Annotated in this window: 107 protein-coding genes, 1 other RNA gene and 2 pseudogenes (1 of these 110 running past the window's edge); 50 read left to right on the top strand and 60 right to left on the bottom strand. The window is 39.2% G+C overall.

Features of this window, described 5'->3' with window-relative positions; all coding sequences use genetic code 11:
• The 15 genes from ABJD71_RS06310 to ABJD71_RS06240 form a co-directional block, all read right to left on the bottom strand.
• Positions 1–191 carry the 5' portion of a DMT family transporter gene (locus ABJD71_RS06310; protein ID WP_348166226.1) on the bottom strand. 670 nt of this gene lie to the left of the window's left edge, so only the first 191 of its 861 coding nucleotides appear in the window; it begins with the start codon at positions 189–191; its stop codon lies beyond the left edge, outside the window.
• A gap of 6 nt (positions 192–197) precedes the next feature.
• Positions 198–1,553: a magnesium transporter gene (mgtE, locus tag ABJD71_RS06305; RefSeq protein WP_348166556.1), complete on the bottom strand. Its 1,356-nt coding sequence runs from the start codon at positions 1,551–1,553 to the stop codon at positions 198–200.
• Between the two features lie 311 nt (positions 1,554–1,864).
• On the bottom strand, positions 1,865–2,323 hold the full coding sequence (locus ABJD71_RS06300) for a GNAT family N-acetyltransferase (protein ID WP_348166223.1): 459 nt from the start codon (positions 2,321–2,323) through the stop codon (positions 1,865–1,867).
• A gap of 42 nt (positions 2,324–2,365) precedes the next feature.
• The gene (locus ABJD71_RS06295; RefSeq protein WP_348166220.1) at positions 2,366–2,587 is read right to left on the bottom strand and encodes a TIGR02450 family Trp-rich protein; all 222 of its coding nucleotides are present in this window, start codon (positions 2,585–2,587) and stop codon (positions 2,366–2,368) included.
• Positions 2,588–2,673: 86 nt separating this feature from the next.
• The gene (locus ABJD71_RS06290) at positions 2,674–2,949 is read right to left on the bottom strand and encodes an HPr family phosphocarrier protein (protein WP_348166217.1); all 276 of its coding nucleotides are present in this window, start codon (positions 2,947–2,949) and stop codon (positions 2,674–2,676) included.
• A 17-nt stretch (positions 2,950–2,966) separates the two neighbouring features.
• A complete protein-coding gene (rapZ, locus tag ABJD71_RS06285; protein WP_348166214.1) occupies positions 2,967–3,812 on the bottom strand; it encodes an RNase adapter RapZ in 846 nt (281 codons plus the stop codon).
• Complete coding sequence (ptsN, locus tag ABJD71_RS06280) at positions 3,812–4,255, bottom strand: PTS IIA-like nitrogen regulatory protein PtsN (protein WP_348166211.1); 444 nt, start codon at positions 4,253–4,255, stop codon at positions 3,812–3,814. Before ptsN ends, rapZ begins: the two co-directional genes overlap by 1 nt.
• Positions 4,256–4,288: 33 nt before the next feature.
• Complete coding sequence (hpf, locus tag ABJD71_RS06275; RefSeq protein WP_348166208.1) at positions 4,289–4,576, bottom strand: ribosome hibernation promoting factor; 288 nt, start codon at positions 4,574–4,576, stop codon at positions 4,289–4,291.
• 25 nt (positions 4,577–4,601) lie between these two features.
• Positions 4,602–6,107, bottom strand: coding sequence for an RNA polymerase factor sigma-54 (locus ABJD71_RS06270; RefSeq protein WP_348166205.1), 1,506 nt, complete (start codon positions 6,105–6,107; stop codon positions 4,602–4,604).
• Between the two features lie 55 nt (positions 6,108–6,162).
• Positions 6,163–6,888, bottom strand: coding sequence for an LPS export ABC transporter ATP-binding protein (gene lptB, locus ABJD71_RS06265; protein ID WP_348166202.1), 726 nt, complete (start codon positions 6,886–6,888; stop codon positions 6,163–6,165).
• The gene (lptA, locus tag ABJD71_RS06260; protein ID WP_348166199.1) at positions 6,888–7,436 is read right to left on the bottom strand and encodes a lipopolysaccharide transport periplasmic protein LptA; all 549 of its coding nucleotides are present in this window, start codon (positions 7,434–7,436) and stop codon (positions 6,888–6,890) included. Before lptA ends, lptB begins: the two co-directional genes overlap by 1 nt.
• A complete protein-coding gene (gene lptC, locus ABJD71_RS06255) occupies positions 7,399–7,965 on the bottom strand; it encodes an LPS export ABC transporter periplasmic protein LptC (RefSeq protein ID WP_348166196.1) in 567 nt (188 codons plus the stop codon). The genes lptA and lptC overlap by 38 nt, the downstream gene beginning before the upstream one ends.
• The gene (gene kdsC / locus ABJD71_RS06250) at positions 7,962–8,513 is read right to left on the bottom strand and encodes a 3-deoxy-manno-octulosonate-8-phosphatase KdsC (RefSeq protein ID WP_348166193.1); all 552 of its coding nucleotides are present in this window, start codon (positions 8,511–8,513) and stop codon (positions 7,962–7,964) included. The genes lptC and kdsC overlap by 4 nt, the downstream gene beginning before the upstream one ends.
• A 2-nt stretch (positions 8,514–8,515) precedes the next feature.
• A complete protein-coding gene (locus tag ABJD71_RS06245) occupies positions 8,516–9,481 on the bottom strand; it encodes a KpsF/GutQ family sugar-phosphate isomerase (protein ID WP_348166190.1) in 966 nt (321 codons plus the stop codon).
• A gap of 7 nt (positions 9,482–9,488) precedes the next feature.
• A complete protein-coding gene (locus ABJD71_RS06240; protein WP_348166186.1) occupies positions 9,489–10,445 on the bottom strand; it encodes a calcium/sodium antiporter in 957 nt (318 codons plus the stop codon).
• Between the two features lie 354 nt (positions 10,446–10,799).
• On the opposite strand from ABJD71_RS06240, the gene ABJD71_RS06235 reads away from it, so the two are divergent.
• The 7 genes from ABJD71_RS06235 to murA all read left to right on the top strand — a co-directional run bounded on the left by ABJD71_RS06235 (position 10,800) and on the right by murA (position 15,485).
• The gene (locus tag ABJD71_RS06235) at positions 10,800–11,600 is read left to right on the top strand and encodes an ATP-binding cassette domain-containing protein (protein ID WP_348166183.1); all 801 of its coding nucleotides are present in this window, start codon (positions 10,800–10,802) and stop codon (positions 11,598–11,600) included.
• Positions 11,597–12,376, top strand: coding sequence for a lipid asymmetry maintenance ABC transporter permease subunit MlaE (gene mlaE / locus ABJD71_RS06230; RefSeq protein WP_348166180.1), 780 nt, complete (start codon positions 11,597–11,599; stop codon positions 12,374–12,376). The genes ABJD71_RS06235 and mlaE overlap by 4 nt, the downstream gene beginning before the upstream one ends.
• A gap of 12 nt (positions 12,377–12,388) precedes the next feature.
• Positions 12,389–12,856: an outer membrane lipid asymmetry maintenance protein MlaD gene (gene mlaD, locus ABJD71_RS06225; RefSeq protein ID WP_348166177.1), complete on the top strand. Its 468-nt coding sequence runs from the start codon at positions 12,389–12,391 to the stop codon at positions 12,854–12,856.
• An 80-nt stretch (positions 12,857–12,936) separates the two neighbouring features.
• Positions 12,937–13,524: an ABC transporter substrate-binding protein gene (locus ABJD71_RS06220; RefSeq protein WP_348166553.1), complete on the top strand. Its 588-nt coding sequence runs from the start codon at positions 12,937–12,939 to the stop codon at positions 13,522–13,524.
• 4 nt (positions 13,525–13,528) lie between these two features.
• Positions 13,529–13,846 (top strand): STAS domain-containing protein, encoded by a 318-nt coding sequence (locus ABJD71_RS06215; RefSeq protein WP_348166174.1) that lies wholly within the window; start codon positions 13,529–13,531, stop codon positions 13,844–13,846.
• A gap of 28 nt (positions 13,847–13,874) precedes the next feature.
• Positions 13,875–14,132 (top strand): BolA family protein, encoded by a 258-nt coding sequence (locus ABJD71_RS06210; RefSeq protein ID WP_348166171.1) that lies wholly within the window; start codon positions 13,875–13,877, stop codon positions 14,130–14,132.
• Between the two features lie 90 nt (positions 14,133–14,222).
• On the top strand, positions 14,223–15,485 hold the full coding sequence (gene murA, locus ABJD71_RS06205) for a UDP-N-acetylglucosamine 1-carboxyvinyltransferase (RefSeq protein WP_348166168.1): 1,263 nt from the start codon (positions 14,223–14,225) through the stop codon (positions 15,483–15,485).
• 93 nt (positions 15,486–15,578) lie between these two features.
• On the opposite strand, the gene ABJD71_RS06200 is transcribed toward murA, so the two are convergent.
• The 3 genes from ABJD71_RS06200 to ABJD71_RS06190 all read right to left on the bottom strand — a co-directional run bounded on the left by ABJD71_RS06200 (position 15,579) and on the right by ABJD71_RS06190 (position 18,671).
• Positions 15,579–16,586, bottom strand: coding sequence for a trypsin-like peptidase domain-containing protein (locus tag ABJD71_RS06200; RefSeq protein ID WP_348166550.1), 1,008 nt, complete (start codon positions 16,584–16,586; stop codon positions 15,579–15,581).
• A 221-nt stretch (positions 16,587–16,807) separates the two neighbouring features.
• Positions 16,808–18,175 carry a DegQ family serine endoprotease gene (locus ABJD71_RS06195; protein WP_348166165.1) on the bottom strand — a complete coding sequence of 456 codons (1,368 nt, stop codon included), beginning with the start codon at positions 18,173–18,175 and terminating at the stop codon, positions 16,808–16,810.
• A 58-nt stretch (positions 18,176–18,233) separates the two neighbouring features.
• Complete coding sequence (locus ABJD71_RS06190; protein WP_348166162.1) at positions 18,234–18,671, bottom strand: DUF1043 family protein; 438 nt, start codon at positions 18,669–18,671, stop codon at positions 18,234–18,236.
• Between the two features lie 232 nt (positions 18,672–18,903).
• On the opposite strand from ABJD71_RS06190, the gene zapE reads away from it, so the two are divergent.
• Both zapE and ABJD71_RS06180 read left to right on the top strand, forming a co-directional pair.
• Complete coding sequence (gene zapE, locus ABJD71_RS06185; RefSeq protein ID WP_348166159.1) at positions 18,904–20,010, top strand: cell division protein ZapE; 1,107 nt, start codon at positions 18,904–18,906, stop codon at positions 20,008–20,010.
• Between the two features lie 133 nt (positions 20,011–20,143).
• On the top strand, positions 20,144–20,866 hold the full coding sequence (locus ABJD71_RS06180) for a YebC/PmpR family DNA-binding transcriptional regulator (RefSeq protein ID WP_348166156.1): 723 nt from the start codon (positions 20,144–20,146) through the stop codon (positions 20,864–20,866).
• A 322-nt stretch (positions 20,867–21,188) separates the two neighbouring features.
• Here the strand turns inward: ABJD71_RS06180 and ABJD71_RS06175 are convergent, their stop codons facing one another.
• From ABJD71_RS06175 to ABJD71_RS06150, 6 genes are all read right to left on the bottom strand, one after another.
• Entirely contained in the window at positions 21,189–22,136 is a 948-nt protein-coding gene (locus tag ABJD71_RS06175; protein WP_348166153.1) for an ABC transporter permease, read from the bottom strand.
• Positions 22,129–23,049: an ATP-binding cassette domain-containing protein gene (locus ABJD71_RS06170; protein ID WP_348166150.1), complete on the bottom strand. Its 921-nt coding sequence runs from the start codon at positions 23,047–23,049 to the stop codon at positions 22,129–22,131. Before ABJD71_RS06170 ends, ABJD71_RS06175 begins: the two co-directional genes overlap by 8 nt.
• A gap of 99 nt (positions 23,050–23,148) precedes the next feature.
• Complete coding sequence (locus ABJD71_RS06165; RefSeq protein WP_348166547.1) at positions 23,149–24,123, bottom strand: 5'-methylthioadenosine/S-adenosylhomocysteine nucleosidase; 975 nt, start codon at positions 24,121–24,123, stop codon at positions 23,149–23,151.
• A gap of 705 nt (positions 24,124–24,828) precedes the next feature.
• Positions 24,829–25,011, bottom strand: a complete 183-nt coding sequence (locus tag ABJD71_RS06160) for a hypothetical protein (protein ID WP_348166147.1) — start codon at positions 25,009–25,011, stop codon at positions 24,829–24,831.
• Positions 25,012–25,048: 37 nt separating this feature from the next.
• Entirely contained in the window at positions 25,049–25,477 is a 429-nt protein-coding gene (locus ABJD71_RS06155; protein ID WP_348166144.1) for a CopD family protein, read from the bottom strand.
• Between the two features lie 22 nt (positions 25,478–25,499).
• Entirely contained in the window at positions 25,500–27,176 is a 1,677-nt protein-coding gene (locus tag ABJD71_RS06150; RefSeq protein WP_348166141.1) for a chloride channel protein, read from the bottom strand.
• Between the two features lie 125 nt (positions 27,177–27,301).
• On the opposite strand from ABJD71_RS06150, the gene ABJD71_RS06145 reads away from it, so the two are divergent.
• A complete protein-coding gene (locus ABJD71_RS06145) occupies positions 27,302–28,000 on the top strand; it encodes a DUF6776 family protein (protein WP_348166138.1) in 699 nt (232 codons plus the stop codon).
• Between the two features lie 74 nt (positions 28,001–28,074).
• A complete protein-coding gene (gene erpA / locus ABJD71_RS06140) occupies positions 28,075–28,419 on the top strand; it encodes an iron-sulfur cluster insertion protein ErpA (protein WP_348166135.1) in 345 nt (114 codons plus the stop codon).
• 33 nt (positions 28,420–28,452) lie between these two features.
• Here erpA and ABJD71_RS06135 read toward each other — a convergent pair whose 3' ends face one another.
• From ABJD71_RS06135 to rpe, 8 genes are all read right to left on the bottom strand, one after another.
• Positions 28,453–29,274 (bottom strand): DUF1338 domain-containing protein, encoded by an 822-nt coding sequence (locus ABJD71_RS06135; RefSeq protein ID WP_348166132.1) that lies wholly within the window; start codon positions 29,272–29,274, stop codon positions 28,453–28,455.
• A gap of 23 nt (positions 29,275–29,297) precedes the next feature.
• Complete coding sequence (gene astD, locus ABJD71_RS06130) at positions 29,298–30,770, bottom strand: succinylglutamate-semialdehyde dehydrogenase (RefSeq protein ID WP_348166544.1); 1,473 nt, start codon at positions 30,768–30,770, stop codon at positions 29,298–29,300.
• Positions 30,767–31,801, bottom strand: a complete 1,035-nt coding sequence (gene astA, locus ABJD71_RS06125; protein WP_348166129.1) for an arginine N-succinyltransferase — start codon at positions 31,799–31,801, stop codon at positions 30,767–30,769. The genes astD and astA overlap by 4 nt, the downstream gene beginning before the upstream one ends.
• 22 nt (positions 31,802–31,823) lie before the next feature.
• The gene (locus ABJD71_RS06120) at positions 31,824–33,029 is read right to left on the bottom strand and encodes an aspartate aminotransferase family protein (RefSeq protein ID WP_348166126.1); all 1,206 of its coding nucleotides are present in this window, start codon (positions 33,027–33,029) and stop codon (positions 31,824–31,826) included.
• A gap of 278 nt (positions 33,030–33,307) precedes the next feature.
• The gene (locus ABJD71_RS06115; RefSeq protein WP_348166123.1) at positions 33,308–34,471 is read right to left on the bottom strand and encodes an HDOD domain-containing protein; all 1,164 of its coding nucleotides are present in this window, start codon (positions 34,469–34,471) and stop codon (positions 33,308–33,310) included.
• A gap of 178 nt (positions 34,472–34,649) precedes the next feature.
• Positions 34,650–35,249 (bottom strand): aminodeoxychorismate/anthranilate synthase component II, encoded by a 600-nt coding sequence (locus ABJD71_RS06110; protein WP_348166120.1) that lies wholly within the window; start codon positions 35,247–35,249, stop codon positions 34,650–34,652.
• 6 nt (positions 35,250–35,255) lie between these two features.
• Positions 35,256–36,260: a tryptophan--tRNA ligase gene (trpS, locus tag ABJD71_RS06105; protein WP_348166117.1), complete on the bottom strand. Its 1,005-nt coding sequence runs from the start codon at positions 36,258–36,260 to the stop codon at positions 35,256–35,258.
• Positions 36,261–36,314: 54 nt separating this feature from the next.
• A complete protein-coding gene (rpe, locus tag ABJD71_RS06100; RefSeq protein WP_348166114.1) occupies positions 36,315–36,992 on the bottom strand; it encodes a ribulose-phosphate 3-epimerase in 678 nt (225 codons plus the stop codon).
• 309 nt (positions 36,993–37,301) lie between these two features.
• Between rpe and ABJD71_RS06095 the strand changes: the two genes are divergently transcribed.
• Together ABJD71_RS06095 and ABJD71_RS06090 are read left to right on the top strand one after the other, a co-directional pair.
• Positions 37,302–37,946: a TorF family putative porin gene (locus ABJD71_RS06095; protein ID WP_348166111.1), complete on the top strand. Its 645-nt coding sequence runs from the start codon at positions 37,302–37,304 to the stop codon at positions 37,944–37,946.
• A 155-nt stretch (positions 37,947–38,101) separates the two neighbouring features.
• A complete protein-coding gene (locus ABJD71_RS06090; protein WP_348166108.1) occupies positions 38,102–38,428 on the top strand; it encodes a hypothetical protein in 327 nt (108 codons plus the stop codon).
• Positions 38,429–38,436: 8 nt separating this feature from the next.
• On the opposite strand, the gene ABJD71_RS06085 is transcribed toward ABJD71_RS06090, so the two are convergent.
• The 9 genes from ABJD71_RS06085 to pilM form a co-directional block, all read right to left on the bottom strand.
• Positions 38,437–39,273, bottom strand: coding sequence for a Dam family site-specific DNA-(adenine-N6)-methyltransferase (locus tag ABJD71_RS06085; RefSeq protein ID WP_348166541.1), 837 nt, complete (start codon positions 39,271–39,273; stop codon positions 38,437–38,439).
• Positions 39,274–39,354: 81 nt separating this feature from the next.
• Complete coding sequence (locus ABJD71_RS06080; RefSeq protein ID WP_348166105.1) at positions 39,355–40,881, bottom strand: DamX protein; 1,527 nt, start codon at positions 40,879–40,881, stop codon at positions 39,355–39,357.
• Between the two features lie 53 nt (positions 40,882–40,934).
• Positions 40,935–42,002 (bottom strand): 3-dehydroquinate synthase, encoded by a 1,068-nt coding sequence (gene aroB / locus ABJD71_RS06075; RefSeq protein WP_348166102.1) that lies wholly within the window; start codon positions 42,000–42,002, stop codon positions 40,935–40,937.
• A gap of 31 nt (positions 42,003–42,033) precedes the next feature.
• On the bottom strand, positions 42,034–42,549 hold the full coding sequence (aroK, locus tag ABJD71_RS06070) for a shikimate kinase AroK (protein WP_133470810.1): 516 nt from the start codon (positions 42,547–42,549) through the stop codon (positions 42,034–42,036).
• 225 nt (positions 42,550–42,774) lie between these two features.
• Positions 42,775–44,544, bottom strand: coding sequence for a type IV pilus secretin PilQ family protein (locus ABJD71_RS06065; protein WP_348166099.1), 1,770 nt, complete (start codon positions 44,542–44,544; stop codon positions 42,775–42,777).
• Positions 44,537–45,070, bottom strand: coding sequence for a pilus assembly protein PilP (locus ABJD71_RS06060; protein ID WP_348166096.1), 534 nt, complete (start codon positions 45,068–45,070; stop codon positions 44,537–44,539). Before ABJD71_RS06060 ends, ABJD71_RS06065 begins: the two co-directional genes overlap by 8 nt.
• Entirely contained in the window at positions 45,067–45,693 is a 627-nt protein-coding gene (locus tag ABJD71_RS06055; RefSeq protein WP_348166093.1) for a type 4a pilus biogenesis protein PilO, read from the bottom strand. Before ABJD71_RS06055 ends, ABJD71_RS06060 begins: the two co-directional genes overlap by 4 nt.
• The gene (locus ABJD71_RS06050; RefSeq protein WP_348166090.1) at positions 45,690–46,274 is read right to left on the bottom strand and encodes a PilN domain-containing protein; all 585 of its coding nucleotides are present in this window, start codon (positions 46,272–46,274) and stop codon (positions 45,690–45,692) included. The genes ABJD71_RS06055 and ABJD71_RS06050 overlap by 4 nt, the downstream gene beginning before the upstream one ends.
• Complete coding sequence (gene pilM, locus ABJD71_RS06045; protein WP_348166087.1) at positions 46,262–47,326, bottom strand: type IV pilus assembly protein PilM; 1,065 nt, start codon at positions 47,324–47,326, stop codon at positions 46,262–46,264. Before pilM ends, ABJD71_RS06050 begins: the two co-directional genes overlap by 13 nt.
• A gap of 138 nt (positions 47,327–47,464) precedes the next feature.
• Here pilM and ABJD71_RS06040 point away from each other — a divergent pair, with 138 nt between their 5' ends.
• Together ABJD71_RS06040 and ABJD71_RS06035 are read left to right on the top strand one after the other, a co-directional pair.
• Positions 47,465–50,089, top strand: coding sequence for a penicillin-binding protein 1A (locus tag ABJD71_RS06040; RefSeq protein ID WP_348166084.1), 2,625 nt, complete (start codon positions 47,465–47,467; stop codon positions 50,087–50,089).
• Positions 50,090–50,145: 56 nt separating this feature from the next.
• Positions 50,146–51,840: an NAD-dependent malic enzyme gene (locus tag ABJD71_RS06035; protein ID WP_348166081.1), complete on the top strand. Its 1,695-nt coding sequence runs from the start codon at positions 50,146–50,148 to the stop codon at positions 51,838–51,840.
• 13 nt (positions 51,841–51,853) lie between these two features.
• On the opposite strand, the pseudogene ABJD71_RS06030 reads toward ABJD71_RS06035, so the two are convergent.
• Positions 51,854–52,216, bottom strand: a pseudogene (locus ABJD71_RS06030) (DUF3703 domain-containing protein).
• A 176-nt stretch (positions 52,217–52,392) separates the two neighbouring features.
• On the opposite strand from ABJD71_RS06030, the gene ABJD71_RS06025 reads away from it, so the two are divergent.
• On the top strand, positions 52,393–52,566 hold the full coding sequence (locus ABJD71_RS06025) for a DUF6435 family protein (RefSeq protein ID WP_348166078.1): 174 nt from the start codon (positions 52,393–52,395) through the stop codon (positions 52,564–52,566).
• 11 nt (positions 52,567–52,577) lie between these two features.
• Here ABJD71_RS06025 and ABJD71_RS06020 read toward each other — a convergent pair whose 3' ends face one another.
• Positions 52,578–53,573: a D-cysteine desulfhydrase gene (locus tag ABJD71_RS06020; protein WP_348166075.1), complete on the bottom strand. Its 996-nt coding sequence runs from the start codon at positions 53,571–53,573 to the stop codon at positions 52,578–52,580.
• A 77-nt stretch (positions 53,574–53,650) separates the two neighbouring features.
• Positions 53,651–54,163 carry a peptide-methionine (S)-S-oxide reductase gene (locus ABJD71_RS06015; protein ID WP_348166072.1) on the bottom strand — a complete coding sequence of 171 codons (513 nt, stop codon included), beginning with the start codon at positions 54,161–54,163 and terminating at the stop codon, positions 53,651–53,653.
• Between the two features lie 429 nt (positions 54,164–54,592).
• Between ABJD71_RS06015 and ABJD71_RS06010 the strand changes: the two genes are divergently transcribed.
• The 6 genes from ABJD71_RS06010 (at position 54,593) to ABJD71_RS05985 (ending at position 62,691) form a co-directional block, all read left to right on the top strand.
• Positions 54,593–56,449 carry a TonB-dependent receptor gene (locus tag ABJD71_RS06010; RefSeq protein ID WP_348166069.1) on the top strand — a complete coding sequence of 619 codons (1,857 nt, stop codon included), beginning with the start codon at positions 54,593–54,595 and terminating at the stop codon, positions 56,447–56,449.
• 69 nt (positions 56,450–56,518) lie between these two features.
• The gene (locus ABJD71_RS06005; protein WP_348166067.1) at positions 56,519–57,394 is read left to right on the top strand and encodes an EamA family transporter; all 876 of its coding nucleotides are present in this window, start codon (positions 56,519–56,521) and stop codon (positions 57,392–57,394) included.
• 438 nt (positions 57,395–57,832) lie between these two features.
• On the top strand, positions 57,833–59,548 hold the full coding sequence (locus tag ABJD71_RS06000) for a hypothetical protein (RefSeq protein ID WP_348166064.1): 1,716 nt from the start codon (positions 57,833–57,835) through the stop codon (positions 59,546–59,548).
• Between the two features lie 20 nt (positions 59,549–59,568).
• Positions 59,569–61,071, top strand: a complete 1,503-nt coding sequence (locus ABJD71_RS05995) for a mannitol dehydrogenase family protein (RefSeq protein WP_348166061.1) — start codon at positions 59,569–59,571, stop codon at positions 61,069–61,071.
• A gap of 784 nt (positions 61,072–61,855) precedes the next feature.
• Positions 61,856–62,287 (top strand): SRPBCC domain-containing protein, encoded by a 432-nt coding sequence (locus ABJD71_RS05990; RefSeq protein WP_348166058.1) that lies wholly within the window; start codon positions 61,856–61,858, stop codon positions 62,285–62,287.
• A 230-nt stretch (positions 62,288–62,517) separates the two neighbouring features.
• Positions 62,518–62,691, top strand: a complete 174-nt coding sequence (locus ABJD71_RS05985) for a hypothetical protein (protein WP_348166055.1) — start codon at positions 62,518–62,520, stop codon at positions 62,689–62,691.
• Positions 62,692–63,318: 627 nt separating this feature from the next.
• Here ABJD71_RS05985 and ABJD71_RS05980 read toward each other — a convergent pair.
• Genes ABJD71_RS05980 through ABJD71_RS05970 form a run of 3 tightly spaced genes read right to left on the bottom strand, consistent with a single transcriptional unit; the run spans position 63,319 to position 68,647 of the window.
• Entirely contained in the window at positions 63,319–64,911 is a 1,593-nt protein-coding gene (locus ABJD71_RS05980; protein ID WP_348166052.1) for a hypothetical protein, read from the bottom strand.
• A 32-nt stretch (positions 64,912–64,943) separates the two neighbouring features.
• On the bottom strand, positions 64,944–67,463 hold the full coding sequence (locus ABJD71_RS05975) for a LamG domain-containing protein (RefSeq protein WP_348166049.1): 2,520 nt from the start codon (positions 67,461–67,463) through the stop codon (positions 64,944–64,946).
• Positions 67,463–68,647, bottom strand: a complete 1,185-nt coding sequence (locus ABJD71_RS05970; RefSeq protein WP_348166046.1) for a hypothetical protein — start codon at positions 68,645–68,647, stop codon at positions 67,463–67,465. Before ABJD71_RS05970 ends, ABJD71_RS05975 begins: the two co-directional genes overlap by 1 nt.
• 655 nt (positions 68,648–69,302) lie before the next feature.
• On the opposite strand from ABJD71_RS05970, the gene ABJD71_RS05965 reads away from it, so the two are divergent.
• The 17 genes from ABJD71_RS05965 to rnpB all read left to right on the top strand — a co-directional run bounded on the left by ABJD71_RS05965 (position 69,303) and on the right by rnpB (position 86,154).
• Positions 69,303–72,203 carry a hypothetical protein gene (locus tag ABJD71_RS05965; RefSeq protein WP_348166043.1) on the top strand — a complete coding sequence of 967 codons (2,901 nt, stop codon included), beginning with the start codon at positions 69,303–69,305 and terminating at the stop codon, positions 72,201–72,203.
• A gap of 36 nt (positions 72,204–72,239) precedes the next feature.
• Positions 72,240–73,004, top strand: a complete 765-nt coding sequence (locus ABJD71_RS05960; RefSeq protein WP_348166040.1) for an SH3 domain-containing protein — start codon at positions 72,240–72,242, stop codon at positions 73,002–73,004.
• On the top strand, positions 72,974–73,612 hold the full coding sequence (locus ABJD71_RS05955; protein WP_348166037.1) for an outer membrane beta-barrel domain-containing protein: 639 nt from the start codon (positions 72,974–72,976) through the stop codon (positions 73,610–73,612). Before ABJD71_RS05960 ends, ABJD71_RS05955 begins: the two co-directional genes overlap by 31 nt.
• Before the next feature lie 26 nt (positions 73,613–73,638).
• Entirely contained in the window at positions 73,639–74,199 is a 561-nt protein-coding gene (locus tag ABJD71_RS05950) for a TlpA disulfide reductase family protein (RefSeq protein WP_348166034.1), read from the top strand.
• Between the two features lie 12 nt (positions 74,200–74,211).
• On the top strand, positions 74,212–74,448 hold the full coding sequence (locus tag ABJD71_RS05945) for a DUF4266 domain-containing protein (protein WP_348166031.1): 237 nt from the start codon (positions 74,212–74,214) through the stop codon (positions 74,446–74,448).
• A complete protein-coding gene (locus ABJD71_RS05940; RefSeq protein ID WP_348166029.1) occupies positions 74,435–75,604 on the top strand; it encodes a DUF3570 domain-containing protein in 1,170 nt (389 codons plus the stop codon). The genes ABJD71_RS05945 and ABJD71_RS05940 overlap by 14 nt, the downstream gene beginning before the upstream one ends.
• 39 nt (positions 75,605–75,643) lie before the next feature.
• Positions 75,644–76,198 (top strand): hypothetical protein, encoded by a 555-nt coding sequence (locus ABJD71_RS05935; RefSeq protein WP_348166026.1) that lies wholly within the window; start codon positions 75,644–75,646, stop codon positions 76,196–76,198.
• Positions 76,199–76,263: 65 nt separating this feature from the next.
• Entirely contained in the window at positions 76,264–78,276 is a 2,013-nt protein-coding gene (locus ABJD71_RS05930; protein WP_348166023.1) for a tetratricopeptide repeat protein, read from the top strand.
• Positions 78,273–81,299 carry a tetratricopeptide repeat protein gene (locus tag ABJD71_RS05925; protein ID WP_348166020.1) on the top strand — a complete coding sequence of 1,009 codons (3,027 nt, stop codon included), beginning with the start codon at positions 78,273–78,275 and terminating at the stop codon, positions 81,297–81,299. The genes ABJD71_RS05930 and ABJD71_RS05925 overlap by 4 nt, the downstream gene beginning before the upstream one ends.
• Positions 81,286–82,032: a tetratricopeptide repeat protein gene (locus tag ABJD71_RS05920; protein WP_348166017.1), complete on the top strand. Its 747-nt coding sequence runs from the start codon at positions 81,286–81,288 to the stop codon at positions 82,030–82,032. Before ABJD71_RS05925 ends, ABJD71_RS05920 begins: the two co-directional genes overlap by 14 nt.
• Positions 82,032–82,310, top strand: coding sequence for a hypothetical protein (locus ABJD71_RS05915; protein ID WP_348166014.1), 279 nt, complete (start codon positions 82,032–82,034; stop codon positions 82,308–82,310). Before ABJD71_RS05920 ends, ABJD71_RS05915 begins: the two co-directional genes overlap by 1 nt.
• A 63-nt stretch (positions 82,311–82,373) precedes the next feature.
• Positions 82,374–83,042 carry a MotA/TolQ/ExbB proton channel family protein gene (locus tag ABJD71_RS05910; protein WP_348166011.1) on the top strand — a complete coding sequence of 223 codons (669 nt, stop codon included), beginning with the start codon at positions 82,374–82,376 and terminating at the stop codon, positions 83,040–83,042.
• Positions 83,043–83,081: 39 nt separating this feature from the next.
• Positions 83,082–83,624 (top strand): biopolymer transporter ExbD, encoded by a 543-nt coding sequence (locus ABJD71_RS05905; protein ID WP_348166008.1) that lies wholly within the window; start codon positions 83,082–83,084, stop codon positions 83,622–83,624.
• On the top strand, positions 83,621–84,175 hold the full coding sequence (locus tag ABJD71_RS05900) for a biopolymer transporter ExbD (protein ID WP_348166005.1): 555 nt from the start codon (positions 83,621–83,623) through the stop codon (positions 84,173–84,175). The genes ABJD71_RS05905 and ABJD71_RS05900 overlap by 4 nt, the downstream gene beginning before the upstream one ends.
• On the top strand, positions 84,172–85,200 hold the full coding sequence (locus tag ABJD71_RS05895) for an AgmX/PglI C-terminal domain-containing protein (RefSeq protein ID WP_348166002.1): 1,029 nt from the start codon (positions 84,172–84,174) through the stop codon (positions 85,198–85,200). Before ABJD71_RS05900 ends, ABJD71_RS05895 begins: the two co-directional genes overlap by 4 nt.
• A 49-nt stretch (positions 85,201–85,249) precedes the next feature.
• The gene (locus ABJD71_RS05890) at positions 85,250–85,690 is read left to right on the top strand and encodes a hypothetical protein (protein WP_348165999.1); all 441 of its coding nucleotides are present in this window, start codon (positions 85,250–85,252) and stop codon (positions 85,688–85,690) included.
• Positions 85,691–85,786: 96 nt separating this feature from the next.
• Positions 85,787–86,154, top strand: an RNA gene (rnpB, locus tag ABJD71_RS05885) — RNase P RNA component class A.
• Between the two features lie 83 nt (positions 86,155–86,237).
• Here rnpB and ABJD71_RS05880 read toward each other — a convergent pair.
• The 6 genes from ABJD71_RS05880 to ABJD71_RS05855 all read right to left on the bottom strand — a co-directional run bounded on the left by ABJD71_RS05880 (position 86,238) and on the right by ABJD71_RS05855 (position 95,124).
• Positions 86,238–87,674 carry a hypothetical protein gene (locus ABJD71_RS05880; protein WP_348165997.1) on the bottom strand — a complete coding sequence of 479 codons (1,437 nt, stop codon included), beginning with the start codon at positions 87,672–87,674 and terminating at the stop codon, positions 86,238–86,240.
• Between the two features lie 829 nt (positions 87,675–88,503).
• Complete coding sequence (locus ABJD71_RS05875; protein ID WP_348165994.1) at positions 88,504–91,788, bottom strand: CHAT domain-containing tetratricopeptide repeat protein; 3,285 nt, start codon at positions 91,786–91,788, stop codon at positions 88,504–88,506.
• A gap of 77 nt (positions 91,789–91,865) precedes the next feature.
• Positions 91,866–92,372 carry a hypothetical protein gene (locus ABJD71_RS05870; RefSeq protein ID WP_348165991.1) on the bottom strand — a complete coding sequence of 169 codons (507 nt, stop codon included), beginning with the start codon at positions 92,370–92,372 and terminating at the stop codon, positions 91,866–91,868.
• A 2-nt stretch (positions 92,373–92,374) separates the two neighbouring features.
• A complete protein-coding gene (locus tag ABJD71_RS05865; protein ID WP_348165989.1) occupies positions 92,375–93,490 on the bottom strand; it encodes a peroxidase family protein in 1,116 nt (371 codons plus the stop codon).
• A gap of 189 nt (positions 93,491–93,679) precedes the next feature.
• On the bottom strand, positions 93,680–94,330 hold the full coding sequence (locus tag ABJD71_RS05860) for a hypothetical protein (RefSeq protein ID WP_348165986.1): 651 nt from the start codon (positions 94,328–94,330) through the stop codon (positions 93,680–93,682).
• Positions 94,327–95,124 (bottom strand): sigma-70 family RNA polymerase sigma factor, encoded by a 798-nt coding sequence (locus ABJD71_RS05855; protein ID WP_348165983.1) that lies wholly within the window; start codon positions 95,122–95,124, stop codon positions 94,327–94,329. The genes ABJD71_RS05860 and ABJD71_RS05855 overlap by 4 nt, the downstream gene beginning before the upstream one ends.
• 300 nt (positions 95,125–95,424) lie before the next feature.
• Here ABJD71_RS05855 and ABJD71_RS05850 point away from each other — a divergent pair, with 300 nt between their 5' ends.
• Positions 95,425–98,040: an ATP-binding protein gene (locus tag ABJD71_RS05850; RefSeq protein ID WP_348165980.1), complete on the top strand. Its 2,616-nt coding sequence runs from the start codon at positions 95,425–95,427 to the stop codon at positions 98,038–98,040.
• A 113-nt stretch (positions 98,041–98,153) separates the two neighbouring features.
• On the top strand, positions 98,154–98,633 hold the full coding sequence (locus ABJD71_RS05845) for a thioredoxin family protein (RefSeq protein ID WP_348165977.1): 480 nt from the start codon (positions 98,154–98,156) through the stop codon (positions 98,631–98,633).
• A gap of 116 nt (positions 98,634–98,749) precedes the next feature.
• Here the strand turns inward: ABJD71_RS05845 and nspC are convergent, their stop codons facing one another.
• From nspC to ABJD71_RS05820, 5 genes are all read right to left on the bottom strand, one after another.
• Positions 98,750–99,889, bottom strand: a complete 1,140-nt coding sequence (gene nspC, locus ABJD71_RS05840) for a carboxynorspermidine decarboxylase (RefSeq protein ID WP_348165974.1) — start codon at positions 99,887–99,889, stop codon at positions 98,750–98,752.
• Between the two features lie 92 nt (positions 99,890–99,981).
• Complete coding sequence (locus ABJD71_RS05835; RefSeq protein ID WP_348165971.1) at positions 99,982–101,184, bottom strand: saccharopine dehydrogenase family protein; 1,203 nt, start codon at positions 101,182–101,184, stop codon at positions 99,982–99,984.
• Between the two features lie 101 nt (positions 101,185–101,285).
• On the bottom strand, positions 101,286–101,822 hold the full coding sequence (locus ABJD71_RS05830) for an ATP-binding protein (RefSeq protein ID WP_348165968.1): 537 nt from the start codon (positions 101,820–101,822) through the stop codon (positions 101,286–101,288).
• Positions 101,815–102,435 (bottom strand): nicotinamide riboside transporter PnuC, encoded by a 621-nt coding sequence (pnuC, locus tag ABJD71_RS05825; RefSeq protein ID WP_348165965.1) that lies wholly within the window; start codon positions 102,433–102,435, stop codon positions 101,815–101,817. The genes ABJD71_RS05830 and pnuC overlap by 8 nt, the downstream gene beginning before the upstream one ends.
• Positions 102,436–102,519: 84 nt before the next feature.
• Positions 102,520–103,422 (bottom strand): pyridoxal-phosphate dependent enzyme, encoded by a 903-nt coding sequence (locus ABJD71_RS05820; protein ID WP_348165962.1) that lies wholly within the window; start codon positions 103,420–103,422, stop codon positions 102,520–102,522.
• A 348-nt stretch (positions 103,423–103,770) separates the two neighbouring features.
• Here ABJD71_RS05820 and thrA point away from each other — a divergent pair, with 348 nt between their 5' ends.
• The 5 genes from thrA (at position 103,771) to ABJD71_RS05795 (ending at position 111,079) form a co-directional block, all read left to right on the top strand.
• Positions 103,771–106,233 (top strand): bifunctional aspartate kinase/homoserine dehydrogenase I, encoded by a 2,463-nt coding sequence (gene thrA, locus ABJD71_RS05815; RefSeq protein WP_348165959.1) that lies wholly within the window; start codon positions 103,771–103,773, stop codon positions 106,231–106,233.
• Positions 106,233–107,228, top strand: a complete 996-nt coding sequence (gene thrB / locus ABJD71_RS05810) for a homoserine kinase (RefSeq protein ID WP_348165956.1) — start codon at positions 106,233–106,235, stop codon at positions 107,226–107,228. Before thrA ends, thrB begins: the two co-directional genes overlap by 1 nt.
• An 89-nt stretch (positions 107,229–107,317) precedes the next feature.
• Positions 107,318–108,601 carry a threonine synthase gene (thrC, locus tag ABJD71_RS05805; RefSeq protein ID WP_348165953.1) on the top strand — a complete coding sequence of 428 codons (1,284 nt, stop codon included), beginning with the start codon at positions 107,318–107,320 and terminating at the stop codon, positions 108,599–108,601.
• Between the two features lie 9 nt (positions 108,602–108,610).
• Positions 108,611–109,270, top strand: a complete 660-nt coding sequence (gene ung / locus ABJD71_RS05800; protein WP_348165950.1) for a uracil-DNA glycosylase — start codon at positions 108,611–108,613, stop codon at positions 109,268–109,270.
• A gap of 174 nt (positions 109,271–109,444) precedes the next feature.
• Positions 109,445–111,079, top strand: a complete 1,635-nt coding sequence (locus ABJD71_RS05795) for an FMN-binding glutamate synthase family protein (protein WP_348165947.1) — start codon at positions 109,445–109,447, stop codon at positions 111,077–111,079.
• Between the two features lie 59 nt (positions 111,080–111,138).
• Here the strand turns inward: ABJD71_RS05795 and ABJD71_RS05790 are convergent, their stop codons facing one another.
• Positions 111,139–112,107, bottom strand: a complete 969-nt coding sequence (locus ABJD71_RS05790; RefSeq protein WP_348165944.1) for an integron integrase — start codon at positions 112,105–112,107, stop codon at positions 111,139–111,141.
• A 242-nt stretch (positions 112,108–112,349) separates the two neighbouring features.
• Between ABJD71_RS05790 and ABJD71_RS05785 the strand changes: the two genes are divergently transcribed.
• From ABJD71_RS05785 to ABJD71_RS05770, 4 genes are all read left to right on the top strand, one after another.
• A complete protein-coding gene (locus ABJD71_RS05785) occupies positions 112,350–112,916 on the top strand; it encodes a hypothetical protein (protein WP_133471869.1) in 567 nt (188 codons plus the stop codon).
• 109 nt (positions 112,917–113,025) lie between these two features.
• Complete coding sequence (locus tag ABJD71_RS05780) at positions 113,026–113,436, top strand: hypothetical protein (protein WP_348165940.1); 411 nt, start codon at positions 113,026–113,028, stop codon at positions 113,434–113,436.
• Positions 113,437–113,536: 100 nt separating this feature from the next.
• Positions 113,537–114,028 (top strand): GNAT family protein, encoded by a 492-nt coding sequence (locus ABJD71_RS05775; protein WP_348165937.1) that lies wholly within the window; start codon positions 113,537–113,539, stop codon positions 114,026–114,028.
• Positions 114,029–114,230: 202 nt separating this feature from the next.
• Complete coding sequence (locus ABJD71_RS05770) at positions 114,231–114,686, top strand: transposase (protein ID WP_348165934.1); 456 nt, start codon at positions 114,231–114,233, stop codon at positions 114,684–114,686.
• 194 nt (positions 114,687–114,880) lie between these two features.
• On the opposite strand, the pseudogene ABJD71_RS05765 reads toward ABJD71_RS05770, so the two are convergent.
• Positions 114,881–115,343 (bottom strand): annotated as a pseudogene (locus tag ABJD71_RS05765) (transposase); the annotation flags it as partial.

Below are 115,343 nucleotides of genomic sequence, written 5' to 3'. Positions count from 1 at the left end.
TGTGTAAGCTTTATTTTATTCTGCAAAATAACAATTACTGCTAAAACAAAGGCCGCTGAAATTAAACGAATTACTGTAAAATCTAAAGGTGGAACTTGCTCTGAATTAAGAGCAAGGCGGCAAAATACTGAGTTTGCAGCAAACGCGAATAATGCGATTAGTGTAAGTGGTATTGTTTTTGTAGTGCTCATTTATACCTACATTAATAACCATGTAGCGGTTCCTAAAAAAGCAAATATACCTACCACATCGGTTATGGTTGTTAGAATCACGCTACCCGCTAGGGCAGGATCTATTTTTAATTTTTTCATGATCATGGGTAAGGTAACGCCGGCTAGTCCAGCTGCGATCATATTGATCATCATAGCAAAGGCTATGACAGCCCCTAACATGAAGTCTTGCTTCCAAATTGCAATGACTGACGCTATTAGTACCGCCCAAATAATGCCATTAAAAAAGCCAATGGCTAACTCTTTACTAATCAACCACCGTGCATTAGCAGAGCTAACATGACCCAGTGCCATACCCCTAATGACGAGTGTTAACGTCTGATTGCCAGCTACACCACCCATACTGGGAACAATCGTATTTAGAATGGCTAAAACAGCTAACTGGCTTAAGGTGGCCTCAAACATATCACTCACTGCCGCAGCCATTAATGCAGTGAATAAATTCACGCCCAGCCAAATAGAACGACGTTGGGTACTTTTTATTACAGGGGCAAAGGTATCTTCTTCATCGTCTAAACCCGCCATGCTCATCATAGAATGTTCAGCGTCTTCACGAATTATGTCAACTACATCATCTATGGTAATTCGACCTACCAGTTGATTGTTTTTATCTACAACAGGCGCTGATAGCCAATCATAACGTTCAAAAAGGTTAGCGACTTCGCCATCATCCATGTCCACAGGTATGGCTTCAGAATCTTTTATTAAATCCTCTACTGGCGTATCTGGAGCGGCAGTAATTAGTGTGGTTATGGCCACGCCGCCCATTAATTTATCTTCGCGATTTACCACATAAAGCGTATCTGTGTGTTCAGGAATATCCCCCTTTAAACGCAAATACCTAAGCACTACATCAACATTTATTTTAGGTCTTAAGGTGATGGTATCTGTATTCATGATAAAGCCAGCAGTGTCTTCACCATAAGAAAGGGCTAGCTCAGCTCTTTGTCTATCTTGTTCGTCCATGGCTGCTAAAATATCTTGAGATACCGATTCTGGAAGTCCTCGCAAAGTATCAGCAAGGTCATCTGTATCCATTTCCTCTAACAAGTCAGATGCCATGTCTGGTTGCATGGTATCTATAATGCCATTACGAACATCTTCGGCTAACTCTTCCAATACATCACTATGTAAATCTGGGGAGATGAGTTGCCAAATGTCTAAGCGATTTCGGCTTGGGCTTGATTCCAATAACAAAGCAATATCACAAGGTTGTAAACGCTGTAATAATTCTGTAGCTAAATCATTTTGCCCTTCTTGTAATGCTTCATTGATGGCATGTCTTTGGCTACGAACGCTTTTAGATTCAAAGGTATCTGGCATAGTTGATTTGTGAGTATCCAATGTAGAAGGTTAAAAGACGCTGACATAAGATCAGGTGCCGATAGTTAGTTTAATGGATGCTCGGGTTTTGGTCAGTAGAAATTTACGTTCTTTTTAAGTCAATTTGATGACTGTTAGTTATCGCTGTTTAATCCGTTTTTCCAAAGTAAGCTATGATCTTTTTAATCATATTTAGATCCTGATTATATGGTCCAGTCACTCTATCCAGTTATCTGCAAGGCAAATTGGGGCATAATTAGCTTACAAGGGGAGAGTTGAGATTCAGAGGATGTAGGTAATTACAGGAGAAATCACGCCTGTACCATGTACAAACAGTTTTCTATGGTAATTTGTTCTGGATACTCGGCTTCTGAAAAACCAAGTTTACTATAAGTCTTAATAGCTTTGATATTGTGTGCGAATACAAATAACGAGCAAGAATCCGTGTTTAAGTCTGGTTTACCTATGGTGAGCAATTGCGTGATTAAGTGAGTTGCAATACCCTTACCTCGAAACCTCGGGTTAACTACTAGCCTTGCTAGATGGCATTTTTCAAATTTTAGATAATATTGCCCAAATCCTAAAAAGTCTCCATTAATGGAGAGCAGCGCAAAGGATTTTGACACATTAATATTTAAGTCACGCTTAAATGTAGCCAAACTAAATGGGTAATTAAAATTTGGGCCAGCCCATGTTTCTAGCTCATCTTTATTGTTGAACCAGGACATTAGTTCAATAACGTTTTCATTAGAAGCTTGGGTTAAATACATAGTCACCCAGTGATTAGATTAATTTGTTAGAGGTTCGAATTGTTATTTCCAGCCTTGTAACCAAGTATCGTGATTTTTCAGTTGTGTCCAATCTATAGGTTCAGAGCGTTTCGAGATAATTGCCTCGATTAGACAATGCACTAGAATGCCATCTTCATCAAACTCTACCTCTGTAATAAGAAAGTGCTTTTCTTTATTAATAGGTTTAGTAGCGGTCCACTTAGTATTGAGGAGTTTTTTAGGGTTAAGGCTATTTGAATTCAAATTTTCTTTCCAATCTCTAATTCAGATATAGTTTGTCGCTCAGTGAGCACTTGCGTGCGGTACGCACTAAAGGACGAAGTTGTGCTTTACTCATCTTCATTGAAACGTGTTGCCACTAATACTTCAACGGCATCGAGTGCTGTTTTAGCGTCTTTACCTTCACTAATAAATCTAATTTCTTTACCTTGGTTTCCTTCGAGCATCATAAGGCCCAATACGCTGTTGGCTGAGGCTATTTTGTCTCCTAAATGTAAGGTGATTTCAGCATCAAATTTATTGGTAAGCTGCACCAATTGCGTGGCGGCCCTGGCATGTAACCCTAACTTATTGACTATAAGTAGTGTTTTTTCAAATGTAGGCATAGCTGGTTATCTCCAACTTAACGATTGAGCTCACGATGTCGTATCTGTACGTCTGGGTGAGAGTCAGTAAAGGTTTTGGCAAGCATTTCTGCTACATAAACGGAGCGATGCTGGCCGCCAGTGCATCCAATGGCAATCGTAACGTAACTGCGGTTGTTACGTTCTAAATGAGGTAGCCAAGTGGATATCAGGTTTTGAATTTGCCAAATAAATTTAGTCACGATAGGCTGTGAACCCAAAAATATTTGTACCGGGCCATCCAAACCGGTGAGGTGTTTAAGGTCTGGTTCCCAATGAGGGTTGGGTAGAAAGCGCCCATCGAACATATAATCAGCGTCTTTTGGAGTACCATATTTAAACCCAAAAGATTCAAATACCAATACTAATCTAGAGCTTTTCTTACCTAATATTCTTTCTCTTACGAGTTCTGCCAGTTGATGTATAGAAAGCTGGTCTGTATCTAAATATAAGTCGGCTCGTTCTGCTATGGGGGCAAGAAGTTGGCTTTCAGCCTGAATGGCGGCTGATAATGATTTATTTTGTTTTGAAAGTGGGTGCAGACGCCTAGTTTCACTAAAGCGCTTTATTAGAATGTCATCACTGGCATCTAAATAAAGAATAGTCATATTCCATGATGGGGGTAAGTAGTTGAGTATTTCTACTAATTCGTTGGGGTTTTTAGGCAAGTTTCGTACATCAATGCTTACAGCGACTTGATCATACTCATCAACTACAGTATGAATTAAGGTTGGGAGCAGATTAACAGGAATGTTATCTACACAGTAGTAGCCTAGGTCTTCCAAAGAGCGCAAAACTACTGATTTACCTGAGCCTGAGCGACCACTGATGATGATAAGTTTCATTACACTATAGCCTCGAATAGTTCTTCATCTGAAGTGGCATCACGCATCTTTTTTAACGTTTCTTTATCTGTCAGCTTTGCCGCTATCGTTGACAGTGTTCCAAGGTGTTCAGATGCTTTATCGGCTGGCACAAAAATCGCAAAAAATACATCAACAGGTGCGTTATCTATTGCTTCGAAATCTATGGGGGTTTTACTAGTGACCACTATGGCAATGACTTCTTCGAGATTTTCAAGACGGCCATGTGGTAAAGCAATTCCATTGCCAATACCAGTGCTGCCCATTTTTTCTCTGCTCATTAAGCTAGATAAAATGGTGGCTTGGTCAATTTCTAATATATGCTGAGTAGCAATATCACTGATACGTTCCAGAATTCTTTTTTTACTTGCGCCATTAACTGCACATGACGTGCAGTCAGGGTGAAGGATATCTTTAATTTCCATTAGTGCATTCTAATTGTTATCACGAATTTCAGCTTAGTGGTGTTGTTGCTTTTCCTTGAACTTTAACACCTGTCGATCGAGTTTATCTATTAATCCATCTATTGCCGCATACATATCTGTATGTTCTGATGTGGCAAAAACTTCGGTACCACTTAGATGTAATGTGGCTTCCGCTTTTTGATTGAGTTTTTCAACATTTAAAATCACGTGTACATTATTAATGTGATCAAAATGTCGTTCCAGTTTAGCAAATTTGGTGTCGACGTAGTTCTTCAAAGAATCTGTAATATCTACATGATGACCGGTAAGGTTAATTTGCATATCGCCTTTTCCTTCTTTAATTTGCCTATAGTAGGCTCTTACGTTGATTTGACGGGGGTATCATTAATGACTCCCGGTATTTTGCGATTGTTCGCCGTGCCACCATAATGCCTTGGTCGGCCAACAATTGAGCAATCTTGCTATCGCTTAATGGTTTACTGGGCATTTCTGCTGCCACTAACTTTTTAATTAATGCTCTTATCGCAGTAGAGGAACATTCTCCACCTGCTTCTGTGGCAACGTGACTTGAGAAGAAGTATTTGAGCTCAAAGATACCACGTGGTGTGTGCATATATTTTTGCGTTGTCACTCGTGAAATGGTTGACTCATGCATGTCGACCATTTCGGCAACATCATTTAATACCATAGGCTTCATCATTTCAGGTCCGTGTTCAAAAAATCCCATTTGTTGTTGGACGATACAATTAGATACCTTGAGTAAAGTGTCGTTACGGCTTTCAACGCTTTTAATGAACCATTTAGCTTCTTGTAGGTGAGAACGTATAAATTGGCTGTCAGATGAGCTTTTTACACTTTTACTCATGGCGGCATATTGCTGATTGACATTGAGCTTTGGCAAACTGTCTGGATTGAGCTCTACGGTCCAGCGACCATTCTTTTTTGCTACGGATACGTCTGGAATAACATATTCAGATTCACCTGTTACTATAGCGGTACCTGGTCTTGGATTCAGGGTTTGTAACAAACGCATAGCTTCACGTAATTCGTCTTCTTTCATACGGGTTTTACGCATTAAGGTCCGATAATCTTTACTGCCAATTAGATCACAATAATCGGCGATTAACATTTTAGCCTCTTCTAACCAAGGTGTATCTGGTGCAAATTGTTTGAGCTGAATAAGTAGACACTCTTGTGCACTTCGGGCACCGGATCCAATAGGATCAAACATCTGAATACGCTTAAGTACTACTTCCACTTCGTCTAATTCAATTTCTTCATCATCCATACTCGCGAGTACTTCATCAGTGCTGATGGTTAGGTAGCCTGCTTCGTCAATGGAGTCTATTATTGCCATGGCAATGGCTACATCTGTATCACTAAAGTGAGTTAAGCGCATTTGCCACAGTAAGTGATCTTGAATATTGTCTGTGGTTTCTCCTTGGAAGATTTGATCATCATCGCCGATAGAGCCAGAACTTGAAGAAGAAGATGAAGAGGGTGCAGGTGCAGAAGAGGCGCTTAGATATTCGTCCCAGGTACTGTCTAGGGGTAAATCTTCAGGAATGTCATTATTCTGTAGAGCATCTCCAGATTCTACGCTGTCAACGCTTACATCTTGTTGCTCACTGGATTTCTCGGCGCTGTCTGCTGAGTGATTGGTTTCAAGGGCTTTTTCACCACTACTATTATCCAGTTGCTCATCGACTTCAAGTAAAGGATTAGAATCAAGAGCTTCTTGAATTTCTGTTTGTAAATCCAACGTAGACAGTTGCAGCAGCTTAATGGCTTGCTGTAACTGAGGTGTCATTGTGAGCTGTTGGCTAAATTTTAACTGTAAAGAGGGTTTCATTCACTTCTTATATTTAATGTAATGTGTTTATCAGCCGCGTTAATTTATGTGTTAACTATAGCCTGAATTGCTCACCTAGGTATACATCTCTTACACGTTGATCACTTAAAACTTCTTCCGCCGTGCCCGACGCAATTAATTCTCCGTGACTAACAATGTAAGCTTTCTCACATACATCTAGGGTTTCTCGTACATTGTGGTCTGTTATTAAAACACCTAAACCACGATCTCGTAAATGTTGAATTATGACTTTAATATCGTTAACTGATATAGGATCAACCCCTGCAAAGGGCTCATCAAGTAGTATAAAGTCTGGATCCGCTGCTAATGCGCGAGCTATTTCAACTCGTCGCCTTTCACCACCAGATAAGCTCATACCTAAACTGTTACGAATGTGATTAATATTAAATTCGTCTAGCAGGGCATCTGCCTGTTGCTCTCTCTGTTCTTTCGATAATTCTTTGCGAGTTTGTAGTATCGCCATTAAATTTTGATATACACTCAACTTCCTGAAGATTGAGGCTTCTTGAGGAAGGTAACCAATGCCTTGTCTAGCTCGAACATGCATGGGTTGCAAAGTTAATTCTTGTTGATCTATGTATATATCACCTTTGTCCAAAGGTACTAAGCCTACAATCATATAAAAAGTAGTGGTTTTTCCGGCTCCGTTTGGCCCTAACAATCCGACTATTTGTCCTGTCGATACTTCAAGGCTTACATCTCGAACAACTTGACGAGATTTATATGACTTGGCTAAATGGCTAGCTTTTAATAGGGCCATTAAGGTTGTTTATCCTGTTGTTTTTTTATTTTATTTTTGTCGTTAGAGACAGGCTGGAAGGTTGTGATTACTGGGACACTACCTTTCTTATCTCCTTGGGCAATAATTTGTTCAAGTTCCATATTGAAAACGATAGACTCACCTTTGACACTACTTGCATTTTGTTCAATTTCGGCGCCGCCAGACAAGGCTAAAGCTCTGGTTTCTCTTTGATATTCAATTCTGTTTGCTTTGGCTGTGACTATACTGCCATCTTCTTGCTGTTGCGAGTATTGAGCAGGGTTACCTGTGGCAATGAATATTTCTTTGCCATCACCTGCGCTAGCATCTATTTCTAACTCATCCGCTTTTAATTCTAAGGTGCCTTGCTTGATGATAACATTTCCCTCATGGAATGCTTTTTTAGCGATACCGTCAGCTTGCTGATACAAAGAAGATAACTCAATCTTTTGATTAAAGTCATCCTTGCCTGCTAGACTCTGGGCTGAAAACAGCAATGCAGCTGAAATACTAGCGAGACGCAGTAGGTTGATAAACGGTTTTGACATGGTTAAGTAACTCGTATCTTTGGGTTTCTAGGTTTGCGGTAAAGCCATTACTATTAATGACATAATTTGGACCAACAATTTCTACAGCTTGATCTGAATACATGGTCTTGTCAGCTAAATTGACTTCAATAAAACTAGTTCGAATAGTTTGTACGTAGCCATCTTTATTCAAACTGGTCACTTTTACATCGGTTTCAAATTGCAGTCTCTGATCCTCATATAGCGTCCCTTCTTTTGCGTCAACTTGCCAAGAATGTAAGGTTTGAGCATATAACAAATAGCTTGGTTGTTTAAACAGTGTAAAGCCTAGTAAGTCATAGTTTTCCATCTTTTCAGCATAGACTTGGTGATTAATATGACCAAACTTATCATACAATGTACTTTGCATTTTTTGGGCTTGGTAGTTGGGGATCCATGCTTCTTCAGTTTCGGGTAAATTTTGTTGTTTCTCTTCTTTCAACCAACTAGGCAAGACAAGTCCCAAGGCTAAGCTAAACAGCACTAAAATACATATAGTCAAACGACTCATACACTAGCGCCATGGATATTAGTGAGTTGTCCTTTTGTTAAAAGGATTAAATCGCAAATTTCTCTCACCGCTCCAAATCCACCTTTAGTTCGGGTGACATAATCCGCTGTACTTAACACGAAAGGGTGGCCATCATTGACACAAATTTTGAGTTTGGCAGTATTGAACATACCCAAATCTGGCATATCATCTCCAATAGCGGCTGTTTCATTAGCAGAGATTGATAACTGTTTTTGTAACACTTCTAGTGCCGATTGTTTCTCTTCGCAGCCCTGTAATATGTGTGTAACGCCTAACGCAGTCATTCTGGTTTCAACCATTTTTGAGCGACGACCGGTAATCACAACAACATGAATACCTGCATTTAAGAGCGCTTTTACACCATACCCATCGCGGGTATGAAAGGCTTTTAATTCTTCACCGTTTTGCCCCATATAAATACGACCATCAGAGAAGACTCCGTCAACATCACAAGCGAGTAATTTTATTGAAGACAGTTGCTCGAAAAATTGACTTTCTACTTGTCCGTAAGGGGTATCAATTGGCATGACTATATTATCCCTGCTTGAAGTAACAGTTGCATATTAATGGCCCCCACTGGCTTACCATCTGAGTCGGTTACAAATAGCGAATTAATTTTATGATGCTGCATTAATTTTAATACTTGGGCTGCTAACATGTCTGATGATGCTGTAATGCTATTTTGGGTCATGATGTCTTTTATCTGCACTTGGTGTACGTCTATTCTATCGTCTAATACACGTCTGAGGTCGCCATCAGTGAAAATACCGAGTAATTTTCCAGTATTATCGACTACACCGGCCATGCCTAGGGCTTTTTTAGATATTTCTAATAAAACTAAACTCAAGGTTTGCCTTGGCGATACTAAAGGTAACGCTGACTCTTTCACCATAACATCGCCGAGCTTAAGTAATAGTCGCTTACCTAAGGAGCCTCCGGGGTGAGACATAGCAAAGTCTTCAGATGTAAAACCTCTTGCATCTAACAAAGCAACAGCTAGAGCATCGCCCATTACTAAAGTTGCTGTGGTGCTTGATGTTGGTGCTAGCCCGAGAGAGCAGGCTTCTTTTTCAACTTTAACGCAGAGTTTAACGTCGGCATATTTGCCTAAGGTACTATTCACGTTGGCTGTCATAGCAATAATGGTAACACCGAGACGTTTAACTACAGGGACTAAAGCTAATAGTTCTGCTGTTTCTCCTGAGTTAGAAATAGTTAACAGTATGTCTTGCTCAGTCAGCATACCCAGATCGCCATGGTTGGCCTCAGCTGGGTGCATAAAAAAGGCTGGGGTCCCAGTACTGGCTAGGGTTGCTGATATCTTATGACCAATATGGCCAGACTTGCCCATACCCGACACGATTACTTTTCCTTTGCAGGCAATAATTAGTTCACATGCTTTAGTAAAGTCATCACCAATATATTGGGTCAATTGCTCAATTGCTTGACGTTCAATTTCTAATACTTGTAATGCAGATTTTTTAAACTTGGTCATGTGTAACTTAACTAAACAATAAAAATTGATAAGCGCCAAAACAACCAAGTAAACATAAACCTTCCACTCGGTTAACCCGTCTAGAGCCTTTAAAATTAAAACTAAATATTATCAGTAAAACTGTTAACCCGAGCATGACGTATCCATCTCTACTGGCTGCGTTACTGTCTATTGCTCCGGGAGAAATTAAACCAGGCATAGCAAGTACAGCTAGAATATTAAAAATGTTTGAGCCAATAATATTACCTAAGGCTAGATCGTCTTCATTTTTGAGCACTCCCGCAATACAGGCTGCTAATTCAGGTAAGCTAGTCCCAATGGCAATGATAGTTAAGCCAATAAGCAATTCACTCATGCCAAAGTATCGAGCTATGATTTCAGCTGAGCCCACCATAAAATGAGCACTTAGTGGTAATATTACCATGCCGACTACAACCCAAAAAATGGCTTTTCCTGTCGATACATCTGATGGAATTTCATTTTCAGTTTCAGGCTCCAAAGGGTCACCTTTGTCCATGTTTAATGACATCCAAGTGAGGCCGCCTATTGTTACAAAAAATAGGATTATCAGAATAATGCCTTCGAAATGTGTGAGCACGAAATCAGATAGAAAATAAACCGCCATTACACAAACTAGTAATAAAATTGGCATTTCTTTTCTTAGAGTACTTGAAGCAATTGATAAAGGCTTCAGCAGGGCTGTTAAGCCAAGAACTAAAGCTATGTTCGTAATATTGGAACCAAGGGCGTTACCAACTGCTGTATCAGGCACACCATTAAAAGAAGCTGTAGCAGCAACCATTATCTCTGGTGCTGAAGAGCCCATTGCAACAATTGTTAAACCAATAATCATTGGCGATACACCAATATTTTTGGCTAGAGCCGAAGCACCATAAACAAATCTATCTGCAGCCCAACTCAAAACAACTAACCAAATCAAAAAATAACCCGCTTCTAAAATCACACAAGCTCACTTCTATTAATAATACAATTCAAACACTATAATAATTAATTGTCTCAAAAAGCAATTGCTTTGCATATGGAGTTGAGCACAAATATTTTTGCAACTTTTCCTTCGGGATGTTGGTCTAGTAAATGAGTTAATCAAGGTTTCATCATTAATATTAGGGCTAAACTCTAAGACTCAAATGTGTGATCTTTGAGATAATTTGAAAATAAAGAGAGTGGATTTAACGCAATTGAATATACCTTGTTACTTTTTCTCTTTGTTATTCAATAATAAAACGGAATACAATAGACCCCTAGTTCAGTAATTAACCTTATTACATCTACTTATAATTGGAATACTGCTAAATCAATGGAAAATTTGATTGAAATAGACAATCTTACCTTTAGTCGTAGTGGTCGTATAATATATGACGACATATCACTGCGAATAAAAAAGGGCAAAACTACCGCTATAATGGGGCCTAGTGGGATCGGTAAAACCACTATGTTACGTCTTATGGGAGGGCAGTTAGCCCCTGACTCTGGTGATATTAGATTTAAGGGAGAGTCGATTCCTAATATGGGTCGCAGTCGATTATTTGAAGTACGCCGAGAAATGAGTATGTTGTTTCAAAGTGGTGCACTTTTTACCGATATGACAGTGTTCGATAATATTGCTTTCCCCCTTAGAGAACACACCAGCCTTACAGAGGCTTTGGTTCATACGGTTGTTATGTTGAAACTGCAAGCTGTGGGCCTACGGGGCGCAGCAAACTTAATGCCAGCAGAGTTATCTGGAGGTATGGCCCGCAGAGCTGCTTTAGCTAGAGCTATCGCATTAGATCCTGAGTTGATCATGTACGACGAACCCTTTGCTGGACAAGACCCTATTTCTATGGGGGTGTTAGTTAAATTAATTAAAGCATTAAATGATGCATTGCAATTAACAAGCGTTGTGGTCACACATGACGTCACTGAAGTGTTAACTATTGCAGACTATATCTATATCTTGGCCGAGAAGAAGGTAATAGGTAGTGGTACTCCGGAAGAAATTAAACACAGTGAATCACCACTTGTTCAACAGTTTTTGCAAGGTCAAGCTGATGGCCCAGTTCCTTTTCATTATCCTGCTACGTCAATTGAGAAAGCGTTTTTAGGCGGTGAGCTATGAATTGGTTGATTACTATTGGTGCAGCTACCATTGAGCGTTTTAGTTTGTTTGGTAGAGCGACTTTAATGTTAATCGGGGCCGTTATCGCTAAACCCCAACCCGTAAAAATGTTTCCCTTGCTGATCAAGCAAATACATGTGGTAGGTGTGCAGTCATTGCTTATTATTGTTGTGTCTGGCCTATTTATTGGCATGGTAATGGCTTTGCAAGGGTATACCATATTAGTAGGCTACGGTGCCGAAGGAAGTTTGGGGCCAATGGTGGCGCTGTCATTGTTACGGGAGTTAGGGCCTGTTGTGACCGCTTTGTTATTTGCTGGTCGAGCCGGCTCTGCTCTTACTGCAGAAATAGGTTTAATGAAAGCAACAGAGCAACTGAGTAGTTTAGAAATGATGGCTGTTGACCCACTCCGAAGAGTGATATCTCCTAGGTTGTGGGCTGGGATTATTTCTATGCCTATGTTGGCATTGCTTTTTAGTGCGATAGGTATCTTAGGTGGTCATGTGGTTGGCGTGGATTGGCTTGGTGTAGATGCTGGGAGTTATTGGTCGATAATGCAAGCAACGGTAGACTGGGATAAAGATGTAATCAACGGAGTAATTAAGAGTGTAGTGTTTGCTTTTGTTATTACATGGATCGCAACGTTTAAAGGGTATGATTCAATCCCAACTTCAGAAGGGATAAGCAAGGCTACAACTGAGACAGTGGTATATTCGTCTTTAACAGTGTTGGCCTTAGATTTTATTTTAACAGCATTAATGTTCGGTATTGAGTAAAGGAAAATAGGAATGAAATCCAGAAAATCAGAGTTATTGGTCGGTATCTTTGTCGTATTGACTATTGCGGCCGGGCTGATGTTAGCGTTAAAAGTCGCTAATGATAGTATGTCCAGCAGTACTGATACGTACACCTTATACGCTAAATTCGATAACATTGGTGGCCTCAAAGTAAGGTCTGCGGTAAAAGTTGGCGGTGTAACAGTGGGCCGTGTGGATAGTATTACTTTAAGTAAAAATGATTTTACGCCAGTTGTTGAAATGAGTATTTCGACTGAGTTTAATGAGTTTCCAGAGACAAGTTCTGTTTCTATTTTAACCTCAGGTTTATTAGGAGAGCAATATGTAGGCTTTCAACCTGGTTTTGTGATTGACGGTATTGAAAACCTAGCACAAGGTGACTACATAGAAGACACAAAATCAGCCTTGGTGCTCGAAGACCTTATTGGTCAATTCCTATTTAGTAGCAATGATGATTAATATTAACTCATCAGTGGAGAGATAACGTGAAAAATCGATTTTTTAAGGGGCTTGTAGCTGGATTCTTTGCAATCGGCTCAATGACTGCTCAAGCAGAAAGTACTAATCCTTATGTCATGCTTGAAGAAGTCGCTACAATTACATTCGATAGAATCAAAAAAGAGCATAAGCAAATTCAAGAAGATCCAGAGCTTTTACGTAATGTGATGGAAGAAGAGTTATTGCCTTATGTGGATTATAGATTTTCGGCTTTAAAGGTATTAGGTAAGCATTATAAACTCGTGCCTAAAAAGCAGTTTCCTGAATATATCAGCGTATTTCGGTCTTATTTGATTACTACCTATGCGTTAGCAATGGCTTATTACAATGGACAAGAAGTAGAGTTTCAACCAGTGAGAGAGGTTACTGATGAAACCACTGTTACAGTTAGAGCGATAGTCAAAGAGTCGGGAAAACCAGATATAAATTTAGCCTTTAAATTGCGTAAGAATAAGAAAACGAATGAGTGGAAAGCTTACGACATGGTAGCTGAAGGTATTAGTTTGTTATCTACCAAGCAAGGTGAATTTGAGTCTATGTTACGTAAAGATGGGCTTGATGCTGTAATGGATATGATGAAACAAACTATCAACAAGCCTATTAATTTAGAAGCAGCGAAAAAGGTATAATGGCGTGAATAGTTTTTCTGTATCTGAGTTATCGGGTGGGCATTTTACTCTTAAAGGTGATTTAAATCGTAATACCGTAACCTTTGCTTGGAAAAACGCATTAAGTGACTTGAATACTAAGCAAGACGAAAGTAATGAGCTATTGCCTATTGTTGATTTGGCAGAAATACAAGATGTCGATACTGCAGGTTTGGCTTGGTTGGTGAATTTGTTGAGACAAAGCAAACTACAAAATATTAAGTTTCAGTTAAAAAATGTTCCTGTTACTTTAATTAATCTCGCGAAAATAAGCGACGTAGATAACTTTTTATCTGTACAATAGCCGCATTTTTCGCGCTTTAGGAGCGACCATGGATAATCAACAAATTGAAGCCCTTTTGAAAGAATCCTTAAATCTTCCAGAGGTTCATGTAAGTGGTGAAGGTTCACACTTTCAAGTAATAGCTGTAAGTGACATTTTTGCTGATATGAGCCGAGTCAAAAAACAGCAGTTTGTGTATGCACCACTTGCTGAACAAATTGCTGAAGGCACTATGCATGCAGTTTCAATTAAAACATTTACTGAAAAACAATGGCAAAGAGAGAAGTTATTTAATCTTCCGCAATAAATTGATACTAGCAGTACAACCCACATTTTATATATAGACCAAAGCTTGTCATGTTTTTAATTACAGGCAAATATCAACCAGAGTAGCTCTATGGACAAATTAATTATTGAGGCATGCCCGCCTTTATCAGGTGACGTGATTATCTCTGGCGCAAAAAATGCTGCCTTACCTATTTTAATGTCGAGTATTCTTGCAGACTCATCATGTGTTTTTGAAAACGTACCTGAATTAAGAGATATACACACTAGTTTATTATTACTAGAAGAGTTAGGTGCTACAGCGGTTAGACGTGACGCCCAATCGGTAGAAATAGACCCAAGTACTATCAGCAATTTTGATGCATCTTATGACCTAGTTAAAACTATGCGGGCATCAATATTAGTATTGGGTCCATTATTGGCAAAATTTGGTGAGGCCAATGTATCTCTTCCGGGCGGTTGCGCAATCGGTGCTCGCCCTGTAAACCTACATTTGCAAGGTTTAGAGCAAATGGGTGCAAAAATTGATGTTGATGCCGGCTATATTCGTGCTTCAGTACCTGGAAAGTTACAAGGCGCGCATATATTTATGGATGTGGTGAGTGTTGGGGCGACTGAAAACCTCATGATGGCTGCATGTTTAGCACAGGGTGAGACTATTTTAGAGAATGCCGCAAGAGAGCCTGAAATTGTTGATTTAGCTGATTGTTTGAATGCTATGGGGGCAAAAGTGTCCCATGCAGGCAGTGATAAAATAGTGATTCAGGGCGTTGAGACTCTAGACGGATGTCACTATAGGGTATTACCAGACCGTATTGAGACAGGAACTTTTCTGATAGCGGCAGCAGTAACGTCAGGAAAGGTTCGTTGTGTTAATGCTGCTCCTAAAACATTAGAAGCAGTATTAGATAAATTATCAAAAGCGGGTGCCGAGGTAACAACTGGGGACGATTGGATAGAGTTAGATATGACTTCTGGTGCACTGAAAAGTGTGGATATTAAAACGGCTCCTCACCCTGGATTCCCTACCGATATGCAAGCACAATTTGTTGCTCTTAACTGCTTGGCTGAAGGTACAGGCGTGGTGACTGAGAATATCTTTGAGAATCGTTTTATGCATGTGCCTGAACTACAGAGGATGGGGGCAGTTATTTCCCTTCAAGCAAGTAGTGCTGTATGTGATGGCCTTTCTACTTTAAAAGGTGCTCAAGTTATGGCGACAGATTTAAGGGCTTCGGCAAGCTTAGTGATAGCAGGTTTAGTCGCAGAAGGTCAAACTACAGTAGACAGAATCTACCATTTAGACAGAGGCTACGAACATATTGAAACTAAGCTAAATGGTTTAGGTGCTAATATTAAAAGGGTAAAAGGGTAAAGTAGATATTGTTGGGTGATATCGAGTCGCTCAACGTATTTTGAAAAAGTGGTTTTATATACCTAGTTGTGTCTACTGCTAGGTAACCTCAAGCTACTTAAGTTCTGCAACCTGCATAGCTAGGTTGATGATTTCTCCATCTCGATTGACTTCTATATCTAAAATAGTACCAGGTGCAGTGTCGGTTATAAAATCTAAGGTTTTACGGATATTGGTAGCCGGTTGGCCATTTACAGATAAAATTAGGTCTTTTACAGCCAACCCGGAAATTTCAGCAGGGGTTCCGCTATATACATTTGTTACTAAAATCCCCATGTCACCTAAATTATTTTGTTCTCCCGCAAAGCCTAAGGCTCCTCGAGTAACTTTACCTGTTGCAATTATTTCATCCATGACTTGTTTTGCCAAATTGTATGGAACCGCAAATGAAACCCCGTCAACTGACTCTACTCTGTTACGACTAATCCTAGTTTTAAAATTAGCGTTGTTTATTCCTATAAGATAACCTTGACTGTCAATTAAGGCGCCACCAGAGTTTCCTTCATTTAATACTGCATCGGTTTGAATGTAATCAAAATAGTTGTTTAAGCCATTGTTACTTATCCGACTTACAATGCCTTGGGTGACGGTTTGCCCTAGGTTGTATGGGTTACCAACAGCTAAAACCACGTCACCAACTAATGTATTAGGATCTTCTATTTGCGGAATAGCATGCAGATTATCTACAGGAACACTTAAAACAGCTAAATCTGTAACCGCATCAAATCCAACAATTTGGGCTTCTTCAAGTCGGCCATCTTGTAATGCCACTAAAATAAGCTTTGCATTAGCAATTACGTGATAACAAGTTAATACATAACCGTTTGAAGTCATTATGACTCCTGAGCCTAAGCTAGTTCTTTCTACAGCTTGACGGCGGTTATAGCCGCTGCTTTCGATGTTTTGACTGTAGATGTTCACTACGGCGGGGCCAGAAGCATTGACTGCGCTATTAAAGCTAAAGTTATTGATTGAACTTGGTGCTGAAGAGAAGACGGTTAAAGGTAAACCTGTTCCTTGGCGTAAATTGGGAACCAGAAAAAGTATGACACAAGCAATCATCACCCCAATGATGATTGACTTAAAAATAGAGGTTATGAATTTTAACACGAGAATATTGAACGCTTGTTACACTTTATATAACTCAATAATAACATTGAAGTTATAGTCAAGCTATATCAATCGTTTGCAACAGGTTTAGATGGTTCTAATTCATCTAACATTTAGAAAAAGGAATAGAGACAGCGGTACAGGTATATCTGTACCGCTATTTTAGTGTTTAATTATTGGCGTATCACTAAATATAAAGAGGTGAGGCCTCGTTTAACATTTAGAGCAATTACACCTTTTGCTTCCTCCAGTTCTGAGCTGAGTTGCATTACTGTATCTACCTTTTTCCGGTTGATACCAATAATTACATCACCATTTTTAAGACCAATACTTGCAGCTGGAGAACGTGCTTCTAATTCAGATACAACAATCCCATCATCTCCTTGCTCTGTTTCCCCATTTGTTAAAGTAGAACCTTCAAGGGCTGGGTGTACTTCTTTTGCCACAACGGAGTTAGTAGACGCATCACCTAACACTACTTCAACTGTTTTAGTTTTTCCTTTACGAATTAAGGTCAACTCTAGTTCAGCTCCAGCCCCTTTGCTGGCTACTTTGGCTCTAAGCTCAAGGAAGCTGTTAACGGGCTTGCCGTTAATCTCGGTAATGATATCGCCAGCCTGAATACCTCCTTTCTCAGCGGCAGAATCTGGTGATACTTCACTTACAAAGGCCCCTTGGCTAGCCGATAAGTTCATGGCCTCAGCTAAACCAGAGTCTATGTCTTGGCCTAAAATACCTAATAGTCCCCTTCGTACTTCGCCAAACTCTATGATTTGGTCTACTAAGCTTTTCATCATATTGCTAGGAATTGCAAAGCCAATACCTACGTTGCCTCCGTTTGGTCCAAAGATGGCGGTATTTATTCCGACTAGTTTCCCTCTAAGGCTAACTAAAGCCCCACCAGAGTTACCACGGTTAATGGCTGCATCAGTTTGAATAAAGTTTTCATATCCACCAATGTTAAGTCCCGAACGTCCTAGCGCACTAACGATACCTGACGTGACAGTTTGATTTAAGCCAAAAGGATTACCAATAGCTACTACAAAATCACCCACTCTTAACTCGTCTGAGTCTGCTAATGGTACGGCCGTTAAATCATCAGGTTCAATCTTAAGAAGGGCGATGTCACTTTGTGGATCAGATCCTAATTTTTTTGCTTTGAACTCTCTGCCATCGGTCAGTTTTACAGTGATTTGGTCTGCGTTATCAACCACATGATTATTGGTAACCACATACCCTTCATCTGCATCGATAATGACTCCAGACCCCAATCCTTTGAATGGCCGCTCTTGAACTTGTTCATCAGAGCCACCGAAAAAATGTTTAAACATTTCTGGAACCCGCTGCCTTGAAACTTGAGTACCTTCAACTGAAATACTGACTATTGCCGGTGTGGTCTCTTCGATCATCGGTGCCAAACTTGGTATTTCATTTTTATCATTAGAAAAAAACGGCAATGCTGCGGTTGCGGTTAAGTTTACAGACAAGCTCATTGTCACCAAACATGCGCTTACTACAAAACGATTAATACCTTTTTTCATTAACTATCATCTCCAATTAAATACAATACATTGACTATTTAGTTTGATAGAAAGTTCATTACTTCGACTCTTTCTCTACAACCTCTTCTTTGCCAGAAAACAATCCAGACCCTTGTGAGGCGAAATCTAGAGGTTGGATATCTGCATCTGGAATATTATTTTTTTCAGTTGGGCTGCTATTACGTAAATAAGTAGTGGCATCTTCTCCAAAGTAATTGATGGAATTGCCGTCAGCGCCCGTAGAGTGGTTGATTAGTTGTTGCTCGTACTCTTCAATTTGTTTGTTCAGCGCCTCACTTTGTGCACTTAATTGAGCAGAAATACGCTTTGCCTGGTGAAGATGCTGTGAAGCTTGCTGCGTCATTAACTCGTTTATGGTGAGCTCCTTTTCATCTTCACTCAAAATATTAGGTTGTTTTTCATTGAAATATTTTGCAACAAAAAAGCCGATCACCATACCTACAATTAATAGCAAAATACCTACTAACCAATCCATAAAAACTCCTAATTTATTTCTATTGCAAATAGACTCTGTTGTTTTAATTCAAACGGCAAAAATGCCTAGAGTCGATGAGCAATGTTTGTTTAATATTGTTATTATACGCTCTGCAATTTCAATGCGGTCTTTTTATTTGAATTCAAGTGTAAATGAATGATGAATGTATAAGATTTATTCATGCACCTTTTCATCTGTAATAGGCATATAGCGATAGGAAACTCGGGTAAATATGTCCACACAGACACCTTGGCAAAAATATCAACTTGATCTCCAAGAGCAAGATTTTCAATACGATGCAGCGCAAGAAAACGCGGTAAAAGAACTACAGCGTCTCTTTGATGAGCTAACTCAACCTCAGCAAAAACTTACTTGGCGTATCAAATTACACAGTCGTTTTGGAAAAGGAATGACCAAACCTTCGATACAAGGTATTTATTTTTGGGGAGGAGTAGGGCGAGGTAAAACGTATTTGGTAGATACCTTCTATGAATGTCTACCTTTTAAAAGAAAAATGCGTATTCATTTTCACCGTTTTATGCACAGGGTTCATCAGGAAATGCGTGCTTTAGATGGCCAGTCAGACCCTTTAAAAATAATCGCTAAAAAATTTGCAGCTGAAACCAAAGTCATTTGTTTTGATGAGTTTTTTGTGTCCGATATAACAGATGCAATGATTTTGGGTACCTTGATGGAAGCTCTATTCGGCCATGGCATTGTATTAGTGGCAACCTCTAACATAGTGCCTGATGAGCTTTATAAAAACGGTTTACAGCGCGCTAGGTTTTTACCCGCCATTGAGTTAATTAATCAAAATACCCGCATAGTAAATGTTGATAGTGGCGTAGATTACCGCCTGAGAACCTTGCAACAAGCTGAAATATTTCATCACCCTTTAGATGACAAAGCGAATGAAAATTTACATCGCTATTTTAAAGAGTTAGCACCAGAAGAAGGAACAAAGAATCAAAGCATTGAAATTGAAGGCAGGATGATCTCAGCTATTAACTATGCTGATGGTGTGGTGATGTTTGAGTTTAGAGCTGTGTGTGATGGCCCAAGAAGTCAAACAGACTATATGGAGATAAGCCGCTTTTATCACACAGTTTTACTCGCCAATGTAGAACAAATGGGACAGGCCACTGATGATATCGCTAGGCGCTTCATCGCTATGGTTGATGAATTCTATGAACGCAACGTTAAGTTAATTATTTCTGCAGAAGTTCCTTTAGAGTCACTCTACTCTGAAGGGCAATTAAACTTTGAATTTAGACGCTGCTTAAGTCGTTTAAAAGAAATGCAGTCTCACGACTATTTGGCCTTGCAGCATATTCCGTAGGGACTAATTGCAAGTATGCTCCAAAGGGAGGATTGCTTTTGTACTCTGTCTAGAATATCGGTAAAATCAAGATACTAAAGCTAATTTGAGTTGGTTCGAGCAATAGGCTCGTTATTAAAAAGAGAATAATTTAATGGGAAGAAAGTTCGAAGTTCGTAAGGTCTCCATGGCAAAAACCGCTGGAGCAAAAACCAAGGTATATTCTAAATACGGTAAAGAAATTTATGTAGTTGCTAAAAATGGTGGAACCGATCCACAGGCAAACTTATCGTTACGTCGGTTAATTGAGAAAGCTAAAAAAGATCAGGTGCCAAGTCATGTGATTGATAAAGCAATCGATAAAGCCGCTGGTGGTGCTGGTGAAGATTATGTACCTGCACGCTACGAAGGCTTTGGCCCTGGTGGCTGTATGGTAATCGTTGATTGTTTAACAGACAATAACAATAGAACCATCACAGATGTGCGTAACTGCTTTACTAAAACAGGCTCAAAATTAGGTGTTGAAGGTACAGTAGGACATATGTTCGATCATCAAGCTGTTTTCGCCTTTAATGGCGATGATGAAGATGCTGTGCTTGAAGTATTAATGGAAGCTGACGTTGATGTGACTGAAGTGGAAGGGGAAGATGGTGTTATAACCGTATATGCCCCTCATACGGAATACAATAATACTCGTAAAGCCTTAATGGATAACGATCCTGAACTTAAATTTGAAGCAGAAGAAATTACGTTTATCCCACAAACTGAATCATCAGTAAGCGGTGACGATGTCGCAAATTTTGATAAATTTATGGATATGTTAGAGGACTGCGACGACGTTCAACACGTTTACCATAATGCGGTTGTAGAGCGTTAATTATTATTTTTTAATGACTGATTAAAAAAAGCTGAGTTATTACTCAGCTTTTTTGATTCTGAAGTAAAAAAACGCTCGGCTAGAACTTTAAGTCTTTTTTAGCATGCTACGCCAGATATCGGCCCATCCAGGCTCTTTACCAAATAGGGTAATATTGGCCCGAAAAACACGTGTAGCAAAAAGGCGAACATAATAAATACCTATCACTAAAAATACTAGCGACAGTGCGATATGCCATATTGGTACACTCATAGAAGCAATACGCATTGGCATAAAGCTTATTGACGTAAGGGGGAGTAATGATAATACCTTGGCTACTTGGCTACTTGGCTACTTGGCCATTGGGCTCGCCCATAACAATAAATACTAGCATCACGGGCACCATAGGTAGCATCATCAGACCTGTTTTCCCTGAATGATTCGGGTCATCTATAGTGGCTGCAAAACCCACAAATACGTAATTCCAAAACAATACACCTAGTACACAGAATAAAATTATTTGGGATAGGACCGCAGCGGATACATTGAGATCTTGTCCGCCATCTGAAAACACAGAAATACCTGAAAATACAATTAGCATCATTAAGCTGGTGGTGATAAGGCTTTTAAAACTAGATAAACATAAACCTAGGGCTTTACCGTCTACCCACTGTTGGTGGTTGATGCAGGTTAGTAATTGCTCGGTAATACGGTGTTGTTTTTCTTGAGTTACTGAAGTGAAGCATAACCCAAAGCTACTAAACACTGCCATGGCACTGAGCACGGAGGCGAGTATTGCGAGGATTTTGACGTTACCACCTACTATTTTTTCTGCTTGGTTTATAAGGTTTAATGTAATTGGATTTTCAAGCTTCTTTAGTTCTTCGTTGCTGACGCCCATCTTTTGTAGCAGTCTCGACTTTTGAGCATCGGTAAGGTTTTTTTTGAGGTCTTCTTGCCAGCTGCTTTGTTGAGAAACATAAAGAGTGTACACGTCACTTTCTTCTACCTTTAGCACCCCATCTAGGTGTGTATTTTCTATTTCATCTAAGAGCTGTTCTGTAGTGTGTGCAGAAGTTAATTTGGATAACGAAAACTTGTTATCGAGTTCAGTGTTTATCTCTCCAATAACCGCAAGATTAACGACTTTCTGAGTGCTATTTTTATCCCATACTTGCACCGCAAATATGGCCCCATAAATGGTCAACATAACTAGATAGCTAATGATGTCTTGTTTCCATTTAAAGTTACGCATAAATTCCCAGCGGGCAACAAGCAATATCTTATCCATTGTGAGTTCCTTGAATGCTACTTATATAAATGTCATGCAGACTGGGCTGGTGAATTTGTAAGCCTTCTATTTGGTGGGATGTGAGCATAGTTTGCAAAAACTGTGGGACACGGCAATCATGAGATAGGGTAAACTTAATACTGTTGTTATCTAGACTGCTTGTTTTTATCAATTGTTCACTTAAAGGGAAGTCATCTAAAGTAACTGGATCGCTGAATTGCACGATTAAGCTATTTCCTAACTTGGCGGACTCTCTAATTTCTTGCATTTCTCCATATAAAGCTGCTTTACCATAGTTCATTAGTAAAAATCTATCGGCTAGCTTTTCAACTAGAGACATTTGATGGGCACTCAGAATGATAGTGGTGCCTTGCTGTTTAAGAGTTTGTAGAAACTGAATTACCTTTTCTTGGTTGATGGGATCTAAACCAGAAAATGGCTCATCTAAAAATACAATTTTTGGCTGATGGATAATGGCACTGATGAGTTGTACTTTTTGTTGATTACCTTTCGATAAAGATTTGAGCTGGTCTTTTTTTCGCTCATTTAGATCAAAACCTGTTAACCATTTCTCAGCTTGGCTATGTGCTTCAGATTTACTCATGCCCTTTAATTGGCCCATATAGATTAGGGTATCTATGATTGAACTTTCTTGATACAAGCCCCGCTCTTCAGGTAAGTAACCGAATAATTCACTAGTTAAGGTAATGGTTTTATTTTGGTCATCGAAAAACTGAATGTTTCCAGTATCAGGGTACGTTAAGCCAATTAGCATTCTTATGGTTGATGACTTACCCGCACCATTTGGGCCAAGTAATGCAAAAATCTCCCCCGTGTTAACCTCAAATGACAGGTCGTCTACAGCTAAAATTCCTGCATATTGTTTTTTAACATTGGTTACCGATAGACGCATACTTTATTCCCTTAATTAGCTACGTCTATGGTAATTGACAGCTGCTTGCTATGACACATACTTTTTAAAACAAGTGTTGCAAAGTATGTGTGGGTTCTACTACAGGTTCACAATTTGGTCTAACAACCCAATCATTAACTTTGTTCCTGTACCTGATGCAATACCATCAAACACGTTCTCAACATTTTTTCCTTGCTGGCCTCCGGCTAAGTCACTGATCGAGCGGATTATTACCCAGTCTACATCATTAATGAAGCATACTTGCCCGACAGCGGCAGATTCCATTTCAGATACCTGAGCTGTATAAACTCTTTGTAGCCACTGGCGATAGTCTGCGTTATCTAGAAATACAGACCCTGTTACACCATTGCCCCCAACTTTTATTTGAATAGGATGACCAGATGGCATTTTTATTGGACTAACTGCCGCAACTGCTTTTTTAGTTAATTCAATCAACTCTGGTGTTGCTGTAAAATACGGCATTTGTCTTGGCTCATCCCAGCCCTCTTTCACAACAGCCATTTCTTCTGGATGAATAAAACCATAGTTTTCATATTTTGGCGCGTGGGGGTCGTTTAGTTCTCTTGCTTTATAGCGGCCGAGAGCTGCTTCATAGTAGTCAGGTAGTATGAATTCACCTGCTTCTTTTTTATCTGGATTTACGTACACAGATTCATCATGAAAATACCAGCGTTCAGGTATGGCTATATCCCCAGGTTGAAATTCTGGGTTAATAGCCCCGGCTATACCCATCATTACTACTCTATCAATAGGAAAATAATCTAGAGCCATTTGCATTGTCATTGCGGCATTGGGAACGCTAATGCCAGTGGTAAAAATAACAATGGGTTCACCTTTATAGGTTCCCAATTGATATTTAACGCCTTTAATCGTAATAGTTTCAGTAATTTGGGCATCATCTAGCTTGCTGAATGCATGATCTATCGCTTTTATTTCAGGTTCGTACGCTGCTACGATAGCTGTCCACTTATTTTCAACTGAAAACTCTTGCGGTCCGTACTCTTGAGTTTTGGCAAAAACCTGGCTACAAAAAAGCGCTAGGCAATTAAGCATGAGTAGGTGAATGACTGATTTGTTTAACATTTGGATTTCCTCTTATTTAAAACTTGCACCGCTTATAGAGTCAGGGTGAATTTATTATTGTTAATGTTTAATCGAGAAGTTACTTTCTTTTTGAGTCTTAAGGACCCATTTCTTGTAGTGTCGGATAAACCTGTTGAGCCTATCATGACTTATGTAATCATCGAAGAGTTTTGTTTTGTGCGTCTCACTTTGTCTTATACATATGTTAGCCTGTCATCCTTGTGTCTGCACCTGTAATGCCCGTTGTTTCTTGAACTGCAATTGCAATCTGTTTGGTTAACATTTTTGAAAACATATCAAGAATTCGTGCGAATAAAGTTAAGCTACAAACGATGTCTTGAGGTAAATGGGCAAATGACGGCGACTAAAAATTGCAGTACGCGATGCTTACACAATGATAAAAGAGAATATCTTGAACATTTACCATTTTATCCTTTTTAACTTCAAGTCTATTTCAATTTTTGACATCGACTAGATGCTTTTCGTAATGATTTTTTAAGAAATGTCATTGTTTTTACTGTGCGATTGGGAGTAGTTACTAAGCCAACACGCTTCACATTCTTAGCTAAAATATCGAGAGTATTATATGGCTAATATATCTGACATGAACTTGGCTCTTAAAAGCGTTTTTAGAGGTAACAGGCTAATTTTTAGTTAAAGCAATACCAGCCTTCTCTAACGGGTCTTATTTGACTGCGACAGAACAGACCGAACTTCAAATAGGTAAAGGTCTAATTCTTTTTTAGCTGATTCATAATCTTTAGCATATTCTTTTGAGGCAGTATCATTTTTATAAGCCTCGAAAGCGTCATCTGCTCGCCCCATCAACTCTTTAAGTTTATTTTGATTGAAATCCATGTCATTTCACTTAGTTTAAAAATTAACCATCATCTTATTACACATACTTGACTACTGCCAACCCAATAATAGCGAGAACAATTAATACAGGTGATTCATTCAAAAACCTATAAAACTTTGGAGAGTGCTTATTTTGATCCTTAGCAAATGCTCTCATTAGGAAAAACAAGTAAATATGGTAAGCATACAGTATTGACACTAATGCTAATTTTATATGTAACCAATGTGCGGCTGTAAACCACTGAGCACCGTATAGGGAGATCAACCATATACCTAATATTAAGGTTAACAAGGCAAAAGGTGTGATAAAAAACCATAGTCGTCTTTCCATCACTTTAAATTGGTCTTTTACAGCCTGATTACTCGTTGAAGCATGATATATGAATAATCTAGGTAGATAAAAAATACCGGCCATCCATGCAACCATAAAAAACAAGTGAAAAGCTTTTATATATAGCAGTGTCATATTTTACTCGCATTACGGCTAGTCAAAAGCTAGCTTGATGTAAATTGTCTCTTAACGTATTCCAACTAATCACCCCAATGATGTCATCCGGGGTACCCGCATATATGTATACAGCTCCTTCTCGTTTAGTTGACAATATTCCATATACTTCAGCTAAGGTGGCTTGAGACTTTACACCTTTCATCTCGGTAAAGGTAATCCGTCTAGTGTCACAATCTGGCTCTTGGTCATAACCTACAATGGAATACTGCACTGCGTCTTCTAGCTGAAATTTACGCACCACTGTAGAGTTTTCTGAGGTATCTAATAAATTAACTACATTACCAATTTCATCAGATACCACCTTGTAGTCATCTTCCATTACTGACAATACTCCTGTCTTTTGTAACTCGCCTAAAACAGAAGATAAGGTATAAGGTAATTTTTGAAATTCTAATTGGCGAATGAAAATAGAACTATTACCTAAAAACTGTGTGGAGGTAACATACGCAGGCACTATCACTAGGATAGCAGGAAGGATCAATTGTGGACTATAAGATAATTCCATTACTGCTGAAAGCGCGGCTAATGGAGCGTGCACAACTGCTGCCATTAATCCAGCCATACCTAGTAAAGAAAAACTTCCTTGTAGTTCGTTTGAGTTATCAACAAATAAGCCAAGCGGAGCTGCGAGTATTGCTCCACTTATCATGCCTATTACAAATACAGGCCCCATTACGCCGCCAGGTACCCCTAATCCAATGGCAACGATAGTTAGAAAAAACTTTGCGCATAATACTGCAATTAATATTTTCATACTGTCATTCTCAGCAATGAATTCATGAGCAGAGTGAAAATGAGCGCCAAGCGAGTCGGGCAATATAACCCCGATAATCCCTGTGATTACACTAGCAATAATGAGTCGATAAACCATAGTTAGGCGGTTTGAACGCTGCATAATGATCATTAGAGAGTTATTAAATAATGTGGCCACAAAGCCAAGCACTATGCCAAATAAAATTAGATACAGATATACCCATTGGCTGAAATCTTGAAACTGTATAAACGACAGCTCTTGTGCTTCGCCAAACACGGCTCTGGTCATGACACTGCCACAAGCAGCTGCTAGCATAACAGGTATAAATATATGGATTCTGTATTCTCTTAGTACGACCTCCATAACAAAAATAACCGCTGCAAAAGGTGTGTTAAAAGACGCTGATATACCGGCAGCAATACCACATCCCGATAAAATCCTAATACTATTATTTGGTAACTTTAGCCATTGCCCAAAAAAACTACTACCAAAAGCTCCAAGGTGAACGGAAGGGCCTTCTCGACCAACAGAAAAGCCGCTTGCTAACGCAACTGCTCCCCCCAAGAACTGATTAACCGTGGTACGAAAGGGGATACGCCCAAAAAAATGTTTAATTCTGTGAATAACAAATGGGATCCCCATTCGGTAGTGCTTAAAGCCTGTAACGTAGGCAATGAATATAATGCATAGGGCTCCAACTATTGGTAGTGCCAGCCGGGCAATTGGGTCTAATTCACCATATTGATTCGTTTCTACTAAAAACTTGGTTTGCAACCAATCTACTGTTAGTCGAAATAGTATAATTAAAGAAGCCGCGCAGACGCCCCCTATAATGCCTATTAGACACAATTGAATAGAAGTATTCGGTTTGGCGAGTTCTTTTCTAAAGGCATTAAGGTTCATAAACAAAAAGAAAGTATATTAATTGTTTAGTTCTCCACAGCTTATCACAAGCTATTGTATTTAAAACTAATTTTCAGGGTGTTAGTATATAATTATGATGACTTAAAAATCCCCGAGAAAATATCTTGACTCTATCCGAGTATAAAAAACAGTTTGGAGCATTTCGGCTATATGCTTTTTTTGTTGTAATCATTGGTGTGGCTTTGTATTTGGGCTTTAAATTAGGTGGCGCTAATCAAAGTAGACAAGCCTCGTTGATTTCTACTCACGAGCAGAGTATTCAAAACTTAACTACTGAAAACCTTAAGCTAACCCAAGATTTAAATGTGTTGGGTGTCAAGCTTGAAGTCGCTGAGTTGGCTCAGCTGCGTCATAAAAGTGAAATTGAAACAATATTAGACCGAGAAAAAAAGTTAAAATCCACTTTGGAGTTTTATCAACAAGTCATGGCCCCTGAGCTTAAAAAGGAGGGGTTCTTTATAGAAGGCTTTTATGCTGAGCCAACATTAAGTGAAAATTCTTATCGATTTGAGTTAGCGCTCGTACAGCATGAAAAAACAAAGAATACCCTTAAAGGAGCTTTAAATATTACTTTAGTTGGCAGTGAAAAGGGTCAACCCAAAACATACCTTCTTAAACAATTCTTACCTGAGCGGCAGTCTTTGAGTTTTAGCTTTAAGTACTTTCAATTACTTAATGGTGAGATCACCTTGCCAGATGGATTCCAGCCAGAAAAAGTAACTGTTCATGCCTCGATTTATCAATTTAAACGTAAAAAAGGCGAGCTAACCACCACATTCGATTGGTTATCTACTCGGGAATAGTTGACCAATTTAGTCGGGTACTGGATAATCTATATTAATTAGTGAGTCCTTATTGTTTAATTGAGATTTTTGTTATGACCGTGCAAACCGCTTTACCTATTGAATTTTCAGATGCTGCTGCTAAAAAAGTAAGAAATTTAGTTGAGGAAGAAGAGAATCCAAACCTAAAATTACGTGTATACGTTACTGGTGGTGGCTGTTCGGGCTTTCAGTATGGGTTTACTTTTGATGAAAAGGTAAACGACGGCGATACGACAATAGACAAAAATGAAGTGACTTTGGTTGTAGACCCAATGAGTCTGCAATACTTAGTAGGCGGAGAGGTGGATTACACTGAAGGTTTAGAAGGGTCTAGATTTTTGGTTAACAACCCCAATGCCACCACAACCTGTGGTTGTGGTGCATCATTTACTGTTTAACCAAATTAGCTTAATGATATTTGTGCTGACGAATTAGTTGGAATGAGTACTTTCAAATATTTTGTCAGCCGACGCAGCGACAAAACCTTGATATAACTCACCATTGCTCATTGGATACCGTTGAGCAAACTCGTAGAAACAACTCGGTACTACTTTTTTCGCATCTGTAAACTCAACTTCAACCTTATCTGCCATGGTGGAAGACTGCGCCAGTAACACTTCAGGCCCGCCTTTTATTTCGCCACCAGAGGTATTTAAGGTAAATCCAGCTTGTTTCAATCTGTTATTAACAGCAGCTAACTCATGAATACTTTGCATATGGTTCAAGCTAACAGTGAAGTGATTAGCACAATACCCCCAAACTGACATCCAAGCAGCATATTCTGAGTGAGCCACTAAGGTTTCATATTCTTGTAATGACAGGTGCCAGTGTTTCCCAGAATATAAAAAGTCATCTTGTTGCCAAGCATCATCTGCTACTGCTGATAGCATTTTGTTAATGATGCTTTGCACTTGTTGAGGCATCTCTTCAATCAGCAACTCACTAATAAATACTTTAGGTTGCTTAGTATCAGGGTGCTCAAAGTGCTTCGCTCGTAGCTTTTTTTGTTCAAAGTTGTATTGACCTTGCTCTGTGTATCCTAAGTCTAAAAAATGCTGGGCTAATTTATCTAAGTTAACCTTATCTGCATTAAATGTACGTAGTGCAATATGATCGTTTACTAAGCTCGATACCTGATGTGTTTCTTGAGCCTCGTACTCTTCAAGTAACTTATGAATTTTGAAAGCTGAAGGCGTAATCGCTACATAACTTTGCCATAACTTCGCAAAAAGGGTATTGATTTCGTTTGTCATAAAAAATCCTTCCTTTGTAAAAGCTAAATATTTAATCCAGGATTAAGTGTTCCCGGTAACGTGACTTTTTCAAGCTCAACTGAGGCTACTGGGTAAGCACAGTAATCAGCAGCATAATAAGCACTTGCTCTATGGTTACCGCTATCGCCTATTCCACCAAAAGGAGCTGCACCACTGGCTCCAGTGATTGGCCTATTCCAGTTAACAATGCCGGCACGAATACGCTGATAAAAATACTGATAGTCATCTTCATTATCCGCTAACAAGCCTGCCGATAAACCAAAACTTGTATTGTTGGCTTCTGCAATAGCATTGTCGAAAGTGTCATAGCGTATGACTTTTAATAGAGGTCCAAAGTGTTCTTCATCTGGGAGTGCAGAGATTATGTCTGTTACATCAATAATGCCTGGTGTGACAAAACCAGACTCAGTGTCTTGATGGATTAATGGTACCAATGTCCTTGCACCTAACTCGGTAAGTTGTTGTTGTGCATTAACCATTAGGTTCGCTGCTTGCTTTGAAATCATAGCGCCCATAAACGGCTGCTCATCAGCGTCGTAATCACCAACCTTAATATTTTTAGTCGCTTCCGTAAGCTTTTGTAAAAGCAGATCACCTGCAGGCCCCTGCTCAATGAATAAACGTCTTGCACAGGTGCAGCGCTGTCCAGATGTAACAAAAGCAGACTGAATAATGTCGTGAACGGCAGCATTAATATCAGCTACGTCTTTGACAATTAACGGGTTGTTGCCGCCCATTTCTAAGGCTAATATTTTGCCTGGGTGCCCTGCAAATTGTTCATGTAATATCTTACCAGTACGAGAACTACCGGTGAAAAACAGTCCATCTAAACCTGGATGAGATGCTAGGGCTTTACCGGTTTCTACTTCTCCTTGAACCATGTTTAACACACCCGCTGGCAATCCTGCTTGTTCCCATAACTGCAAGGTTTTTGCTGCTACTAAAGGAGTTAGGTCAGATGGTTTAAAAACTAAAGTATTACCTGCGAGTAGTGCAGGGACTATATGCCCATTAGGTAGGTGACCAGGGAAATTATAAGGGCCAAAAACCGCTACCACGCCATGGGGTTTGTGACGGATGAATGCCTTGCCTAAAGGCATGGGGTTTTCAACTGTACCAGTTCTGTCATGGTAGGCTTTTTCTGATAAGCCGATTTTTCCAATCATAGCTGCAACTTCTGTTGCTGTTTCCCATAAAGGTTTACCTGTTTCTTGAGAAATAGTCAGTGCTAGCTGTGTTTTGTTGTCTGCGAGTAAGGTTGCAAATTTTTTGACATACCCTAAGCGAGTTTCAAAGGGGGAATTACTCCAAGATACAAATGCTTCTCTGGCAGCTTTAATCGCGGCATCTACTTGATTTTGGTCTGCTGAATTTGCTTCCCAGATAGTCTGCTTTTTTGCAGGATCGATAGATTGAATCTGATGTCCGTTACCTAAGTGCCAGACGCCATTAATAAAATGAGTGCTCATGATTATGTCCTGAAATGAGTGGGGGCAAAGCGCATGTCATCACCATCTTTAAGACCCAAGGCGTCAGCCGATTGTTGGTCAATTAGTGCGCTATTTGATTGTTTGTCAATTTCAAGCTTAGTACATATGCCTCTAAAGCCTGAAATACTTGTATTGATAGCAAAGTAGTGGCGTTCTGAGTCAGGTAGTGAGGTCTGAATTTTAACTGGCATCTTTCGACTAGCTTGTGCTGTTCGGATATGTTTGAGGTTGGCTTCTACAGTTGGTCCTGCATCAAAGATATCTACGTACCCTCTGCTACTGAACCCTTCTTGCTCAAGCAATTGTAATGCGGGCTTGGTTTTTTCGTGAACTTTCCCGATAACAGCTTGGGCTTCTTTGCTTAGTAAGCTGACATATATAGGGTATTTAGGCATTAACTCCGCAATAAACTGTTTTTGTCCAATCCCTGTTAGATAGTCTACTGTTGGAAAGTCCATAGAAAAAAAATGCTCTTCTAGCCACTGCCAAAAAGGTGACTGGCCAGAATCATCATTAATACCTCGCATCTCTGCAATTATAGTTTCAGCAAATCTTTCTTGGTGTTCCATCATAAATAAAAATCTAAACTTTGATAACAAACGGCCGTTTAAATTTTCACGAGCACTCTGTCGAAGAAACAGGGTGCATATTTCAGATACACCCGTGTAGTCATTACATAAGGTAAGAATATCTACTGTGTTATATATTTTTAACTCACGAGAAGCATGTACAACTTTGCTCAAATGATAATGATAAAAAGCATCATCTAAGCCCACACTTGAAGCAATGCCGCTAGTGCCTACAACTTCTTGTGTTTCGGTATCTTGCATCACAAATAAATAACTCTCGTCACCCGGCTGGGCGACGGTTTTGTTAAATGATTCAACTGATTTGTCGATCTTGCTGGTTAGTAACGCTTCATTTACGGGTAAAGACGTAAAACCCACACCTGATTCTTGAGCTATGGCATGTAAAGATGAGTAGTCGCTCTGTTGAATGGGGCGAATAACTTTCATACTTTCTTCCTTGTGTTTATTTTTAGCTCGATACTACTTTTGAAATTGCAAGCTCAAAACGAGATAAACCTTCAAGAATATCTTCATCTGAAATAACGAGCGAAGGGGCAAATCTTACGACATTGGCACCTGCCACTAAACACATTAGATTTTCAGCAGCTGCTGCAACTAAAAAGTCTCTAGAACGACCTGCATACTGCTCATTTAGTACCGCACCTAGTAATAAACCTTTCCCTCTTATGTCACTAAAGCATTGATATTGCGTGTTTATTTTTTCTAACCCAGTGCGGAATAGTGTTTCTTTGTGTTTAACACCTTCTAGCACTTCTGAAGTATTTACTATATCGAGCACTTTTTCTGCAACTGCGCAGCCTAAAGGGTTGCCTCCATAAGTACTGCCGTGTGTGCCAATTTTTAGATGTTCAGCAATACTCGTGGTCGTTAACATGGCTGCAATGGGAAACCCACCGCCTAACGATTTTGCGGTGGTTAAAATATCTGGAACCACATCTAGTCCCATGTAAGCATATAAATCACCAGTACGGCCCATACCTGATTGAACTTCATCAAAAATGAGTAGTGCGTTGTGTTTATCGCAAAGTGCTCTAACGCCTTTTACAAATTCAGTCTCAGGGCTTACAACGCCACCTTCCCCTTGAATGGGCTCCATCATCACAGCACAAGTTTTATCTGAAATTAATGTTTCAAGCGCACTTAGGTCATTGTAATCAATATGGTCTATGGCACTTGGTTTAGGGCCAAAGCCATCAGAGTAAGCAGCTTGTCCGCCTACTGTAACTGTAAAGAAAGTACGCCCGTGGAAGCCTTGGTTAAAAGCGATGATTTGATTTTTTTCAGCACCAAACTTATCAACAGCATAGCGACGTGCTAGTTTAAGTGCAGCTTCATTTGCTTCTGCCCCTGAGTTGGCAAAATAAACTTTTTCTGCAAATGTGGCCTGAGTAAGTTTTTTGGCTAGTCTCAGTGCTGGCTCATTAGTTAGCACATTACTTAAATGCCATACTCTTTCGCTTTGCTCTTGAAGTGTTTTAACTAATTCAGGGTGACAATGACCTAATACATTTACGGCAATACCACCTGCAAAATCAATAAACTCAGTACCCGCTTGATCCCACAATCGAGAACCCAATCCTTTAACCGGTATAATTGCTGCTGGGTTGTAATTAGGGACCATTACGTCATCAAATAAATCACGGGTTACATTCATAATATTGCCTTAAATATATAAGTCTTACAGAAACGATATTTGTAATGACTTTGTCCAAAAAAGAAAAATATTATGGCAGATAGATTACCCTGTGTCTGTACTGAAATTTAACGTAACTTAGTATTGTTAAAGGGTTTTCGCTAATTTTTCACGAATTGTGAATAACTATTAATTTGATTGAGATGGTTAACATTCTTTATACCAAAGAAAGTGGCACGTTAGCAGTGAGGTAGTTGCAAAGCAGGAAATGAATGAATTTGCATTAGTATGCGTAAAAATTATTCTGAACTCAAAGTTAAATTTAATGAACGTAGGTCAGTTGTTTTGAGTACTTCAAGTGATCCTTTAGGCATATTTAATGTTCTTATGAAGTCTTTTGACTGTTGTAAATCAATTAATTTATGGCTTTTTAATATTCGATATTGAGCATATCCATAGCCTTGCCTTAACACTCCAGTCAAAGGAGACGCATCAGCCGTTTTTGTATTTTTGGCTAATTCATCCATCGCGTTATTAATCATTACACGTTTAAACTCCATTCGATTGATAAGTTGAGAGCTTGTTTTAAACGCATAGCGCGCATTCAACATGTTAAGAAACTCTCCTGAAGGCGTTAACTTCAAAAGTGCAGAATGTTCTTCATGTTGACGGGCACTTTCGGTCTCTTTTAAGGCTTGAATTTGAACGCTATCAAATATTCTGAAGTACAACTTAGTAATAACTATTTTTCCTAGTTGCTGAAACATGCCTAAACAAAATGCGTGGTTTGGATCTATGCCCGCTGCCTGAGCCAATTTTTTTGAGGCTAACGCCGTCGCCATAGCTTCTTCCCAGATCCTAATTTTTATTGTTGGATACGGATCTGTAATTTGTGGTAACGCACGCTTAAAAGCCAAGCTCGTGACGATCATAATAAGATTCTCAATGCCAAAAAAGCTTATAGCGGCTCTTATATTCTCAACTACTACAACTTTTCCTTTGCTATCAACTCTTCTATATTTAGCTTGGTTCGTCATTTTTATTAGATCATTATAAAGCCATGTAACGTCGCATGCTAAAGGCTCAATTTTAGAAATTGTCGCCGCTTTTAACCCTGCTTGATCTAATAAGGCCACAATAGCGTCATCGAAGCCTAGAATCTTGTTATAAAGGTAGTCAGTATCTTTGATACTGTCGGCCAATTGTTTTTCTACTTCTTCGTTAATTTGATCATTAATAGAACTAACAAAACTTTGTTCGGATTTTGTATTCAAGTCTTTTTCTTGGATAGCTTGTCTTTCAACTCTTAACAGAGAACGTTTAGTTTTACTTTGTTCTATTTCTACTTTACTTAATAAAGGTTCAACCTCCCTTAATAAATTTTGCTGAGTTTGCTTTAGGTCTAAGAATAGGTCGCTAAAACGAGTGGCAATGAGGGTATTGATAGGTAGAGGTTGGTTCATTAATGCAAGTATTCTTATTAATAGTTTAGGTATTATACAAAATCATAACAATATGAGTGACAAACTAATGCCATTTTTATTGTCTAATTTATATTAACTTAGGATGAAAATAATACAAACTCTTCGTTAACTCCCCTCAAAATTAATTTATCAGAGAAATTTGGAGTAAACTTAATATTTATGGCTCATTAATAGATTCTAGAAAATTATTAAGTAATTCGTGTCCAAACTCCGTTAATAGAGATTCAGGGTGAAATTGCACACCAAAAATAGGAAGTGTGCGATGCTCGATCGCCATAATTTCTGTTTTACCGTTATTGTTAAATTCTTCACCACCACTCCATGCTGTTATGTCGAACTCTTTTGGGACAGTATGTGGTTGAAGTAAAAGCGAATGGTAACGTGTGGCCTTAAAAGGCTTTTTTATACCTTGAAACAAGTGTGATGACGTATGGAATACATTGTCAGTTTTGCCATGGATAACTTTATTTGCTTTCACAACTTTAGCTCCAAATACTTGTCCAATAGCTTGGTGGCCTAAGCACACACCTAAGATGGGTAACTTACCTGCGAATTGCTTAATGGCTTCAAGTGTGATGCCGGCTTCATTTGGAGTACATGGACCCGGTGAAAAAACCAAATATTTGGGAGCTAATGTTGCAATACCTTCGCAGCTAATTTGGTCATTTCGTATGATGTTAACGTCTTGGCCCAACTCTACAAAATAGCGAGCCAAGTTATGGGTAAAAGAGTCATAATTATCAATTAACAAAAGCATGTAAAATTAAGGTCGCTTTATAAATCCAATAGCTTCGTATGCCTTAGCAAGGGTTTTAGCTGCTCTTTCACTGGCTTTATCTGCACCATTCTTCATTATTCTGTCTAATTCAGCTTGGTCAGAACGTAAAGCATGAAATTTTTCTTGCATAGGTTCAATGAGCGCAACTACAGCATCCGCCACATCGGCTTTTAAGTGTCCATACATTTTATCTTCGTATTCTGGCACTAGCTTTTCTACAGAGGCTCCAGTGGCGCATGACAATAGGCTTAATAAGTTAGATACGCCTGGCTTTTCTTTGACATCGAAATAAATGCGAGCTTGATCATCAGAGTCTGTCACTGCACGTTTAATTTTTTTGGTAATCTTTTTAGGATCTTCTAATAGGCCTACAAAGTTGTTTACGTTGTCGTCAGACTTAGACATCTTTTTAGTGGGTTCTTGTAGACTCATTACTCGAGCACCAAATTCAGGAATGTAAGGCTCTGGTATTGTAAAAGTAGCACCGTATAAATTATTAAAGCGTGTCGCAATATCACGGGTCAATTCTAAGTGTTGTTTTTGATCATCGCCCACCGGAACTTGGTTGGCTTGATACAGTAGTATATCCGCTGCCATCAATGCTGGGTATGTATATAAGCCAGAGTTGATGTTAGAAACGTTTTTGGCTGATTTGTCTTTGAACTGTGTCATACGATTCAACTCACCCATTTGCGTATAACAGTTCATTATCCAGCCCAGTTGAGTATGCTCAGGAACATGAGACTGCATAAAAATCGTGCTTTTATCTGGATTTAAACCACAAGCTATGTAAAGAGCTAAGCCATCTAAACACGCTTGATGAAGTGCTTTAGGGTCTTGCCTTACAGTAATAGCATGTAAATCAACTAGCATATAAAGGCAGTCGTGGTTGTCTTGCATATTCACCCATTGACGCAGTGCGCCCATATAGTTTCCTAGGGTGAGTTGGCCTGAAGGTTGGCAGCCACTAAGTACAATTGGTTTGGTCATATATGCTTCTATTATCTTTAAAATGTTAGTTGATTGTTTGGTTATGAGGAGTATCTAGTTAACTAAAGAAAGCTCCGAACGCATTTTATTGATTACATCGTGGTAATCTGCTTGACCGAAAATCGCTGATCCTGCTACAAACATATCAGCACCGGCTTCTGCAATGGCGCGAATATTATCGACTTTTACGCCCCCGTCAATTTCTAATCGAATATCATAACCAGAACTATCTATTAAATTTCGTGTTTTACGCAGTTTATCAAGAGATTCAGGAATAAAGCTTTGACCACCAAATCCCGGGTTTACAGACATTAATAATATATGATGTAGTTTATGCATGACATGATCTAGGTGTGTTAATGGTGTCGCCGGGTTAAACACAAGGCCAGGCTTACATCCTAAATCAATAATTAGTTGTAAGCTTCTATCCACATGTTGTGAAGCTTCAGGGTGAAAGCTAATGTAACTGGCCCCTGCATCTGCAAATTGCTTTATCATATCATCTACTGGTTGCACCATAAGATGAACGTCAATATCAGCCGTTAGCCCTTTCTTTCTCAACGCATCACATACTAATGGCCCAATGGTTAAGTTGGGTACATAGTGGTTGTCCATTACATCAAAATGAACTACATCAGCACCAGCGGCAAGTACGTTTTCAACTTCCTCACCTAACCGAGTAAAATCTGCAGATAAGATAGAAGGCGCAATGAGATAAGGTTGTTTGTTCATGATCGTCTCGAATATAAGTGAATCAGTATTTTATCGAAACCTGAATAGGGATGAAAGCTTATAATTTTGCACCAAAACTGAGCGTAGTGTTTTTTTTTGGTGCGCAAATTCATATTAAAATGAAATTAAAAGCGTTAATTTATTTCATGTTTTGTTAAAAAAATTTTAATTAAAACAATTGGATAGATTGTTTCTCTAGCGCAATTATTGTACGTTTTTTAATAGGCATTGGATTTGCTTTCTGAAAGCGAATAATAAAAATAATATGATAAAAATAGTAAAATTTTAATAATCGGAGTAACACAATACATGAAAATGTTTAAATTAACTGCAATCACTGCCACCCTTTTAGCTGCATCAAGTTTTAGTCAAGTCGCATCAGCTGAAGGTAGCTTAAGCGCTAATATAGGATATGTATCAGAGTATCATTTCCGCGGAATTCAACAAACGGGTGCGGGTTCAACCAGCGCTGGTTTAGATTATGAAAATGGCGGTTTTTATGTAGGTACATGGGCTGCTGATGTAGCAGAAGGGCTTGAAGTTGATTTCTATGCTGGTTATGGCTTTGAGTTTGATAGTGGCATTGCCCTTGGTGCAGGTGTAACTTCTTATCAATATACTGGTGATTTTGATAGTGCCTATAACGAAATTAATCTAAGTGCTGGCTACGATATGTTCAGCTTTGAGTATAGTGTGGGTACTTGGGATGGTATCGATGGAGATGAGTCTAATCCAGAGTCTGATTATAGCTTTATTGGCTTAAGCTTAGAATTTGGCAGTTTCTCAGGCACTATCGGTTCTTGGGGCAAAGACTTTGAAGGTGAGTACTTCGAGCTAGCATACGGCACAGAAATCGGTGGATTTGATGTAGGTGTGGGAGTTATCGTTAGTGGTTCAGATCTTGACGACGATGAAGCAATGTACTTCTCTTTGAGTAAGTCATTTGATCTTTAATACATAATTTTGTTTTTATAAAGGCGCTATTAAGCGCCTTTTTTATATCTTATATAAATTGCACGACGAATTAACTAGTTGCTAAGGTAAATGGGGTGTGATGGTTTTTTGTACGCTAGTATAATGCAACAAATTGTTTCAGTGCAGATAAGGTTATGACAAAGAAGCTAAGGTTTTTATCTACCACATCTACTATCCGAAGTACTGCTTTCATTGGGGTCATGGTAATTGCTGTGTTTGGTTCTCTAAACCTTTCTAATTATCAACAACTCAGTTTTGCGGATTGCCCTAAAAGTGTTACTTTTCAAAACTCTTTGCCTTTGAGTCACCCTATAAACCGTTGTGCTGCTCAAGAATCTCAAAGTATTAGTTGGTCTTCTTGGTTCACTGGTCACTCTAGCTCTTATCAATTTCACTTTATCGATTTATTAGAGCTACTGTCCCGCACTCCAGACTCTTCAGATAAAGGGTCTCATCACTAGTACATTAGTTAAGTCTTGCTGTTATTCTTTGAGTATAATGCCAATAATTCTGCTACTTTCAGCCTTTTATTGCCATTTTGACTAATAAAGCGACTAACCTGCAGTTTTGTGATATCCGCACCTTGATATATGTCTCTAGTAAATTCGGTGTCATGATTGCTAACTAAAACGGGGATGTTTCGAGTTTCATTTGCTCGTTTTGCTAAATCAGCGAGCTTTCTTTGATTATCTAAAGTAAAGCCTCCCTTTGCGTAACTATTGAACATGGCCGTTTTACTAATCGGTGCATAAGGCGGGTCACAATAAATAATCGCACCTTGACGGGCTTTTGCAAATACCTTCTCGAAAGAGGTGCAGGTGAATATTGCTTGTTGAGATTTTTCAGCAAAAAAGTGAATTTCTTTTTCAGGGTAGTAGGGGGCTTTATAACGGCCAAAAGGAACATTAAACTTTCCACTATTGTTATAACGGCATAAGCCGTTATAGCCGTGCCTATTTAAATATAAAAAGAATACTGCTCTTTCATATAAGTCGTTGGACTGATTAAACTCTTGCCTGATTTCGTAATAACGTTGCTCAGCATTATTCACTGCTGTAAATAACTCAATACTATCTTTAACGTAATTATCGGCTTGCTTTTTAACAATATTATATAGGTTAATGAGATCTGGGTTAATGTCATTAAGGAGATAGCGCGGATACTGAGTATTTAAAAATACAGATCCAGCGCCTACAAAAGGCTCAATTAATTTGTTTCCATCAGGTAGCTTGGTTTTTAAGTCTTCAATTAACTTATATTTTCCACCGGCCCATTTTAAAAAAGCTCTATTTTTTTTGTCTTTTATTACAGCCAATGCTCTACCAAACTGAAATACTAATTTTATCAGGCCGAATTGTAACGGCCTATGGTGAAAACAACAATTAGCTTAATCAACTTGTGCGGTGATTTCTTGTTTAATTTGCATTACTCGTTTCACAAAAGGACTATTTTTAAGCATTGCCGCAGGTAAACTCTGCATATGTAAGTTTGCTGCTTCAATTGAGGGGAAGCTTTGGCTGTTAATAAGCACAAACCATCTCACTTCATTTCGGTAGGTTGGATATATCCATACTTCAGATTCTAAACTTCCATCCTTGATGTATTCCATCAATGTATTGAAACTTGTCATGGCAGCAATTTGAATGACAAAGTTAGGGTCTGGCAATGCCAATACATCTCGAAGATTATTTAAGTATTGAGGTTGTGCTGCTTTGGGCTCAGGCCCGAGTGTATCTACTATTTCTTGAGTGTTTTTAGGCTCTGATGTGATATCTGGTACTGCATAGTCTTGGTCAATAGATGCTGTAGCAGGTGTTGAGGTTTCAATACTCGTTATAACCAATTTCTGGGGCGCAGATATAGTAGGTAAAGGTAGCTCTGTCGATTTTTCAATTTTAAGTTCTGTTGTGTTTACATCACTGCTATCTGATGATTGTGTGTCTGATGTTGATTCAGTTAACTGTTCTACCTTCCCTTCAATTTTGTCAACGGCTGTTTGCCAATCAGTTATCAATAAAGTATTTAAATCATGCTGTATTGATAACTTTGGCAATTGTTCGTTGGATTGAGCTGTTGTAGTTATCGTTTCGTCACTTATTTGACTCAATTCTTTGATTTCTATAGGTGGTGCTGACATTTCAATGACATCTTTAGTTGTTTTGTAATCTGACACCCATTTAAGGATGTTGTCAGAATACTGCCAACTTAAAATGCCCGCAAAGGTGAGTAAGAAAATTAGGGTAAGTAGAGTAATCATCCACCATTTTTTTAGTAAAGGTGTGTGAACATAAGTAGTTTGGTTTCTATTTTTTATTCGTTCTGCAAATTTTTGACGATTATGCTGAAGTAAGGCCTCTAGATCGGTATCTTCAAGAGACTCATAATTATCTTTACCTAGGGCACTCGCCGTGGCTGAAGGGGCGACGCTACTTGTCAGTATGATTGGTTTATCTTTAGAGCGAGAAGCTAAGCCTAATTTCATCTTTTCAGCCCAGCTTGATTCACCCATTAACAATACGTTTAGATGTTGTTTATTGTTTGCAAATCGACTTTGTAATACTAATTCCCAGATTTCTTTAACTAGTTTATTAGGAAGTTGTTCGGCTTGAAAAATACTAATAAGTACAGTGCCATTCTTATTATTTAACGGCGCTAATAATTGATTTAATGGACGGTGAAAGTCAACATTAGGCGTATTGGCAAGTAATTGCTTAAAAATTTTTTCTCGGTAACTGGCAAGGGGAGTCAGGGGATCTGCGTTAATAAGGGCTACATCGGTTTGACCATCTTGCTGGCTTAAGAAGCTTTCTACTACACGGGATTGTTGTTTGACTTTATCTGTACAAACAAATACCAACTGGGAGGAGTAACTAATTAAATAATCTAAACGGTCACTGAGTTCTGTGGTTGCCATATCTTTCTTGCCTGGGTTTACTTACCCATGACAAAGCTGAAATGGGTGTTAAATTACGAAAGAATTGACCTTAAAGTATCTTCGCTTACCTTGTTGGTAACCACTGCTTTACCAATATTTTCTGGAATAACAAAAAATAATTCACCTGCTTGTACTTTTTTATCATGACGCATATGTTTAACAAAATCGTTATAGGACATAGTGTCTGGTGCGGTTATAGGTAAATCAAAAGCTTGAAGCAATAACTCTACGCGTCTAAATTCTGACGCTTTAAGCCAATTCATATCAACTGCAACAGCAGTAGCAAGAACAATGCCTGCTGCTACAGCTTCGCCGTGTAGCCAGTTGCCGTAGCCCTGCTCAGCCTCAATTGCATGGCCAAAAGTATGGCCCAAATTTAGAATTGCTCTTAGGCCTGACTCTCTCTCATCAATTGCAACTATCTCGGCTTTAATTTCACAGCAGCGCGCAATCATATACTGTAAGGCGCTTTGTTCTTGTTGCTTAATTGCGATTTGATTTTGTTCTAACCAAACAAAAAACTCATAGTCGTAAATTACACCATACTTTATGACTTCTGCCATTCCAGCTGCAAACTCTCTAGCTGGCAAAGTACTGAGACTATTTGTGTCAATTAAAACGGCTTTGGGCTGATAGAAAGCCCCAATCATATTTTTACCAAGAGGGTGATTAACTGCGGTTTTGCCTCCTACTGAGGAGTCGACTTGCGATAATAAGGTCGTGGGTATTTGTATAAACGGCATACCCCTTTGAAAGCTTGCGGCAACAAATCCCGTCAAATCGCCTACTACACCACCACCCAATGCTATCAGCGTAGTATCACGAGCCGCTGACATCTCAAGAAGTTGCGTGATAACTAGCTCGAAACTTTTGAGGTTTTTATGTTGTTCACCATCAGAAAGTACTATTTTACTGACATCGTACCCAATCAAGGCCGACTCAAGTTGAGCATAATAGATAGGTTCAACAACATCATTTGTCACCACAACAACTCTATTAGTTTTTAGGTGTGAGGTAAGAACTTCTGGTGTTTCGAGTAACTGTGCCTGAATTAAAATAGGGTAGCTACGCTCTCCCAACTCAACTGTTAGTGTTGCCATAGTGACTGCCCTATTTTAAATATGATATGAATTAAAGACCGATTTTATCAATAATTTGATTTGCGACAGCTCTTGCACTTTGGTCGTCCGTTTCAACGATATAATCTGCAGCATCTTCATACAGTGGATTACGTTCTTCAGCTAAATTACGTAATACTGTTTCAGGGTCGTCTTTTTGTAGTAGTGGACGTCGCTTGTCTCTTTGAGTTCTAGCAACTTGCTTGTCAATTGTAGTTTGAAGGTATACGACTATGCCACGAGCAGATAAACGATTGCGTACGTTTTTAGTAACGATAGATCCGCCGCCAGTTGCTAAGACAATCCCTTGCTTGTCAGTTAAATCATTAATAACGTTTTCTTCACGTAAGCGGAATCCGTCTTCCCCTTCAATATCGAAAATCCAGGCTATATCTGCGCCCGCGCGTTTTTCGATCTCTTGATCTGAGTCAAAGAATTCTAAATGAAGTTCATCTGCTAGGTGTCTTCCGATAGTGCTTTTACCTGCACCCATCGGACCAATTAGGAATATATTACGTTTTTCGGCCATTTTTGCTTATATCACAACTTAGTTTATTTAAGGGGTAGAAAAGTATTGTGCGGCTACCCTTTTATGGATTAACCAGACCTCGTCTAAATTTCGAGTTCGCGATTATCTCAGTTTTATCGTGAATTTTGCAAGCTTTGTAAAACGAAACCTACATTTATACAACAAAAAACCGCTTAATTGGGGTATTAAGCGGTTTTTTGTGTTGTTCAAGCTTGAGTCTTAAGGTTAGTTTGCTCCTAACTGTTCAGTTACAATCTTAGGTGTCACAAAGATTAGTAGCTCTCTTTTTTCTAAAACCTCGGAAGTGTTTCTAAACAAACCTCCCACAAGAGGTAAGTCACCGAGTAAAGGAACTTTGCTTATATCATTAGTACTGCTTTGCTGGAAAATACCCCCTAGTACTATGGTTTCTCCATTTGCCACTAAAACCTGTGTACTAATTTCTTGGGTGTCTATTGCAACAGCATCGCCAGTTGAAGTAGTCACGGTATCACCACGTGTATCTTGTGTTACAACTAAGTCTAAAATTATACGATCATCCGGTGTGATATGAGGCGTGACTTTTAAGCTTAATACTGCTTTTTTAAATTCAACCGAAGTCGCTCCACTTGAAGTCGCTTCAACATAGGGAATTTCTGTACCTTGTTCAATATATGCTTCATGTTGATTAGCAACGGTAATACGAGGACTGGCTATGACTTCTCCCTTGTTTTCTGACTCAAGTGCAGACAATTCTAAATCAATAATTGTACCGTCAAGTAAACGGGCGATTTGAATTCCAATGCTACCGGCTGGATTAGCCACAGGTAAAGCGACATTCAGTCTGTCAGATACCGTTGAGGCAGAACCACTTGATATGGCGTCAGCTCCTGTAAGGCTTCCAGACACAGCTCCGTCATTAAAAGTATTACTTACCCCCCATTGTACGCCTAATGCCTCACTCGCATTGTCTCTCACTGTTACCATGCGTGATTCAATTAAAACTTGTTTAATAGGTATGTCTAGAGCTTTAACTAGTGCTACAGCTTCATCAATAGATAGCTGGGTATCACGGAGTAACAAAGTATTTGTGCGTTCATCAACAGCAACACTGCCTCTAGGAGTCAGAATACTGTTTTCAGTACCTTTCAGAATTTCAGCTAAGTCATTCGCTTTTGCATAATTAATTTGCACATTTGTAGATACAAGTGGAGCTAATTCAGCAACCTGTTGTTTAGACTGCAGTTGTTGAGTTTCTCGAGCAGTTAACTCTTCAGTTGGGGCAATTAATAGAATGTTGCCTTCAAGACGTTTATCTAAGCCTTTAATTTTTAAGATCATATCTAGTGCCTGGTCCCAAGGCACGCCTGACAGGCTTATAGTTACGTTGCCACTTACTGTGTCTGTGGTCACTAAGTTGAAACCATTAACTTGCGCAATAATTTGCAATACTTGTCTTACTGGTACATCTTGAAAATCAAGGGAGATAGGCTCACCTTTAAAGTCTGTTTGTTGCTGTTCTGTTGGCGCGTCTGCTGCGCGCTTTTCTATTTCTATGATAAGGCTACTTGATGATTTTTGATGGCGGAAAGTCACTTTATCGTTGGTGTAAAACTCTACTCGGCTTTGTTCGTCATCTTGAAAGGTTTCGATCATTTTTACTGGCGTCGCAAAATCAGTTACATCCATTTTGAACATTTGTTCTGAGCCTAAGTTAGTACCAAGTAATACCAATCTTAGACGATCTTCCATTTTGCTTAGTTGCAATTGAAATTCATCGTTACTAAATTGCAACTTCGCTTGAGCTCCACCACCATCGAGGCGTTTAAATTCTACATCTAGTAGTTCAGATACAAACACACTTTTGGGTTGAGGGGTTAAGTCAACCAAAGTTACATCTGTTTCTTGGCTGTTAGCCTTGGATGTTAAAAGGAGTACTACAAACGCAAGTAGCAAATATAACCACGTTGAATTTGTATTATGGTGTTTTTTATTATGATTTACGTGATTAGACATTATTTTCTCCAGCCTTCGAAGTCATGGTGAGTGTGGCTTGTTTTTTCTGCCAACATCCAGCGCCATCAGGTAGCATTTCTGTATATGAAACTGTGCCATTTTTAATTGAGTTTATTTTTCCAAAAAATAAACCAAGGTAATCGCCAATAGTTGCTTTAAATAAACTACCAGTATTTGCTTGAATTAACGCCCATTGTTTTCCATTTGATTCAAAAACACCGGTTACTGACAGTGCATCGATACCAAATCCTTGTAATGGTTGCTTGGTTCTATTGAAATCAGGTTGATCACAATTTGGTTGAGTTGTCACTTTTACGGTAACTCCAGTATTTCGAGGACGTTGAAACGGACTTCTTAGGGTTTTTGCAGAGTAAACAAACGTAGGTTTACTTTCAAATTCTGGGTAAGGCTCTATGTTCACCGATGTATTCGTTTTTACTTCAGCTACAAACGTTTGTAAATCATCAATTTTAGCCTCGCAACCACTTAACACTGCTATGGCAACAACTACTTTTAACGCTTTCATTTTGCCCCTCCTTTTGAGACTGAGGTAGAGGTTTCATTATCTATAGCGGCCCTGTAGGTTTTTGCTTGTACTTGTAACTTAAGGGTGTTTGCTTCTTGCGTCACTTCAAAATCATGAACAGTTACAATCCTAGGTAGCCCGGCTATTTCAGATGCAAACTGACCAAAATCGTGATATCCACCTGTTACTTCCATTTCGATGGGCAGTTCAGAGTAAAATTCCTTTGGAATTTCTCTCTGCCAATTAAGTAATCTAAACGTTAACCCCGCTGAAGTACCAACTAGTGTAATGTCATCTAATAGACCTGGTGTTTCGTTACTGGTAGGTAACGATTTCAACATAGATGAAAAGTCATTTTGTAAGTCTGCTAATTGTTCTTCATAAGCTTTTAAATTAACGGCTATTCTATATTTAGCTTGAAAAGTTAGTTTCAAATCAGCTTCTTTATTTTGGGCCGCTTCAAGTAAAGGTAACTTTGACTTAACTAAACCATAATACCCGCCTACTAAAGAAAGTGTAATGACAAATAAAACAACAACAGTCTTTACTTCAAATGGCCAGACAGCTACTTGCTCAAAATCTAAGTCGTTAATTTCTTTTAATTTATTAAAATCAAATTTCATTTTTTGTCCCCTTCATTAGTCGCAGAAAAATCTGGGGCGACCTTGGGGTTAATGGTAAATGTAAGTTTAAAATCACTCACTGCTTCTAAAGCCGATGTATCAGCTTTTATTGAGGATATTTCACCGCTGCTAAATATAGCTGAGTCTTCTAGTTGACGCATAAAGTCGGCTAAACGATTATTTGATTCGCTGATCCCTAAAATTTCCATGCGATTGCCTCGTCTAGAAAAACTTCGGAATGACAAACCAGGTGGAACCAAGCGAACTAGCTCGTCTAAGACAATAGGCACCGCATTTCTACTGGATTCTAGTTGTTCTATTAGCGCCATTCTTTGTTCTATCGCTTGTTTGTCTTTTTGAATATTTTTAATTTTAGCTATTTGTTGATCTAGTAAGACAGTCTGTTCTTCAATAAAATTATTACGATAGGTTTGATTGGAAATCATATTGTCTACCAAATACCCAACTGCAAACATTAAACCTACCGCACTCAATGCTAATATAGCTAACAACGTTAGGTAATTTTTTTTGTCTTCTGCCCTGCGACTTTCACGCCAGGGCAATAAGTTTATATGTGCCATGGTTGAAAACTCCTACTTGCTAATCCCAAAGCTATAAGTAGCTGGGGAGCTGCATGTTGTAAATCTGCTTGGTTGATTTTTTCATTGCTGCTCATAGTTAAAAATGGGTTAAACATGGTGACGTTTATGCTTAAGTCAGCAGATAAATCTTCAGGTAAAGTGTCTAGGTGACACCCCCCACCACAAATAATCAAGTCTGTAGGTCGAGGAGAGTTTGTGGTACTCATGTAAACTTGAATGATGCGATTAATATTTTGTTGCAAGTTTGCTAAAAACATTGGGTAGGCATCTTGCTTCCATGTTTCAGGTAAGGTGTTGTCTGTTAGCTGTTGTTCAATTTGAACTCTGTCTTGTGAATACAACATTGATAAGTCTTGGATTAGTGCATCCATACCGTAGTTATGATCTTTGGTATAAATAGCTTGTCCATTTTTTACCACGCAAAACTGTAAGTGACTAGCCCCAATATTAAGGCAATACGTTAAGTCATCTGGGTCGCTATTACTAAACTCAGAAACGGCAGCCCCTAAAGCATAACTTTCAATATCTACAATTTTGGCTTCATAACCTTCTTCACCTAAAAGTATGATACGTCGGTCTACAATGTCTTTATGCACTGCGCTTAGTAGCACTTCCACTTTGTTGTTACTGGTTTCACTTTCACTAATTTCTTCGAAATCGATATAAACTTCATCTAACGGATAAGGAATAAGGCTATCTGCTTCGAGTTCTATTTGACTTTCAAGTTCTAGATCAGTCTGGCCTGGCGCCATATGCACTACTTTATTAAGTACTGTTGAACCTGCCACAGCGATAGCCACCAATTTATTCTTACTCTTAAGTGCGAGTTTCACACGTTTAAGAGCTTGACTAACGGCTTCGAAATCTTTGATTTCACGTTCCGCGAAAGCGTTGCCCGAAATAGGCTCACATGCAAATGCTTGTAACTTGTATTGGTTCGCTGATTTCTCTAAAACAATCGCTTTAATATAGCGAGTACCGATATCAAGACCAACCATTTGTTGTGTTTTAGGACCGAATAATTTTTTCAATTGTTCTACACCCGATTGAAGAATAAGAATTTCACGCAAGCATTATTACGCATTTTTTTATATTTTATGGTTCTAATAAGCGTACATAGGTATAAAATGTAGATCATTTAAAAGAAGTTGCCTTGGTATTATCTGTTTGTGAAATTACTTAAACCCGTATTAATTGTTGTTTCAAGCCTGTTTCTTGTTGGTGTTGCCATCGTTATAGGTACCTATTTTTATATCAAATCTGATCTGCCTAGTGTTGATGTACTCAAAGATGTACGCCTACAAACGCCTATGCGTATATATACTCAAGACGGCAAGCTTATTTCACAATACGGAGTAAAAAGACGTATCCCATTAAGCCTTGAAGATATACCTGAAACCTTAAAACAAGCGGTGATCGCAACTGAAGATAGCCGCTTTTATGATCACCCTGGTATAGATCCTATCGGCATGATGCGTGCTTTAGTTAATTTAGTTATAACAGGCGAAAAAGGGCAGGGAGGGAGCACCTTAACCATGCAATTAGCCCGAGACTTCTTTCTAACAAGAGAGAAACGGTATATTCGTAAGATTCGAGAGATCATACTTGCTTGGCATATGGAGCAACTACTAAGTAAAGAAGAAATACTAGCGTTATATTTGAATAAAGTTGAATTAGGTCATAGAGCATTTGGCTTTGGTGCTGCGGCACAAGTTTATTATGGTAAATCTTTAAAGGAGCTGACTTTAGCCCAAGTTGCGACAATTGCAGGTTTACCTCAAGCTCCTTCAGTACTAAATCCTATTAGTCGTCCAGAACGATCAGTTGTCAGAAGGCGTATCGTTTTATTACGTATGCTTGACGAGGAGTATATTACGCGAGCGCAGTTTGACGAAGCCGTGGCTGCACCAGTTACGGCTAAAAAATATGGCGCCGAAATCGATTTGGATGCCCCTTATTTGGCTGATGTGATTTACAGTGAAATGATTAACCTTTACGGTAAAGATGAAGCTGAAACCGGTGGTTACCAAATTTACGCTACCGCCACATCAGAGTTACAGGCTGCAGCGCAACAAGCCGTGCGTAGAAACCTCCACGATTATGATGAAAGACACGGTTACCATGGGCCGTTACAACAACTTTGGGACGTAGCAAATGAAGAGATTGTGACCCTTGATGACCAAGTGTTAGAGAATCAGCCTTGGTCAGAAGAAAAAATGTTAGCACATTTACAACAAATACGAACGTTTGAATCTCTTGAACCCGCTGTTGTTGTAAAAGTGAACGATAAAGACATCATTATTTTTAACCGGGCAGGTAAATACAATATTATTGATTGGGAAGGTTTGGATTGGGCAAGGCCATTTATTAATGACGCCAAACAAGGGGCTGCCCCGGAAACAGCCAGTGATATTTTGCAAGAAGGTGCATTAATCCTTATCCGCCGAAGGCAAGAAGACTCTCATTGGCAGTTGACTCAGTTTCCGCAGGCCACTGGAGCTTTAGTTGCCTTAGATCCTAAAAACGGTGCAGTACAAGCAGTGGTTGGTGGATACAGTTTTTATCAGAGTCAATTCAACCGAGCGACTCAAGCTAAAAGGCAGGTTGGTTCAAATATCAAGCCTTTCATATACTCCGCTGCTTTAGATAGTGGTAATACATTATCTAGTATTATTAATGACGCTCCTATTACTCAGTGGCAAGCTGGGTCTGGTAATGCATGGCGTCCTGAAAACTCACCTGCAGAATATGATGGGCCTATACGAATGAGAGTGGCTCTGAGTAAGTCTAAAAATGTAGTATCTGTGCGTTTATTAAGGGCAGTAGGATTAGATAAGGTTACAGAGTACTTATCTAGATTTGGTTTTGACAAAGATGATATACCAAGAGATGAAACTGTTTCTTTGGGTTCAGGGTCTCATACTCCACTTGAAGTAGTAACCGCAATGGCTACTATTGCAAACGGTGGGTTTTTGATTCAGCCGCATTTTATTCATAGAATTGAAGATGAAATGGGGGAAGTATTATGGCGAGCTAATCCTGTGTTTGCCTGCGACCCGTGTGATGAGATAACAGAGTCTAATGTTACTGATGTAGCTGAAGATGACCTTGAAGCTTTGTTAGCGGTAGAGTTCGGATTAGAGAATCAAACAGTTGACGCTACTACCAAGCCCGTTTCTGCAAAAATATCCGCCCCTAGAGTGATAAGTGAAGAAAATGCATTTTTAGTGGCAGAAATGATGCGTTCAGCGGTACAAATAAATGGAGCTTGGGCTAATAGAGGTACAGGCTGGCGAACGGCTTTATTGTTAGATCGTAAAGACGTTGCTGGTAAAACAGGAACCACAAATGATGTTCGTGATACTTGGTTTAGTGGCTTCACGCCAGATTTAGTAGCAACAGCCTGGGTAGGGTTTGATGATAATAATCGTCGCTTGGGTCGCACTTCTGCAAATCAAAACCTAGTGAATAAAAACCCACAGAAATACAACTATATAGGTAATGCTATGGTGGGCAGTGAAGCAGGGGCTTTGGCTGCTCAGCCTGCTTGGATAAGATTCATGAAAGTGGCCCTTGCAGGAACACCAGAACATCTTTTGCCTATGCCAACTGATTTGGTTACTCTACGCATCGATAAAAACACGGGAAAATTAACCAATAGAACTGACAAAACGTCCATGTTTGAATATTTTATACAGGGTACTGAGCCTGATGTTTTTGTATCTGAATCAGATATTTCGGTATATGAAACAGATGGGGAGTCAAGTGATAGTCAACTTGAAGATATATTTTAGAGAGACAAATGCGTAAATATTTATAACAAGCAGTTATTACAAAGGATATTAAAAGAATGCCTAAACGGAAAAAACCTAATGCTTTATACATCCCACATTCAGGGCCTTCTCTTCTAGAGACCCCACTATTAAATAAAGGCAGTGCTTTTAGTAGTGCGGAGAGAGTGGCCTTTAATCTTACGGGGTTAATCCCTCCTCGTTATGAAAGCATTAGCGAACAGGTCGACAGGGCCTATATGCAATACTCCAGTTTTGATGAGCCCATCAACAAGCATATTTATTTACGTGCCATTCAAGATAATAACGAAACTTTGTATTATCGTTTAGTGCAAAAACACATAGATGAAATGATGCCTATCATTTATACCCCAACAGTTGGGGACGCTTGTGAGCAATTCTCTGATATATATCGTAGCTCGAGAGGTTTATTTATTTCGTATTCTGAGCGTCATCAAATGGATGACATATTGCGAAATGCGACAAAGCGTCAAGTTAAAGTCATTGTGGTCACTGATGGTGAGCGTATTTTAGGACTGGGCGATCAAGGGATTGGGGGCATGGGGATCCCTATTGGCAAGCTATCTTTATACACTGCATGTGGTGGTGTGAGTCCCGCATATACTTTGCCTGTAATGTTAGATGTAGGGACCAACAATGAAAAACTTCTAGCTGATCCTATGTATATGGGGGCGAGACACAAGCGTATTGGTCAAGCTGAGTACGATGAATTTGTGGATATGTTCATTCAAGCAATTCAGCGACGTTGGCCTAAAGTTATGTTGCAATTTGAAGATTTTGCACAGCCCAATGCCATGCCATTACTCGAACGTTATCGCGATAAAATTTGTTGCTTTAACGATGATATTCAAGGTACAGCGTCAGTGACAGTCGGGACTATTTTAGCTGCCTGTAAAAGTAAGAATGCTAAATTGAGTGAGCAAAATGTGACCTTTGTTGGAGCTGGCTCTGCAGGATGCGGTATTGCCGAACAAATCATTAATCAAATGTGTAGTGAAGGTATTTCAGATGCGCAGGCTCGTAGCCAAGTGTTTATGGTTGACCGTTTTGGTTTGCTCACTCAAGGCATGCAAGGTTTACGAGACTTTCAAGAGCGTCTCATGCAGTCTCACGAAAACATCAGTGAGTGGTCATACAGTGGAGAGTATGCCTCTTTATTGGATGTGATGAATTGCGCTAAACCTGGTATCTTGATTGGCGTATCCGGTCAGTCAGGGTTATTCACTGAAGACGTAATCCGCACCATGAAAAAAGGCTGCGAATTACCTATCATATTTCCTCTTAGTAACCCTTCTCGTCAAGTTGAGGCGGTCCCGGAAGACGTCATTAACTGGACCGACGGAAACGTCATCATTGCTACCGGAAGCCCATTTAAACCTGTTGAATATAATGGTAAGACTTACACCATTGCTCAGTGCAACAATAGTTATATATTCCCTGGTATTGGTCTTGGCGTATTAGCAAGTAAAGCTACATCTATTAGCGATGAAATGCTTATGGCAACCAGTGCAGCACTGGCTAATGCATCACCTTTGGCAAAAACAGGTAAGGGTGACTTATTACCATGTCTTGGTGAGATTGCGTCGTTAAGTAAAACGATTGCTTTTGACGTAGCAAAGGTCGCTATGAAACAAGGCTATGCCCTCGAAATGTCTGATGAAGACTTACAAGCCAGTATTGAGCGTAATTTTTGGTTACCAGAATACAGACCTTATAAGCGTGTCAGTATTTAGAGAGGTAACTATCTTACTGTCTAGCTTGTTTAATCTTACTTGCTAGCTTTTCACTTACAGGTAAGGTTTTGAAGGGGCTAATATTAGTCCCTCCAGTATTCCCTATTGGGACCAAACCTAAACAGGTTTTACTTATTGCACCAACAATTCTTAAAAATTGACCTACAAACTCTTTAGTATCGGCGGTCCGTAGCGCCCAAATCAACATCAGAATATGAACTTTTGTATGCTAGTAGGTAGATCCTTGCCCAAGCACATGGGCATTTTCTAGGTATGTAAACTCTAGCGGATAATTGGTGTTTTCTCTTGCCTGTTTTGCCAAACGCAATTCATCTAATACATAAAGGCCAATATTTTTAGTGAAGTTAGTTTTCATTAATATTTATCAAGTCTGGTCTGTAATTAAACAATGTAGCTTAAAATCTTGCTCAAAGGGGGATTTCAACAAATCGAGAGTCATTACCTGTTACACCGAAGCAAAAGTGGGTTGATAAACAAATCTAAAACAAGTTTGTCTTCGTAAACTCCATAAATAATTTTTGAGAACCGCTTATGTTCAACCTATTTAAGAAAAATCCAATCAAAAAATTAGAAAAAGCCTACTTAGTGAAGCTTGAGCAAGCTATGCATGCTCAAAGAAAAGGAGACATTAAATCTTACTCTATGATCACTGAAGAAGCCGAAAAAATTCAAGAGCAAATGTCGGCATTACAGCAATCAGAGTAGGGGGTTATTCTTTAAAAAGACTCTTGGTAACCAAATAAGCCTTGATTCCCGCCTGTATGTAAAAATAGCTGGTGAGTATTAGGTTTTATCACTTCATTAGCACATAAATCGATTAAACCTGCCATTGCTTTGCCGGTATAAACCGGATCAAGTAACACTCCCTCAAGCTGCGCACATTGCTGCACTGCGTTAATCATTGAGGGGGTGGTGATACCGTAACCTTCACCATAGTAATTACCATTGGCCAATACCCGACCATTTGCTTCATCAGGGTTTATGCCTAGTTTAGTGAGCGTTTCTTTAAGTAGCTCTGTGACCAATTGTTCTTGGTTTTGTGTCGAGCGACTTACTGCGATACCTAACACTTGAATATCTGATTTAGCGGCAATTAACCCTGCTAATAAGCCGGCTTGCGTTCCGGCACTGCCAGAGGCTAAAACAATTTGATCTATGTGGATATTGTCTTTTTCTAGCTGTTGTAAAATTTCATTAGCACAGCGAACGTAACCTAAACTACCGAGAACATTAGATCCTCCCATAGGAATGAAATATGGTTTACGGCCTGCATTTTTAAGCTGGGTTAATAATGCCCCTACATACTCAAAGGCGTCTTGGGTCAGCCCTAACTCATGGATTTTTGCCCCAAGGAGTCGATCTAACAACATATTACCGTTGTGGTAATAGTCCGTTTTTGGCGTGCCGGCTACATCTTCTAAAACAAGTTCACACTGAAAGCCAAACTTGGCAGCTGCTGCTGCTGTTTGCCTTGCGTGATTTGACTGTAAGCCTCCCACTGTTACTAGAGTATCAGCACCTTGTTGTTGTGCATCTGCAATTAAATATTCTAGTTTTCGTGTTTTATTGCCACCACCGGCTAGGCCAGTACAGTCATCTCGTTTCATGTACAACTGACAACCTAATTCAGTCGACAAACGTGGTAAATACTCTAGTGGAGTTGGGCCGTGAGTGATAGATGCTCGTGGTATCCTCTGAAAATAGTTAGTCATAGTTAATTCACACTTTTTAATTGTTGTTCTTAGGCGGTATGTGTCGATGGTTATCAAGCCATCTTGTTGTTCAACGTTTAATTCTGCTTATATTTATGCAGTGTCTTCTTAGGAATATGGCAATAGTCGTTTGGAAAACGGGTTAACCTCTCTTGATGTTCATCGTCACTTTTTACATAGTTATTTAGGGGAACAACCTCAATCGCTATTTTGTGCGCGTCATCACGTTTGCTGATGTACTGCTTGGCAATTTCAAGATGCTTGGTATGTTTGCTATAAATGCCTGTTCGATACTTTCTGCCTACGTCCTGTCCTTGCTGGTCGATGCTGTATGGGTCGATGATTTCAAAAAAGTAATCTATTAGCTCAATGACGGTAACAAGTTTGGTTGCAAAGCTGACTTTTACACACTCAGCAAATCCATCGTAGTCACTTTTTGTGGTGTTACTTGCTCCATTAGCTCTGCCAGCTTCCGTGCTTACCACCCCAGGTAGATGTTTTAAATACTCTTGAACGCCCCAGAGGCAACCGCCAGCAAAATAAATATCTTCTATGGAGTGTGTGTGTTCTATGTGTTGTTTTGTTGTCATATTTAGTCGGTTGTGTTGGCGAGCTTAGATAAGGATCTTAAATACAAGAATGATTGGATTTTATCATAGGTATTTTGGCAGTTTGTAATGCTATTTAACCTAAATATCGCCAAAAGAGTTTTTATTTTGATGTTTCTTATCCAATGCACAGATTATTTATATTTTTAGTGTCAAACAAAAAGCAACTATTCTTCTTCGAGGATTCTATGTGTAATATGTCATAGCTTCATATACAATCCCGTCCCATTGTTACCTGCACATACCAAGGTATGTTGACGAATAAAATCTTCGTTTGCTTTCATTTTCTAAGCCATTAATGATAGTCCTCTGCCTTTATTTTTTTACATAGCTACCTTAGTCTAGTTAGAGCAAATACTATTGTTACTGTGCCTTTAAACCAGACCTTACTATCTATACGAGTTATCTAATATGAGACAAGTTTTACCTACTGCTTTGTTTGTTGCTTTAAGTGGTATCGCAACCTATTCAGAGGCATCTGAACAGGTTGCTGAAATACAGGATGTTGAGAAAATCACTGTTAAAGGAGCGGTTACCGCTAACTCTGAGCCTGTAGGGACCTTTGTTTCTTTAGTGTCGAATTTAGAATATGATCCAAGGGTTGATTTGCAGTCTCGCAATATGGCTGAGGCTCAAGCTGATGTGACCATCCGGGGCGGCATTTTCGAAAACACTGGGTTTAGAATTGGCAGTGTGACCTTACTTGACCCACAAACAGGGCATTATGCCTCTGAGATCCCTATTGCTCCTGAAATGTTAAGTAAACCCTCTATACATACCGGAGTAGATAACGCACTGCATGGCATGAATAGCTCAGTTGGAACTATCTCGTTTAACTGGCGCGAAATTAATACTGCAGGCAGCGTATCATTAGGCCTAGGTGATCATGATTTTAATTTGCACAGAGTTCATAGTGCCATAAGTGTGCCTATAAGTAGTTTTACAGATTGGAGTATAGGGTTTGAAGGTGAATACTCTTTTTCTGAAAGTGATGGCACTATCGAAAATGGCGACCATGATTTTAAACGAGTTTCTGGCCGTGTTCAGTTACTTGGGCCTGCATCCCAAACAGATATTTTTTATGGCTCGCAAGATAAGTTTTTTGGTTGGCCTAACATGTATACGCCATTTAATGTGAATGAAACAGAAGATTTAAGTTCAAAGCTTTTAATGATAAACCACAAACAAGGGTATGGGGCAGGGAGTCAGTTTGAAGCTTCTGCTTATAGTCGCAAACATAGTGATCATTATGTTTTCTCCCGGGAAAACCCCGATGTTTTTCAGGCTTTCCACGAAACGGAAGTGACATCTGTTGCCCTTTCAGGGCGTCACACTCAAGGAGGACCCTTTGCTCTAAATTACTCGGCACAATTGATTGCAGATGAAATAGAATCAACGACCCTTGAAAATAACTTTACCTCTCGACGATATTATAAAGCCAGTGTTTTACCAGAATATCAAATGGAGTTAAAAGATGGGCAACAGCTAATCTTTCGTTTAGGCGCAGCTTATGACGATACAAATCGTGATGATTCACAGGTGTCATTGTCTGCTGATATTAAGTGGGATCTAGTCAATGAACAAAATGTATCTGAAACAATTTATGTGTCCTATGCACAGGCAAGCCAAGTTGCTGGATATACAGCCATAGGTGGTAGTACAACCAGTGGCTTATTTAGAAGTAATGATAACCTTGGGCGTGAGACCGCCACAAACCTTGAGCTAGGTTATGGATTAGATGGATTTAATTGGCAGTTTTCATCAGCCATTTTTTATCGTGAGGATGATGGTTTAACCGATTGGACTTACCGCTTGGATTCAACATCGGCTCGCTCTGCGAACCCTGTAGACATAGAAACCACAGGGGTGGAGCTATTTGCGACAAAAAGTTTTGAAAAGACAGAAATAGTCACTAGCTATACCTTTATGAGTAAGTCAGAGGATTATGGCGCGACAGATATAGATGCGAGCTTTTATGCCTTAAATTATCCTAATCACAGGTTTACCTTAGGGGCGATTTGGCGTCCTTTGGATACAGTTGAAGTACGAGTAGATAATGAATGGCGTAAACAACAAGAAAATGTACTGAGAAATGGTGATGAACACGCATTGTTTACTCACTTAACGATCAAATTTTCTCCTAAGTTACTGCAAGGTTTAGATATTATCTTTGCTGCAGACAACCTATGGGATGAGTCATTCGAAGAAATTCCCGGGACACCGGGAAGAGGAGAACAGTACACCGCTACTGTGACTTATAGCTGGTAACATGTATGTTGTTTTTAGAAGTGACAACTACTGAAAACATTTAAAAAAACTAACGTAAGAGGTTTTAGTATGGGCTATCTGCTAATCACTACATTTATTTGGGCTTTTTCATTTGGCTTGATTGGTAGTGCGCTTAAAGGGCTCGACCCTCTGCAATTGGCTGATACCCGGTTGCTGATTGCACTGTTAGTTTTTTTACCATTTTTAAAATTGACCAATACTAATTACCGAGAAAAATTACAGCTTATCTTGATTGGCGCAATCCAGTATGGGCTTATGTATACCTGTTACCTCTCGGCATTTCGTTTTTTACCATCTCATTTAGTGGCGCTATTTAGTGTGTTTACGCCTCTTTATATTGTGATTATGAATGATCTGCAGGCTCGTAGTTTCACACCTTGGTATGTTCTGGCTAGTTTATTATCTATTGCTGGTGCATTGGTTATTAAAGTGGGAAATATAGATTCTAATGACTTTTGGTTGGGGTTTGGGCTAATGCAAATCTCTAATTTGGCCTTTGCATTTGGTCAACTTGTTTATCGTGACTGGAAGCTATCTAGACCGCAAGTAAAAGACAGTTCTGTGTTTGGTTTTCTGTACATAGGCGCGGCAGTCTTCACCTGTGCGGCCACAATACTTATTTCCAAACAGTCTCCTATTCCCATCGACGGAACTGCGAGCCAATGGGGTGCACTCATCTATTTAGGTGTGGTTGCGTCAGGGCTTGGATTTTTCTTTTGGAATAAAGGAGCAACTCAAACAAATGTAGGAGTGCTCGCTGTTTTTAATAATGCAGTGGTGCCCTTAGCCATGTTTACTTCTCTATTTATTTTTGGTGAGGCTCAAGAGGTCAGTTTAGAAGAGCTAATTAAACTATTGGCCGGTTCTGTTTTGATAATACTTGCACTAACCATTGCCCAAAAAAAGCAAAACTTAAATGGGTAAAGGGTTATCAACGAAATAAGACTTACTTAAAGTGGTTTTGTTTTTTAAAAGGGATAAAAATATTATCTGAAACTTCTGTTTTTTTAATTCTCTTATTACAAAACGTTAACTTCACTGCACATTTCAAATACTTCAATTCATAATTTAAACCTAATTTATTGATATTTATTAATATTTGTATATTTCGCAAATTAGTACTAACCAATGAACATGAAAATTTGTTAACAAAATATTGACAGTAATGGTTACTTTCTGGGATTATGCTCACCTGTGTGGCAAATGCCCTAATGTTGGGTGTTTCCTTTTTTTGCAACGTTAAACATTATTTTTATATCGAGGTAGGCACGCGAACTGACGTGCAGCCAAGCGTTAATTGTAAAGTTTGTTAGCCTTGCTAGAAACGTGATAACCCAATAAATTTAAAGGTTGGTAACAAAGATGAATCCTGAGTCGTCTAAGATAAATTTTGATAATATAAGTGAAGAGCAGCTCCCCATCCCAAAGCATAAACGCAAAGGTTGGAGTCATTTTTTGGGGCTGTATGCTGGTGAACACGTAGCAGCAACAGAGTTTGTAATCGGAGCGACTTTTGTTGCTCTTGGCGCCACCATGACAGATATTCTGTTAGGTCTGTTAATTGGTAATATTTTAGCGGTCCTTAGCTGGACTTTACTTACTACTCCTATCGCGGTAGAAACTCGCTTAAGTCTATATACCTATCTGCAAAAAATTGCAGGTAACTCAATGACGAAACTTTATAACTGGGTAAACGTCATTATCTTCACCGTAATTTCCGCAGCTATGGTTACGGTCTCTGCTACAGCGGTACGATTCGCGTTTGGTATTCCTGCTCAATTGAATTGGTATCCAACTAACGCATGGTTTGTATTAGTGGTGCTAGCTGTTGGTATGATAGTAGTGCTAGTGGCTATGTATGGTTTTAATGCTGTATCTAACTTTTCAAAAATATGTGCTCCATGGTTGTTTGTGATGTTTGTGAGTGGTCCGTTGGTGTTAATGCCAGCGCTAGCTGAACATGTAATTGGCCAAACAACGTTAACGAGTTGGGCTGATTTTATGCACATAGGAAGCCTTTCAGTTTGGACCGGAGTTGATGCTCAAGGTGAACCCGGTATTGGGTTACTTGAAGTCATAGGGTTTGCCTGGGCTGCAAATACTATTACCCACTTTGGCTTAATTGATATGGCGCTGTTACGCTATGCAAAAAGTCGCACTTACGGGTTATGTACTTCATCGGGCATGATGTTTGGACATTATATAGCTTGGATTTCTGCGGGTATTATGGGAGCAGGAACTGCTGTTATTGTTAAAAAATCAATCATTGAGTTAGACCCTGGCGATGTAGCTTTTCAGGCTTTAGGTTTATCAGGGTTAGTCATTGTTATTGTTGCAGGCTGGACTACGGCTAATGCTAATTTATATCGAGCAGGCTTAGCAGCACAAGCTATATTCAAAGATCATTCACGTAATAAAACTACCCTAATTGTGGGCGTTGTGGCTGTATGTATTGCGTGTTTTCCTTTTGTTTTTAATAAAATGTTGCCACTTTTAACCTATGCAGGCTTACTCGTTGTACCCGTTGGTGCTATCGTTTTTACCGAGCATTTTATCTTCCCTAAAATTGGCTTTACTCGCTACTGGGCTATGTTTCAAAATCTTACTCATAGTACGCCAGCTGTAGCTTCTTGGGGCTTAGGTTTAGCTTTTGGTTTTACACTAAATGCCCTTGATGTGATGTCATTCTACTATTTGTTTCTTCCAACTTGGTTCTTTACCTGTGTAATTTATATTTTATTAGCCAAGCGATATGGAGCCGCAGAGTCTTACCCTGAAGAGCAAGCAAAATTAGATGCCTACGACCAACAAGTAGAAAAACATCAAGAAGAGCAAGCGCAGTTAGAAATAGAGGTTACTCCAGCCCCGACGTTAGCTACAAGAATAGTCCATTGGGTTTCTCTATTAAGCTTAGGAACTTCTCTCGTCTTGGCACTCAACACTATGTTTATGAGTGCTGATGTTGCGGCTTATGAAAGTAATCGAGATCTATTCTTCGACATTGGATTTATTTGTACTGTTATTTATTTTGCTTCTGCCTATTGGGTCATGCAACAAAATAAAAAAGTTGTAGCCTAAGGACATAGGAAGTTTAAATTATGCAAATTAAACCTAAAATTCTTTTAAACAATGCAAATTTAGCGGCGTTACCAGATTCAATGATTGTTCCTGGATATGATCGCACTAAGGTGACTTCTAGTATTGTGCATGTGGGGGTGGGTGGTTTTCATCGCTCTCATGAAGCCTTCTATACTGACGATTATATGGCTAAAAGTGGTGACCTCAGCTGGGGGATCTGCGGTGTAGGATTACGTGACGCTGACCGTAAAATGAAATCCTTACTGGAAGCTCAGGATTACCTGTATACCTTAATTGTAAAACATCCTGATGGTACCCGAGAAAATAAAATTATCGGAAGCTTGAGTGATTTCTTACTAGGGTGTGATGACCCCGAGGCCGTCATTAATAAAATGGCTAGTGAAGATACAAAAATTGTGTCTCTTACTATTACTGAAGGAGGCTATAACTTTAATCCTGCTACAGGTGAGTTTGATTTTACCAATCCTGACGTTATCTATGACTTAGCTAACCCTAGCACCCCTCGTTTGGTTTTTGGATACCTTGTCGCTGCATTGAAGTTGCGCCGTGAAAACGGGGTACCTCCATTTACCATTCAATCTTGTGATAATGTGCAACATAACGGTGATGTAGCTAGAAAAATGTTGATTGCTTATGCCACAGCTGTAGATAGTGAGTTAGCACAGTGGATTAAATCAGAGGTTAGTTTTCCTAATGCTATGGTAGATCGTATTACTCCCGCAACGACCGCTGAGGACCTAGCCTATTTACAGCAGCTTGGTGTTCAAGATGAGTGGCCGGTAACATGTGAACCGTTTCATCAATGGATCATCGAAGATAAATTTACTTTGGCTCGCCCACAGTGGGAACTGGTTGGTGCTCAGTTCGTAACCGACGTGACTCCCTATGAAAAAATGAAAATTCGATTGTTGAACGCAGGGCATTCGGTACTAGGAATTTTAGGGTCATTACACGGGTTTGAAACGATAGATGAGAGTGTACAAGATCCACTCTTTGCTAAATTTTTACGCCACTTCATGGATGTTGAAGTGACACCTATTTTGTCGCCCGTAGCAGGGATTAAATTGGATGATTATAAAAGTACCCTAATTGAGCGTTTCGCTAACCCGAATATTAAAGACGGTCTAGCTAGGATTTGCTCTGAAAATGCAGCCAAACTCAGTACTTTTATGTTACCCACTATTGGTGATAACTTAGCTAAAAAAGGTCACATTCAGTGTGCAACCCTAATCATTGCTGCGTGGTGTTACTACAGTGATAAAAGGGTTGATCAACACGGTAAAGCTTTAGTTATAGCAGATGCAATGGCGAAAGAGGTTCATGACTTTGCTAGCCAAACTAGCATGCGAGCGACTGCTTTGTTAGAACTAGATGCCTTATTTGCGAGTCTTGCAAGTTCAAGTGAATTTGTTACAGCTTATAAAAATCAAGTAGTGGCCTTGTATAAGGCTCCTGATGTTAAACATCATATGCAACTAATATTAGACAGTTCACTTTGCTAGCTATCATTAAATAAGTAAAACTTAGACCCGTTAAACAAGCGGGTCTTCGTATCCCTAAATTTTGATTGGTAGTGCTCAAAAATGACATTTTGCTTTATAAGATTTTACGTTCTGGGATGTTTAAACTTCTCTAGGGAGGAACTTAACTGAGGATGGCAGTGCAGACTGCATCATGCTTTTGTGGCTTTACATTATTTGATGTATTTATTCTAAGTTTTACATAAAATTATAGGTGTATCGGTTTTCTGTAAGCAGTACTCACCCTTCTTTTTGGCCTTTACTGAAAACTTCTCAGTATTATCAAGCTTTAATTCCACGCCTTCCTATTAAGTGTAAAGGCAATCCCCATTTTCAGCTAAAGTTGACCGGTAGATATAAACATTTTTATAGATTCTAATGGATGAGTTTTGTCATAAAGGGCTCATGAAGGCTCTTGGGTAGTTAGCGATAGTTAAACATGTCGCAAGCTGGCATAAAGGCCAATGTTATGTTGATACTTCAGAACTAGGGGGCGAAATTTGTGATTCAATTGCCGAGTTTAATCAAATAACATATCAACAAGTCAGTTCAGGGCTAACAGTTTTATTCTATATAAGCTTGATATTCTTAACTATGCTTTTATTCGTAGGTGTTGTGTGTGGTTTTTATACGGCCAATTATTAAAATATGTGTCATGGTTATTTGACCATTTCAAAGGGGATTGAATGCAATGAAAAAGGTTGTTTTTTTAATAGCGATATTTTTAGTTATAGGCACAAGTTATTTATCAATTAAAGGTGGGGAAATGCAACAGATTAAAACTGAAATTAATATCGCCGCCCCACCATCAGAAGTATGGAATATGATCAAAAACATTGATGCGTGGCATGAGTGGAGTCCAATTATCAACGCATCACAAGGTAAAGCAGTTATTGGTGAAACGCTTAGTATAACCATGACGGGTAAAGAGTCAGGTCAAGATGGGGCGAAATACAGCCCAGTGATTATAGCTATTACGGAAGATCAATATCTTCATTGGCGTGCTCATATGTTGGCTGGTTTTGTCTTTACTAATGACAAAATATTAACATTGGAAGAAACGGAAACGGGTACTCGTTTAATTCATATTGAAACATTTAAAGGCCTAATGGCTCCGCTTATGTCTGGTTCGGTACAAAAAAACCTTCCTCCAATGCTAGAGTCCATGAACAATGCACTAAAACAACTTGTTGAATAGTAGTAAATGCTCAAAATACTCAAATCAACAAGTAACCGTTAGCCTGTTTATGACCATAATACGGGTATTTTATTAATCAGAGCTACTTGGCAACTAAATTGTCTGCCTAAAGCTTAACTTGCTGTAAAAGGAATCGCGTTGTGGGATTAATACCAAGAAAGCCTTTAACGTTGAGTTTGTAGCTGTCTTTAAGTAATCTCTTGGTTCGTTTCACTAACGGAGTACACTTCATGGTGAATATATATAGACAGCCAAGTCGTGTTTCAGTTGAAAAGCTGCTAATTGAGAACCAACTTTTAATTGATGATATTTCACTTGTCGGTATGGATAACTCTTTTGGTTGCGGCCAAGCAGATAATCTTCAAGGAGTGATTGGTCTTGAAGTACATGGAAAAGATGGTTAATTGCTTTCTTTAGCGGTATCACAGTTTGCAAGAAACTCAGGTTGTGGTTCGGCTCTCGTTGCACAATTAGAAACCTATGGGTGTTCAATCGGTATTCATTATTTGTATTTATTAACTGAGACAGCAGAAGGTCATTTTAAAAAGAGGGGTACAAGGTCATTACCAGGGAGAGGGTTTACGAGTCTATAAAGCAAACTAAAAAGTTCTGTGAGTTATGTCCGGCAAGTGCGGTCGTTATGCGTAAGAGAATATCCAGTTAACAAACGGTACCAACTTAGATAAATTATGCAGTTCACTGCGAGCTCATCATTTTACTGAACTGTTATTCCCACCTCGCGGAGATTATGACGGTTTCTCAGATATCTGTGATGGTTCAACAGTGATTTCAGCCGAAGCAAGGCATGACAATTTTCGTTTCGACGATGGGATTGCTAATGCAAATATAGTTGACCTGTTTTGTGGTGAGAATTAGCTTGAGCATTGTTTTGTGACTGTTAAGTAAATTAATAATTATATGAGTCTTATCAATTTCTCTCCTAAGTAAACTTTGTGCTTACTAAGGGGCTTTTTGTGTTTTGCAGCGCTTGTAATAGGTGCGTTACAAAGAGAGTTTTCATTGCTATTCCTTTAAGTAAATGTTCCATTTACTATGGGTTCAAAGGCTGTCAGGCTATCCATCAAGGCACTATTTCCTAGACCATGAGAAGGGAACAAATCAGCGAAGTTGCCTTGTTCGCCATGTAGTGCCATGTAATTTAAAATGACGGTTTCAGCTAGTAGATTAACGTTGTTTGCTGCAGGGCTTGAGGCGGTTTCTACTGAAGCATCACTACGCATATAACCGATTTGTTGATGTTGAGCTTGGGCATCTGGCGTAGCTCCTATTAATTGTGGTGTGCCTCCAGGGTTATATACTAAGAAGAACGAAGAGGCAGTTGAAGAGTTGTCGCCACTCCATACGCCTTTACCACGGCCGCCTTCAGATTCGTCAACCATGCCATTACTGGCAACTGAGCCGTCGCTGAAGACATACATCATTAGAGGAACACCCACTCTCGCTGCATATTCTAAACAAGCACCCATACATCGCCCTGCTCGTAAATCTCTAGATTCACCAGTAGCACGGTTTCCAGTGTGATAATCGAAGCCACCCATAGTTATGGTGCCTGCTCCTGCAAAGCCATTAATAACTAACTTCATGGTAGATGCTGTTTTTCTGTATTCGGCATCACCGTCAAATTCATCCTGAGTGAAAATACCGTTATCACCAACGATATCTGTGTCGAGCTCTGGGTCCAGAGTTGATGGGTCGCCAAATCTGTCGGCGATATCAGCGCTTTTAACGTATCCACAATTAACTAAGTCTTTAAGTACGTCGTCGGTAGTAATTTGAGTGTTAACTTTACCAAGCTTCATCGCGCTGATTCTCTGAATTGACTCCATGACTGTTACTGAGTCTTGCTGGCTTAGTAAACCTATTAAATCGCCTGTATCTACAAGGCCTGTTACGTCAGATGGACGGTCAATTTTAGTGGGGCGTTTGGCACTATCAATCATAGAGCTTGGTGACAGTGAGTTACCGCCTGAGTCCGTATTTCGAGAGCCAATTAGAGTAAGAAGCGAGCCATCTGAGCCAGCCTTATTTACTCCGTACATAGGGTTATGGGGGTTATTACCTGTATCATTTTCAGATCGGGCTGGAATAACTGCTCCATTAATATTTGCTCTGTTAATCACATTCAATTTATCCTGGATACCACGTAGAAACGCACTATCAGCGTGGAACCCTAAGCCAAGTTCTGTATTAATATAGTCGCTTAAACCGGTATCAGGGTTGGCAATAGATGGGATCATATCGCCGGGTAACCCTAACTTGCTATAACCAGCGGTGCTCAAAAAGTCTTGCTGTCCACCTTGACCACCAACCAAAACATTGGAGCCGGAAATGTTAGCGCCTCCTGCTAAGTCAAATACGATGAAGGGTATTTTTCCTGCCCCCTGAGTCGCTATACCACAGCTGCTTTTCAACGATTCAAGATCAGATGATAGAGCCGCATGAGCTTTATTTGGGGCAGCAAACAAACTTAAGGCTGAACCACCTAACACTGTCCCCATACCAGCCATAAAACCTTGGGCAATAAAATCGCGTCTTGTTATGGGTTTAGCATGGCAGGCATGATAAAGAGGGGCGTCTGGATTTAATGTTGGTTTATGTTTCATCTGGGTACCCTTTAAGCGTATATCAATCGTAATTATTGTAAGGTGATGGCAGCGCTGCCTAGTGCACCGGCACATACGGCTTTAACGACTGTCTTGGTATAACTTGCATCGCAGGATTTACCATTACTACAGTTTGTGAGTTTGTCTATTAGTGAGTTTAACTCTGCCGCTACAGAACTATTGTCTGGTTGGGTTTCTATATCCATACCAAAGATATTTTCTGAAATGGGGCCGAGTATTAGATTCCTATCTTGATTTTCGAAAGCACTAGATGCGGCCTCATTAAAGTCAAAACCATGAAAATAACGGTCTCTTAATGAAGTGGTTTCCACTAACTGATCGCAGTATTTAATTGCCATTTGGGTGACTGCCATTTGGTTTGATGCTAAAAAACTGCTCATAGTCGTGACAGATGGAAGCTGTTGCTTCAGTGTTTCAAAGGTCGCTTTTACCTGAGTATTATTGGTTGGTACGGTGGTAGCTGCTGCCATACTGGCGTTAATTTCGATAAAATTTCTAATGCCAATCTCAGACTGGGGCTCTAAGTCAGTCGCTGGAGCGGGCACTGCTGGATCAGCTTCAATTACCACATTGGTTTGATCACCTAGCACTTCGAATGTTAAGAAAAACTCGTCTATTTCAGCACCTTTTTCAATTGCGACAATCGTGCCTAAGTTAGACAAGATTTGGCCTTCCCCTGGTATGTAGTCTGAGTCTGTTAATAGTGTGTTGAGATTTTGGAAAACCTGACCAACTGCGGCTTCACGGCCATTGATGCCGATGCGCATCCCCCCAACCGGTATGCTACCTATGCTGGCTGACTCATCCAGTGATATAAAGTAGGGTTCAGTAAACAAGTAACTGTAACTATCAAACTGACTTACTTCTAACACCACATAACTTTGGGGTACTTTTGTAATGTCACTGACTTCGAATAATAAAAGGAATTTTTGACCTATGCCCATTTCAAAGTTCTGAATGATTTGTTCGCTAGACAAAACACGATTGTGAATAGCAACCATACGGATGGAGCCTGCCCACGGAATATCACCTGACACTTCATTACCGAGCACAAAGGCATAGCTATCATTCCAGTCTCCAAAACCCCCAGCTTGCACATTGTCTAGGTTACCTGTGAATTCACCATTCACAAAAATTTGGCGGCCATTTATGGGGTCATAATTAACAACGACATGTTGCAAACTAGCTTGTAGTAATTCATCTGCATCTGACGTTGACAAAGCTGGTTCGCCGTTTATATCTGTCTCTGTGGTCCGTAACAGCATGTCATAATTGTATAAGCTTTGCCCTAGGGTAAAGTTACGGGTGAGGTCACCACCTGAATAACTTATAATTCTAGCTGGACCTTCCTGAGTGACATTTGCTGGTACTACCCAGGCTTCAATTGAAAACTCACCAGTGGCAGTAATTGAGTCATATATTTTTTTACTATTCGCTGTTGAGCCTTGGGCTTTTCCGTCTGTTAGTCGTATGCCCCAGCCACTGAGCCACTCTACATCGCCATTTAAGGTTAAATCTAACGCTGGCTCAACTCCACTGGTATCAAAAGCCGTGCTGCCTGAGCCTGCTTTGAACTCCCATTTGGCAATGGCATTGGTTTCAAAGCGCCCACCACCTGTTGCTAATGTACCTTCATATAAGGTTATTGCTTTGCTGTTAATAAGTGAGTCATCTAATTCAGTGACGGTTACTTGATTAGACATGGCTAAAATCGCGTTAATCAGCTCATTAGCATTGCTATAACAGTCACCCCAGCAATTATGGAACTCGTCTCGAACTCGCTCAACAAAACGTGAGTTTTCAGGAGTATCTAAATTGATTCTAGATTTTGAGGCTTCGTATGCTTCGTCAATATCACTAGACGCAAAATACGGTGAAATAGGAATAGTGGCAGAATTGGTGTGACAGTTTGCACAATAGGTCTCTAGTAATGGATAAACAGTGTCAGTAAATAATTCATTAGACTCTGGAAAGTTTTTATTCGCGCCTGGCTCTTTAGTTTGAGGGGCTTCTAATTGCACTTCGTTGGCAACATTCTCGGTTTGTGCCCAGTTGGATACCCAAGTTGTCATGATGTCAGCACAAGCTTCGTCGCTACTTAACCAGCAGTTGTGCCCCTCAGAAATTTTATTTACTAACATTGAGTCTTTAGGTGATGCTAAATTTACTAATGCGGTCGCTTCTTTATAAGCTAAGTTAATATCATCATTTCGCACGAAAGCAGGTGATTGGGTGTTTTGTATATGACATGCACCACAGCGACTTTCAGTGCTAATATTGTCCCATAGCTCTACTTTAAATTGCGTCACATCTTGGGTGGTTGCAACTGGGCCTGAGTACGTTGTTGCCTCTATCTTTTCTGAGGAGGTTAAGGGCGTTTCAACAACGGCTGTGGTATCAGAGCCACACCCACTGAATAAGGTGAAAACTATAACTAGAGTGATTGATTTTTTTGCAGTAGTGTTAGGGCTAAACTGTTTTATTTTAGCTAAAAAAGGGCGGGTTAATTTATTAATATTATGGCTCATCATTATTCACCCTTACAGTAATTAGCTGAGTCGGCAAACACCTGTTTGATGTTGTAACCGGTGTTGGTAAATGCGCTTGTTATGGCAGAGATTTCTGCTCTGTCTGAGGCGTCTTGAGGGCTGCGTAAACAGACATTTTCGAAAACTTTAGTAACTTGGCAACTCGCAAATTGTTGGCTGTTCGCCAGTTCTTGTCCCATGCTTTTAGCACCATTTCCACTTGCTGGTAGTGCCTCGTTCCATCCTAAGTTTTTGTTTAACCCTTCACGCCAATAATTGCTCCAACTATCATCATGGGTAACATAGCCAAAGGGGAAGTTATTGCTATTGATGTGATACTTACCCTGTACCTGTGAACCAGTGTCTGGGTCTATTTGTGAATTAGTGTTGTATTGTAAAGCGCCATATTCTCCATCAGGATCAGATTCTGTGTCATATTCATAATCATAATAAGCAAATGCTTGGGCTAGAGGGTCCATGCCCGAGTGGCAACCAATACACGAATTGTTAAATATGCGACTGTCGCCTCCTGGGCTTCTGCTAATATCTTGACGAATGCGGTCTGGGCTGCGAGTGGTATCTTTCACTCCTTCTAAATCTGTACACATGTGATTGATTAAGGTAAAACGAAACATAGCTCTATTCGTTCCATCTTTAAAAAATGATTTTGCTGCGGCGCGGGTGCTCATCACCCCAGCTGATGCGCTCGCTGGCAGTCCAGTTACTGATGACTGTGAGGTAAACTGCAATACTTCTTTTAAGTCAGCGTCTAGGTTTTCTAATGCTTGATAGTGGTCATTATTGGTAACTGAATATGCGGGAACATTTATTGAGTCACCCGCCACATATAAAATATCGCCACTAAGTATTTCTCTAAAGTCCATGTCATCTCTGACCATACCGATGACTGTAGCTGTGTAATCGTTCAAGGGAGCAAATACGTCGGCTTCTTCATTGGTCCATGGCGTGACCCAATTTTTGAGAGTGACAGAATAAAATGCTGAATTCTCCATGGCTAGGTATGCAGCGTCGGTCACTTTACCTTGCTCGATGTAGTTAGTCATTTCATCAAGCACATCTGCAGTTGGAGGGATGCCAACAACACGATCATGAATACGTTTGGCCTGCTCTCGTGGTCCTGCCGAGCTGATAGTTGGCATTAGTAAGCAACTCAGTGTGATGCTCATAAGCAAATGTCTGCTAATTTTCTGCAGTGTGTTGTTATGTGTGCTGAAATATTTCAAAGCTATCCCCCATGAACGCCTGTTGGTGCTCAAGCTAAACGTCTTGAGAAGGTTTTAATCAATATAACTAGGTGCAACAACATTGGATCTAGTAACTAGGTCTAGTATTTAATACCCAAGTATTTGCTAATCTATTTTCAATACCCTTAAATATCTAAGGTGTGTGTTTGTGAGTATGAAAATAAAATTTCAATTTTTTAGCTGGTTTGCATGAAATGGGCCATGGTTTTTGAGCGCTTGGTATGTATGAGATTGCAAGTAAAGAATGGTACTTAAAGGCTTTGCTTAGCCAACTTAGCGTTGCTTTTTATAGACTTGTAGTCGTAAAAATTGTATCTGTTTTTGAACTGATTTCTTAGCTATTACATGCTAACTGCTTAAAGAAAAAGTAGTTTGAGAGCAAATAAGAAGAATTTATCGATGTCGTCGAATGGTCACATGAGTTCTTGTTTTAGGCATATATTTAATTTTTTTGATCTGTTTTAAAGGCATATTGGATTGCAATGTAGCGCTCCTTTAAACGTATTAAAAATCATCCCCAATAATAGTTTCCTTCATTGTTGATTGCTGTTGTTAGTGTAACTATCTAGAAAAATTAATGTTCAGAGTTGCATTAGATAGACAGTATTTACTAAATACCGATACTGATATTCTAGTCATTTCCGATATAGGGTGGGGCCACAGCGGTTGGCTTTATTATTTAGAGGCGTTTACATCAATGCATCTGGAGACACAAAATTATGGTCCAACTATTTATAACATCAGTAAACGTATGTATTTAAACATAGTTTCTTGTATGTTTAGGTGTTCACTTTACCTTAGATTGAAGGCGGTATGTCTATGCCTATTTCTAAGTCTGTTAGGGTGCGGTGACGACTCTATACTGCTCACTGAACAAGAAGCTGATCCTGTTGTGGTAGATGTCCCTATTGCTTATATTAAACGTAAAGCACCTTTTGATGATGAACAACTATTAGTTGAGCAAAGTATTACTCGACCCGCTGACTTTCTTCCTGGTGCGTCTCTATATCTAAAAAATAGGGCCGCAGTGAGTGCCTCTGAAATTAACATCTCTGCTGCAGCATTTTTTAGTGAAGAACAAATTGTAGCCAATGATCCTCTGCTTGATACTTATGATGTTAAAGATTTGAATGTGTCTTATGATGGAGAACGACTAATATTTGCAATGCGTGCTCCTGAAATTGAAGATGCGGACGATGATGAGCAGCCCACTTGGAATATATGGGAGTATGATGTAAGTAGCGATTCGCTGCGACGCATTATTGTTTCTGATCTTGATGCTGAGTTTGGTGAAGATACCAGTCCTGTCTATTTACCAGATGGGCGTATTGTGTTTAGCTCTACCCGCCAGCAAGCCAACCAAGCAATATTACTAGATGAGGGCAAGCCTCAATACCAAGCTATCGATGAAGATAGAAACCAGATAGCCTCTGTACTGCATGTTATGGATGCCAATGGCGAGAATATTCAGCAAGTTTCATTTAATCAGAGTCATGATTTAGATCCTACAATACTTAGCTCAGGAAAAATTCTGTTTAGCCGCTGGGATAATGCAGTGACAAACAATACTGTTAATTTGTATCAAATGAATACAGATGGAAGTGGTTTAGAAATAGTATATGGTCGTCATAGTCACACTTCTAGCCGCAGTGATGAAGCGTTACATTTTACGCAATTAGCGGAACAGCCTGATGGTCAAATTTTAGCTATGTTGCGGCCCTTTAGTACTAATCAATGGGGCGCAGATTTTATCAATATTGATGTGGCTAATTATATTGACGATACCATGCCCATTGCTTCTCAAGCTGGTCTGATAGGCCCAGCACAAACCCCAGCTATTTTTGATAACGTATTAATAAATGGTGATATTTCTCCAGGAGGAAGTTTCTCGGCTATGTATCCTTTGTGGGATGGAAGTGAGCGAATTCTATTTAGCTGGAGTCAGTGCAGAGTGTACGATCCTGAGCAAGATGGGGGTACTGACGAAGAGTTACAAATATTGCCTTGTGATGACACTTTATTAGAAAACCCAGTGGTAGAAGCCGCGCCGCTACTTTATGGATTATGGATGTATGACCCCATAGACAATACTCAATTGGTTATTAATGTTCCAGAAGAAGGACTGTTTTATACAGACTTAGTGGCTATGCAGCCAAGGGCTTTTCCGGGTAATGCGCTTTTCGCTGATGAATATGATCAAGATTTGGCATTAGAGGGGTTAGGCAGAGTGCATATTCGTAGTGTTTATGATTTTGCTGGTATTGATACTAGTCCACAGGGTATCACAGCATTATCAGACCCAACTCAAACACCTGTCGTAGATAGACCTGCGCGCTTTTTAAGAGTGGTTAAGGCGGTATCTTTGCCTGATGATGAAGTGCGTGATTTTGACAATTCAGCTTTTGGGCGTAGTCGCGCTCAATTAATGCGCGAGATTATTGGTTATGTACCTATAGAACCAGACGGTTCAGCGTTGTTTAATGTCCCAGCAAATGTCCCTTTAAGTTTTAGCGTGTTAGACCAAGATGGCCAAAGGGTCAGTGAACGCCATCAAAACTGGTTGCAATTTGCACCTGGTGAGGTGAAGACCTGCAATGGTTGCCACACTCAAAATAGTGAAATGCCTCATGGGCGTTTAGATGCTGAAGCGGACAGTATAAACCAAGGTGCCATGAGCTCTGGTGGCGCTTTTTCTAATGCTAACCCTGCTCTGTTTACGGATGTTGGGGATACTATGGCACAAACGGCAGTTAGGATTTTAGGTGTTAATTACCCTACTGCAGATATTGTTTTTGAAGATATTTGGGCTGACCCAGATATTCAGGCTCCAGTTACAAGCTTTAGCTACGCTTATTCAGATTTACAATCTACATTGCCTATATCCAGCAGTTGCGCCTTAGTTTGGACCTCCTTGTGCCGCATCGAGATTAATTTCCCAGACCATATTCAACCTATCTTCTCCCTAGACAGACAAGTTTATTCGGAAGATGGCATGACTGTATTAGAAGACCAAACATGTGTCAGTTGCCATACGCCGGATGGGGCAGATGGTTTAGCTCAAGTTCCCGCTGCGCAATTAGACTTAAGAGGGCTACCTTCCACTGACGACCCTGATATTTTTACCAGTTATCGCGAATTATTATTTACTGATAGTGAGCAGGAGTTATCTGATGGTGTCTTGGTTAATCGCCTAGTAGAAGTAACAGATAACGCAGGAAATATTGTGTATGAAGTAGATGAGGATGGGGAGCTTGTATTAGATGTTGAAGGTAATCCTATTGCGGTCACAGCAACTGTGAGTGTAACCAATACTATGTCCACCAATGGTGCTATTTCTAGCAGTCGTTTTTTTAGCGTATTTGACGAGGGTGCAATTCATGATAGTTGGCTAACACCTGCAGAGAGAAAACTACTATCCGAATGGTTAGATATAGGTGCTCAATATTACAATAATCCATTTACAGCACCAGTTAATTAATGTTGAGCTTAGGACTAAAAAAGTGGCGAGCATAAAGTGAATATTGCATTTCAAAACCCATTTAATTTCAGATGTTTATTATTAGTATGTTTATGGATAGTTTCGCTTCCAGTTTTTAGTGAAAAGCTCATACAAGTAAAAGTAGTTGAACCTTATTTGGAAGTTCATTCGGGGCCTGCTGGTGGATATCCAGTGATACACGTAGCCGCTAAAGGAACATGGATCACGGTTTTAAAGCGCAGAACTAATTGGTTTAAGGTTATTACTACCGATGAGGTTCAAGGTTGGGTTAAACAGGATGAGTTACATTTAACTGAAAGTAGTCAAGGGCAAGCCGTTAAATTATTTGATGGCTCTTTCGATTCTTTTTCTGAGCGGGATATGGAGTTTGGGATTTTGGGTGGCTCATTTGAAGGCACCCCATCCATAACGTTGTTTGCTGACTGGGTGGCGACAGAAAATATTAGCACCGGTGCGAGTTTTACCCAAGCATTGGGTGATTTATCTGAAAGTCAGTATTTTTTGGTAAGCGTACAACATACTACTTTCCCTCAGTGGCGTTTGTCTCCTTATTTTAAGCTTGGAATTGGGCAGATACGCACCCAGCCCAGAGCAAATTTAGTGCAAAGTGGCGATGAAGCACGTACCAGTGATTTATACACAGTTGGTCTGGGTGTGAGGTATTACTTAGCTAGAAACTTTTTGATGAAATTAGAATATACAAATCTTCAGGCCTTAACTAGCCGAGATGAAAACGAGGAAATAGAAGAATGGAAATTGGGTTTCGCGGTTTATTTCTAGCGGTAATGGCATTAGTTATCTCTTCAAGCTTAATGGCTCAAGAGCCAGTAACAGCTGGGACTTTAATTGAGCCAAATGTAACTAGGCAAGATATCAATGAAGCGTACATTGATTCTGAAAACTTTGAGCTAGGCCTGTTAGTGGGGGTAATAAGTATTGAGGATTTTTCATCGAGCTCTTTGCTTGGAGTACGAGCTGCATACCATATAAATGAAGACTTTTTTATTGAGGCTACATACGGCCAAGCAGAAGCAGGGGAGACCAGCTTTGAAGTGTTAAGTGGCGGGGCACCTTTTCTCACTGATGATGAAAGAGATTATAGCTTTTATAACGTGTCATTTGGCTACAACCTAAACGGTGAAACCTTTTTTACAGATAATTTGGTTTTTAACTCTGCTACCTATTTTACGTTAGGGGCTGGCAGCACCGAATTTGGTGGAGATGAACGCTTTACTGTGAGTTTAGGGGCGGGGTATAGATTGTTTGTGACTGATTATCTGGCACTACATTTTACCTTACGTGATCACTTATTTAATTCTGAGCTCATAGGTGAAGAAAAAACCACTCACAATATTGAATACGGCTTTAGTGCGACGTTTTTCTTTTAAACGGACATTTTTAAAAAGAGAGTTTTATGAAAATGATAATTACACAAAAAACACATGCCTTTGGGGTTAACCCATTGATATCAAAGTTTAAGTTAATGTTAGGCCTACTCAGTGGTAGCGCTATTGTGTGGCTTTTAAGCTTTGGCGCTATAGCTGCTTCTTCCCAAAAAGGGCCAGCGCCAGATTTTACTTTGGCAAGTAAAGAGCACGGGAATGTTCGCTTACAAGAACAAATTGGTAATGTAGTGCTCATTAACTTTTGGGCATCTTGGTGTGGCCCTTGCCGTGAAGAATTACCGCATATGGAAGCGCTACAACAAGAGTTCGCCGACTTAGGCTTTGTTATTCTAGCTGTAAATGTGGATGAAGACCCAGCGAAAGCTGAGATACTGCTAAATGATATACCCGTTAGCTTCCCGGTTCTGTTTGATAGTAAAGATGAGGTTAGTAAGCTCTACAAAGTTAATGCTATGCCTACAACTGTGCTAGTAGACAGAGATGGTAATCACCGTTTGCTGCACAATGGTTACAAGAGTGGTGACGAAGTGAAATACAAAAAAGCGGTGAAAGCCTTACTGAGAGAGTAGGAGTTATTCACTATGAGAAAAGCGCGTTTACATATTTTATTGGCTTGCTTGACTGCTATTGGTGTTAGTGGTTGTACTACGACCTTTGAGCCCTGGGTGAAACCCTATGAGCGAGACAACTTAGCCGACATCATAATGAGCATGAATAGAAACCCTGTTTCTGCTTCTTATACTAACCATGCCCTACAAGCTCGTGAAGGTGCCCGTGGAGCAGAAGGTGGTGCAGGAGGTGGTTGTGGCTGTAACTAGATGTATTCAGATATTTAAAAGCATTAGCTTAATAAAAACGGTGACCTTAATCAGCTCAATTGCTCTCGCTTGGCAAGCAACAGGAGCTGTGTTACCTCAAGATAGGTCAGACGCTATGTATCACTCCTATCAAGGTGGTGGCATGTCTATTGATGGCCCTTCAATTTTACTTCGTAAAAAAATTGGTAATTCAGTGTCAGTGTCAGCCAATTACTATGTAGACACTATTTCAGGCGCATCGATCGATGTTTTAGCCACTGCTAGTCCCTACGAAGAGGAACGGACAGAAAAAAGTGTAGGAGTCGATTTATTACACGAAAAAACGTTAGTAAGTTTTAATTATACTAATAGTTTTGAAAACGACTTTTTTGCTGAATCTTATCATCTGGGCATAAGCCAAGACTTTTTTGGTGATTTAACTACTTTAACTTTAGGTTTTTCGAAAGGGGATGATGAAATATGTAGGATTGGTGATGCATCATTTCACGAAAAAGCAGAAAGACAAAACTATCGTTTAGGGCTAACGCAAGTCGTTACTAAAAATATGATAGTGGGGCTTAATTTTGAAAACATTTCAGATCAGGGCTACTTAAATAACCCTTATCGTTCAGTACGATTTTTAGATGCTACGTCTGCCAAAGGGTATCAATTTGAAACTGAAGTTTATCCTAATACCAGAAGAAGTAACGCGGCTGCATTAACGGCTAATTATTACTTGCCTTATCGAGCTTCAGTATATGCAGAAGCTAAAGTGTTTTCTGATTCTTGGGGTATAGATGCGAATACTTACAAATTAGGTTATGTACATACCTTTGGTGACGATTGGATAGTCGAGCTAAGGGCTCGACATTATGCCCAAGAAAAAGCCGATTTTTATCAGGATTTATTTAGCCGTAGTGCCGAGTTTAATGTTCGTGCTCGAGATAAAGAAATGAGTACTTTTAATAACGTGTCATTTGGAGCAAGTGTCACCTATGAATTACAGTTTTCAGCCGCAAATTTTTTCAAGAAAAGCACCATAAATCTCGATATAGATCATGTGAATTATGACTACGATGACTTTAGGAATGTACTTTTTGATGCGCCTGTGGGCGAAGAACCACTTTACCAATATTCAGCCAATATTACGCGCTTATACGTGTCGATATTTTATTAATAGCAAATTTGCGCGATAGGCCAAAGGATAATCGATATTATGATGTTTCAATTTAAAGTTTTACTAGCCAAGTTTGCGTGTATCAGCCTAATGCTGAGCATGAGCCTGCACTCACAAGAAGCTGAAAAGACTATGCAGTTAAATCTTGATGAGAAAACGGTTACGCAACAACTTCAAGCGTTAAGAAAAGAGGTGATCGCCCTTAATCGTGACTTGTTTGTATTGGAAGAGGATTTACTATTTCCATCTAGCACGCAAATAGTGGTGTATCTCTCAATGAATGTAGGTACTTACTTTAATTTAGATTCAGTTGAGTTGAAACTAGATGATAAAACCGTGACTCACTACCTATATACGGATAAACAAATCCAGGCTTTATATAAGGGGGGCGTACAAAAACTACATATAGATAATTTGGGTCAAGGCGAGCATGAATTGACTGCATTTTTTATTGGTAAGGGTCCAGAAAATAGAGAGTACAAAAGAGCCACTAGTTTAACATTTAGTAAAACAGCTGAACCCGCATCTGTAGAGTTAAGTATTGTAGATTCTAGTGTTAAACAGCAACCATTGTTTAAGGCTGTTGAGCTGTAAAGATGCAGACATATTCCATGGTTAAATCAAGTCTTTGTTTTGTCTGTTGTATGGTCGTATCCGCCATGGTTACGGCGCAGGATACGACAAGTGAAACGCCATCTACCCCACTATTACAAAAAGCTTATCAACAAGTTCTATATGAATACTACCAAGGTGACTTCGAACAAGGCCTCACTAAAATATCGATATTAGAGTATCAATATCCAAAAGGCTTGTTAGCTATATCGGACTCATTGCGGGATGAAATTATAGAGCCTGAATTAATAAAGGGTGCAATGAGTTTAGCGTATGGTTTGAATGCTCAAGCAACAGAAATATTCACTCGATTACTGAAAGGTAAACAGTCTGAAAAAGTATCAGCATATGCTTGGCTGTTGTTAGGTGAAGCCTATCATAGTAGTCGTGAATTTGAGCAGGCAGCTAAGGCATTTTCTAATATTACTATAGAGCAAGCCGATAGTTTTTTTGATATAGCCACTCGAGATCGTTGGTTGTATTTACAGTCGCAGTTACATGGGTTTTTGATCAATTCTGACATTCAAACTAATACCAGCACAATTACAGTAAGTAATAGCCAATGGTTAGAAGGGCTATCTGATGATTCCGTTTACCGTGAATATATAGCATATAATCATGCGTTAGGGTTATTACAAAGAGGGGAAGTAGCGCAAGCAATATCAGAGCTTGATAGTGTGGCTTCGGCTGATACAGGCATAATTGAAAGTTGGGGGAGTTGGGTCAACCCTTTGTTTGACGACATACAAAAGACATCAGAAAAAGATGAAAGAGCTGCAATTAAAGACAGAGCAAATCTGACTCTAGCTTACACTTTAATGAAGCAAGGTGAACCCCATGATGCTTTTCGTACCTTTGAAAAAATCCGTACGGAAGGTTTAGATTACGATAGTGCACTACTGGGATACGGTTGGGCTGCGGCAGAAAAGGGCGATTGGCAAGTAGCATTGGCTATTTGGCAAAAACTGATTCAAATGCCACAGCACACTGAGTTTACATTAGAAGCTTATATCGCCAGTGCTTATGCTTATGAAAAAGCGTTTGCGCCAAACCAAGCAATGAATATGCTACAGCTTGGCGTAGCCCGTTTTAATCAAGCCAGTGAAGTATTAGATATCGCTCTTGGGCAAGTATCAGAACCTCAGTTTGTTTTAGAATTAATCCCATCAATATTAGACTCAGAAAAGCAAATAGATAGCTATACATTGTTGAATCGAAAAGGTGAGAAATTAGACGCGCAGTTTATTTTTGAGAGTATCAGTGTCAGTAATGAATTTAAAACGGCTATAGAAGATTTAAAAAGTAGCCTAGAAATTCAAACTAAATTGCTTAATTGGCAGCAACGAATGTCGCAATATCATTTGATGTTAGACGAACGTAAAGTTGAGAGAAGTTATCGCGCTGAAAAAATGGTTGCGGATCGCACCTTAGAAAAATTGGGTGTTTTAGAAGAAAAGCGAGAGCAGTTAGCGGCTAAGTTGCAACAGGCTCAATTGTTACAAGATGGCACTATTTTTATGCCGGAGCAATACCAAGACTGGTTAAAAAGGGTGAAGCGCTCGCAACAACGGCTCAAAAAGATAACTCAACTTAAGTCGCAGTTAAATCAAACACCTTTGGCAGTGTCTTACTCTAAACGTCTAGATTTAGTGGCAGGAAGGTTAACGTGGCTCTCAGCTGAAGCGCTACCCGCGAATATGTGGCAAGCTAAAAAAGCATTAGCGCTTTTAGACCGAGATCTTTCAATCACTGAAAAAAGACAACAAGATTTGTTAAACCAGCTAGCCACCCCTGCTCTTTATTCAGAACAATGGCAAAGGGTTGAGTCCATCGCTGAGCGCTTAAAAGTTCAGCTGCGCGCGAGCGAAGAGCTACAACAGCATCTTATTGCCAAAATATCAGAAATTTTCAAGCAAGCAATAGTTGCCCACCAAGAAAGAGTGAGTGATTACTTACTTCAAGCTAAGCTGGCCACTGTACGTTTAAGTGACCAAGCTTTACTCAACGATGATGCTGATTTAATAGAGAATGGCCAAACGAAAAAGGATAATTCCCAATGATATTGAGTTATCTGAAATCACTTAACGTATCCGTTCATGCAGTGGGTTTAAGCATATTTATTCTAAGTGGTTGCAGTATTTTTACCGAAGACTTTGAACCACAGTCACAAGCAAAAGCGCAGATATCTAGTGCAAATTTAGGTGATGTTTATTTTGAACCCTTGCCTTTAGACCATGAGCCATTACAACAGCCAGATACCAAGACGCTAAGAGATCGATATCAAGAATTGTTAACCTTGGTCGGCGACCCTAAAACCAGAGAAGTGGCTGCTTATCGTCTTGCAGATTTAGAAGGGCTAGTGGCAGAAGCACAACTCGAAGAAGGGGCTGCTTTACAAATTTCTAGTTCTAGTGCTAATACAGAGGAATCCCAATTGTTTGGTGCCACAATTCAGCGCTATCAGGACTTGCTAACAGATGAACCAGACCATGAAAATAGTGCTGAAGTTTTGTATCAGCTCGCTAAAGCTTATGAACAGCAAGGTTTAACGGCACAAAGTTATCAAGCATTAGAAGAGTTAGTTACACAGTTTCCAGGTTTTCCTTATTTAGCAGAAGTCTATTTTCGCATGGGAGAAGCCCAGTTTACTTTAGGTAATTATTTAAGTGCCATCAGTCATTATGAGCAAGTGATAAAGCAAGGCGATCAAAACCCTTATTATGCTACCGCCGCCTATATGTTGGGTTGGAGCTACTTTAAAGACGAACAGCAAACACAGGCTTTAAGTGCATTTAGCCAGCTGTTAGACCATTCTCTACCCAATGAAGTGATTGCAGAATCTATGCTTTCTCAAGTGGATAGTCAGGCACAAATTGAAAGGTTATCTGTAGGTCAAAAGCGTTTAGTAAAAGACACCATACGTATAATGAGCCTTTTATTTTCATATCAAGACGCCCTATTTACTGAGCCTGCAGCCAGCATTGAGGCGCACTTTTCAGGGATTGGCCCAAGGCACTATGAGTATGTGTTATACGATGCGCTGGCCCAACATTATCTAAATAATGATCGTTACCGTGATAGTGCTATAGCGTATAAAACCTTTAGTCAACTTCATGTAGAGCACTTCCAAGCGCCTATTTTTGCGGTTAAACAAATTGATGCCTATATTTTAGGAAAATTCCCTACTTTAGTGTTGCCGGCAAAAGAGAGTTTTGTGTTGCGCTATGGGGTAACGGGAGATTATTGGACACAATGGCCTGTCGTATTACAAGAACAAGTTGCACCTTATCTAAACCAATATCTACAAGAGTTAGCTCAGTTTGAACATAGCCGAGCCCAACTACTTGATAATGCCTATAAAGGGGATATGGGTGAAAGGTTTGAGATTAGCCCACAAGAGTTACAACAACAAAGTGTTACCGCTTATTTAAAAGCTGCCTCTTGGTACCAGCAATTTATCAACACCTTTCCCAGAGATACCCAAGCTCCAGAGTTTTTATTTAGGCTAGGAGAAAGTTACTTTGCTGCTAAGCAATATATAAAAGCCGTTGACGTGTTTGAAGAGTACGCCTACAAGCCTAGTTATGGGACAGATTTATCTCGCAAGGGCTACCCAAAAGCCGCTGAAGCCGCTTACCTGACTTTGCTTTCGTACCGAGAGTTATTGGAAATGGGAACAGAAATGGAGCAAGCAGACCAAGCAACCTGGTTGGAGAGACAGTTAGTAAGCCAAAGAGATTTTGTCACTGAGTTTGCTAATGATCCCCGTGCACTTGATGTTTTACATACAAATATTCAGCAATTATTTCTGCTTAACCGATACGAGAATGCCATAAGCAACGCCCAACTTTTATTGGATTGGCAGCCAGATGCCAGCGTTGAAAAAGTGTTAGCTAGCCAGTTAGTTATGGCCCATAGTTATTTTGCCTTACTTCAATATTCGGAAGCTGAATCTAAGTACGAAACAATTCTACAATTATTATCGCCAGCAGACTTACGCCGCTTTGATATGCAGGAAAGACTGGCTGCGAGTATTTATAAGCAAGGTGAAGAAAATATTCGCCTTAATTTTTTACCTTTAGCTGTGAATGACTTCTTAAGGGTAATTGCTAAATCCCCTAATTCTAGTATTAGGCTTAACGCTCAGTATGATGCTGCTAGTTATTTGTTAGAAATGAAAGAATGGCAACAGGCTATTGGTTTGTTAGAAGACTTTAGGCGTCGTTTTCCTGCGCACGAATTAACTAACAATATTCCTGATCAATTGATTCTAGCTTACCAACAAAACGAAGATTGGCAGCAAGCCGCTGATGAATTACTGGTTTTACATCAAGCCAACCCTAAATCAGAAGAAGGGCGCCAGGCCCTATACGTGGCTGCGGGGTATTTTTACAAAATTGATAACAGAGCACAGGCCCTTAATTCTTATCGGACTTATGCTCACAGTTATCCGCTACCTTTTGCTGAAGCTAATGAAGCGCGCTTTATTATGAGTGAGTTTTATTTAAAAAGTAATGAAGCTAGTAAAAGACGTTTTTGGTTAAATAAGTTGATTTTGGCAGATAAGCAAGCCCAGCAACAAGCCAATTTGCCGCGTAGTGATCGCTCCCGTTATTTGGCAGCAATGGCATCGAATGTGTTTGCCCAAGATAAATTGTATAACTACAAAGCAATAAAATTAACGCAGCCACTAAAAAACAGTTTGACCAAGAAAAAAGCAGCACTTACTCAAGCTCTTGATGCTTACAACAACACTTTGGCCTATAAAATTGAAGAATTTAGCACCGCCGCCAACTTCAGTATTGCTGATATTTATCACCAATTGGCTAAAGACTTAATGGAATCTAGCCGCCCAGAAAACTTGAATGAATTAGAGCTTGAGCAGTACGAATTATTGTTAGAAGAACAAGCATACCCCTTTGAAGAAAAGGCTATCGACATACATGAAACCAACGCTCAAAGAAGCTGGGATGGTGTGTATGACGACTGGGTACAAGAAAGTTTTCAGGCATTACAAACTTTATTACCTGGTCGCTATAACAAGCTTGAAAAAGTGTCGGAGGTAACAAATGAAATTTATTAGTTCTACAAACTTAATATTGACGTGTATGGCGTTCGTATTGGCAGGCTGTGCTAATTTGCCATTTTTAGAAAACATCCAACAGCAACCAGAAGTCTCTGAAAACGCTAAAGCAGAGAAGTCTTTGACACCTTTACAGTTGAAAGTATTAGAGTTAAAGGCCAAACCTAACTTATATACACAGCAATATTCTCAATCAAATGAGGCCTTATCACCATTGCTTAAAAAGCAGTTTAATCAAGCTGTGGCATACAAAATTGAAGGTAAATTAGATCAGGCAGAAACACTTTTAAAGCATCTTTCTCAGACCCAACCTCAACTATCTGGGGTGTGGTTGCAGTTAGGCTCTATAGCCCTTCTAAAAGGCACTATGTTAAAAAATTCACCTAAAAATATTAGCTTAGATAAAAGCGAGACCTACTTAAATAATGCCGTAGCCGCGAACAATCTTAACTTTAATGCTCATAACCTATTAGGACAGGTTTATCGTCACAAAGGCAAGTTTACTCAAGCTTTGCGTCACTATGATAAAGCTATAGCAATCTGGCCTGCTTTCCCCGAAGCGTATATGAATAGAGGGGTTTTATATGACCTTTATTTAGGTGAAAAATCGCACGCCTTAGATGATTACACTCTGTATCAAGCCTTGTTAGATAAACCGTCAAGGCAAGTAAAGGGCTGGATAGCTGATTTAAAAAGGCAAATCAAAGCTCAGCAAAAAAATGGAGGTGTATAGTGAAATTAAAATATTTTTTGTTCATTGTTTTGAGTTTATCTAATTCAATACTTTTTGCTCAACAGCAAGATGTTGTCACTATTGAAGAAACTATACGCGGTAATCAAGAGCAGCCTAAAGTCTTAACTATAGTGCCCTGGCAGGCTCCGTCGTTGAAAGAGGCCTTACCTAGCCAAATTGTTGAGCGGATAAATAAACAATTTGTACCCCTACAGCGTGATGAATTCTTACGTGAGCTAACCTCATTACGTACCAAAAACATATACCCAAAACACTAGCTTTATACCTTGTTGCTTAAAATAAAGTTATATAGTGCAACTACTGATTTTTAGGAGTAAGTCATGGATTTTTTCCAAACTATAGTGAGATTTTTTCAGGAAGGGGGCGCCTTTATGTTCCCAATTGCAGTGGTACTAGCGTTAGGGCTAGCAATAGCAATTGAGCGTTATTTTTTCATTAGCTTTGCAAAGAGTGTGAATAAAAAAGCCTTTAAGCAAATGGAGCCTTTACTTAATAAACACGATTACGCTGCTGTATTGAGCTTTTCTAGGAATAGTAATGCGCCAATTAGCCGAATAATTGGTGCAGGTATGGCGAGACTTAATAATAGTCAGAGGCGTGAAGATATTGAATGTGCAATGGAAGAGGGCTTGATGGAAACAACGCCTCGTCTCGAAAAGCGCACTGCTTATTTAGCGACTTTAGCGAACATATCTACATTATTAGGTCTATTAGGAACCATTATCGGACTAATCGCTGCCTTTTCTGCGGTGGCTACTGCTGACCCGTCTGAAAAAGCAAGTTTGTTGTCTCAAAGTATCTCTGTTGCCATGAACACAACTGCATTTGGTCTAATCGCCGCTATTCCTCTTTTGGCATTTCACTCTGTCATACAGACTAAAACTACAGAAATTATCGATAGTATGGAAATGGCTGGTGTGAAGTGTGTCAATGCTCTTATTGCTCGTAATGAATTAAATACTCGTTCACGTTCAACCGACAATTGTTAATTGAAGTTGATAGTTAAAGAACAAATCTAGGACGTTTTTATGGCTGGTAGAGCTTCATTGGGGCGCAAAGGGCGTAAACCAAAACAAGACGCTGAACTTGATATCACATCATTTATGAACTTAATGATAGTCTTAGTTCCTGTGTTACTAATGATGATGGTTTTTTCCCGTATTACGGTGTTAGAGCTTTCATTGCCTGAGTTAGGTGATGCGAGTTCTGCTGAGATAGACGTAAAAAATCAACGTCTAGAGTTGGTAGTACGTGCCAATAGTGTCGCAGTTTATTACCCTCAAGGTTATTTGGTTAAAGAGCTATTTAGTACCGAGCAAGGCCATAATTATGAGGCTTTGCAGATGGTACTCAGACAAATAAAACAAAGTTTATTAAACAAAGATATAGATAAAAAATCGGCGACTTTGTTGCTCGAAGAAAATACGCCTTACGAAGTTATCGTTGCTCTTATGGATACCACTCGGTCTTACCAGGATGTGTTGATAACCTCTGTGGTAGATGCTGAGTTATTTCCTGAAATTTCATTAGGTGATGCACCGTTAATTGCAGAAAATGGGAGCAACCAATGAAAATGTCAGCGAGAGCATTACGGATGCAACGCCACCATAAGCGGATGTCAAAAGAATCTAAGTTGAGCCTAGTATCTTTGATGGACATTTTTACTATCTTAGTATTTTTCTTGATGGTGAATGCCTCAGACGTGCAAGTTTTACAGAATAACAAAAGTGTCGAACTGCCAAAGTCTAGTTCTCAAAAGGCAGCCAAAGAAACCTTAATTTTGATGGTGAATAACCAAGACCTAATCCTGCAGGGTAGAAAGCTAGTTGATGTGGCAAATATACTAAGCCAAGACCAAGATTTAATTCCTGAGTTAATGACTGAACTTGAATATCAAGTTAATCGATCAACAAATTCAACCTCAGACGTCTCTGATTCTGAAGAGCCTGCTGCTAGAGCCATTACCGTTATGGGTGACAAAAGCATTCCTTACACAGTGCTAAAAAGAATTATGCAAACTTGCGCTGAGGTGGGGTTTACAAACATATCCTTGGCAGTAGAAGGCGAAATGCCAGATGAACAACAAACAGCCACCGATACTTCGCAACAGGAATCAATATGAACGTTGCCTTAGCCACTCAAAACAGCAAATTGTTGCCTGTTAATAGCTTTGTTACCGAGTTGCCTTGGTCATCAAGTACCTCTGAAAACAAGCGTTTTACTATTATTACCGTTATTGTATTGTGCATGACATTAATCTTTGCAGCGTTTGTAAAGTTTCAAGAATTACCCGAGCGGCCCAGAGCTGAAAAAGAAAAAGTGCCTCCTCAGTTAACCAGAATTATGGCACCAAGGAAAGTTGAGCCACCTAAGCCTATTCCAAAGCCAGAGCCTAAACCGATTGAGCCTGAGCCAGTCAAGCCCAAGCCTGAGCCTAAAAAAGAACCTCCTAAACCAAAAACACCAGAGCCCCAAAAGGTACAGCCTAAGCCGGAACCCGTTAAGGTTGAAGCTCCCTCTCAAGCTGAGATTACCGAACAAGCTAAGGCTAAAGCACAACAATCAGGTGTATTGGCGTTTCAAGATGATTTAGCAAGTTTGCGTGATGACACTAGTATCAACAATTTAGCCGATACCCAGACTACTAAAGGCGCCGGCACTAGCGACCAAACTCAACGAAAGTTTGTGGGTAAAAAAGTTGCTGGTGGTAGTGGCGGAGTTGACACTAGCCAATTGACTACTGACATTGGTTCTAAAGGTGAACTTAAAGGCACAAAAACAACTGAATATGTTGCTCCAACAGAAGGCTTAGCGTCTATTGCAGCTAAACAGTTAGTGGTGGAAGACCAAGTACTAGGAAGTCGAGATTTAGAATCTATTCGTAAAGTACTCGATGCCAATAAAGGTGCAATATACGCTATATATCGCCGAGCGTTAAGGTCAGATCCTAGCCTTGAAGGTAAACTTACCGTTAATTTAAGCATAGAGCCAAGTGGCTCAGTGTCTGCGGTGAAGTTGGTCTTTAGCGAGCTTGAGTCAGACGAGCTAGAAACTAAATTAATCAGACGTATCAAGTTAATCAACTTTGGTGAGCAAGCAGTAACCCAAACCTTACTCGATTATTCGTTTAACTTTTTGCCATTCTAGCCTACATTCAATATATGGTTTTTTAAACTGTATAGGGCTATTTACAAATATGTTCACTCAACACGGGGCTTTCTTACTTACTCGTTGTGGTCGTGTTTTATTTCTTGAAATGAAAGGGGCTTGGAATCTCGAGACCACTTTAGCTTTTAGGCGGGCTGTTCTTGATGAGGCCACTGAGCTTAATGGTCAAGAATGGAGTTTAGTTACAGATATGACCGAATGGGAGTTGTTCACACCTGAGTGCGAACCTATCGTCTTCGAAACCTTAAAGCAGTCTGTATCGTCTGGTTTAACTAGAGAGGCTCTAATCAATAATAATGGAAGTATTAAGCTAAATTTGTTTAAAAAATATAAAAACAAATCCTTATATTTTAACGGTCTTCATATATTTAAAAGACAATTTTTCACACAGAAACAAGACGGAATACTCTGGTTACAACAAGAAGGTGTAACTGTACTTTTGGAAAATGAAAAATATAAACGTTGCTAAATTCAAGCAATTGCTTCTTTAAAACTCCCCAAATATATTAAATTATCCTGATGGTTGTCGTTTACTCCGCTCTTTTTAGTCGGTAGAATCCGCCGCGGAGTTGGCCTGGTAATCGCCGTTTAGTTTTCACTTGTGAATTTCTAAAGGGAGGAAAGTCCGGGCTCCACAGGGCAGGGTGCCAGGTAACGCCTGGGCGGTGCAAGCCGACGACAAGTGCAGCAGAGAGAAGACCGCCTTTTTGTTATTCGTAGCAAATCGGTAAGGGTGAAAGGGTGCGGTAAGAGCGCACCGCGTCGCTGGTAACAGTGTATGGCAAGGTAAACTCCACCCGGAGCAAGACCAAATAGGATCTCTTATGGCGTGGCCCACGTTGAGATCGGGTGTGTTGCTTGAGCCAGTGAGTGATTGCTGGCCTAGATGAATGATTACCCACGACAAAACCCGGCTTATGGCCAACTCCAATTATTTCTGTTGCTGTATTGAAAGTTAAGACTACAAGCCTTCCCGATATTCATAATCACCAATAGTTAAAACAACCTTTACTCAACTAATCCCAAAGCCTTTGTTGCTTGTTAATACTGAAGTATCTATAGGGGTTCCAAAATCCTTCATTGAAATACGGAAGTTTGGTTTCGCTTAGTCGACGAATATGGCTTTCGCGCAATGTGCTCAAAGCTTCTTGGCTTAAACTTTCTAGATGTTGTTTGGGGTTTTCGTAAAACAAATTATTATCTTCTGATAATGTGAAGTCTTTCTCATCTTCATTATTGTTATCTAAACTAGTTACACGCCTACAAGTAGGGCTGTTTGGGTGCTTAGGATTTAAACGGGTAACAATGGCATAATAGTAATCATCTTGTTTGTGCGGTAGGAGGTACAACATACCTAAGCCTAATGGAAAGTGTCCAACCAACTTAATAAAATATTCGCAAGCGTGGCTACAAATAAATTCATGTTTTGCAGAATTTTTGAGAACAGTAATTACGTTCGGTAAATCTAAAAAACGATATACTGGCTTGGTTGACAGCACGAACGATGAGTATATTTGAGGGATTTTAACAATATTGCCAATACTGTCTTCTGTAGGTTTGATTGCATCGGTTAATAAGCCTGATACGAACTTCATACGGTTGATTTGCTTTTTTTCAAATCGTTCCTGTTTATTAGAATCATTACCCTCGTATTCTGAAACCCCTATCCCATTTGTAATAAAATCTTGAGTTTGTTCATGATTGATTATGAGCAATAATGTGCGGGTTTCTTTATCTAAAACACGAAACTCGTCTTGCGTACCGTCTGCTCCTTTTAGCAAACGCTGTGTTTCTGGATGTTGCATGCCTATATCTTGCAATAGGGCTGCAATGATTACAGGTATAGCTACATCAAGTTGAAATTGACTATAGCGGCTGGCGTCTTTTGAAAAGCGAGTTGTGGGATCAAAGCGACTGGTTATATAAGTATTAGTTAACATGTCTTGAGCTAATAACTTGTCTAATAACCTCAAAGACAAAACCGCCTTATATAAAGGCTTGCAAAGCTGATGCATTTGTTGTCTGTTACTGGTTTCGGAACTGGATAACATAAATAGAGTAGCTAATAACTTAGAGCTTTTTAGTTCGGTTTGTTGTTGATTCTTGCCTTCAGTTAATCTCAATATATTGACACAAATATTTGCTAAGCATTTATACCTATGTTGACGATCAATACATTGTTTATGTTCTTCTATTTTTAAGTCATTTTGAAATTTTTTAATTTGCTGTTGAGCATACTCACGCTTGGCGCCGCTTACTGAGCTCAGGTAATCCTCAGCTCCTTTAACATTTTCTTGGCAAGTTCTTAAAGCACCAGCATCAGCTTGACAAGATGTATAGTAGATTTGTGCTAGTTCAAAAAATGAATCTTTGCGGGTTGAATTGTGCTGAATCTTATTTAATAGTGTTTGAACATTTTGGGTATAGTCTGAATCACTTAAAGTTGATGTCATTTAAATCAATTCCAAATATCTACAAAGTTTCACACAGTTTTTAATACTAAAGTCTATGTCTTAGATAATAGTGATTGCCCATAATGAATGCAACGATTTAATAGGATAGAGCTTTTAGGTTGCAGTCTGTAATCCCCTTAGAAAGTCGGCATCGCGTTTTAAGTAATTTGAATAATGATGTGCTTGTATAATGCTTTATATTGATAGTAAAAACGCAGCTATTGGCTGCGTTTTGAATGTTGTATCTGGTTGTTAGCGTAATTATTATTTACATAATGTTAGTTTTTTATAATTAGTATAGTTGCAACTAACTGAACTCCCGAGGGTACAGTGATACTGAAAGCTGAATTCAGGTAAGGGGAAGTAATCACGCAACTGCTGAGACACAGCCTTGTCTGGAAATCTTCTTATGTATATCTCTACCGATGCAGCATCGCTCCCCCCTGGTAGTTCATTAAAGTCTTATATTGCCCAATTTATGCATTACTCTTCTACAATACAGTCAAGTTGATATTTGACTGTATTTGGTCACAAGTGAGTGGTCTTGCATGGCAAGTAGCATGTACTAAACCGCTTTATGTATATCGATTCCGTTTATTTCTACATGGCATAAGTCGTAACCCTGATACGCGGAAATTTCAGCAATCATTACTAAATGGCCTAAAGAATTACCATTGAGTTGCAGTGCAAGACTCCCTTTTTGGGTTTCAGCGACTATTGAACCAAATGCGTATCAAGTATCCTTAAATTTCTTTTAACGCCAAGTTGAAACAAAGCATCATTTTTCAGTTTCTTCATCTGTATGTGTGTAATATATTTGGTTATGCCTCTAGATACTCTTTATTGAATTTAACTTTGGAGTTAAATTGATTCTTTCGTATTGATTATTAGCTACCGTTAATACAAAACCAGCCCAATATTTAGGGTGGCTATAAATACCTGAGCTTATGAATTTGCGCTTTGCATCGGCTAATGCAGCGCTTGTGTTACCCTTATTTTTTCTTAGATTGGTATAGAAGTAATTCATAAATAGTGAAGTAGGCATATCGTCAATTTTCCACAAGGAACTGATAACTGAGCCAGCACCTTGCAGAATAAACCTTTGGGTTAGGCTGTTTATTCCTACGCCGTTGTAAAAGGCCCCAAGTGCAGTTTCACAGCCACTTAAAATGACTAGTTCAGAGGTGAACTTGTATCTGGTCAGCTCTGTCATAGTTACAAAATCAGTAGATATATAACCGTTTTGATTCTTTTTGGAAGTGGCAAAAGCCGCTAAGTCGGGGTAGTTTCTATCCATAAAACCGTGTGTCGCTATGTGTAAGAGAGTTGAGTTCCGCACAGCTGGTGAGAATAGAGCGGAATTTGTAGCCTGCTCACCTAACAAAAGATTTACTTTGCTGTTATGAAATAAACTAGCGACATTCTCTGCCTCATGCCTAGAATGAGGTAATGGTAGTAGACTTGGCAACCAGTCTCGCTGAACAATACTTGTAAAAGTTTCGTTTGGTTCATCACTATTGCCAAACAAGGGATCTGCTACCACAGTTATATCGTAATTAGATATAGTTGGTTTAGTTTTATAAGCTAGATATTGGCTTACAGAGTTAGTTTTTATAATTTCTATTTCTTCGATAATCGGATGATAAACTAGAGGAGAAGTACTTTTATTGAATGCATTAAAAGGCACTGCATCTAATAAACCATCAGTCACAAGAATCAGCTTTTTAATACCTGTTAGATCAACGTGTTTTTTTGGAAAAAAGTCGGTGATTAAAATATTTTTTAGTAAGCCAAGTAGATTCTTAGTATTCAACCCTTCATTTACAGATTGGGAGAAAATATTGAATTTTTCGGATGCCTCTAGTGCGTAATAAGTAGATTGCTCCCTACTGCTAAACAATACGTAAAACTTGTTTTCACTGGAAAAAAAATGAACTATTGCTTGGTCTTTCTCTAACTTTTCAATTATTTCACCTAAAGATAAAAGTGACGTGCTTTTGTATGTCTGAGTGCTTATTGATTGGCGGAAAAAAGTAAATAATTTTTCAGATAACTTGTCAATTTCGAAGTGAATTGACGACCTTCGCTCAGGAGTTATTTGTGAACTTATAAACTCTTTTTCATAAGCAATTTTTTTTTGCCATAGAGTAGTTAACTTAACCTCAACGTCAGGCGTCATTGATGGTTGTATTTGTGACACTATCCGTGAGATGTAGTTAAAGTTTTGGGACTCTTCAATAGCATTAACCAAACGGTATTTTTTCTCTTTTTCTGCTATTTCACTATTGTTAAAAAGTGACGTAACAAAAACATCGAATAATTTCTGTGTGATTGAAATAAAAGAAGCTGCTTGATACATATCAGGTGTAATGTGGGAAATAATTTTTTTAGCTCTTTTATATGCGTTTTCTACTTCGGGTTCGCAATTAAGACTAGATTCTATGGTAAGTATTGAAAGCTTGATTTGTCTTATCGGGTAGTGAGTGTGCTCGATTGATTGTGTGTTTTTTGTTTTGCAGGTGAAACCATCTAGGTTAAGAGGGGTTTCTATTAAGCTCAATAGCGTTTCATTACTGCAATTTTTATCTTTTGTACATTGATGCGTTGCGTCTATATAGAATTGTGCTTGAGTAAACTCATTTGCTTTTATTCGGAGCTCAGATTTAAGCAATAAACAATCAAGGATTTGAGCTTCAAACATAAACTCAGTGTTTTCGTTAAAGCATACTCTATCTGTTATTTTTTCTGCTTCAGAAAAGTTTTCTAAGGATACATGATCTTTTATTAGTTCAATTTCTGCCGCTAAGTGGTGGTAAAAATTAGGATTTAGATTTTTTAAAACTTCCTCATGGATCTCTCTAGCCTGTTCGCCATTCCCTTTTTCTCGCTCGATTTTTCCTGCTGCATAATATGATATATAATAACCATTGGTGGTGCCAACTTGACTTTCAATTTCAATAGTTTTCTCAATAAATCGTTTAGCTTTATCTAATTTACCCACTTTTAAATAGGCTAATGCGAGGCTATAGTACATGTCTGCCAAAGCTATATCTGTTTGTTTGGTTATTCCTCTGGTGGTTTTGATGATGTCGATGCTTTTGTGGTATGCACTTATTTCGTCTGACAGTTTTCCAATGTAGCCAAGAGATAAACCTAATATTTGAGTCAGTTCACCTAATTGCAAATTATCGAGTACTTTAGAGTGCGTGTTTATTGCCGAAGTTAAAAAAATAATGGCATCTTCATGTTCATTAAAGCGATTATGATAAAGCCAATACCCCTTTAATGTATTAAAAAGTAAGTCTGGATTGTCGTTTTTTTTCCACGTCACGAGAGGTGTATCTAAAAAGCAGACTTTCAAAAGCTTGTATAGTTCACGCATTGTTAACTTGTGTGAGTAGTCATGTTCACAGATTAATGTCAGCTTAGGTAACAAAGGAGATAGCTTGTTAAAGTCAATATCCGAGAAAACTGATGCTATTTTGCTCTTGAGTAGACTGACAAAGTTTGGATAAATTGAAATGAGTTTGCTTCTTTCTAAGAAAGCGATTAGCTTCTCTAATTGTAAAAGGATTTTGTATTTATCGTGATGTTTTTCAACTTGCCTTAATTCTAAGAATAATTTACGCAACTGACTTATATTAGATTTTTTGAATGTTCGCTTGGTTTCTACAAACTCTAAGTCACTAGCTTGTAAGAGCTTGCTCATTACCAGATCTTTTAAGTAGTGCGCTAATTCAATGGTAGGTTCTTTTAACAATATTTCGCTAAGCCTTATACTATCTGATGCGTCAATAATTGGCTTGCTGTGACTAAAAAGATCTAAGCTTAATTCATCAGAGAGTTCTAATTTACTAAAAAGTTTTGTATCAAATGTTTTTTCTGAAGTAGCTTTAATTATGTAAGGTGAGAGAGAGAGAGAATTTGGCAATTTAAAAAGAATGAATGGAAAGGCAATGCCATTAGATTCTAGACTCTGTACTAACCGATTGTCTTGAAAAATTTTTGCAGAAAAGGGTTGGTAAGGGCCTTCAATAATGACAACTTTTTCAATATTTGATTCGATTGAAATCTCAAAGAGATTTTCTTTGGCATGTACAGTAATACTCGTCATTACGCCAACGAGTAATACTATATGCTTAGGTAAAAAGTTTAAAAAAAATCTATAACACCTCATTGGATACTCGACTTTTATCTATAACCTCGCCAACTATATGAAGTTGTAAAATCCATTTTGCCGTCAACTTCTGAAGCGTATGACCAAGTTAGCGTATCGGTGAAGGCCGATTCTCCTTTGTGAAGACTGTGATCTACACGCCACTTAGTAATTTTGAGTTTTTCTTTATCGTTGAATGCTATCTCTATGGTTTGGGTGTCTTCAAGAAAATACACTCCATTTTCTTCTTTAAGTGTCAATCTGAGACTTTCCATAGCGCTTATCATTTGCTTTGCCCAACCGTTAGGATCTCCTTTTTGATAAATTTCATTATCAGCGTCTTTTCTCTTAAGTGATTTAACTAGAGTTGGATCATTTTTATCTAGAGCAGGGACATAAGCTGCAAGAGAAGTTACAGCACTCTTATAAATACTAGACTCCGGGTCTGTGTCAGTTGTTATTTGATCGAATACTTCGAGTATAGGAGACAATATTGCGGCTTCATCAGTATGCCAATTCTCTAGCTTGCTAAAATCAATCATTTTTATTCCTCGTTTATAAAGTTGATTACGTTCATCATGTTTAAACTATCTGTTGTATTAAATCTCTCAGCTAACTTACCTAACTTTTTAAGTGCGGATTGAAAATTATATTGCTCGTTATCAAATACTGTAACGGTTGCCCCTGCAATTGATTTTCTAATGGTAGTAGCGTTAATTAAGCTACCCAAAGGACCAAGTTTAGAGCCGCCTGTTTGAGTTTCTGCCTCTAACAGTACATAAGGCCATAGCGGTAGGTTTTTATGAGTCAAGCCTGAAATACCTTCAAAACTGGTATTGTCGATCGTCTCTATTGGCTGAATACCAATCTTAGTCTTTAATTCCTCCCAATCATTTTGCATACTCATATGTTCATAAATACTGAAACCACTAGGTAAATCAAAAAGTTCCGCTGCGTCGATATTTAAAGAGACTATATTGTCAGCTGAGTAATTACTGGATAAGTGATTCATATAAATTGATAAGTTTGTATCAATTGCAAATGCTGGTTGCCCAGCTTCAAAAAATGCTGACCAATATATTTGGTTTGATTTTGGAATCGCCTCATTTCGTTTTATTAAACTAGATATTCTAGGAGCTCGTGGAGACCCATCTAAATGATAATTACTTCTTACCGTGCTATGGCCGTATCTCCATGTAGCATGGGAAAATAGAGTAGGTATGAAGCAAAAAGGGCTTACTGAATTATAGTGGCTGAATAACAAATCATCGATTGGGTATTGGTTTTTGTTAAATAGATGTTCGTGTACACGTTTTGTTATTATCCTAGGTAAAAAGTCCTCGATAACTAATAGTTGGAACAATAGTGTTGTATATATACGAGCCTCTAGAGCATTTGCAGCTATTTTTTGTTTTAAAAGTTTATTATGCAATCGTAAAAAAAGCAGATGAAATTGGGCGATGATTTGATTTTCATCATTACGAACTTCAGGTATAATAGCAACCGCTTGTCCACCTCTAGTTTCCCGAGGTAAGTCATGTGCTTCATCTTCAATTTGATTTACTTTAAATAGGCCTGAAGTTTCAAAAAAGGGTAATGATTCTGGAGAAAATTTATATGTATAATATGGCGCAGCGCCATAAATACTATCTAAATTCATATATCCATCTACTTTTCTGCTAGTTGATCTTTGAAATGTACTCGGGACTATTTCATGGGATAAAAATTGACCGAAGTAGGTATACCCTGCTTGGAATGTTTTCGGTGGTGCAGTGGTTCTTATTTTAAACATGCTTTTAGCAATTTCGTTTTTAGTACAGTCTGCTAGCATTGTTATATTCCTTTTTGACTAATTTTGCCGTTTTATGACTAACTCGACTTCAATAGATGAATTTTCTAGGGCTTGATTTTCATATATTGGTTCGACTCTTAGTTTTACTAACCCTAGGTCAATGACATTGCCGTTCACTAGAACGTTTAATTGGCCAAGCTCGGATAATTTTTTAACATCAGAGTATATAAGCTCAGATGTCAACGGATTAATCAAACTAACTTGATGTTGTTCTGCAAGAACGTACGGTGTCGCCACTATCATTAGTGATCGAGTGTTTCGCTCGACGGTAATATTTTCAGTGATTTTCTTATTTACAGAACGTAAATTCTCTAAATAATGAATATGAGAATTATTATTAGCTGTATACATTGTGCTAGGCTCATTAAACAAAATTAATAGCAGTACAACACAACACAAAACAGGCGCAGCGAAAGCTATTGTCTTGAAAATTGAAGAAAACAGCCTGCTTTGAACAGGAATTTCTTGCACACTCGGCAAATGTTCCACCATCACGCTATCCAATTCTAATTGCTCCAGTAAATGGGGTTTATCCATTATGTATTCTTCAAACTCTACCGTTTCTTCTGGTGTCAGTTTGTTGTGCAAATACTTTTGTACTATATCGTTTTGGTTGATTGTTTCATCACCCATTTTGGTTGTGTTCATACACACCTCGACTTAGACGTTAACGGCATACCCAAATTGGTAAGTTTAGGTATATATCGACTATTCATTATTGGCGTTGTAATTGGTAAGTGCTCTTGATGCTGCTTATCTCTCACTTGTGTTGCGAATAAATGTTCCCTTTTTAATTCAGGGCTTTGTAGATTAAAAGCGGCTATAAAAATACCAATGCTAAGATAGGTTGTTGTAATTTTTGAGGATTTATTTTCACGTCCGAGTTTATGTTGAATGAGTTGTTTTAGCCTTTGCCTTGCCCTAAACAATACTCTGTCAAAGTGTTCTTTGCTGAGTGCTAAGTCTTCACAGATTTGTTGTTTGTTTTGCTCGTAAACGAAGTAATTTTGCAGAATTTCTTTGTCTCTTGGGCTTTTTAGTTCATTGAGTAATTGTGTGGTTATTTTGAGTAGCTTACCTGAGTGTAAGGCTTGACTGATTTCCATGTTATCGGTTGGGGAGTGCACTTCAATATTGTCTACTCCATGGGTATCGCGACGTGATTCTTTACGTTTATGGCCTATTAATAGGTTAATACCAGTTTGTCTGATGAAAGCTGAAAGCGCCGCTGGATTAGTGATGCCATTAGCTCTCGCTTTTTGGATAACGACAATAAATGTATCTTGTACTAAATCTTCGGAGAGCGCTTGATTTTGAGTCTGTCGATTAAGAATAAATAACAAACCACGATAATAGGTAGTGACGAGTTCTTGTTCTGCTTCCTTGTCACCTCTCGATATTCGTAAAACAATCGATTCTGCTTGGCTTAATTTTTGGTCCATTTCTACCACTTTTATTGTTTTAATGTATTGAATTGGTTGAAATTTACACTTTCAGAGTAAAGATTAATCGATCTTGCTTGGTGGTGCAATTGCTGCTCTAAAAATTAATGACAAAAACGTGATAATTTTAGATTTTTAAGTTGTTATTCTTAGTTGTTTTAAATTTTAGCGTAAATTAAGAGTACTAATATCTGTTTTTTCTTGAGATTTAGCTTAGTGTTTATTTGTCTGTATAGACTCGTAAATCAGAAGTGACCCCTATCCTATGGATTTTATTATGAACAAGCTTTGGATGAGACTGTGAAAACGCATTTACAAAAAGGTAAGCAATTGATTTGGACTCCTTTGCAAAAAAAGGTTTTTTTGCTGGTGGTTAGTTTGTTTACCTTGGTGTTCGCATTAACGCTAATTAGCATTTATCAGGCTGCTTATAATCAAGCCGAGCGGGAGTTTATCGCCCGATTAAAAGTGGGCGAAAACGTGTTTATGAATGAGGTAACGATTGCCAAACAACACCTTGATTCAAGTGTTGAAACTATAGCCAAAGATTGGGCTTTACGCAGTGCTATTGGGCAAGGTGATGATCCTCAATCTATTAAAAGTGTACTGTTTAATCACGGTAAACGTATTGGTGCAGATATTGCCTTAGTATTAAATAATGACTTTGAATTGATAACCCAGTATGGCAATGAGGATTTAATAGTTGATCGCTTATTTGCACAAAACCTAGATAGAAATCAACAGAATATGCCTTGGATTGCTAATGTGGGAAATCAAGCTTATTTGATGTCTGCAGATCCAATTAAAGCACCTGCTACTATTGGCTGGCTACTAATGGGAAAGAGGCTTAACCATGCATTTTTATCTCGCACCAAAACATTAATATCATTAGATATTAATGTTTTGGTAGAGCAGGGGGGCGAAAGCTCTATCTTGTTATCTACCCTTGAAAATAGTTCTGATTTTCAGCATGAATTGATGCTTCTATCCTCAAACTTTGTGAATCATGGGTTGTTGACTGATATGACTATCATGGAAGCTGATGATGTAGTGGCTTTACCTTTTAGTATTTTCAAAGAATCTAACCTGCAGTTTGTAGTGATTTTACAAGATTCAATTGGTGTTTGGTTGCAAACCCGAAACGCATTTATGATAGAGCTGCTACCTTTTTTTATTGTGGGGATTTTATTAGCTTTACTCGGCTCTTTCTTTATTGCTAGGAGTATCACTCGCCCAGTTAGTCGATTATTGGAAGTGGCACAGCTCGTCGCGAGTGGTAGTTACACTGAAAAAATCAACATTTCTGAGAAAAGCGAACTTGGGGAGCTGGCTAAAGAGTTTTCAAATATGCAGCATGCGGTGATGGAGCGTGAGCAAAAAATTAAAGATCAAGCTGAAGAAATTCGGCAAACCCATGTCATTAAGTATCAAGTTGAGTTGGCGCAAAAAGAACAAAATCTTGCGGCATCTGCAACCGAAGCTAAAAGCCTATTCTTAGCGAATGTAAGTCATGAAATCCGAACGCCACTTAACTCGGTTGTAGGGTACTCAGCTATTTTGAATGACCCAACTGCCAGCCCTAAAGAAAAAAACAAAGCGATACAAGCGGTACATAGTGGTGGTCAATATCTACTGAATATCGTGAACGATGTGCTTGATTTATCTAAGATAGAAGCGGGTAAAATTCAGCTAAACAAAACAGAAACTAGCTTGGTACATATGTTGGATGAAGTAGCGTCACATATTGAGGGATTTGCGTTAGAAAAACATCTAATATTTAATTTGAAGCTTAACTTCCCACTTCCAGAAAAATTCATCACAGATGGTACCAGATTAAAACAAATTCTACTCAACCTGTGTAACAACGCCATAAAGTTTACTCAAGAAGGCCAGGTTGATGTGCAAATTCATTTAGACAGCTACAGGCGTAGATTAATATTTGTGATTTCTGATACAGGCCCAGGAATGAGTGATGAACAACAGTTACGTTTATTCACGGCATTTTCTCAAGGTAATCAAGCTATCAACAGGAAATATGGAGGTACGGGGTTAGGGCTTTATATCAGTAAACAACTCATCGAAATGTTAGGCGGTCATATTAAAGTGACTAGTCAAGAAGGTAAAGGCAGTCAATTTGCAGTGTATTTACCATGGCACGAAGCAGACGAAAAATCTATGTTGACCTCGAATCAGCAAGTCGACATATTACGCTGCTTAGAGGTAAAAAACGAACTACACATCCCTAAGTTGAGTGGCCGAGTGTTGGCAGTTGATGATAATCAAGATAATAGGGATTTAGTGGCTTATCTGTTGTCTAAAACAGGGCTCGAATTGGTGCTAGCAGAAGATGGCGAACAAGCGTTAAAGTTTGCTCAACATCAAGTCTTTGACCTGATATTAATGGATATGCAAATGCCTGTTCTTGACGGGTTGCAAACCACCACCATATTGAAAGAAAGAGGGGTTAAATCTCCAGTAATTATGCTTACCGCTAATGTTGATAGAGGCAGTAAACAGCAGGTGTTCAATGCTGGTGCTGTAGAGCATTTTGCAAAACCAATAGACACGACAAAATTTTATAATTTATTAAGCAAATACTTAAGATTTGAAGATTCTTTTGAGAAACCAAGCATGCCTAAAGAAAAACTAAGTGAGTTTGATAAATTAGTTGATAAATATCGCATGAGTTTTAAAGATAAATTAGTTGATATTAACCAAGCTTTAGTTGAACAAGATTGGGAGAAAGTCAAAGGGTTAATGCATAAACTAAAAGGCTCTGCAGGAAGTTATGGATTTCAAAAACTTAGTGATTTTGCCGTTTTAGTAGAGGATAAAATTGATGAAAATGAATTTAAAGAGGCAGAGCGATATATCTCAGAAATGAGGGAATATATGCAAGAGTTATATGATGAATAGTCAAAACATAAATGCGCAATCATGATGCTCACAACCGTAATGTTGATTGACACCTTTTTATAAAAGTTAAAATTAGGTAGCCTTGTAAGGATACTAACAATAAGGATTTATTTATGAAACGTTTTTTAATGGCTCTAGTACTAATAATTTCAACAGGTTGTAGTGCTATAAATGCTGCCGATACTACTCCTGCTGATCAAGTTGGTGCTATTTCTGCTTCACAGTTAATCTCTGATTACCCTGAGTTTCAGTCCATGTACAACAGCTATGTGCCAAGTGATTCAGAGTTAATGGCAATAAAATCAATAGAAGGTAAATCTTTAATGGTTCTATTTGGCACTTGGTGTCACGACAGTGAACGAGAAGTACCAAGGCTATTGAAGCTATTGGATAGTGCAGGCATTAAGTTAGACGAGTTAACTCTTGTTGGGGTTGATCGCAATAAGCAAGAGCCGGGTAATAGACACAGTCAATTTGAGTTGAAATACACACCTACTATTATTTTATTGGATGAAGGCAAAGAAATAGGTCGTATAATTGAGAAGCCAAAAGTTGGTCTGGCAAAAGACTTGGCTATGTTTGTAGCTAATTAAAGTGAATTGGTAAGTGCGCGTTAACATTTTAGTTAATGCGTAACTTAACCACCTTACCTGAGATTCACTTTTTGCAGTAAATGTTAACTTTTATCTCTGTGGCGTAAGTAAGCTTATCAAGACAGTTTATTTTTAAAGTCTTCATATTCAAACTTACGTACCAATTCAAAGCTTCCATCCTTGCGGAGTAAACCAATAGAAGGATGCTCTACACCATTAAAAAATGTAGTTTTCACCATAGTGTAATGGATCATATCTTCAAATATTAGCCGCTCACCTATCTGTAATTCATGGTCAAAGCTATAACGGTCAATAGCGTCACCAGCTAAGCATGAGTTGCCACCAAAACGATAGGTATAGGCTTTTTCTTCAGACTTGCCTGCTCCTCTTACTTCTGGGCGATAAGGCATTTCGAGTACATCAGGCATGTGAGCTGTGGCCGACATATCGAGTATGGCTATCTTGTCGACATTTTCGACTATGTCCACTACTTCTGTCACTAAAAATCCAGTCTGCCAAGCTACGGCTGAGCCGGGTTCAAGAATAACAGTTAAATGTGGGTGCCTAGCCTTGAAGTCTTTTAAGGTCTGAATTAAATGCTCCACATCATAGCCTGCTCTGGTCATCAGGTGGCCGCCACCAAAATTAATCCAAGTTAGTTGCGGTAACCATTTTCCAAATTTTTTCTCAACCGCGAGTATGGTGCGCTCGGTGGCAAATGAATCAGATTCGCAGAGGTTGTGAATATGCAGGCCACTAATACCTGTTAAATCTGCATCATTTAAATCTTGTGATTTTATGCCTAACCTAGAGCCTGGCGCACTGGGGTCATAAAGTTCGGTTTCAGCTTCTTGGTGTTCAGGGTTAACCCTTAGTCCTGCGGATACTCCAGCATCTAAAATTTGTTGCTTATATCTTTGCCACTGATTCAAACTATTGAAAGATATATGGTCAACAAGAGTGACAAGTTCATCAATATCTTTTTGTTTAAATGCGGGAGAATAAGCGTGAACCTGTTTGCCTATTTCTTCTTTACCTAACCTTGCTTCCCATACCGCACTTGCGGTAGAACCCTGTAGGTACTGACTAACTAAATCAAAGGTCGACCACATAGAAAAGCCCTTTAAGGCTAAAATTATTTCAACGCCACTTTCTTGTTGCACCCTCTTCATAAGCTGCAAGTTAGCCTCTAATTTTGTTTCTTCACATACATAACAGGGTGAGGGGATATTAGTGTTTAACATAAAGTCTGCCATCAAAATAACTGGGTTGTTGGTAACGAATTGAATTTTATCGGAGGCTTAAATCCACCTTTAAGCCTGTTTAAAGGTGGATACTCTAGATTTTATTACTTAGCGAATGGGCTGCTGTCACATTCCATTATGTGCCATGGTAAGCCGTGTTTGTTAAGCATTTCCATGAATGGGTCTGGGTCGAACTGTTCCATATTCCACACACCTGGTTTTTTCCACGTGCCGTCTAATATTAAGCTGGCACCTATCATTGCAGGTACACCTGTGGTGTAAGACACCGCTTGTGCCCCCACTTCTTCATGACATAGTGCATGGTCACAGTTGTTGTAGATAAATATGGTTTTTTCTTGGCCATCTTTGACACCAGTAATATACGTACCAATACAGGTTTTACCTGTGTAACCGTCGGCCAAAGAACCTGGATCAGGTAATACCGCTTTCAAAAACTCTAGCGGTACTATCTGTTGCCCTTGAAAATCAATAGGCTCGATACTCGTCATACCTATACCTTCAAGTACTTTTAAATGCGTCAGGTAAGCATCGCCAAAGGTCATCCAAAAACGAGCACGTTTAATGGTCGGAAAATGCTTCACGATTGACTCTAATTCTTCATGGAACATCAAGTACGACGCACGTACCCCAATGTTTTGATAATCTAAGTCTTCACGCACACTAAGTGGCTCCGTTTCTTTCCATTCGCCATTTTCGAAAAAACGCCCTCGTTGAGTGATTTCACGAATATTGATTTCAGGATTAAAGTTAGTCGCAAAGGCTTGGCCGTGGTCGCCACCATTACAATCTACTATGTCTAAATAATGGATTTCGTCGAAGTAATGCTTAGCTGCGTAAGCTGTGTAAACATTGGTAACGCCTGGATCAAAGCCACTACCCAATAATGCCATTAACCCTGCTTTTTCAAATTTATCTTGATAAGCCCACTGCCAAGAGTATTCAAATTTAGCCACATCTTTAGGCTCATAGTTAGCAGTATCTAGGTAATCTACTCCTGTTTCTAAACAGGCATCCATAATGGCTAAGTCTTGATAGGGTAAGGCTAGGTTTACTACTAAATCAGGCTTCACCTGATTAATAACAGTGACGACTTCACTGGCATGGTCTGCATCTACAGCAAACACACCTTTGACTCTGTCTATGCCTACTTCTTTTTGTAGCGCTTCACATTTTGAAACTGTGCGACTGGCCAAGTAAATCTCGTCAAATAATTCAGGTAAACGAGCACATTTTTTAATGGTAACTGCAGCAACACCGCCAGCTCCAATGATCAAAACACGAGACATAGGGAAATCCTAATAAACAAGGTTAAACAGTAAAAACAGAATGCTATCAGTAATTCTTGTCCGTGCAAGAGGCGCATGAGAAATTTTGAAAAGGCAAAGTGCTAGCTCACCTCTGCAGCACTGAGTCGTAAGCTCTTTAAAATAGCTTGTTTTCGTTGTTCAATATCCCCTGCCACCACAATGTGATTAATATTATGTTTTGCTAAGTGTTCTCTAATAAATTCTTGAAAATCTTGCCGGTTTGCATCACCAGAACGTTCCCATGTATCGTCGTAGGGAATGTCATCTCCGCATAAAACAACTAGTGAGTATCGTTTCCAGCATTCTTTTGCTAGCTTTTCTAGCTCTGGTAACGCTTGTTCGTGATAATGAAGTGCAAAATGCCACGTGGTAAAGGCGCTGGTATCACACAACAAATACTGATTGGCTTTCAGCGTGGCTTTGTCTTCCATTTGATTTTGCATTTTAGCAATATGTAGCAGTTGCTCTGGGGTTAAACGCCTATCAATTTGATGGGTTATCCAGTATTCACGTCCATATTCAGGCACAGTGATAGTGTTAAGCTCATTGGCTAAAGTTTCACACAAGGTGGTTTTTCCTGTTGAGGGGCCACCTAAAAATACAATTTTCTTAATCACTTGTGAGCTCTTTTTTACGTTGTGATGTTAAGTTTTGATACCACTGCCATTGGCCTACACATGCCATGATTAACAAACTGCTATACAATAATGAGGTGGGATATAACCCTTTTTGCCAATAGATTGCAATGGCAACTATGTCTACTATTATCCATAAACTCCAGTTCCATAACCTTCTATGGGACAGTAACCACTGTGCTGCTAAACTTGCACAGGTTGTAAACGCGTCAGGATATGGAAAGCTAGCATCGGTATTTTGCTGCATCAAAGTACCCAATATAACAGTACTCGTGACCACCGCGCATACCCATAGTAGATATTCTTTTGGCGATCCTTTTTCGACTAATATTTGATTGTTTTCATTTGATGAATGGCGCCATACCCACCAACCATAAAATTGAAAGCCTATATAAAAAACATGCAAGGCCATATCAGAGTAGAGTTTTACATCAAAAAATATCCATGCGTAAATGCTCACTTGTATTAAGCCAAAAGCAAAAGACCATATATTACGTTTAATAAGTAAGTAAACACATAGGAAGCCTGCAAGGGTTGCTACCCACTCTAGGAGGGAGGCACCAGCAAAACCGGTTAGCCATTCATGCCAATTCATTAAGGACGTTTTTCTCTTCTTTTACGTAATCCTCCTATTTGACCGAATAATTCATATTAATGAAAGATATTATTTTTGAAGAGATTATCTTGCGCCTTGCAAGCCTCCTGTGTGTAGGGCAAGAATTTTACTGCTCTTGGGGAAGTAATCGTTGTGAATTAAGTCTTTGACTGCAAAACATAACTTACCGCTATAAACGGGTTCAACAGGGATATTGTGATGGCTTAAAAAATCATTACAAAACGTATTAAGTTCAGGTGTAGTTTTACCATATCCGCCAAAATGGTAATCATGGTTAATTTGCCAATTATTGCAAACCACCCCACTTGGTAAAAAAGATGATACTAGTTCTTCTAAATAGCCTTTTCCTTTCAGCACACCAACGCCAATCACTTGAGTTTTTGGGGTAATGGCAGCTGCGCTAGCAATTAGACCTGCTAAGGTACCGCCACTCGCCACTGGCGCTACAATGTAATCGTAGTTTTGTTGTAACTCTGTGATGATCTCCGCTACTCCCTTTAAAGCTTGTAGTTGCGAGCCACCTTCGGGAATGATAAGCGATTTAGGGTATTCCTCTTTAAGCTGCTGCAAATAAGTTGGGTCTCCGCGCTTTTTATAAGTGATGCGGCTGACATACTTAACATCTGTTTGCCAGTTGAGCAGGTCATTCAGCATTGGGCTAAGGTTTAGGGAATAGTCTCCACGCACAATTGCAGTGAATTTAATATTAAGCTGATGGCAGGAATAACCTAGAGCATGCAAGTGGTTAGAAAACCCGCCGCCAAAGCTAATGATATGTTGTACCTGGTTTTGTTTAGCATCCTTTAACGCATAGATGAGCTTTCGCCATTTATTTCCTGATATAACAGGATGAATAAGATCATCGCGCTTTAAAGTTAAGGTTAATGCTTTCTTTTCTAACCAAGCAGCTTTTAATGAGTGCTCTGGAGATGGTGTATTGATATTTAATTGGTTACTTAAAAACATGACGTTACTGCCATTTGTATGATGGCTACATGATAGATTTAATTGTCTTGATAGCAATATGAAACGTGTTATTTTGAGTTGGTTGCTGAAAGTAGATATAACAAATAACAAAACAACCACACTTGTTGGTTGACATATAGACGTCTATACGGCAAATTGCACCCATGAAAATGAATACTTTAACTACGACCAGCATGATTATTATCACCCTCTACGAGGTGGTCGCTGGCTAGTGCATACGCATTACACATTAAAAGCCCGCAGCCAAAGCGGGCTTTTTTGTTATTAGGCTTTGTGAAAAGCGAATAAAAATATAAACATAGCTAAGTAAAGATTGAGGAGTACAAAATGAAGGTGTTGAAGTTTGGTGGATCGTCTCTGGCAGATGCAGAACGTTACTTGAGAGTAAAAGACATTAGTATGTCTTGCCACACCGAAACTGGCGCAGCAGTTGTTTTATCTGCTCCTAAAGGTGTCACCAATGCCTTGTCTTTACTTTGTGAAGAAGCTGCAGCGGGCAAAGATTATGGTGAATTGTTTGCTAAATTAAACATGGTGCTGTTTGGCATTTTAGATGACTTACAAAAGAATGTGCCGAATTTCACTTCTACTAAGTTATCTGAGTTTGTTCAAAAAACCTTAAATGAGTTAAATCAACATTTAGAAGGTTTCGCGCTGTTACAATGCGCACCAGAGCAGGTTGTGGCTAAAGTCTTAAGCGTTGGCGAATATGTGAGCGTTAATATTTTCAGTGAAATCTTAAATGCGATTGGCCAAAGTAACACAATTATCGATCCAGTTGATTACATCATTGCAGAAGGTGATTACCTAGACAGTATAGCCGATGTTTCTGCCAGTAAGGCCCGCTTTAGCGATGTTGATAACTCAGGTAAAGATGTACTCATCATGCCGGGTTTTGTTGCGGTAAATGAAGCGGGTGAAAAAGTCACGTTAGGGCGTAATGGTTCTGATTATTCTGCTGCAATTTTAGCTGCGTGTATTGATGCTGAGTGCTGTGAAATATGGACAGATGTCGATGGAGTCTATAATGCCGATCCTAATCAAGTAGATGGCGCAGTGTTACTAGATAAGCTCACTTACCAAGAAGCCATGGAGTTATCCTATTTTGGCGCAAAAGTTTTACACCCTAAAACGATTGGCCCAATAGCACAGCACCACATACCTTGTTTAATCCGTAATACCTTGAATCCGGCTGCTCCGGGGACTCTTATTAGTAACGAAGCGAGTACTAAGTGGACTAGTGTTAAAGGGATCTCTCACCTAGATGACATGACTATGTTTAATGTCGCAGGTCCAGGTATGAAAGGCATGGTAGGTATGGCGAGCCGTGTATTTGAAGTCATGTCTAATGCTAACGTTTCTATCAGTTTGATAACACAGTCTTCATCTGAATATAGCATTAGCTTTTGTATTCATAGTAAAGACGCCGATAGAGCCTTGGACTTATTAGAGGATTCATTTGCATTAGAGCTGAGTAATCAACTCCTTGATCCAATAGAAGTGCGTCACGATTTAGCCATTGTTACTTTGGTAGGTGACGGCATGCGTCATTCTAAAGGTTTAGCGGCTAAGTTCTTTAGTTCTCTTTCTCAAGCAAGGGTGAATAACGTGGCGATTGCTCAAGGATCTTCTGAGCGCTCTATTTCTACTGTTATAGAAGCGGCTAAAGCTAAAAAAGCAGTTAAAGTGGTACATCAAAACTTTTTCTCTAACTTGCATGCTATTGATGCTTTCTTAGTGGGGTGTGGAAGTGTTGGTAAAGAGTTGCTAGAGCAAATATCTCGTCAACAAGCCTCATTATTAGAGCGCAATATCAGCTTAAATGTTTACGGTATTGCCAACAGCAAAAAACTATTGCTGCAAGCTGGAGGTGTCGACTTAAGTTCTCCTTGGGAAGACTCTTTAAGCCAAAGTGAAACACCGTTTTCAATTCAAACTTTAACTAACTTTGTGCATGACAACAGCTTAGTAAACCCTGTTATTATCGATTGTACCAGTAGCTCTGTTATTGCCGAGCAGTACCCAGATATGATGCAAAGTGGTTTTCATGTTGTCACCCCTAACAAAAAAGCAAACACAGCAAGTTTTGAGTTCTATGAGTTATTAAGAGAAACAAGTAAACAAACCAATCGTCAGTTTTTGTATGAAACCACTGTAGGTGCTGGTCTACCTGTTATCGATAATTTACAGCATCTGTTTGACGCGGGTGATGAACTGGTCAGGTTTGAAGGCATTTTATCTGGGTCACTTTCATTTGTATTTGGTAAATTGGATGAAGGTTTAAGCTTGTCGCAAGCTACGGAAATCGCCAAAAAGAATGGCTTTACCGAGCCAGATCCTCGTGATGACTTAAGCGGTATGGACGTAGCCAGAAAATTACTTATCATGGCTCGTGAAGCCGGTATGAAGTTAGAATTAGAAGACATCACTATTGAGCCGGTATTACCTGCGTCATTTGATGCTAGTGGCAGTATTGAAACGTTTATGACTAACCTTCCAGAAATAGACGCGGCTTTCGCTAAACGAGTTGAAGTGGCAAAGAATGAAGGTAAAGTGCTTAGATACGTTGGTTCAATCGACCATGGTAAATGTGTGGTGAGCATTGAAGCGGTAGATGAGTCTCATCCATTGTATATGGTAAAAGAAGGTGAAAACGCTTTAGCTATACACAGTCGTTATTATCAGCCGATTCCATATGTTATACGTGGATATGGTGCCGGTGCCGCAGTAACGGCTGCTGGTGTGTTTGCTGATGTAATGCGCACTATGCCTTGGAAACAATCAGTATAATGTCAGATTCAAATATGAATAAATCAAAGCTAATCGCTTATGCCCCTGCATCAATTGGTAATGTCAGCCTTGGTTTTGACTTGCTAGGTGCAGCCCTTAAACCCATTGACGGTAGTTTATTAGGGGATGAAGTTGAAGTTGAAATCGCAGAGCAATTTAGCTTAGAAGTTAAAGGTCGTTTTGCTGATAAATTACCACCAGACGCAGATAGCAATATAGTGACCCGCTGTTATCAGCACTTTATAAAAGTCTTAGCGCAACAAGGTCATAAGGCGAGTGCGATCCCTGCTTTAAAAATGGTTTTGCATAAGCATTTACCCATTGGTAGTGGTTTAGGCTCAAGTGCTAGTTCTATTGTGGCAGCGTTGCATGCTTTGAATCAGTTTTTTACTGAATACTTAGGTAAAGCGCCTTTCACTGATAACGAATTGTTGTTGGTAATGGGAGAGCTCGAAGGCCAAATTAGTGGCAGTATTCATTACGATAATGTCGCTCCTTGTTTTTTAGGTGGCTTGGTTCTAATGGCCGAACATAAAGACCAAGTTGCATTGCAGTTACCTTGTTTTAAACATTGGTATTGGGTGTCTTGTTACTCTGGTATTAGTGTGTCAACGGCCGCGGCCCGAGACATCCTTCCTAAGCAAGTTCCTATGGCTGACACCATTAAATTTGGGCGCCAATTGGCCGTATTTACGGATGCTTTATATCGTAAAGATGAAGAGCTTGCCGCTGCTATGATGCAAGACGTTATCGCCGAACCTTACCGTAAGTCCTTGTTGCCTAAGTTTGATGAGTCTCGAGCATTTGCTGAACAAAATGGCGCATTAGCCTTTGGTATTTCAGGCTCAGGCCCAACAGTATTCGCGGTTTGTGATAATCTACAAAATGCAGAAAAAATTAATCAGTGGTTAACTGACAATTATATTCAAAATGACACCGGCTTTAGTCATATTTGTCAGTTAGACCAAAACGGCGCAACATCGCGTCATTGTTAAAAACCAAACCGTGTCATAAAGGTGCGGTAACAATAAACAAACACCATAGAAATTGAGTGTGTTGATATTGGAAAACAAAGGTATTAAAAGTGGAACTTGTTAATCTAAAAGATGCGGCAGACCAAGCAACATTTGCAGAAGCAGTGAAAAAAGGCTTAGGAAAAAACCAAGGTTTGTATTTTCCTAAAGCACTACCAACATTCGAAGATATAGACGCAATACTGGCGATGCCATTTGTTGACAGAAGCATCGAAATATTAAGCACGTTGATCGGTGACGAACTACCCCGAGAAACAGTTGCTAGCATAGTTACAAAAGCGTTTGCTTTTGGCGCGCCTTTAGCAAAAGTCACAGACAATGTTTACAGTTTAGAATTGTTTCATGGTCCTACTCTAGCGTTTAAAGACTTTGGTGGCCGCTTTATGGCCCAGTGCTTAACCGCCATATCTAACGGTGAACCAATTACTATATTAACGGCAACATCAGGTGATACCGGTGCTGCTGTAGCCCATGCATTTCATGGCATAGATAACATTAACGTTGTCATTTTGTATCCAAAAGGCAAGATTAGCCAGCTACAAGAAAAGTTATTCACTACCTTAGGTGGCAATATTCATACGGTCGCCATCGAAGATGACTTTGATGCGTGTCAGCAATTAGTAAAGTCTGCCTTTGATGATCCAGATGTAAGAGACGGTTTACACTTGAACTCTGCAAACTCTATTAATATCAGTCGCTTAGCTGCTCAAGTTTGTTATTACTTTGAAGCCGTTTCTCAACTTTCTGAAGAAGAACGTCAAGACTTAGTGATTTCAGTTCCAAGTGGTAACTTTGGAAACTTAACCGCTGGCCTGATTGCTAAAGTAATGGGTTTACCAGTGAAGCACTTTGTTGCGGCAACTAATCTAAATGACACTGTGCCACGTTATTTAAAAACGGGTGAATGGGATCCAAAAAATACTATAGCCACTATGTCTAACGCTATGGATGTTAGTCAGCCTAATAACTGGCCGCGTATAGAAGCAATTATTGAGCAAGGTTATCTTGATAAATCTGTTATCTCTGGCGATACCGTTGATGAAGACTATACCCAAGTTGCGATGCGCCAATTAGCGCAACTTGGCTACGTGAGTGAGCCACATGCTGCGATAGCGTATAAAGCATTGACTAGAAAGCTTGAAGAAGGCCAAACAGGTATTTTCTTAGGGACAGCGCATCCCGCTAAGTTCAGAGAGACAGTTGAAAATGTACTAGGTCAACCTATCAGCTTGCCACAGCCTTTAGTTGATTGTGCTGGTAAAGAAGGTTTGTCAGCTGAATTGCCAGCAGACTATGAGGCCCTAAAAGCCCATTTATTGGCCTTACTTGGGTAAACTCAAGTTATGTCAAAGTGGGCCGATGTCTTAGCTCAAGAACAGCAGCAACCTTATTTTCAAGATATGATTCAATATGTTGAAAATGAGCGAGCTGCTGGTAAGACTATTTACCCACCATCACAAGATGTATTCAAGGCATTCTCTTTAACTGAGCTTAACAAAGTAAAGGTAGTGATTTTAGGGCAAGACCCATATCACGGCCCCAACCAGGCTCATGGTTTAAGCTTCTCCGTTTTACCGGGTATTAAAACACCTCCCTCGCTGGTGAATATATATAAAGAGTTAGCTACAGATATCGAAGGCTTTAGAATTCCTGAGCATGGTTGTTTAAATGCGTGGGCAGAGCAAGGTGTACTGCTACTTAATACGGTTTTAACCGTTGAGCAAGGTAAGGCCCATTCACATGCGAAAATAGGCTGGGAGCAATTTACTGACCAAGTCATTACCCAATTAAACCAACAAAAACAGGGTCTAGTGTTTTTACTGTGGGGTAGTCACGCTCAGAAAAAAGGCGCGATGATAGACACTCAAAAACATCATGTTTTACATGCCCCACACCCATCTCCCTTGTCTGCATATCGAGGCTTTTTTGGCTGTAAACACTTTTCAAAAACGAATTCTATTCTCGAAAGCCAAGGGCATTTTTGTATCAACTGGCAGCTTTAGCCAAACTTAACTTACCTCTTACTTTTGTAGTTTTTCACATCAACAACATGTATGAAAGACTAACGGCCCGTTGGTAATTAACACTAGTTACGACTGAAAAATATCGATAGACTAACTTTTCTATATATTTCAAATAGATAATATTCGGATTATTACTCAAATAGGGTCATTAATATGCGTAGGTGGTTTGTAAAAGGTGTCGTGTTAACTTGGTTCTTTGTCATTCTATTGAGTTTTATTTGGCCTGGCTTATTGTGGTCAGTTCTAATTCTATTACCTGTTACGGCAACAGGTATTTACGATATGTATCAAACCAAGCACGCGCTTTGGCGAACCTTTCCTGTGGTGGGGCGTGGCCGTTGGGTCATGGAGTTTCTAAGGCCATTTGTACGCCAATACTTTTTTGAGTCAGAGACAGATGGCGTGCCCATTAACCGTATGTTTCGTTCGGTTATTTATCAAAGAGCTAAGGGCCAAAAAGATACCGTACCTTATGGTACTAAGTTAGACACTCGCCAAGTGGGTTATGAGTGGATAGGTCACTCTATGGCAGCGATTCATCTTGATACCCATGCCATATACCCAAGGGTGAAAATTGGTGGGCCAGCTTGTAAGAAACCATACCAAGCCAGCATTTTTAATGTATCTGCTATGAGTTTTGGCTCTTTAAGTGGTAACGCGATTCAAGCACTGAATAAAGGTGCTAAATTGGGAGATTTCTATCATAACACTGGAGAAGGTAGTGTTAGCCCATATCATTTGCAGCACGGAGGGGACCTTGTGTGGCAAATTGGCACAGGGTACTTTGGCTGTCGTGATGAAAATGGCAAGTTTAGTGATGATTTATTCGCGAAAACGGCGGGTAAAGATAATGTTAAAATGATCGAAATAAAATTATCTCAAGGGGCTAAGCCAGGTCATGGTGGTATTTTACCGGCAGATAAAAATACTATTGAAATAGCTGAAATCCGAGCCGTTAAGCCGGGCACTAGAGTGGACTCACCCCCTGCTCATAATGCATTTAAAACACCTCTTGCAATGATGGTGTTTATTCAAAAACTTCGTGATTTATCTGGTGGAAAACCAGTAGGGTTTAAATTATCTGTAGGGCGTAAAAGTGAATTTGTGGCTATCTGTAAAGCGATGGTTGAAACCAATATCAAACCAGACTTTATTACCGTAGATGGAGGTGAAGGAGGGACAGGAGCCGCGCCTTTAGAATACAGTAACTCTGTTGGCATGCCTTTAGTAGAAGCATTAGTATTCATACGTGATGTTTTAGTTGGTTTTGACCTTAAAAAAGACATTAAAATTATCGCTAGTGGCAAAGTATTTACTGGGTTTCATTTAGTGAGGAATTTAGCTCTGGGTGCAGACGTGTGTAACAGCGCGCGCGGCATGATGGTGGCGTTAGGATGTGTGCAATCTTTGGTTTGTAATAGTAATGAATGTCCGACAGGCATTGCTACCCAAGACCCAACTTTAGAAGCAGGCTTAGTGGTAGGTGACAAGGCTACCCGAATTGCAAGGTATCAAAAAGAAACGGTTCGAGCGTGTATGGATCTTATTGCTTCTGCGGGGTTACGAGACCCACGTCAAATTAACCGTACTCATATTCATCGCAGGGTGAGTCAAACTGAAATTAAACGTTACGATGAGATATACCCAGAGCTAACGGATGGAGAATTATTGACTGAAAATTATCCAACGCGATTTGAACATGAGATGAAAGAATCATCGGCTGAGTGTTTCATGCCAAACCACTATGTGATCGAGTGCTATAGCGGCTTAGAAACCTTACCTGATTAAGTATATAAGTTTACAAAGTAGACGCCTTAACGAGAAAAAATTCGTTGAGGCTTTTTGATTTATAAGTGGCTTAAAGGGCTAGTTACCCCATTGGCTCCTTGCTGCAAAACATGCGTATAAATTTGTGTGGTTTGCACATCTGAGTGCCCAAGTTGGATTTGAACGGTCCTAATATCAGCTCCAGCTTGTAATAAATGGGTAGCAAAAGAATGCCTAAACGTATGAGGTGTAATTTGCTTGGTCAATCCCGCAGCTTTAACTGCAGCTTTAACTGCTTTCCTAATACAGGTATGGTGATAGTGATGTCGTCTAATTTCACCTGTTTCAGGATCAGTGCTGAGGTTATGAGAAGGAAATAAAAATTGCCAGGCCAGTGTTTTATTTGCCGAAGGATATTTTTTAGCTAATGCATAAGGCATCCAAACCCCAGAAAATTGCTCATTTTTTAGATCTAACTTCAAGTACTCATCCACTTGTAATATTTGATTTCTAAGGGCAGGAATTAATTCAACGGCTAATGTCACTACCCTGTGTTTGTTCCCTTTTCCATTCCAGACACGAATACATTTGTAGTCAAAATCAATGTCTTGTACTCGTAATTGAATACTCTCCATAACTCGCAAACCACTCCCATACATTAACCCAGCTATTAGATAGTACCTTTTCGTTAATTTTGTCATTAATAGCTTTACTTCGTCTTTTGTCATGACCACTGGTAATTTAGGTTGTCGCTTTGAACGAGCGAAGTTTAGATTTTGAGATAATTCATTTTTAACAATGTGTTTATATAAAAAAGCCAAAGAGTTTAATGCCGTTGCTTGAGTGCGAGGAGACACGTTTTTTGTTAATACTAAATATTCGAGATAGATTTCAACCTCAGAATCGCCCATAGAGCTTGGGTGCCGTTTTTGATGAAAATGAATAAATGAGGTAATCCATTTTAAATAAGTTTCAATGGTTCTTAATGAATATTGCCTAGTTAACATGTAGTCAACTATATACTGCAAATATGGAGATTTTGTTTTCATTTTACACACCCAACTTAGCTGTTTATTTATACAGTATAGTTTAGTTTCCCCTATATTTAGGAAAATGCGCGAATCGCGCATTTTTGTGGGATCATAAAAATTTCAAAGTCCAAATTTTTCTTTAGGTAGCAAAGTGTTACTGAATTTGGTAAAAATAGATAAATTAAGAAAGTGCGCGATTTGTAAATAGAAAAATGCGCGGTTCGCGCACTATTAAATTGTTATGTTTCAAAAGGAGTCCAGTGGATATCGATCATTTAAAACTAGCACAGAAAGTCATTGAGCTTTCTGGTGGAAAAGACGCACTGAATGCAGAAATGGATCGTAAGCTCTCGCTAATAAACGAAAAATGGAATCAAGATGTAGATGCTATAGGAAGAATTTTAAGGTCACACCTTTTTGTTGAGCACTTTCTAACTGAGTATCTTATTGCCCTAAATCCAAATCTTGGTGATTTAAAGGGTACGCGTTTAACCTTTTCACAAAAATTATCACTTGTGGAAAATCATTCTAACGAAACCAAAGAATTGGCGAGTGGCATTAGAAGGTTAAACACAATACGTAATCAATTGGCACATCGATTGGAAGCCAAAGTAACTGACCAAGATAAAGAGTCGCTGTTATCACTTCATTCATTTCGTTATCTCCGAGAAGCGTTAGCAAAGCCTGATGTACCAAGTTCTGATAACTTAGTAGTTTTAGAGGATTTTGCTAAACATGTAGGTTCTCGTTTGGCATCATTAGCAGATCCAGAAGATTTATCAGCAAGAATATCTCAAGCTATGTGCGAACTGGCAGTTGAAACATAACAAAAAAATCAAGTCACTCACTTCGTTCGCTGGGACGCATACATGCGGGGCGGCTTCGCCATTATGCCCCACATGTATGCGCCCCTTATTTAAAAGTTAGAAGACTCGGATGATATACGAACCTAAAGTGTCACTAATTGATTTTCCATTTAAGTCAGATCGAAGCACCACAGTTGCAGAAGTGAAGCTATCCGATGCAGGTCTAGATATTATTGTTGAGTCTAACGACTGGAAAGTAAACGTTAATTTCGATGCAACTTGGGGTTTTCGAGTTCTTGACGAACTTGACCTTTGTGAGTTTTGGGCTGAGTGTGATTTGACCCAAGGTTGGTTCTTTGAGGTGTTAGAAGGCGGTTGGAAGTCTCTTGAAAATACTAGAAGCCATTTCATAACTGATAAAATGTATAAGCATCGTGAATTTCTTATTATCGGATTAAACGAATGTGTTTCAGTTTTAGGTCAAGAGCTACCAAAGGTTACTGAGCTAAAGTCTTCTAACAAGTCACTCAAGCAGGACTAAAAACAGTTGGTTTTTAGCTCGTGCCTCGCTTATTATAACCAACAATTTTTAGCCTCTTAGTGAGGCGTTATGTTTTCTTTTAGCTTAGGTGCACCAATTAATGATAACTTTAAGAGATTTTAATGAAGATGATTTAGCTCAGCTTTTGTGCATTTTGAATGACCCTGAAGTAGTTAAGTATTTATCTTCTAAGATCCCAACACCTTATACGTTAGAAGATTCTCAATGGTGGATATCTACAGGAAGTAAAATTGGTATAATTAAAGCCATAGACTTTAATGGCTCTTTAGTTGGCTGCATCGGTGCAGAACCAGGGAGCTTTGAATATCAACGCTCTGCTGAAATTGGGTACTGGGTTGCAAAAGAATATTGGAGGAAAGGCATTGCGACACACGCTATAAATGAAATGGTATCGTTAGTATTCAAAACTACAGGTATTGTTAGATTGTTTGCTTCTGTTTTTTCTGAAAATACTGCTTCTCTAAATGTTCTAGAGAAATGTAACTTCAAATTAGAGTCAGTTCAAAGTAAAGCCATATATAAGAACGATGAATTTTATGATAATCATGTGTTTAGTATACTGAAAACATAACAAGGCATTCAAGCAGGACAAAAAACAGCTGGTTATTGCTCGTGCCTCGCTAATTTTAACCAGCTATTTGTTTGCCTCTTAATGAGGCGTTGAGGCTGTAGAAAACCCTCTTTTTAGTTTAAAAAACACACAATAATTACTTCCCTCAGATCGTGGTTTGTGATCAAATAGGTATTATCAATTAGGCAAAGGAGCCTTGGTGATGCCACGTTTTATCCCTCTTAATTATCAACAAAATTCGATGGTAGTGATTAACTACCTAGACCAACTTCAGCCTGGCACATTTGAGTATGCTATCCATCATCTGATAGATGATAAATTGGACTTGTCAGTGTTTTATCCTAAGTATCAAAATGATGAAACTGGGCGTCCAGCTTACGACCCTGCGGCGTTGTTGAAGATTATTTTGTTTGCTTATTCGAAAGGAATAACGTCGAGCCGAGAAATTCAATGGTGCTGTGAAACCAATGTGATTTTTAAAGCCTTGAGTTGTGATTCTGTTCCCCATTTTACGACCATAGCGGCATTTGTGAGTGGCCGTAGAAGTGAGATTGAATCGTTGTTCGAGCAAGTGCTGTTGGTATGCCACGAGCAAGGATTATTAGGTAATGAATTGTTTGCAATTGATGGTAGCAGTAACAAAGACAGTCATTATTAAAAAAGTAAAAAACAGCGTTTTTCATTAAGCCTTTTTCCTGATTGGTTTTGGGTTTTTGGTGGGTGTTTTGATGTTCTAAAGGTTGGTTTTTCGATGTTGAAGAGTTTTCTTTGTCATCGGATGTGAAAATTCAAATTTCAGGCGAGTTTACCTCCCAACTTACGTTGGGAGGTTGTTTTTAGTGCTTAGATAATTCAGGCACTTTTGAGTAAGGCTTTGGCCTTTGCCATCCCTCGTATTCTTTGGTGGTGGGTGTGGTGCTTAAATTGTTGCATCATCTGTTCGCTGCCTACTGCGGTAGCAAAGTGTTGTTCAAACTCTGTGGTGAGGGTAATCCACTGCTCTGTGTCTAACCCTAACCTGTTTAGAATAGGGTTTTGATGGTTATCTATGTGCCCTGCTTTATCTTCTCTAATACATCTACCTGTTGTGTCTACTAATTCACAGTAATCTATTAAGCTGTAAGCAATGCCTTTCGGCATGTCTTGTCTGTGGTTACCGACAAAGGGCATAAGTGCTTGAGCTTGTTCACCTTTGATAAGGCATTGAATTCTATTATGAATACTCGTGTGTTTGGAGGTTTCAGGCGTTTTTTCCATCTTGGCTCTGATGGGATTTAAGTCAACATAGGCCATGCAAGCTAATACGGCAGATTCA

This window comes from Paraglaciecola sp., assembly GCF_039943935.1.
GTDB lineage: Bacteria > Pseudomonadota > Gammaproteobacteria > Enterobacterales > Alteromonadaceae > Paraglaciecola.
Note: the sequence above shows the minus strand (reverse complement) of the source record. Positions and strands in the feature narration are given on the sequence as shown.

Excerpts from the sequence above, each read along its gene's own strand:
- ABJD71_RS06000 (WP_348166064.1), top strand. The coding sequence starts at position 57,833 with ATGAATCCTGAGTCGTCTAAGATAAATTTTGATAATATAAGTGAAGAG.
- ABJD71_RS06055 (WP_348166093.1), bottom strand. The coding sequence starts at position 45,693 with ATGAAATTTGATTTTAATAAATTAAAAGAAATTAACGACTTAGATTTT.
- ABJD71_RS06060 (WP_348166096.1), bottom strand. The coding sequence starts at position 45,070 with ATGAAAGCGTTAAAAGTAGTTGTTGCCATAGCAGTGTTAAGTGGTTGC.
- zapE (WP_348166159.1), top strand. The coding sequence starts at position 18,904 with ATGTCCACACAGACACCTTGGCAAAAATATCAACTTGATCTCCAAGAG.
- ABJD71_RS06290 (WP_348166217.1), bottom strand. The coding sequence starts at position 2,949 with ATGCCTACATTTGAAAAAACACTACTTATAGTCAATAAGTTAGGGTTA.
- ABJD71_RS06035 (WP_348166081.1), top strand. The coding sequence starts at position 50,146 with ATGCCTAAACGGAAAAAACCTAATGCTTTATACATCCCACATTCAGGG.
- ABJD71_RS06065 (WP_348166099.1), bottom strand. The coding sequence starts at position 44,544 with ATGTCTAATCACGTAAATCATAATAAAAAACACCATAATACAAATTCA.
- thrB (WP_348165956.1), top strand. The coding sequence starts at position 106,233 with ATGTCAGATTCAAATATGAATAAATCAAAGCTAATCGCTTATGCCCCT.
- hpf (WP_348166208.1), bottom strand. The coding sequence starts at position 4,576 with ATGCAAATTAACCTTACCGGTCATCATGTAGATATTACAGATTCTTTG.
- ABJD71_RS06090 (WP_348166108.1), top strand. The coding sequence starts at position 38,102 with ATGACAAAGAAGCTAAGGTTTTTATCTACCACATCTACTATCCGAAGT.
- ABJD71_RS06025 (WP_348166078.1), top strand. The coding sequence starts at position 52,393 with ATGTTCAACCTATTTAAGAAAAATCCAATCAAAAAATTAGAAAAAGCC.
- ung (WP_348165950.1), top strand. The coding sequence starts at position 108,611 with ATGTCAAAGTGGGCCGATGTCTTAGCTCAAGAACAGCAGCAACCTTAT.
- ABJD71_RS05845 (WP_348165977.1), top strand. The coding sequence starts at position 98,154 with ATGAAACGTTTTTTAATGGCTCTAGTACTAATAATTTCAACAGGTTGT.
- ABJD71_RS06050 (WP_348166090.1), bottom strand. The coding sequence starts at position 46,274 with ATGGCACATATAAACTTATTGCCCTGGCGTGAAAGTCGCAGGGCAGAA.
- ABJD71_RS06190 (WP_348166162.1), bottom strand. The coding sequence starts at position 18,671 with ATGGATTGGTTAGTAGGTATTTTGCTATTAATTGTAGGTATGGTGATC.
- ABJD71_RS05955 (WP_348166037.1), top strand. The coding sequence starts at position 72,974 with ATGGAAATTGGGTTTCGCGGTTTATTTCTAGCGGTAATGGCATTAGTT.
- ABJD71_RS05990 (WP_348166058.1), top strand. The coding sequence starts at position 61,856 with ATGCAACAGATTAAAACTGAAATTAATATCGCCGCCCCACCATCAGAA.
- ABJD71_RS06155 (WP_348166144.1), bottom strand. The coding sequence starts at position 25,477 with ATGACACTGCTATATATAAAAGCTTTTCACTTGTTTTTTATGGTTGCA.
- rapZ (WP_348166214.1), bottom strand. The coding sequence starts at position 3,812 with ATGAAACTTATCATCATCAGTGGTCGCTCAGGCTCAGGTAAATCAGTA.
- ABJD71_RS06115 (WP_348166123.1), bottom strand. The coding sequence starts at position 34,471 with ATGAACCAACCTCTACCTATCAATACCCTCATTGCCACTCGTTTTAGC.
- ABJD71_RS06010 (WP_348166069.1), top strand. The coding sequence starts at position 54,593 with ATGAGACAAGTTTTACCTACTGCTTTGTTTGTTGCTTTAAGTGGTATC.
- ABJD71_RS06120 (WP_348166126.1), bottom strand. The coding sequence starts at position 33,029 with ATGAATGTAACCCGTGATTTATTTGATGACGTAATGGTCCCTAATTAC.
- ABJD71_RS05985 (WP_348166055.1), top strand. The coding sequence starts at position 62,518 with ATGGTGAATATATATAGACAGCCAAGTCGTGTTTCAGTTGAAAAGCTG.
- ABJD71_RS05770 (WP_348165934.1), top strand. The coding sequence starts at position 114,231 with ATGCCACGTTTTATCCCTCTTAATTATCAACAAAATTCGATGGTAGTG.
- ABJD71_RS06180 (WP_348166156.1), top strand. The coding sequence starts at position 20,144 with ATGGGAAGAAAGTTCGAAGTTCGTAAGGTCTCCATGGCAAAAACCGCT.
- ABJD71_RS06300 (WP_348166223.1), bottom strand. The coding sequence starts at position 2,323 with ATGTATTTAACCCAAGCTTCTAATGAAAACGTTATTGAACTAATGTCC.
- ABJD71_RS05895 (WP_348166002.1), top strand. The coding sequence starts at position 84,172 with ATGAACGTTGCCTTAGCCACTCAAAACAGCAAATTGTTGCCTGTTAAT.
- ABJD71_RS05780 (WP_348165940.1), top strand. The coding sequence starts at position 113,026 with ATGATATACGAACCTAAAGTGTCACTAATTGATTTTCCATTTAAGTCA.
- ABJD71_RS06135 (WP_348166132.1), bottom strand. The coding sequence starts at position 29,274 with ATGACAAACGAAATCAATACCCTTTTTGCGAAGTTATGGCAAAGTTAT.
- ABJD71_RS05875 (WP_348165994.1), bottom strand. The coding sequence starts at position 91,788 with ATGACGAGTATTACTGTACATGCCAAAGAAAATCTCTTTGAGATTTCA.
- ABJD71_RS06020 (WP_348166075.1), bottom strand. The coding sequence starts at position 53,573 with ATGACTAACTATTTTCAGAGGATACCACGAGCATCTATCACTCACGGC.
- astA (WP_348166129.1), bottom strand. The coding sequence starts at position 31,801 with ATGAAAGTTATTCGCCCCATTCAACAGAGCGACTACTCATCTTTACAT.
- ABJD71_RS06160 (WP_348166147.1), bottom strand. The coding sequence starts at position 25,011 with ATGGATTTCAATCAAAATAAACTTAAAGAGTTGATGGGGCGAGCAGAT.
- ABJD71_RS06095 (WP_348166111.1), top strand. The coding sequence starts at position 37,302 with ATGAAAATGTTTAAATTAACTGCAATCACTGCCACCCTTTTAGCTGCA.
- thrA (WP_348165959.1), top strand. The coding sequence starts at position 103,771 with ATGAAGGTGTTGAAGTTTGGTGGATCGTCTCTGGCAGATGCAGAACGT.
- ABJD71_RS05975 (WP_348166049.1), bottom strand. The coding sequence starts at position 67,463 with ATGATGAGCCATAATATTAATAAATTAACCCGCCCTTTTTTAGCTAAA.
- ABJD71_RS06005 (WP_348166067.1), top strand. The coding sequence starts at position 56,519 with ATGGGCTATCTGCTAATCACTACATTTATTTGGGCTTTTTCATTTGGC.
- lptC (WP_348166196.1), bottom strand. The coding sequence starts at position 7,965 with ATGAGTCGTTTGACTATATGTATTTTAGTGCTGTTTAGCTTAGCCTTG.
- ABJD71_RS06150 (WP_348166141.1), bottom strand. The coding sequence starts at position 27,176 with ATGAACCTTAATGCCTTTAGAAAAGAACTCGCCAAACCGAATACTTCT.
- ABJD71_RS06200 (WP_348166550.1), bottom strand. The coding sequence starts at position 16,586 with ATGATTGCTTGTGTCATACTTTTTCTGGTTCCCAATTTACGCCAAGGA.
- ABJD71_RS05935 (WP_348166026.1), top strand. The coding sequence starts at position 75,644 with ATGATGTTTCAATTTAAAGTTTTACTAGCCAAGTTTGCGTGTATCAGC.
- ABJD71_RS05995 (WP_348166061.1), top strand. The coding sequence starts at position 59,569 with ATGCAAATTAAACCTAAAATTCTTTTAAACAATGCAAATTTAGCGGCG.
- mlaE (WP_348166180.1), top strand. The coding sequence starts at position 11,597 with ATGAATTGGTTGATTACTATTGGTGCAGCTACCATTGAGCGTTTTAGT.
- ABJD71_RS06245 (WP_348166190.1), bottom strand. The coding sequence starts at position 9,481 with ATGACCAAGTTTAAAAAATCTGCATTACAAGTATTAGAAATTGAACGT.
- murA (WP_348166168.1), top strand. The coding sequence starts at position 14,223 with ATGGACAAATTAATTATTGAGGCATGCCCGCCTTTATCAGGTGACGTG.
- ABJD71_RS05865 (WP_348165989.1), bottom strand. The coding sequence starts at position 93,490 with ATGAATTTAGATAGTATTTATGGCGCTGCGCCATATTATACATATAAA.
- ABJD71_RS05795 (WP_348165947.1), top strand. The coding sequence starts at position 109,445 with ATGCGTAGGTGGTTTGTAAAAGGTGTCGTGTTAACTTGGTTCTTTGTC.
- ptsN (WP_348166211.1), bottom strand. The coding sequence starts at position 4,255 with ATGGAAATTAAAGATATCCTTCACCCTGACTGCACGTCATGTGCAGTT.
- ABJD71_RS05910 (WP_348166011.1), top strand. The coding sequence starts at position 82,374 with ATGGATTTTTTCCAAACTATAGTGAGATTTTTTCAGGAAGGGGGCGCC.
- ABJD71_RS05860 (WP_348165986.1), bottom strand. The coding sequence starts at position 94,330 with ATGAACACAACCAAAATGGGTGATGAAACAATCAACCAAAACGATATA.
- ABJD71_RS05970 (WP_348166046.1), bottom strand. The coding sequence starts at position 68,647 with ATGAGCATCACACTGAGTTGCTTACTAATGCCAACTATCAGCTCGGCA.
- ABJD71_RS06080 (WP_348166105.1), bottom strand. The coding sequence starts at position 40,881 with ATGGCAACCACAGAACTCAGTGACCGTTTAGATTATTTAATTAGTTAC.
- ABJD71_RS06175 (WP_348166153.1), bottom strand. The coding sequence starts at position 22,136 with ATGGATAAGATATTGCTTGTTGCCCGCTGGGAATTTATGCGTAACTTT.
- ABJD71_RS05870 (WP_348165991.1), bottom strand. The coding sequence starts at position 92,372 with ATGATTGATTTTAGCAAGCTAGAGAATTGGCATACTGATGAAGCCGCA.
- ABJD71_RS05855 (WP_348165983.1), bottom strand. The coding sequence starts at position 95,124 with ATGGACCAAAAATTAAGCCAAGCAGAATCGATTGTTTTACGAATATCG.
- pnuC (WP_348165965.1), bottom strand. The coding sequence starts at position 102,435 with ATGAATTGGCATGAATGGCTAACCGGTTTTGCTGGTGCCTCCCTCCTA.
- ABJD71_RS05835 (WP_348165971.1), bottom strand. The coding sequence starts at position 101,184 with ATGTCTCGTGTTTTGATCATTGGAGCTGGCGGTGTTGCTGCAGTTACC.
- ABJD71_RS06235 (WP_348166183.1), top strand. The coding sequence starts at position 10,800 with ATGGAAAATTTGATTGAAATAGACAATCTTACCTTTAGTCGTAGTGGT.
- ABJD71_RS05945 (WP_348166031.1), top strand. The coding sequence starts at position 74,212 with ATGAGAAAAGCGCGTTTACATATTTTATTGGCTTGCTTGACTGCTATT.
- ABJD71_RS06165 (WP_348166547.1), bottom strand. The coding sequence starts at position 24,123 with ATGCTTAATTGCCTAGCGCTTTTTTGTAGCCAGGTTTTTGCCAAAACT.
- ABJD71_RS06210 (WP_348166171.1), top strand. The coding sequence starts at position 13,875 with ATGGATAATCAACAAATTGAAGCCCTTTTGAAAGAATCCTTAAATCTT.
- nspC (WP_348165974.1), bottom strand. The coding sequence starts at position 99,889 with ATGGCAGACTTTATGTTAAACACTAATATCCCCTCACCCTGTTATGTA.
- ABJD71_RS06170 (WP_348166150.1), bottom strand. The coding sequence starts at position 23,049 with ATGCGTCTATCGGTAACCAATGTTAAAAAACAATATGCAGGAATTTTA.
- ABJD71_RS05980 (WP_348166052.1), bottom strand. The coding sequence starts at position 64,911 with ATGAAACATAAACCAACATTAAATCCAGACGCCCCTCTTTATCATGCC.
- ABJD71_RS05820 (WP_348165962.1), bottom strand. The coding sequence starts at position 103,422 with ATGTTTTTAAGTAACCAATTAAATATCAATACACCATCTCCAGAGCAC.
- mlaD (WP_348166177.1), top strand. The coding sequence starts at position 12,389 with ATGAAATCCAGAAAATCAGAGTTATTGGTCGGTATCTTTGTCGTATTG.
- lptB (WP_348166202.1), bottom strand. The coding sequence starts at position 6,888 with ATGGCCCTATTAAAAGCTAGCCATTTAGCCAAGTCATATAAATCTCGT.
- ABJD71_RS05790 (WP_348165944.1), bottom strand. The coding sequence starts at position 112,107 with ATGAAAACAAAATCTCCATATTTGCAGTATATAGTTGACTACATGTTA.
- ABJD71_RS06270 (WP_348166205.1), bottom strand. The coding sequence starts at position 6,107 with ATGAAACCCTCTTTACAGTTAAAATTTAGCCAACAGCTCACAATGACA.
- ABJD71_RS05920 (WP_348166017.1), top strand. The coding sequence starts at position 81,286 with ATGAAATTTATTAGTTCTACAAACTTAATATTGACGTGTATGGCGTTC.
- ABJD71_RS05925 (WP_348166020.1), top strand. The coding sequence starts at position 78,273 with ATGATATTGAGTTATCTGAAATCACTTAACGTATCCGTTCATGCAGTG.
- aroK (WP_133470810.1), bottom strand. The coding sequence starts at position 42,549 with ATGGCCGAAAAACGTAATATATTCCTAATTGGTCCGATGGGTGCAGGT.
- kdsC (WP_348166193.1), bottom strand. The coding sequence starts at position 8,513 with ATGCCAATTGATACCCCTTACGGACAAGTAGAAAGTCAATTTTTCGAG.
- aroB (WP_348166102.1), bottom strand. The coding sequence starts at position 42,002 with ATGGCAACACTAACAGTTGAGTTGGGAGAGCGTAGCTACCCTATTTTA.
- ABJD71_RS05890 (WP_348165999.1), top strand. The coding sequence starts at position 85,250 with ATGTTCACTCAACACGGGGCTTTCTTACTTACTCGTTGTGGTCGTGTT.
- ABJD71_RS05880 (WP_348165997.1), bottom strand. The coding sequence starts at position 87,674 with ATGACATCAACTTTAAGTGATTCAGACTATACCCAAAATGTTCAAACA.
- ABJD71_RS06195 (WP_348166165.1), bottom strand. The coding sequence starts at position 18,175 with ATGAAAAAAGGTATTAATCGTTTTGTAGTAAGCGCATGTTTGGTGACA.
- ABJD71_RS05900 (WP_348166005.1), top strand. The coding sequence starts at position 83,621 with ATGAAAATGTCAGCGAGAGCATTACGGATGCAACGCCACCATAAGCGG.
- lptA (WP_348166199.1), bottom strand. The coding sequence starts at position 7,436 with ATGTCAAAACCGTTTATCAACCTACTGCGTCTCGCTAGTATTTCAGCT.
- mgtE (WP_348166556.1), bottom strand. The coding sequence starts at position 1,553 with ATGCCAGATACCTTTGAATCTAAAAGCGTTCGTAGCCAAAGACATGCC.
- rpe (WP_348166114.1), bottom strand. The coding sequence starts at position 36,992 with ATGAACAAACAACCTTATCTCATTGCGCCTTCTATCTTATCTGCAGAT.
- ABJD71_RS06015 (WP_348166072.1), bottom strand. The coding sequence starts at position 54,163 with ATGACAACAAAACAACACATAGAACACACACACTCCATAGAAGATATT.
- ABJD71_RS05905 (WP_348166008.1), top strand. The coding sequence starts at position 83,082 with ATGGCTGGTAGAGCTTCATTGGGGCGCAAAGGGCGTAAACCAAAACAA.
- erpA (WP_348166135.1), top strand. The coding sequence starts at position 28,075 with ATGACCGTGCAAACCGCTTTACCTATTGAATTTTCAGATGCTGCTGCT.
- ABJD71_RS05930 (WP_348166023.1), top strand. The coding sequence starts at position 76,264 with ATGGTTACGGCGCAGGATACGACAAGTGAAACGCCATCTACCCCACTA.
- ABJD71_RS05950 (WP_348166034.1), top strand. The coding sequence starts at position 73,639 with ATGAAAATGATAATTACACAAAAAACACATGCCTTTGGGGTTAACCCA.
- ABJD71_RS06110 (WP_348166120.1), bottom strand. The coding sequence starts at position 35,249 with ATGCTTTTGTTAATTGATAATTATGACTCTTTTACCCATAACTTGGCT.
- trpS (WP_348166117.1), bottom strand. The coding sequence starts at position 36,260 with ATGACCAAACCAATTGTACTTAGTGGCTGCCAACCTTCAGGCCAACTC.
- ABJD71_RS05775 (WP_348165937.1), top strand. The coding sequence starts at position 113,537 with ATGATAACTTTAAGAGATTTTAATGAAGATGATTTAGCTCAGCTTTTG.
- ABJD71_RS06220 (WP_348166553.1), top strand. The coding sequence starts at position 12,937 with ATGACTGCTCAAGCAGAAAGTACTAATCCTTATGTCATGCTTGAAGAA.
- ABJD71_RS05965 (WP_348166043.1), top strand. The coding sequence starts at position 69,303 with ATGTTCAGAGTTGCATTAGATAGACAGTATTTACTAAATACCGATACT.